Genomic DNA, 115,343 nt, shown 5'->3' with positions numbered 1-115,343 from the left:
GAACTGCCCCGACGACAGTATCGACCTGCCGACCGCCTTTAAAAACCATCAGCGTCGGAATGCTGCGAATTCCATAATGGCTGGCGACAGTAGGATTTTGATCTGTGTTCAGCTTCACAAATTTCACCTGTCCTTCGTATTCAGCAGCAACTTCATCGACGACTGGGCCCACCATCCGGCAAGGGCCGCACCACGGCGCCCAAAAGTCCACTAATACTGGAATTTCACTTTCTAAGACTTCTTGCTTGAATGTGGCTTCTGTGACATTTGTAATGGATGACATAAAATTGCCTTCCTAATTAATTCTATAATTCGATAATATCGAATAATAAAAATATATGCCACTTGATGAGATAATGCAACTATGAGATTTCTTTATCATCCAGATAGAAAAAATATTTCTTTACCGGGAGTGCTGTATGCATTGGGCGATCCAGTGCGGTTAGAGATTGTGCGGCGGTTGGCGACTGAGGGGGAACAATGCTGTGCCAGTTTTGATTTTGCGATCGCTAAGTCTACTATGTCCAATCACTTTAAGATTTTGCGGGAGTCGGGGATAGTCTTGACACGCAAAGAAGGCACACATCACATTAACATCCTGCGGCGTGAAGATTTAGAGTTGCTGTTTCCAGGGTTGTTGGATGCGGTATTGAAAGCCGCTCAACCATTGCCTATTGAACCGGCGAGTAGTAAACAAACAGCTTTTAGGATTTAGAGCATTGGGCATTGGGCATTGGGCATGGGGCATGGGGCATGGGGCATGAATTGTTTAAGAGTCTTCTGGTTTTTCTATTTGTGTTTCTAAATCAGCAAAGACATCATGTTGTTCTCGAAAAGTCCTTGGAGTGTGAGATAAACCTACATCCATAGATAGCAAATCAATACCGTCGATAATTTTGGGTATCTGAGCTTGATCAACTTGCAGACTGAGAAAGCATTTCTCCCTGTAATCTGGTCTTTCCTGAAATAGTGCGATCGCTCTTTCCAAAGGGCGCATAACCTGATATGCTTTTTCTGCCTTCTCAATTGATACTTGAGGGATTGGCGATCGTAGCCTGAGAACTGCTAGATCAATTAAATCTCTTGCCTCAACGCTGTCATCTGCGTAACGGTCAGAATTTGACAGCAGCTTAGAGGTAAAGCAGTCATTGAAGCTTAAGCAGGGAACGGGTGACCAATTTAGATATCTTGGTGGGTCTAGTTGAAAACGAGTTTCGGCAATAATTTCTGTTTTAATCGGCATATCATCCACAAAAACGATCACCCGAATTCCATACTGGTCAGTTGTACTACGTCCAATTTGGATTTTACTTAAATCACTAAATAATGCTTCATGCCCACCATCAAATACAACTGTCCGCAGGTATTTGTAGCCTTCTGTACCAACAGAAGCGATAAAATCAACATCCTTACTCCAGCGATATTCATCAAACTCAAATGCAATAAGGGTTCCGCCACCAAAGTAAGCAGAACCCTTTCTAAGTATGTCAGAATCTAAGCATTCAAGAACTGTGAGAATTTGATTATGATGTTCTAGCCTGAAGGTCATAAACAAACTTGCAACCAGGATTTATAGCGTCTGGCGAGTTCCTGAAGAAAATTGAGTTCTTCACCCTCAAGATTATCAAATAGATTGTGATATTGCCAACCACGCTCGTAGCGACTCAGCATTTCTTCTGAAGTAAAGCGATATACATCGGCGGTCTGCCAACAAATTGACTCTAGAAAAGGCAGTTTTTTGGGGACAAGAACAGGATTAATTGTTGGTGTTGCGGTTGTCATAACTCTTTTAATCAACCACTTTAGGCTTAACTTTAATTTTAGATTAGCACTAACGATTTTGAAATTCAATTTTATTCTAACTATAAATTATCCCGGCTGGGATAAACTCTTCCTTTCCAAGCACCGCCGCGCCCTTGCCAGTGACGTAGGGCTGAGTCTAGAGTCATCAGAGTATAAAGAAAAGCGATCGCAGGTAAACTAAAAGCGAACCAGACAGAACATTTATAAAAGCGGATCGTTGGGTAGTAAGCGAAAGTCATTAACAGCCATCCTAATATACCTGTAAGTGCGATCGCACAATTGCCCCAAACTGCACCTAGAATTACACACACAGGTGGAACTAGATAAATCAGAGGCATTCCTACCAAAGTTCCCAATAGTACTAATGGAGAATAATTCAGTTGGGTATAAGCAGTACGAGCCACCATATCCCAAATCGTCGCCAGCGAGTTATAGGGACGCAGACTCCGAGTCAAGGTACTCAATCCTAGCCAGATACGCCCTGTGGGGGAGGATGAGGGGGATGAGGAGGATGAGGGAGATGAGGGAGATGAGGGAGTAGAGGGGAAGGAAGAATTAGTGTGTCTCCAACTCTCCCAGTCTCCTACTCTCCTAATACTTTTGACGGATTGAGCCAGGGCGCAATCGTCGATTAAAGCTTGGCGAATGACTTTAATACCTCCGATTCGCTCTAAAGCTTCACGGGCGATCAGAATAGATCCCCCGGCTGCTGCTGCTGTGGGATTGTTGGGATTATTTACCCAGCGAAAAGGATAGAGTTTTTGGAAGAAAAACACGAAAGCTGGAATCAAAAGTTTTTCCCAAAAGCTTTCACACCTGAGTCGCACCATTACCGAAACCAAATCTAAATCTTCTTGCACAGCTTTAGCAACGAGTCGGCGGAGATTACCAGGATCGTGTTCGATATCTGCGTCGGTCAGGAAAAAATAGTCAGGTGCAAATTTACTAGCGCTGTTTATACCTTGCTCAACTGCCCAAAGTTTGCCCGACCAACCATTCGGTAGTGATTCACCTGAGATAATATGCAATTGCTGAGGTTTACCTACAGCGTGTGCAACTCCTTCGGCAAAATTTGCTGTTTGGTCTGTGCTGCGATCGTCTACCAAAAACACGTTGAAAGAACCAGGATAGTCTTGGAGTAGGAGCGATCGCAACGTAGTTGGTAGCAATTGGGCTTCGTTACGGGCTGGAACGACGGCACAAACCACAGGTAACGATTTTAGCTGAGTTTCTGTAACCTCTAATTGCTGATCTGTCCGCCAAAACTGTCCCCAAAAACACAGTAATCCTAACCAAATTGTCAAGGATAACAGCATCAATCCTAATACAATTACATCCATGAGCTATTGCAAATTATCGGTGACTCAGACAGAATACTATGTCTACTGATAGAGAAAAAATTTTTTCAGATTGCCGTATTCATAACTAGTGTTGAGGTTAAATAGTTTTTGATGCAAACACAAGACAGGGTAAAAGTCAATCAAGTTGCAACAGCGATCGCAGCTAGCCAAGAATATCTGCTTTCAATTCAAAATCCCGTAGGTTACTGGTGGGCAGAGTTAGAATCTAATGTCACCATCACTGCTGAAGTCGTGCTTTTGCATAAGATTTGGGGAACAGACCAAACCAGACCTTTGCACAAAGTTGCAGCCTATTTGCGTCAAGAGCAACGGCAGCATGGCGGCTGGGAACTTTTCTATGGTGATGGCGGAGAACTTAGCACCTCGGTTGAAGCCTACATGGCGCTGAGACTGTTGGGTGTACCAGCAACCGATCCGGCGATGATTCGGGCGCGAAAGTTTATTCTGCAACGGGGTGGTATTAGTAAAACTCGGATTTTTACTAAGTTGCACCTAGCCTTGATTGGCTGCTACGACTGGCGCGGTATTCCCTCGCTACCACCTTGGATAATGCTGTTGCCCAAGGCTTTCCCAGTTAATATTTATGAGATGTCTAGTTGGGCGCGTTCCAGCACTGTACCGTTGTTGGTTGTGTGCGATCGCAAACCTGTTTTTATCACTGACCCAACTATCAACCTAGATGAACTATACGCTGAAGGTGTCGATCAAGTCCGGTGGAAATTACCCCAAAGTGGCGATTGGACTGATTTATTTCTCACCCTCGATAAAGGGTTCAAGTTGGCAGAAAGGCTGAATTTAGTTCCCTTTCGTCAAGAAGGCATCAAAGCTGCCGAAAAATGGATTTTAGAGCGCCAAGAAGCTACAGGTGACTGGGGCGGCATTATTCCGGCGATGCTGAATTCAATGCTGGCTTTGCGGTGTCTAGATTATGACCGAAACGACCCCATTGTAGAACGAGGTTTGCAAGCAATTGATAACTTTGTCATTGAAACAGAGAATAGTTATCGGGTACAGCCTTGTATTTCACCCGTCTGGGATACAGCTTGGGTGATGCGTGCCTTAGTAGAATCTGGCTTTGCAGCAGATCATCCAGCTGTGGTAAAGGCTGGAGAATGGTTGTTGCAAAAACAAATTTTAGATTACGGAGATTGGGCTGTAAAAAATCGTCAGGGAAAACCAGGGGCTTGGGCGTTTGAGTTTGAGAATCGCTTTTATCCCGATGTAGACGACTCGGCTGTGGTGGTGATGGCACTACATGTTGCAAAACTCCCTAATGAAGAAATTAAGCAGGCTGCGATCGCACGGGCGTTAAACTGGATTGCATCTATGCAATGTAAACCAGGCGGGTGGGCTGCTTTTGATTTAGATAACGATCAAGATTGGCTTAACTCCATCCCTTATGGTGACTTGAAAGCGATGATTGATCCAAACACCGCAGATGTTACGGCTAGAGTCGTAGAAATGCTGGGTGCTTGTGATTTGTCAATTGATAGTGATAATTTAGAGCGATCGCTTACTTATCTTCACAGCGAACAAGAAACCGAAGGCTGTTGGTTTGGTCGTTGGGGTGTCAACTATATCTACGGCACCAGTGGCGTTTTATCAGCGTTGGCGTTAATTGCTCCTCAAAAGCATAAACTCAGTATAGAACGGGGAGCAGCTTGGTTAGTTGGATGTCAAAACCCAGATGGAGGTTGGGGTGAGACTTGCCGCAGCTACAACGATCCTAGTCTTAAAGGAAAAGGAAATAGTACTGCATCTCAAACTGCTTGGGCTTTAATTGGCCTATTGGCAGCAGGTGAAGCAACTGGTAAATTAGCTCTTGAGGTGATTGAGCGGGGAATTGGCTATTTAGTGGCAACTCAACAGCCCGATGGTACTTGGTTTGAGGCTGACTTTACAGGTACTGGCTTCCCCTGCCATTTCTATCTCAAGTATCATCTGTATCAACAATACTTTCCTTTAATCGCTCTAGGTCGCTATCAAACAGTGATTAATACCAATTCTGTATGAAGATACGCCAAACTATATGAGGAACGAACCGCAAAGGACGCAAAGGACACAAAGAAGAAAGAAAAGTTGGCGCAACCTCACAAAGAAATGGTATAACCCAATGTTTAGGAGAAAATACCATAATCAATAACTTAAAATAATTAACTTAAAAAGAAAGGTGAGGCATAGCCCCACCTTTGATTTTTAACTCAAAACTATTACAGCACCCGTTTGAAGAAAGTCACTAAATCCTCAATGTTGGGTGTGTGAAGTAAATCTATTACTTCTGTAGCTTTTTCAGAAGGTATATAGTCATCTGGTACACCGATAATTGTAGTTCCCAAGTTTTGGGCGAGATGATACCAAAAAGCTAATTTATCGTCAGCGCTCATTGAAGTATACTCTTCAGTAGGAATTGCTGTTTGCCCCACTTCATCTTGGTTTACCAACTGACGCAAAGCAAAAAGCTGTTCCGCCTGGGGTAGATTTTGAATTTGTGCAACTAAATTCGCAGTTTTTTCATTTGTCACATCATTGAGGCAGAGCGCCGGAATTTCGTCACAAATTTCAGTGTAAAGTAAGGCTAGCACAGTCAGGCGATCGTCTGTATTCAAACTCTGAAATTTTGATACACTTTGTTCTAAAAAGTTGACGTTGGTAGAAGTCATAAACACCTCAAAGTAATTAACTGCTTAATTAACTAAAAAAATATTGAGTAAAAATTGTAATCCTGCCTTTAGTATGTCTATCAATTTTAAAGATTTAACTTTAGAACAAACACTATTGCATTGATATATTACTAATATAAAATAAGTATATTTAAACCAACCAAAAGACAGATTCAATCAACTATGAATCCTTTTAATATATTGAGTACAAAACAAAGGGCGTTACGACTGTAGGGTGCAACTGGACTAAGGATATAAATGAACACAGAGTAAGAGTTTTAGTTTTTACTCTGTGTTTATTTATCAAGAAAAAATAAACACGCTAGTCATCAAAACCTAGCTTGATATTAAGCAACTGGCAGATACAGCTAGCTTTAAGAAAAGGGATATAACACCCTTGCCCTCCTCATTCGGATACTAAAAATGTAGCTTCAAGCAGCCTAAAAACTTCAAAAATGCTAAATTTCAGCACCTGCTTTTGCTTCGGCACCCATTGGCGAAACATAATCACGGAAAAGAGTAATCTGTTGCTCAAAACCTAATCCTTGAATTCTGCCAAACAACGCTTTACATTCTGAGGGAAGTTCATAGTCAGAAGGTATAGGAATGATAGTACCTTGATCCATACCTTGAGATAATCGATACCAAAATAGTAACTTGGTGGTATCACCCAAAGAACCATATTCACGAGAAATTTGGGTATCCACTTTATTAATCAAGTCACGCTGAACTTGTAATTGTTGTTCATGAGATAATTCCTTCACTTGATTAAACAAACCTTCAGCGATTTCTGGGGAAACAGTGCTAGCACCAGGGGCGGCTGGCGTAATTGAGCCACCCATTTCTTTGTAAATGAACCAAAACAAAGCTAGTTGTTGATCCACACCCAACTGTTGCCAAGCTTGAACATGTTCACGAATAGTTGGATCGCTAGTTTGTGTAAATGTCATTATTAACTCCAATTGCAATTAATTAGTTTCATTAGCAAGGTTATCAAATGTACATTTAGCGTTTTACCCTACTGAAGACAGATGTCTGTAAATCAAAAAGAAGAACTATTAGGACTTACGCATTGACAGAAAAGCCAAAATAACAGGTATAGTTTTCAAGGTTTATAGCTAGGTTTTTCAATGAGATTTTGGCGATCGCACCCAATCAACGGTGATTGAGAAAAGCCTGAAACAACGTATTTTCGTTAATGCACAAGATAGTTATTTTGTACAGTGCGTAAGTCCTAACTATTATAAATAGAACATAAATCGGTCAGAGTGTAGTCCTGCATTAGAAGTATTACAGTTAAATAAAAACCAAATATAAAAAGCCAAAATAATGCTTGCTTTGACAAGGTTAAGCAGTTAGAAAACTCCAATAAATAAATTATCTAATCATGTGGGTTGGGCGTCTCGCCCGCCCCACAATAAATAATTGGGCGTTGCTGATTCCATGTATGAAAATGATTTTGCATAATACCAAAATCCTTGTAGAGACGAAGAAAAGCTACGTCTCTACATCCATACTCATACTTCAATTCAGCAACGCCAATAATTGAATATTTTTTATCTGGAATTTCCTTAGCAATGGGAATGCTGCAAACTTGAAATATTCTCAGGAGGTATTTCGTTAGATAGATGTTAATTTTATTTTGACAGTGCTTATAAAAGCACTGTCACAATTCAGCGACATTAATTTATTAACGGCAACACTTTTATTTAGCTTATTCTCACCGATCTTGATAGTCTTCAGAAGATTTGGGATCTAACTCCCAGCGATCGCCATCACGTTCCTCTAAAATATCGTTAGTATGCAGAAACTCAGAGTCATCCATTTCTAGCCCTACGGCTGCTTCTAGTTCCTCAGTTACATTTTTATCGGGAGTGGAAGTACTACCACCAACAGCTTCATCCCCAACTGCATCTGCATCTTGCCAATAAGCATCAACATCGCCACCCGTGAGTTCAGGACTAGTTTCTGTGTACTCCTGTCTTTCTGCTCTCATTGAGCTACCACCAATATTGTATCCCGGCAAGTCTTTCACACCAGTACCGTAGGATTCGGTAATTTCCTGTGGCAAATCATTGGTTTCAATTTCTTCATTATGATTTTTTTTTGCCATGATACTAGCCCTTTTGTGCATTCTTACAATAACGTTTTTATGTCTCTAACTTATCTAACTAGAGATGTATAGCTTTAGTAATAAAATAATCTATCCCCTTGGAACGAAGCTAAACTAGCGATCGCACCATACTATGTAAATATGAATTCATGGTCAAGCAACTTGTAGTTGAAGCTTTTAGTTATGAGTTAGTAGCTCTCAAACCTAAATTATTCAGTAACTAAGTTCTAACTCATAACTATTTTTTATTATCAGCAAACAAAAATTTGAGTTTAGCCATTTAACTTGATATTCATGCTTTTCAATTTCCTGCATGGTAGGCAATTGAAACAAAAAATTTCAGGAATAATCCTGGTTTTTTAACTGTCCTAATCGATAAATATTGTAGCTAGTTAAATACTAGAAATAAACAGGTAATACAATCAATGACTGACCATAACAATCATTCCGGTAAGAAAAAAGTTGCCATCCTTATTGAACAGGCAGTAGAGGATGCAGAATTTACAGTCCCTTATAATGGACTAAAACAAGCGGGAATCGAAGTAGTAGTCCTTGGTTCCCGAATAAATGAAAAATATAAGGGTAAACGCGGCAAACTTAGCATCCAAGCTGATGGTACTACCACAGAAGCGATCGCAGCTGAATTCGACGCGGTGATAATTCCCGGTGGGATGGCTCCCGACAGAATGCGGCGCAACATCAACACAGTCCGCTTTGTCCAAGAAGCTATACAACAAGGAAAATTAGTTGCTGCTGTTTGTCATGGGCCACAAGTTTTGATTGAAGGCGACTTACTTAAAGGCAAACAAGCCACTGGTTTTATCGCTATTGCCAAGGACATGATTAACGCTGGCGCAAAATATCTAGATGAGTCGGTGGTAGTTGACGGAAATTTGATTACATCCCGTGAACCGGGAGACTTGCCAATTTTCACCACAGCTATATTAAGCCGTTTGGGTTATGGTGGCAAAGATGCTGCATTACCAAATGAAAAAGACACAAGTGCAGAATGGTGGAAACTGGCTGATGCTTGGGGTGGCTCAACTAAAGGTGAGATCACCAAAGGTTTAAATAATGCCCTTGCTGGTGAACGTTATTCGCTAGAAGCATTTGAAAACTACTTGCAAAAGGAATCAGATAGCGAAGTAAACTCAGTCTTTCAAGAAATAATTGCTAATAAACAGCGCCACATTCAAAAACTGGAAACTTATCTTCAGCTATTGGGCGAAAAACCTTCTTTAGGCGCAAATATTGCCAATCAGTATGCCAAAGTGAAAACTGCCTTAACAGGAAGTGATGACATATATCAGTTACGTTCTGCTTTAGGTGATGTGCAAACTGGTATCGGCGATATTGGCAATTTGTCTGCAATGTTCACTGACCCAGTAGCAACTGCTATTTTCAAAGAAATTTACGACGATTTATTGAAATACGAACAGCGATTAGTAGAACTGTATCGGGCGCGGATAGGTACTCAGATTCAGGCTCCTAAGCCCACTACAGGGGCTGCTGTGTCAATGTAATTCGTAATTACAAGACCTTCGCGTTATTAGTAGGGGCTGCCGAAGTTTCCACTGTCGAATAACTCAACCTGTAAGAATAATTCATGAATTGCCCCTACGTGAAAATCTTTCTTTTTGGCTATTGTTTGCATGATTCTTATTACTGTGATGGAGATATAAAAAGTGACTTCAACATCAGGGAATAAACAAAGTACCAGTCAGACTGAAGCTAGTGAAGTAGAGCGTTGGGCATCTCTCATTGGTGGCGGTGCGATGGTGTTGATGGGTTTAAGGCAAGGTTCATTGCGGGGAGCGCTGACAGCTTTAGCAGGTGGTGGTTTGGTTTATCAAGGTGCAACCAAGCAAAGCACAATCCAGAAAGCACAAGAAGTAATAGGGATAAACCAACCCATCAAAGTTGAAAAGACGGTAACAATTAATAAATCGGCAGAAGAATTGTATCGCTTTTGGCACGACTTTGAGAATTTGCCTACATTTATGAAGCATCTCAAATCTGTCAAAGTGCATAATGAAAAACGTTCTCATTGGATTGCCAATGCACCCTTGGATAACACCGTAGAATGGGATGCAGATATTCTCGAAGACCGGGAAAATGAATTTATTTCTTGGGCTTCTGTAGAAGGTGCAGACATTGATAACTCTGGTTTTGTCCGCTTCAAAAAAGCACCAGGCGATCGCGGCACGGAAGTTAAGGTTGTTTTAGAGTATAACCCCCCTGGTGGAGCATTGGCAGCTACCGTAGCTAAACTTTTTGGTGAAGAACCAGAACAGCAAATTGGTGATGAATTACGCCGCTTCAAAATGCTAATGGAAGCAGGCGAAATTTCCACAACCGAAGGTCAAACTTCTGGACGCAAGTAGTTATTTGTTCTTTGTCCTCTGTCATTTGTCCTTTGCCTAAAACGAATGACTAATACTTCTCTACGAGAGGCTGCGCCAACGACTACGCTCAGTACAAGTGACAAATGACTAATGACAAATGACCAATGACTAAGGACTAATAACTATGAAAGCAGTCTGCTGGAACGGTGCTAATGATGTGCGGGTACAGTCGGTACCAGATCCGACAATTCTCAACCCGCGTGATGCAATTATTAAAATTACTTCCACGGCGATTTGTGGCTCCGATCTACATATATATGGTGGCTATATTCCCACAGTACAACAGGGTGACATTATTGGTCACGAATTCATGGGGGAAGTCGTGGAAGTTGGTAAGGGAGTCAACAATTTAAAAATAGGCGATCGCGTTGTTGTTCCTTCCACAATTGGCTGTGGTAATTGCCATTATTGCCAAGGTGATATGTGGTCGTTGTGCGATAATTCCAATCCTAACGGCTGGATTCAAGAAAAATTGTTTGGTAATATCACATCAGCCATTTATGGCTACTCCCACATGTTAGGTGGCTATGCAGGGGCACAAGCAGAATATATCCGTGTACCCTTTGCTGATGTAGGTGTCGTCAAAGTTCCGCCAGATTTGCCGGATGAGATGTTGTTATTCATCTCCGATGCTATTCCCACCGGTTATATGGGCGCAGAATTATGCGATATTCAACCGGGTGATACCGTCGCCGTTTGGGGTTGCGGTGCTGTTGGACAATTTGCCATGATTAGCGCCTACATGATGGGAGCCGAAAAAGTGATCGGTATAGATCGCTTTCCCGAACGCCTGGAAATGGCGAAAAAGTTTGCCAAAGCAGAAGTGATTAACTACGAAGAAGTTAATGCTGGCGAAGCGTTGAAAGAGATGACTGGTGGTCGTGGCCCCGATGCTTGCATCGATGCTGTTGGTTTAGAAGCACACGGCGTTGGTTTAGAAGACTTCTACGACCAAACAAAACAAAAGCTCAAATTGGAAACCGACCGTCCCCACGTTTTGCGGGAAATGATGGTCGCCTGTCGTAAAGGCGGGACTCTTTCAATCATGGGTGTTTATGGTGGTTTTGTAGACAAAATACCATTGGGTGCAGCCTTTAATAAGGGTTTAACCTTCAGGATGGGACAAATGCATGGACAAAAATATATGCATTCGTTATTGCAGATGATTTTGGATGGAAAACTTGATCCATCTTTTGTTGTCACCCATCAATTACCTCTAGAACAAGCACCCCACGCCTACAACATCTTTCAACAAAAAAAGGATAACTGCATCAAAGTTGTTCTTAAACCCTAAATGGCAAATAGTCATTTAGAGTTTTGAATTGTACACCCAACATAATAAAATTGAGGTTTTTTATGAATCGAGTAACTTCTTGGCTGCGGAATATTCGTATTTCCCAAATTCTTGTAGTTTTCCTAGTAGGATTTATGTTTTTACTGGGTCAAGCTTTTACCTACGTTAATGTAGCACAAGCTGATGTTATAACTCCAGAGGGCACTTATTATAAAGGAATACCAGACGGAAAAGGTGAAATCAGAAACGATAGCCAAACAACAAAAACCCAAAATCCATTAAAAGAAGCTGCTGATAATATCCGCGAGAAGTTAAACTTGGATGAAGAAACTCCTCGTGCTACAAAAGATTTTCTTAAGTCTACAAAAAATGCAGTTGGAGACAAAGTTCAGCCATTGACTGAAACTAAAGAAGGTTATTACCGAACTCCTCCTAGCAAACAACTCAGAGATAGAGTCTAGACTCGTAGCAATTTTTGAGTCGAGATTTTTGAACTCATACATTGTTTAACCAGATTTGAGTATTTACTGAGACGCGATAAATATCGCGTCTCAAAATCAGGCTAAATCGAGTATTTATCTTGATTAGGACTTACGCAAAAAATCTCTCAAACTTGATTTCTCTGTGTCCTCTGCGCCTCTGCGGTTTTTTATTCCGTAACTCGTGCTTAAGTCCTATTGATATAAACAAGTCATAAATCATAACCAAGGAATAAATAATTATGAAAGCAGTTTGCTGGCATGGAGCAAACGATGTGCGGGTTGATACAGTTCCCGACCCCAAAATTATTAACCCACGCGATGCCATTGTTAAAATTACTTCCACGGCAATTTGTGGTTCAGATTTGCATATTTACGACGGCTACATTCCCACAATGGAAAAGGGCGATATCCTTGGTCATGAATTCATGGGGGAAGTTGTAGAACTTGGAAGTGCAGTGAAAAATGTGAAGGTAGGCGATCGCGTCGTTGTTCCTTTTACTATATCTTGTGGTGGTTGCTTTTTCTGCAATCGGGATTTATGGTCACTTTGCGACAACTCTAACCCCAATGCTTGGTTAGTAGAAAAGCAAATGGGACATTCGCCAGCAGGTCTATTTGGCTACTCTCATTTATTTGGCGGTTACGCTGGTGGTCAAGCAGAGTATGCAAGAGTACCCTTTGCCGATGTCGGCTTGTTCAAAATCCCCGATGGTTTAACGGATGAGCAAGTGCTATTTCTAACAGATATTTTTCCCACTGGCTATATGGCTGCAGAAAACTGCAACATTAAACCCGGTGATATTGTCGCTATTTGGGGTTGTGGCCCAGTTGGACAATTCGCCATCAGAAGCGCATATATGCTAGGTGCAGAACGGGTAATTGCCTTTGACCGCGTTCCTGAACGTCTCCAAATGGCTAAAGAATACGGCAAAGCTGAAGTTCTCAACTACGAAGAAGTAGATGTAGGCGAAGCACTCAAAGAAATGACTGGCGGTCGTGGCCCCGATGCTTGCATAGATGCAGTGGGAATGGAGGCGCACGGCACAGATTTTATGGCGATGTACGACCAGGTAAAGCAAGCAGTACGTCTAGAAACAGACCGTCCAACGGCATTACGACAAGTAATTGTGTCTTGTCGTAAAGGTGGTCACGTATCAATTCCGGGTGTATATGGTGGCTTTATAGACAAAGTGCCAATGGGTGCTGCGATGAACAAGGGTCTAACCATGAAAATGGGACAAACACACGTCCACAAGTATCTAAAACCTTTGTTAGAACACATCCAAAACGGTGATATCGATCCAACGTTTATAATCACTCACAGCTTACCTTTAGAACAAGCACCCCACGGCTACGAAATTTTTAAGCACAAGAAAGATAACTGCATCAAAGTTGTACTCAAACCTTAGTAGGGAGTTAGGAGTTAGGAGTTAGGAATTCTCTGCTTCTGCCTGTTTCCAATGCCCAATGCCCAAAGTTAAAACTATAAAGAGGCAAAAAATATGTCTGATACAACTGTTATCAAAGTAGACTCTAGCCATTCGCCTAAAGGTCAACTTGGTCAAAAATATCTTGCATCTGGCAAAAGCATTTCCATGCGCTTGTGGGAGAATGAGGAACCGAACGAACCTAAAGAGCCAACAGCAAGAGAATATGAAACTGTTGGTTATGTAATCAATGGTCGTGCAGAATTGCATATTGAAGGGCAAACGATTTTACTAGAGTCTGGGAGTTCTTGGGTAGTACCAAAAGGAGCCAGCCACACCTATAAAATTTTAGAAGCATTTACTGCTGTTGAGGCAACCAGTCCACCTGCTCAAGTTCACGGACGGGATGAAAATTAAACCGCAAACATTATAGCGGTTCTCAAATGTTTGAATCTTACTCCCCAACGCTCGCTCTTAAGGGGCTGGGGGTTAGGTCTGTATTGCACTCAACCCAGAAACGCCATAAGCTGATGTGCGCCTAAATTGTATAAACACTCTTTACGGTCGTTAACTGTTAACTGTTGCCAGGTTTTCGGTTATCAGTCATCAGTCATCGGTCATCAGCCTTCATGTAAATGTTCAAGTTAAATGCGTAACAGCTTAACACTTGATTCCCCCAATTCTCCTTGCAAAGGAGGGTTGGAGGAATTTTTGATGAACACGCATCAGCTAGCACTCGTTTGGTAGTTTGATAAATTAAGAACGTCGAACCAGTGAGAGCAATGCTAGAAACGAAATCTTTATCTGTTGACTTCTCCAAAGAAAAGGAAGATGGATATAAGCGAATTTTTTCGCGATCGCCACTTCTTACCAGTTTGAGTGCAAACTGGAGTAATGTCTATCTTGCTTACGACTGGCAGGTAGCTGGCGAGACTCCAGAGGTTTTGTCTAAACAGCATGGCGTTGCTATTTTTAGCGAAGTGCCAACACCAATTCAGGCAGAACGGAGGCTTGATGGTCGCTTTCAAAGTGAGCAAGTAACTCAGGGTAATATTGTTGTCGCCCCTGCTTACACGGGACATCGTGCCTGTTGGGATACAGCAGGTGGTGTGATTCTTCTGGGATTTGAACCAACTGTTTTCGCTCATGCAATTTACGAATCAGTTGATCCCGATCGCATTGAACTTTTACCACATTTTGCCACACCAGATCCACTGGTTTACCAAATTGGGCTAGCCCTCAAATCTGCCCTCGAAAATTATGGTGCAGATAGTCGGCTATATGCAGAAGCAATGACAAATGCCCTAATCGTTCATCTGTTGCAGCACTACTCTACACAGCAACTTGTATTACGGGAATATTCAGGCGGTTTACCAAAACACAAGTTGCAGCAAGTGATTGACTATATAAATACTTATCTTGCTCAGGACTTAAGCTTAAAGGAACTTGCAGCCGTTGTCCAAATGAGTTCTCATTACTTTTCGCAACTGTTTAAACAATCTACCGGTGCGACTCCACATCAATATATTATTCGCTGTCGGATTGAAAAAGCTAAACAGTTGTTGCTTCAAAGAGAATTTTCTCTTGCAGAGATTGCTAGTCAAGTTGGTTTTGTCGATCAAAGCCATCTCAATCGCCACTTCAAGCGCCTCATGGGAGTTACGCCTAAAATGCTGGAACAAAAATATAAAAAATAGGAAGAATGTCCAAAAATCGGACGAATCTACAAGACTACAATCCATATTATTTCAATAATGGAGGCTAGTACCGCAAGGCGGAAGTCAGAATTCTTCTTCAAATCATTCCTAATCAAAGCGAAGCATCGCCACTCATTTTCAATCTTTGGGAAAGGGAAAATATTTAATTATGACCGTCGGCAGAAGGATTGAAACTAGAACTGAACCCATGCTGCTCAACATGGGCCCTCACCATCCCTCTATGCATGGGTGTTTTAGATTGATTGTCACCCTGGATGGTGAAGATGTTGTCGATTGTGAGCCAGTTCTTGGCTATCTGCATAGAGGTATGGAAAAAATTGCTGAGAACCGCAGCAATGTCATGTATGTCCCCTATGTTAGTCGCTGGGACTATGCAGCTGGGATGTTTAACGAAGCGGTTACAGTTAATGCCCCAGAAAAATTAGCTGGTATTACTGTCCCGAAACGTGCTAGCTATATCCGTGTCATCATGCTGGAATTGAACCGGATTGCTAATCACCTGCTATGGTTGGGCCCATTCTTACTTGATACGGGTGCTGGAACTCCCTTTTTCTACATATTCCGAGAACGGGAGTTGATTTATGACTTGTGGGAAGCCGCTACAGGTTATCGGATGGTGAACAATAACTACTTTCGCATTGGCGGCGTGGCGGCAGATTTGCCTTATGGCTGGGTAGACAAGTGCGAAGATTTCTGCGATTACTTTTTTCCCAAAGTAGACGAGTATGAGCGCTTAATTACCAATAATCCCATCTTCCGCCGTCGCGTTCAAGGCATTGGCGCGATCGCTCGTGAAGAAGCCATCAATTGGGGGCTTTCTGGCCCCATGTTACGCGCTTCTGGTGTGAAATGGGATTTACGAAAAGTAGACCATTACGAATGCTATGATGACTTCGACTGGGAAGTGCAATGGGATACTGCTGGTGATTGTTATGCTCGTTACGTGGTCAGAATTCGGGAAATGCGCGAATCGGTGAAGATTATTCGCCAAGCCCTCAAAGGACTTCCCGGCGGTGCTTTTGAGAACCTGGAAGCCAAGCGCATGACAGCAGGAAAAAAATCTGAGTGGGATAGCTTTGATTACCAGTACATCGCCAAAAAAGTTGCTCCCACTTTTAAGATTCCCAAGGGGGAAATTTACGCTCGTGTAGAAAGTGGTAAAGGTGAATTGGGAATTTATCTAATTGGCGATGATCATGTCTTCCCCTGGCGATGGAAAATTCGTCCCGCCGATTTCAATAACTTGCAAGTATTACCCGAAATCTTACGCGGCGTGAAGGTTGCCGATCTAGTTGTAGTATTAGGTAGTATCGATATCATCATGGGATCAGTAGATCGATAGTATAACAAATGCGTAGGCGTAGCCAGCCATAGGCATCCCCGAAGTAACAAATGGGTTCGCCGAAATAGCAAATGCGATCGCCGAAATAGCAAATGGGTTCGCCGAAGTAACAAATGGGTTCGCCGAAGTAACAAATGGGTTCGCCGAAGTAACAAATGGGTTCGCCGAAGTAACAAATGGGTTCGCCGAAATAGCAAATGCGATCGCCGAAATAGCAAATGCGATCGCCGAAATAGCAAATGCGATCGCCGAAATAGCAAATGCGATCGCCGAAATAGCAAATGCGATCGCCGAATTAACAAATGCGATCGCCGAATTAACAAATGCGTAGGCGTAGCCAGCCGTAGGCATCGCCTTTAACTAATTTCTCAATAAACCTAATGCCCTGCGGAATATATGCTGTAATCAATCGCCAGCACTTCCTATTGCATTAATCGCAGCCTCTAATGCGATCGCTACATGAGTCCAATGAGTTCCCCCCTGGCAATAAACCACATAAGGTTCACGCAAAGGCCCATCTGCCGATAATTCCAAGGTACTCCCTTCAATAAATGTGCCCCCAGCCATGACTACTTTGCTCTCATACCCCGGCATTTCATCTGGAACAGGATCTAAGTAAGAACCAATAGGAGAATGCTGTTGTATCGCCTTACAGAAGGCAATTAGCTTTTCGGCAGAACCGAGTTTAATCGCCTGAATCACATCACCACGAGGAGCAAGGGGAGCAGGATTGACTGGATAACCAAGTTTGTCAAATACATAACCAGTTAAATAAGTCCCTTTCATCGCCTCTCCGACCATTTGCGGCGCTAGAAATAAGCCTTGGAATAGTAAGCGATTTTGGTCAAAAGTGGCACCACCATAACTACCAATACCGGGAGCCGTGAGGCGACAGGCGGCGGCTTCCACTAAGTCGGCGCGACCAGCAACATAACCGCCAGCGCTGACAATAGTACCACCAGGATTTTTAATCAGTGATCCCGCCATTAAATCAGCACCTACGGCTGTAGGTTCCTTTGTTTCAATAAATTCGCCGTAGCAGTTATCCACAAAGCAAACGGTATTCGGGTTTTGCTGTTTGACCAAATGGACGATTTTTTCAATATCGGCAATTGATAAACTAGGCCGCCAAGAATAGCCACAAGAACGCTGAATTAACACTAAACGAGTGTTTTCAGTCACATTAGTACTTAAAGCTTGCCAATCTATGGTTCCTTCTGGGGTTAGCTCCAATTGGCGGTAATTTATGCCAAACTCGATAAGGGAGCCTTGATCTTTACCTCGTAAACCAATGACTTCTTCAAGCGTATCGTAGGGAGAACCGACTACTGCTAACATCTCATCTCCGGGACGGAGAACACCAAACAAAGCACAGGCGATCGCATGAGTTCCCGAAACGAACTGCACCCGCACGGCCGCAGCTTCAGCACCCATAACTTCGGCAAAAACTTTATCTAAAGTTTCTCGTCCTAAATCATCGTGACCATAGCCACTTACACCAGCAAAATGGTGTGCGCCTACACGGTGATTACGAAAAGCATCCAGCACTCGTTTTAGATTATGCTTGACCTGAGTATCAATTCCAGAAAAAATTTCTAATAATGCCTGTTCTGCTTGCCGCAGCTGTTCTAAGCTGTTCATCAGTTCCTCGTTCAAAAAAAATTAAATTATAGATATGCGGATTTTAAGATCGCACATACTAGGCGGAAAAATTCAAATTCAGGTTATCGCATGACAATTGCTACCTCAACCAAACCTAAAATTAACTGGGTTAATACCCTGTTTTTCATTGGACTGCACATCGGCGCTTTATTTGCTTTTGTTCCTGGTAACTTTAGCTGGACGGCAGTTGGTGTGGGTTTCTTGCTGTATTGGGTGACTGGCGGCTTAGGCGTTACTCTAGGATTTCATCGCCTTGTCACCCACCGCAGTTTTCAAACTCCCAAGTGGCTAGAGTATCTCCTGGTTTTTTTCGGGACACTCTCCTGTCAAGGAGGCCCAATTGAGTGGATCGGGACACATCGAATTCATCATTTAAACTCTGATACTGACACCGATCCCCATGATTCTAATAAAGGCTTCTGGTGGAGCCACATGGGTTGGCTGACTCATTATTGTCCCGCTCACGCTGATGTACCTCGTTTCACCAAAGACATTGCAGAAGACCCAGTTTATCAGTTTTTAGAAAAATATTTCATTTTGATCCAGGTTGCTCTAGGCGTATTGCTTTTGCTTCTGGGTGGCTGGCCCTTTGTTATCTGGGGAATTTTTGTTCGCATTGTTTGGGTTTATCACTGCACTTGGTTGGTAAACAGCGCTACTCATAAATTTGGCTATCAGAGCTATGATTCTGGTGATAAATCGACTAATTGCTGGTGGGTAGCCGTACTAGTTTTCGGTGAAGGCTGGCATAATAATCATCATGCCTTTCAATACTCAGCTCGTCATGGGCTGGAATGGTGGGAAATCGATTTAACCTGGATGACTGTTCAATTGCTACAAGCAGTTGGTCTGGCGACTAATGTGAAGTTGGCCCCAACAAAAAGTAGTTAGGGGTAGAGACGCGATTAATCGCGTCTGTACAGGAGTTAGGAGTAGAGACGCGATTAATCGCGTCTGTACAAAACGCGATTAATCGCGTCTGTACAAAGGTTATGATGCGTAACATTTTTAACTCATAACTCATCACTTCTAACTCCTAACTTTTAAAAAATAACTCCTGATTTTTCAAAAAGCTATTTACTGGTGCGCTTGTGTCGGTTAGATTGCTATAATCCGAAGCGCTAATATTAAGAATTTTTGCGGCAAGCCACTGTTTTGGTGACTTGGTGGAGGAGTTTGTTGTTTTTCAGGTGTTCATGACTACATCAATAATTAACAGCCAAAAACTAAGTGACGAGCCTAGTAATTCCGACTTCCGGCTCAAAGATATTGTCAAAACCCTGCCACGGGAATGTTTTCAGCAGAACCGTCGCAAAGCTTGGACGCAAGTACTGCTTAGTGTCTTGGCGGTTGCCCTGGGCTATTACAGCCTGATTATCACTCCTTGGTTTCTCTTGCCCCTAGCTTGGATTTTTACGGGCACTGCTTTAACAGGTTTTTTTGTAATTGGCCATGATTGTGGTCACAGGTCTTTTGCCAAACGTCGTTGGGTAAATGATTTGGTGGGACATTTCTTCATGATGCCGTTAATTTACCCTTTTCACAGTTGGCGGATTAAGCATAATTATCACCATACTCATACCAACAAGCTGGATGAGGACAACGCTTGGCATCCAATCAGACCAGAAGTGTTTGAAAATTGGGATAAAACCCGGCAGTCTGCTTTTAAGCTGTTCATGCGTAAACGCCTCTGGTGGGTAGGTTCCATTGGACATTGGGCTGTGGTGCATTTTGATTGGCGAAACTTCAAAACTAAAGACCAATCGAGTATCAAGCTTTCTGTGGCTGTAGTAGTTGTGTTTGCAGCGATCGCTTTCCCACTTCTTATCGCTACAACTGGTTTCTGGGGATTTGTCAAGTTTTGGCTAGTGCCCTGGATGATTTACCATTTTTGGATGAGTACTTTTACTATTGTTCACCACACTGCCGTAGATGTTCCTTTTGCGACAGCGAACAAGTGGAACGAAGCTTTAGCACAGCTAGCTGGCACTATTCATTGTGATTATCCGCGTTGGGTAGAAATTCTGTGCCATGATATCAATGTTCATGTCCCTCATCATATTTCCACTGCGATTCCTTCTTATAATTTGCGGTTAGCTTACAGCAGCATCAAAGAAAATTGGCAGCCTTATCTCCATGATGAGTGTCAGTTTTCTTGGTCTTTAATGAAGCAGATTACAGACCAATGTCAACTATACACAACTGATGTAGGCTATAAGACTTTCGACGAATATTACAGAGAGCAATAAATAGCGCTGTGATTACACTTACGCTCTTAAATCAACGATAGCGTTTATCATGCTGTGTTTAAATAAAATCTGGCAATTTTTTATTGACTACAATTGTTAGGCAAATTGCCAGAAATTATCCTCTTGTGTGTTAGCGATCGCTAGTTTTGTGGGCATCCTAGAGGTGAGATAATTTTGTCTCAAATAAAGTTCCGATTTATATCCAACCAAAGAATCCAGTGCAATTAGATACCATCAGTTTCAACAATCCTCTTAGCAGTGAAGCGTCTGAGGATACGACTAAATTACCTTTCACTCTTCAAGATTTAAAAGCTGCAATTCCTGCTGAATGCTTTCAGCCCAATGTGACAAAATCACTTTTTTACTTCTTTCGTGACATCCTGATTATCGGTCTGCTTTATGCAGTTGCTAATTACCTGGATTCTTGGCTTTTCTTCCCGATTTTCTGGCTAATGCAAGGAACGATGTTTTGGGCTTTGTTTGTAGTCGGACATGACTGCGGACACCAATCTTTTTCTAAGCATAAATGGCTCAATGATTTGATTGGACATCTTTCTCACACACCAATACTTGTTCCTTATCATGGTTGGCGGATCAGCCACAGAACTCATCACAAAAATACTGGCAATATCGATAACGATGAAAGCTGGTACCCTGTGACAGAATCACAATATAATGAGATGCCTTTAGCCCAGAAGATCGGCAGATATTATGTTTTTCTCTTGGCTTATCCTGTGTATTTGTTTAAGCGTTCTCCTAATAAAGAAGGCTCCCACTTTTTGCCCAGCAGTTCGCTTTTCAAACCATCGGAAAAATGGGATGTCATCACTAGCACTGTACTTTTGATTGGCATGGTAGGTTTGCTAGGTTTCCTCACCTACCAATGGGGTTGGATGTGGTTGCTGAAATATTACGCTGTGCCTTACCTTGTATTCATAGTTTGGCTAGATTTGGTGACATTCTTGCACCACACTGAGCCAGAGCTTCCCTGGTATCGTGGAGAAGATTGGACTTTCTTAAAAGGCGCAATTTCTAGTATTGACCGTAATTATGGTTTGGTTAATCATATCCATCATGATATCGGTACTCATGTTGCTCACCATATATTCCTTAACATCCCTCACTACAATTTGCTGAAGGCAACTGAGGCAATAAAACCAGTGATGGGTGAGTATTTCCACAAATCGGAAGAACCAATTTGGAAGTCAGTATGGAATTCATGTATCAGCTGCCATTTTGTCCCTGATACTGGTAGTAAGGTTTACTACACATCCAACAAGAAGTTAGCTAAAGACTAAGACTCAGATTCCCGGCTTCTTTAAAGAAGTCGGGAATCTTGGAAATTTGTCAAGCTTATAACTCTTCGTAAGAAGAATTTATAAAATTTTATTTGGGAACTCCAAAAAATAAATTATTCCACATTCAAGTCGTTGACTGTTGACTGTTGACTGAAAACTCGTGAACCGTCAACGGTCAACAGTGAACAATAAATGGAATATTTTTTTACTTGGAAGTCCCTTTAAGATTTAATTTATAAAGGAAATTTTAAGTCCGATTTTTGCCATTGTCCTTTAATACAAATGGCTGATATGAGAGCCAAAATTGAAAATCAAATACTTTTTATCCACCACGAAGATTTGCCAGAGTTTAAGAAAGGTGGTTCGGTGGTGCGGAACTCTTTTTTCTGGGCGCTACGTTCAATTGCTGGTAAAGCTTCGCGTTATCGGGATTGGGAATACGAACCAGAGGTTTGGCTAGCGCTTTCACGAATGCTTTTGTCGTTTGCTGAATCTGGGTATTTAGGTCTTAGAGAAACCTTGCTGGAGTTTCCTTTATCTCAAGGGGAAATTCCTAATTTGCTGCGAGATGTCTCGACTTTTGAGTAGGGATGCATAGCTTTTGTTTGCGGAAAACACCGAAGTGAAAGCATTTAAGTATTTTGAGAAAATAATCAGGTCTTTTGAGAAAGCAATTAGGAATTTTGATATAGCGGTTCCCACTCAGATGCGGTACAACATTATATCGCAAGGTGTAGGGGCATTGCCTCGTTCCCAGTCTCTGACTGGGAATGCCATCCTAAAGGCTCCGCCTCCCTTTCTGGCGGCAGCAGCCCAATTGAAGTGCATTTCCCGACTCTGGCTGGAAACGAGATTTGAAAGGCATTTGAGCTTAAGTTGACACCAATGGGCATTGCGCCTTCCCCCTACGGGTGTACCTCACGTAAACGAGAACCGCTATATAGGAATCAGTAAATATACCTGACGATTAAAAAATGCGGCTGCATACTGCTGTAATTAATATTACATTACTCAAATAATGCTTGAACTCATTGGGCACTCAAACGACTTTCAATCCGTCACGATTAGCCATCATGACCAAACTTTGGTTAACAGTAGTGCTGAAGTGAGAAGACAATTAAAATGCACCAATTATTGGAAAAAAATAACGTGAAAATAGCGATTATTACTAAAACATTACTTACACCTATATGTTTGTTAGCTTTCTTTACCCCAAGTCAAGCATCGGCTCAACTTATACCGCAACCTTGGGTTTCAGTCGGTGGAAAAGATGGTGATGTAACTTATGCTGTAGGAGCTAGAGCTTTAAATTTTGGGGTTGAGCTAGGAACTGGCCCTGATGGTGCTACAGGAGTAGATGTTTTAAAATTTATCAGCTTGCCTGTAATTTCACCTTATGTAGGAGTTGGACTTTATTCAGAAGATAAAGGTGTTGCAGTTTCAGGTGGCGTTCAGGTAGGTGCTACTAATAACGTTTTTGTTGGTGCTGGTTACAATTCTATTCGTGGGTTTAACGGGCAACTGGGAATAAGATTTTAACAGTTAAGTAAGTTAGCGAGAAAAATTCCATCTATATGAAGTCTAATTTTCTTGACATAGTTGAAAATATTCTTGCTTACCTACTTAGTGCCATTCGATTTTAGCCTTTATACAAAGCACTCTGTTGCTTTTTGCCCTTGGTGGCTGAAACACCAATGAAAGCAATGAAAGTCATTAGACCTAAGACAGAGGTTGGTTCAGGAACGGATTGGATTCCAAAACTATCATCAGAGTATGTGCGGAATGTGTAATCATAATATGGGAATGATTGAAATCCTCTATTTGCATAGACTTGACCATTTGGATAAGGATTGTTAAGATCACCAGCGATCGCTAGATTACTGGGCGACTCAAATAGGAGGAATAAAGTCTTATCTGGTGTAACAGCTACGGGGTTCCAGAATACTTCTGTCCACGCATCGGGAAACTGTCCGAATGCTATACCACTTCCTAAAACCTCTCCTCCAGCATTCAACAAGGATATTTTAACGTCACCAACTGTTCCAATACCCTTTGTAAGTTTGATGGCAGCACCTGCAACATTATTAGCCGTTGGTTTGAATGATTGTGCTAAGTCTGACTGCGAAAAATATGCCATGTTTACATTACTACTAGACTGTTCTTGATCGATAAACAGTGCAGCATTTGCCGACTTAGCTTCTAACCCAATCAAAGCAGCTGCTAATGCTGATCCAATAACAGCAACTGACAATTTTTTTACACTTTTGAAACTTAATACCATTGTTTTTACTTTTAAAGACAATCTTTTTGTCTTTTCGGTTATGTTACAGTATGAATATTAATATATACATGTAATCTTTAAAAAACTATTTAGTGAATTTACATAAACTTTATGAAAAAAGCTACTAGTACAAGTCGGCGTAAATACGCCTACCATTTTCAAAGACTGCAAAGGTTGATTTTTTCAGGGTTTGTAATGGTGGGTTTATTTCCGCCATGCTGTACTAGTATAGAAAACTTTGAGGATTAAAATTGATATGTGACAACGGTTACAAATATATATAACCTCTATAAAAACTATTGTTATATTTAAAGGAATGATGAAGTATATTATGATTTGGTTAAAAAATTAAACATACAGGCAACAAAGAATATATAAGTATTTACGCAGGAGGAATAACTGAAGTTGAGATTAGTTGTCTGACATGCTCTGCGGAATCTTGTTGTAATGCTGATGCCACGATCGCTTCACTTTCAACTATACTGAACCGAGCGATCGCCTGTTTCACTCCAGGTATACTTTGAGGATTCACGCTCAATTCATCCAGCCCTAAACCTAATAAAATTGGTGTTGCTAAAGTATCTGCTGCCAATTCTCCACATAATCCTACCGAAATCCCCGCCGCATGAGCAGCTTTGATAGTTCGCTGTACCATTCGCAACACGGCTGGATGTAGCGCATCAACTAAATTTGCCACGCGGGGATTAGTGCGATCGCTAGCCATGACGTACTGACTCAGGTCGTTAGTCCCTATACTAAAGAAGTCTACTTCAGCAGCTAACTGATCTGCGATCGCAACTGCTGCCGGAACCTCTACCATAATTCCTAGTTTCATCGCTGCATCAAAGGAAATACCAGCTTGATTTAGTTCAGCCTGCACTTCACCCAAAATTACTTTAGCTGCGCGTACCTCAGTTACACTGGCAATCATTGGCAACATGATCTTAATTTGGTGTCCGACACTAGCTCTCAAAATTGCTCGTAACTGAGTTTTGAACAAATCCAAATGATCTAAACAGAAACGAATTCCCCGCCAACCTAAGAAAGGGTTCGCTTCTGGTAAACCAACTCTGAGATAAGGAAGCGGCTTATCACCACCGACATCTAAGGTACGAATAATTAGCGGACGATTATCTAAAACTTGAGCGATCGCCTGATACACTTCTAGTTGTTCTTCTTCAGTGGGGGCGCTTGTCCTATCTAGATAAAGAAATTCTGTGCGGAGTAATCCCACCCCTTCTGCACCGCTAGCCACCGCAACTTGCACATCATTTATACTACCAATATTGGCGAAAACGCTAACTTGCCGACCATCACGAGTAATTGCTGGCTGGTGTGCTGTAGCTCGTGCTTCTTGTTGGGCAGTTTGCCAAGCTGACTGCTTTGCTGCCAGTAAATCCAAGATATGTGATTCTGGTTCTACCCAAGCTTTGCCACTTTCACCATCAAGTGCCATAAGTGTACCATCTGCCAAGTACAACACCTGGGCATCTACTCCCAAAACTGCGGGAATACCCAATGTTCGGGCGATAATTGCGCTGTGAGATGTGGCACTACCTGAAGTCGTACAAATACCTAATACCTTTCTCGGATCTAGTCTTGCGGTATCTGACGGAGTTAAATCAGTTGCAACTAAAATTGCCGGTTCCTCAAGATGCAAGTTAGCAGGGGCATTCCCAGCTAATAATCGCAGTACTCTTTGCCCGACATCCACAACATCTTCAACTCGCTCTTGCAGATAAGAATCCTCAAGTGTGCGGTAGGAAGTCGCTACTTCATCGACTACGGCTTGCCAAGCAGCTTCAGCATTTATATGATGTTCTAAAATGCGTTGGTGAGCTACTTCCAACAGTACTGGATCTTCTAAAAATAGTAATTGGGCATCGAAGATGGCGGCTTCAGCGTCACCAATTTGCAGAGATGCTTGGGAGAAAACTGCTTGGATTTCTTGTCTGGCGGTGTGAATTGCTGCCTGTAGTCGTTGCCACTCTGAATCGGGATCATCTACGTGATATTCTGTAATTGAAATGTGAGTGGGTTGATAATGAACAACAGGTGCGATCGCTATTCCAGCCGAAGCAGCAATTCCCGAAAGTTCGCTGTGAGTTGCTGGGGTAACTTGATGGTGAAATGCTGGTGGAGAATTCAAAGCAACATTATCTTCACCAAAATTATTTGCGAATAATCCTTGTAATGCCGCTAGTGCTTCATCTGCATCAGAACCGGTGGCTGCAATCAGCAATTCATGTCCTTGACGTACCCCTAAAGTTGTAACTTGGTTAATACTGTCACCCCTGACTAGCTCAGTATTTCTCGTTAAATTCTGCACTAAAATTTGGGATTGAAACCGGGCGGCGGTTGCGACAAACTGCGCTGCGGGACGGGCGTGTAATCCTAAGCGATTGCTGACTATTACCCTGATTTCTCGCGTTGGTGATTCTAGATTGGTTGTTGGGGTGACAAGTGACAACGGCCTACTAACTACACCCAATTGAGCTGCTTTTGCTAAAAGTGCGCCCCGTGCTTCCGCCATGACTTGGTGAATATCTCTACCAGATGCAGCAGCGACTACAGCAGCGATCGCCCCTTCTACTAGAGGTGCTTCACACAAATACACTTTTTGCTGTTGTGCTTCTGGCAGAAACTCGATTGCCATTTCCGCACTCAGCAAAGCACTACCCAAATCCATTAATACCAAAACACCATCATCAGAGAAAACAGAAGCGATCGCTTCATAAACCTGAATCGGATCTGTACCCAATGGATTTTCTGGATCTTCAATACCTGCTGCAACAGCGATCGAGACTTGGCCCTGAACCATCTGCGCGGCGAGTTCCCGCACACCCAAAGCTAGTTGTTTACTGTGAGAAACGATGACAATTCCAATCACTGCCACACCGCCAAACTTGTTAAGAGGTTTGCGTTTAGCCAGTTATCCATTTCATTTTCCCATTCCGCACCGCTAAAAATAGCGCTTATCTTTATAGCCCTTCTTAGTTGATTCCAATACAGACCTAAGTCCCAGCCCCTTCCCTGCAAGGGAAGGGGAGTAAGATTCAAAGCCTCTCTCCTCTTAGGAGAGAGGTTTGGAGAGAGGTCACAGTGTATTGCATACAAACGAAAAGCGCTATATTACAATTGCAACTGCCCGAAAATATTCCGGTCTTTCCAGCTAGAAATCTGAATAAAATAGCCTTCTTTTACGGAAATACGTGGTGTCCATTCATAAACTCCATCGCTAGCGGTACGGGAAGAAATGTTTTGGATAAGTTTCTTCCCATCGTACAACTTAATCGAGACATCACCGTTAAGATTATCTTGCCACAATATTAAATAAGGCTGATCTTTCTTCGGAAGTACTTTCTTCACTGGCTGATCGATCAATATTTTTGGCGCAACCTGATTTTTGGTTTTCTTACGGAATCCCAAATAATGAGGTAAGTCTCGGAAGGCAGGATTTTCTTGGGAATTAGACAGTTGTGGAACAATAATATTTCCGCTCTGGGAATTGAATAAATAAGTTGATCTGCCCCCATCAACAGTAATGATATCCCCCTTAACTCCTAATTTCCGTAATAAATCGGCTGCCTCATCCAGAGTTGCTTGGTTCACCGTCATAATCAACAAAAGCTCGTCACCCTTAACACCATCTTTGTTCAGAGTACCAATGACTTGATACTTATTCGCTTGGTTTTGGGCTAATACTTTCGCCGGATGATCGCTGTATCGGTAAGTAACGATCGCATTCTTCACAGCGTTTTGGTTTAGAGGCGAGCCGCTAACCGGGTTGTAATCGGTAATGTATGCCTGCTTACTGTTCCAGACTAGGGTTTTCAGGTGAATATTACTATAGTATTTATCTTTTGGTTGCTTGATTGGGCCATAAGGGCTAGTGCCACCACTGATAACTACACCATTGAGTTTAATTGGAAAGGATAATTGAGTACTAGATTGGTATTGTTCAAAAAAAGAACAATTAATCATTGAAAAAACGTTGTTTGCGTAAAGTTTTTTATATTCGTCTGTTACTTCCGAAAACAACTTATTTTGGAAAAAAGGGCTGTAATGTCCACCTTCCCCTTTATAATATTTACCTTCATTTAGACCCATATTATCGACCTCTCCGGTAATTTGGTCTATTTGCATTTTGCGAAGATCAATAACTTGTAAATATGCTTCGTTACCATTTGTTAATTGTTTTTTATATAAAGCTGCCCCGTCTATAGTTTGGAGAGACTGATAAGAAGATAAAGGGTTGGAAACTTGGGCAATCAAAAGGCTACTCAGAATTGGCAGCAAAAAAAGCAATAAATTGATTACAACATTCATAGTCTCTTGACCACAATTGCACAAAAAGTTTTCGTTACCACTTTAAGGCTAATGAGTTGCGATCGCATTTACAAAACTTTAGTTAATTTCACTTAGAAAACTTTTTAGTTTGAGCTAGTAAACAGACTTATAAGTTCATTGCAATGATTGCTGCAAATGTTAAAGCGTTTCTTATACATGAAGCAACATGAGCTACTAACGTTAAAGCCTTTGCAACAACAACTTATACATTTCTTGCAAATGCTTAATTTTTTCTTATATATGAAAGAGTAATTGTTGCAAATGTTTAAGCATTTGTTGCAACTGATTATAGCTGACCTGCAAATACTTAAGCCTTTCTTATATATGAAGCAACATTAGCTGCTAACGTTTGAATTTTGACAACTAATGTTTAAATAAGAGCGATGTCAATACTGCTCGGTTAAGGAATTTCTTGGTTGAGGCAAGCAGGGGGAGCAGGGGGAGAAATGGAGGCTGGCGTTGAGTTTTTGCCTCCCCTGCCTCCCCTGCTTCCCCTGCCTCCCCTGCTTATCCGAGCAGTATTGAGAGCGATGTCTACGATGGTCACTGAGCCAAGTCGAAGTGCGGGATACGCCTACGCTGTTTGGTTAGTAGTTGTTAAGGAGGGAGGAGGAATTCTTATAAATAAATTAGAGCAGACAACGCTTGCTGTAGCATAATTGTGGTTTTGTACTAATGGTATAAGAGATGACGGTTCAATTTGAATACAGCACTCTTGCGAATCCACAGGATATTCAGCAGCTTGGGACTATCTTTGAGCAGTGTTTTATCAGTGGGCTTGGTGGCGAGGAAGCTTACATTAATCTGCTTGGCGTAGAAAACTTCCGCATTATTCGTGAGTCAGAACAATTAATTGGTGGATTGGCAACTTTGGATATGGGCCAGTGGTGGGGTGGTGTGCGTGTACCAATGACAGGAATTGCCGTAGTGGGCATTGCTCCAGAGTATCGCGGTTCGGGAGCTGCGATCGCTCTCATGCAGCACACCCTCAAAGAACTTTATGCTAGAGGTATACCGCTCTCTGCTCTTTATCCAGCAGTTCAAAGCTTATATCGAAAAGTCGGGTATGAGCAGGGGGGTAGCTGGTGTAATTGGGAAGTTCCGACTAAAAGTATCCAAGTGCGAGAGCAACCCTTACCTTTGCAACCAATAGTGCCAATCAATCATCAAGTCTTTCATGAACTATATCAGCAGCAGGCCAGATTAACGCATGGATATTTAGACCGACATCCCGCAATCTGGGAGCGCTTAATCCAGCCAGATGAGAAGGAAACATTTTACGCATATTTTATCGGTACAAAAGAGAAACCCGAAGGCTACATTCTTTTTAGCCAACATTCAAAAGAGGATGGTACAATCCTGCGGATAAAAGATTGGGTAATTCTCACAGTTGCGGCTGCACAAACATTCTGGTCTTTTCTTGCCAGTCATCGCTCCCAAATTGAACAGGTGCGATGGAGGAGTTCTGCAATTGATTCCTTGACATTGCTGCTACCAGAGCAAACTGCCAAACTCAAGAATACGATGCGTTGGATGCTGCGGGTAGTAGATGTAGTCAAGGCGCTGGAAATGCGGGGTTATCCTTCGGGAGTTGAAACTGAACTGCACTTAGAAATTCAAGATAATTTGTTAGATGCAAACAATGGTAAATTCATTCTTTCTGTTGCCAATGGACGCGGTGAAGTTATAAAAGGTGGAAAAGGTGAGTTGCAGTTAGATATCCGAGAACTAGCACCAATATATACAAGTTTGTTCACACCCTACCATTTGCAAATAGCCGGAAAATTGGATGGGACAGAAACAGCTATTGCAGCAGCTACGCAAATATTTGCAGGTAGTTCTCCTTGGGTGGCTGATTTTTTTTAATGTGAGCTGTCAACGAACCTCTTCCTGCGTTGAACTAAAGTTCAAGTCTGTTCTTCTTTCGCTTTAGGTCGAGGGACAGTTTTAACAAATAGCTTACAACTCATCCGTATTTACCCCGTTCCCATTTAACAAAGTTTAGGGGTTTAATTCCCCAGCAAGACAGGCAAAACGTTTTGTTTCGGGGTCTAAATCCCCCGAAACAATGCGAGTCGGAAACCTTCCCCACAACAGCACTCAACTCTTAGAGGATGTTTGAAAAGTGTCAGTTTGAGCCTTAAATGCAACTCCGAGAAGCGATCGCAATTCCCATAACCCTCATTATCTCGTTCAACTTCTCGATAGCCAGAGTAGTCAAACATACCTTAGATGACTTTTCAAACATCCTCTTAGAGACGCTCCGCGAACGTCACAAAACGAATTACGAATTACGAATTACGAATTACGAATTACGAATTACGAATTACGAATTACGAATTACGAATTACGAATTACGAATTACGAATTATTTAAACGATAGTTGTTAAATAACGTGTAATTTCATATAAACCCTCTATTTACCAATTATTAAGTTGATGATATTATTATCATGCAATCAATACGACGTGCTTACTTGTCACTCAAGGATTGATATTTATATGATCAGCAAAATCAAAGCTCTAACAACAGCTCTTACAACGGACAAAGAAAAAAACCTGCAAGCTCCAGTCGAAATGGAGGAACTATCAGACTCAGAAGCTATTAACGTAGTAGGGGGCAAGGTTCAATTAATCCCTAATAGTACCATCAATTTGGGTGGTGGTTTCATCTTGACGTATAATCCTAAAGCGCGTGGGGGATCTATTGATCTGCCACCATTTAATCCCTTCTTAAACCCAGACTATACATAATAGCTCACACCCGCACATCAAACCTACCATCTCGATTTGCTAGAACAAATTTCTGTACCACTTCTGCTAGTTCGGGGCTTGACGATACCTGGCACTGCCCAATCGGCAATGCTAGTTGACCAGGTGAGCATTTGCGATCGCCCTTGTGAATTTTTTGACCAGCCAGCAGCTTACTACCCCAGTAAGACTTGCTGGCTGTTTTTAGTTTAGGTTTATACCTTAGTCTTTTTGATAGCATACAAAAATACCTTACGACATTCTCGCTGTGCCAGGTTAAACTCGCGTTTGTTGCAGCGAGTAGTAACGTGGTAAGAGAATCCTGGTTGAAAATTTCTCGGTTGGCGACTTTAACGTGAAACCCTTTTAACTTTAATTATGATACAAATACGTTGGTAGGGGCACGGCAATGCCCATTGGTGTCAACTTAACGTGAAAGCTAGCCTGGAACTAGCTTTTAGATTGTCTCGTTCCCCTGCTCCGACTGGGAATGCCCATCGTTGAGGCTCCGCCTCCCGAACTCGCGGCAGAGCCGCTAAGAGCAGCATTTCCAGCCAGAGGCTGGAAACGAGATTTGAAAAGGGTTTTAGCTTAAGTTGACACGTATGGGCAATGCCGTGTCCCTACGCGAAATCTATATGTATTAAGGTTTTAGTGAATGGGTTTTACTTTCTCTCTATACAAAATATAAGTTGGAAACATAATTAATCCGACCCTCGTCCTTCGGCTAGATTAACAATTTCTGTTGTTGTCAACTCACACCACAAATAAAACTGTCAGCGATTTACTTTTAATAAGTAATGATGATTTATCGTGCTTATCTAATCCCAAATCTCATCTGGTAAAAATAACTCAACGGGATTTAGAACTTTTTCCCGGAAGTTCACCACAATCATCAGAAAACAATCTAAGTAAACCTGATTAGTTTATCCTAACTTGCACACCCACAATCACAACATGAAATCACATCTACTAGCGATCGCTTTAAGCAGTTTAGTTCTAGTCGCAGGACAAGCTAAAGCCTCACAATTACAGTCTTGGTACTATGATTCTAGTCAAAACCAATTAGACTTAACTACCACTTCGGGAATAGAACCAAAAGCCTTTTTATTAGATAATCCTAGCCGATTGGTAATTGACTTACCTGGAACTAATTTTAATTCTGATACTGTCAAGCAAAGTTTTGGCAAAGCAGTTAAAGAAATTCGCCTCGGCAAACCAGACTCTCAAACAACTCGTTTTGTCGTCGAGTTAGCTCCTGGTTATGATGTTACTTCCCAAAATATATCAATTAAAGGAGATTCTCGTTCTCATTGGATTTTCAAGTTTAATTCATTTGACCGCCAAATTAATCCTATTGTTGGGGAAAATAGAGAAGATATTGCCATCAAACCTACAGATGCATCTACATTTGCTGGAGTTGTGAATCTTGGTCAAGAGATGGCTGGTATCACTTCTCAAATTCGCACTTTATTAGCGAGTTACAAAACATTAAATCCAGGAATATTTTTCTTAGATTTAGCTACAGGAAACTATATAGATATTAATGGTGAAAAAAGATTTGCTGCTGCCAGTACAATCAAATTTCCTTTATTAGTAGCTCTTTTCCAAGAAATAGACGCAGGTAGAATTAAGCTCACCGATAAATTAGTGATGCGGCGCGATTTAAGGGTTGGTGAAGCCGGAACTATGAAATACAAACCCATCGGGACTAAATTTAGCGTCCTCCAAACTGCTACCTTGATGATGACTATTAGCGATAATACCGCCACAAATCTGATTCTTGATCGCTTGGGTGGTGCAGCAAAAGTTAGCCAACGTTTTCGTAGCTGGGGATTGCAAAATACAGCAATGCAAAATTTACTTCCAGACATTCCTGGCAAAAATACAACCAGTTCCAAAGATTTAGTCAGATTGGCGGCGTTAGTTTATAACAATCGTTTGCTATCTCCAAACAGCCGTAATCAAGTTTTAGGCATCATGCGCCGTGTCAAAACTAATACTTTGCTACCAGCTGGTATTGGTAAAGGAGCTACGATCGCTCACAAAACTGGTACATTAAGATTTATCATTGGTGATGCGGGTATAATTCAAATGCCCAACGGCAAAAGCTATTTAGCAGGTGTTTTGGTGCAAAGACCAAACCACGATCCTAAAGCTGGAGATTTTGTCCGTGAAGTTTCCAGAAGAGTCTATAATTATCTAGACAGTACCAAAGTTAGTAATATACAACCGATAGTTGGCGATGCCTCCGGTGGTCACTGAGCTTGCCCAAGTGCGGGCTACGCCTACGCACTCCTTAATAAATGTAGGGGCGTACATGTGTACATGCGTGTCAACTTAAGGTGAAACCCTTGTCAAGACGTGATATTGAGTTCATTCACTTACCGTTACTGGACGTGTCACCCCACCCTAACCCTCCCCTTGTAAAGGGGAGGGAACTAGATTCCTTTTTCCCCCCTTTATAAGGGGGGACTAAGGGGGGTAAAACGCCTGTGAGATAAGCGTTTGAGCTTAAGTTGACACCAATGACATCTGTACGCCCTACATATCTATCGGTATCAGCTATTTCCTGAAATGTTATTACTTCAAGAAATTTCGTATAGCACTACCGCCATTCCTACCAACAGCAGGAATTTCCAGGAAGCTATCTGTAGCTTTGCCTGTACCATCATCACTAACGAATGTCTGGTTACCTGGATGTCCATTGGGAACGAAAAGTTGCGGATGATCAAAAGGCGCTTTCTCGTACCTAACTCGCTCATCAGTCAGTCCCTTTAAAAAGGCGACCAATTGCTGTTTTTCTTCTGGTGATAGCTTCAGAGGGGGAAGAACTCCAAAGTCACCACCTCGATTGTAAAAATCAACCACTTGCTCTAAAGTCGCTTGACCTCCATTGTGGAAGTAGGGGGCAGTGAGTTCGACATTGCGAAGTCCAGGCGCTTTGAAAGCTCCGTCTGCAAATACTGTTTCACTAGAATTCAACGGTGGATTGAGGACAGGGGGTTTTTCGCCAAGGAGAAGCTGAAATTTCCCTAACTGAGCCAATCTTGCCTCTGAAAGCGGATTATTCTGCACAGGGTCATTACCACCCAAACCGGGGTCGTCCGTAACAGGTCTAACCCCGATATTGAAGAAACCATTGTCTTCAGGGGATCTTGCACCGAATGGCGCACGTTTGATTCGTCCGTCTTTAGCCACGCTGCTCACTGAAGCAGCTGTTAATTCTGATCCAACGTGACAACCAATACACAGAGCCTTGCCCTGAAACAGGTCTTTACCTAGTTGCTGCTGCTTAGTTAAAGCTCTCGTGTTTCCTTCCAAGAAGCGATCAAAAGGCGTATCGTTGGCAATGAGTGTAGACTCGTACAACTGAATCGCCAGCCCAAAGAACAGCGAGAAGTTATACTCCAACAGCGTGTACTCATCGGTTTGAGAAGAGTTATCAGCGCTGTTGACAAAAGTCCGTCTACCTTCAGCATCAACTTGGATGAGTTGATTAGACTTCCACCACTCTGGCTTAAAGGCATCTTTAATCAGCTGGTCATAGGTTTTATCCTTCAGTCCGGGCTGAGGATATCTACTGTCTGCACCTAAAACGCTGTCTTGTGGATGCACAACCTGTTTGCCTAGCGGTCTGAGGCGAGATAACTTTTGCCCCAAGACTCTGGGGAGCTTTGTACCCCTAAGTGACAGAACATTTTTCAACAGTGTGCTGATAGATTTAGTGTTGCCAATTTGCGCCAAATTACCAGTAAGTTCTTCAACAGAATTGAGTAGCGGCCCAACTAGAGTATCAGCAAGATTATCTAGATTATCTAAATTATCTAGCGGCAGTGTGCTGAGAGATTTTTTGTTGTCAATTCGCCCGAACTTATCACCAATTTCTTGAAAAGTGCGACCATCAGCCGACAACTCGAAGGAACTCAGTGGCGGCCCGAGCGCCTGAGAAGCCAAAGACGAATTATTCAGTCTGATTTTGACAAATTTAAGCTGATTTGGCTTTTCTGCTTTTACCACAGAGGCGTTAGGATCTCTTAAACCGAAGGGATTCACCCCATTAAAGATATTCTGTGCCCTTCCATCCCAAAAGTTGCGGAAGTTGAATACTGAATCAATCACGGTTGGGGTGTTACGGGGTTGGACGCGGCGCACATTTGTACCTCCCACGTTAAACACCGGATCTGGCTCCGTTTTTACTTTGTCTTGTGCGCTACCAGGGATGACATCAACAAACTTAGTATTGGAGACGCCCTGAGAGGAACTGACATCATTTCGGTCAGATACAACGGTATTAGGATCATTCGGATTTGACAGTTTGTGGAAGGGAAAATCTCCCGGTTTAAGTTGGTAGTTTGGCGCACCACCTATATTAAAAACTGTATCTGGATTCACTGTACCATCAGCGTTAATCCGCAAAAGCCCAGGAGAAATCTGATTTTTGGATCTATTGTCGGCTCCAGCATGGAAGTGACAACTAGCACAGGAGGTTTGTCCGTCGCTCCCAACTTGCATATCCCAAAAGAGAGTTTTTCCTAACTTGATAGCAGCTACTTTGTCTTTTACGAAGTCTCCTAGATTATTAGGCTCTGGAACCGATACGCTCTTAAGCGAAGTTAGAGGTGGCGGCGTAACCTGTGCCGATACGGTATTTCCAGCTATTACTGCTGCCAGAATAATGACAGCAATTGTTATAGTCTTTGAAAATTTTGATCTCAGGTAATTAAGCTTGCCATATCTGAATCTCCACTCTTGACGTTTTATTTTTGTCACCAAAGATTTGAGTAAAAACCGACCTCTTGAGGTCAGTATCAAGTAAATTGATAAGCCAGTAATAAAGACTACTAAGCTTATTATGGGTATAATCCCCATAGTTTTTTCTGGTTAAATAACACCGAAAAGATTATACATCTCTAATCAAATTTTAAATGTAATATTCATGTAAAGTAATTACACCATTTACAAATTTTATGTGATCAAAAAAGGCTATCAGACTATAAATAAATTTACTAAATTAGGTAAGCTATTCTACATTTAACTTGCATTTAGCAGGCTATTAACATGCTTTATCTACAAAAACTTGATAAAATTTAGGTATACAAATTGAATACGTTTGAATTTATCATCAGCCCTACTTTGGGTAAAATATTTAAATGTCACTACATCAAAGTTCTGGTCGCTGGCGCTTAGGGCTAGCGTTATCACTATTGACGGTCTTATTGTGGGGAATTTTACCTATTGCTCTGGCGATAACTCTGCAAGTACTTGATGTCTATACCGTCATTTGGTTTCGCTTTTTGGTATCATTTTTACTGCTTGGTATGTATTTAGGAATACGCGGTAAATTACCAAAGTTAGAACAACTGCGTTCTGCTTCTTGGAAATTATTAGCGATCGCTACACTATTCTTAGGGATTAATTACTTTCTATTCATGCAAGGTTTAGCACTAACATCGCCAGCTAATGCTGAAGTTCTCATTCAATTATCTACCCTTTTATTAGGTTTCGGAGGGTTAGTGATTTTTAAAGAACGTTATCGGCTATATCAATGGATTGGTGTCAGTGTAATGATTTGCGGTTATCTTTTATTTTTTCGAGAACAACTAACAAATTTAATTACAGCGCATGGCACATACATACTAGGTAGTGGCTTGATTGCGCTAGGAGCAACGTCATGGGCTATTTATGCTTTGGCACAAAAGCAGTTATTACAATCTTTATCTTCCTCTAGCATTATGCTAATTATTTATGGGGGTTGTGCTTTATTATTCACTCCTCTAGCCAAAATAAAATCACTTTTCATACTTGATATATTCCATTTATTAATGCTAGTTTTTTGTGCTTTGAATACTTTAATCGCTTACGGTGCTTTTGCCGAATCATTAGAGCATTGGGAAGCATCACGAGTAAGTGCAGTAATAGCTTTAGCTCCCATTGTGACATTAATATCAGTTGCAGTTGTATCAGTTATTGCACCTAATTTGATACCATCGGAAAACTTTAGTTTTATAGCAATATTCGGAGCGGGTTTAGTAGTCATAGGTTCAGTAGCGATCGCCTTGGGAAAAGCTAATTAATAAAAATACCTTTCAGAGTTTATACTGGCTATTTAATCTAGTAAATTCGTGCCATCTTCAAAGCTACAACATAAATACTGAGGCAGAGCATTTTTTATTTGTTATGATTTACTAGTGAAGGCAACCTACGGGGTTAGCCTCTTATAAGATGGATACTTTACCCATCTGTGTAACTCTGTAGGATCTAATTTTTGACTTGATAGCCAAAAGAAAATTCTTGAAGAAGAATTCTTAAAATCAGAATTCAGGAGTCAGAATTAATTACTAGAGGATTCTAACTCCTGACTCCTAAATTCTGTTTTGATAAAATCCAGGCTAATAACTTTAAGTAAACCAAGCAGGGTGTCCGAATAACTACCAAAGCCAACACCTGATAAAACCAGACTACCAAAACAGTTGAGCGATGAATAGTTTGTTTGGTAATTGGGCCAGCACCCTGAGAAAAAATTCCCTATTGCTGGTTCTTTCAATGGTGCTGCCAACGTTTGGAATTAGCAATTCTGTCTTGGCAGCAGAGCGGATTTATGCATCTTATTCAGCTTTAGAGCTTTCCATTTCAGTCACTACTTTAGAAAACTACGCCAAAACAGGTGTAATTAACAAAGACTTGGTAGCCTATCAGCAATATCTACCTCTTCAACAGCTTCAAGAATTGCGGCAGATTTTGCTTAATCGTGTGAAAGTTAGTCCGGTAGTAGTTTCGCAACTCCTCTACACACCCCAAGGAGAATTGTTGCTGCATCGGTTGGCGCAAGTGATTATAGCTAAATCTCCTCACCCAGAACCAGGATTTGATGCTTTGCGTTCGGCGCTAATTTTAGCCTCTGCTGAATCGGAAGGCTTGACACTTTTAAATGTGTTGCGTAAATATCCCAGCAGTACCATTCGCCTTGACGTAGCGCAGACTTTAGAAATAGCTACAGAATTAGAGAAACTTGTTAACCAAACCCATCGAGCGATCGCAGCAGTATCGATTGAGTCTAAAATAGAAGCTGCTACCATCAAACAACCAAATTTATCGCAATTACCCGATTTAAAGGTTCCGGGGAAGTTTAAGTCGCAAAAATACACCCAAAAGTTTTTCGACTCAACACGCAATCGGCTTTTATTAACTGATGTTTACATTCCCAATGTCCAGAATGCTGCACCGGTAATTGTGATTTCTCACGGGTTGGGTTTAGATAGCAGCAACTTTCAATATTTAGCCACGCACCTAGCTTCTTACGGATTTGCCGTTATCGTTCCTAATCATCCTGGTAGTGATGCTAAACAATTGCATTCTCTGTTGAATGGACACGTCAATGAAATAGCAGAACCAGGTGAATTTCAAGACCGACCAATGGATGTAACATATATTCTGAATCAATTGGAAAAAGGTAATCAATCTGATTCACGGTTTAAAGGTCGGTTAAATCTGCAACAAGTCGGAGTATTTGGTCAATCATTGGGAGGCTACACAGCCTTAGCCCTGGCAGGCGCTAAAATTAACTTTGAGCAGCTAAAACTTGACTGTCAACCAGCAGCACTGCAAAATACCTGGAATATGTCTTTAATGCTCCAGTGTCGCGCTTTAGAATTGAGTATCAGCAAGTCTGGCAAGGATTATAACCTGCGGGATGAGAGAGTGAAAGCTGCGATCGCAGTTAATCCCATTACTAGTTCTATTTTCGGCAAAGCTGGCTTAAGTCAAATAAAAACTCCAGTGATGATTGTCAGCAGTAGTGATGATACAGTTGCACCAGCTTTATCCGAGCAAATTTTACCTTTCTCTTGGTTAGCAAATTCACAAAAATATCTTGTCATGCTTGTAGGTGGCACTCACTTTTCCACTATTGGCAATGGTAACCCCGCTAATCAACAAGTAGCATTACCTGCTGATATGATTGGTGATGCTTCCCAAGCCCGTCGTTACATGAATGTTTTAAGTTTACCTTTCTTCCAAACATACATTGTCCGAAGATCACAATACATTCCTTACCTTAACGCCGCTTATGCTCAAAGCATTTCTAGTAAGTCGCTTGGTTTGAGTCTCGTCAAGTCATTGAATACAACCGAATTGGCACAATTGCTGGATATTAAAAGAGCCAAACCTGCAAAAAAAAAACTTCCCAACACCATAATCGGCTTCGGATTTTGGATGTTGGATATTGGTGTTGCGTTGTTGCATGTAATGATTTTTATTTGACTATATAGCGGTTCCCATTCAGATGAGGTACAGAATTATATCGCAAGGTCTAGGGGCACGGCAGTGCCGTGCCCCTACGAGTGTACGTCACGCTTGTCGGGAAACGCTATAAGGGAACTCCAAAAAATAAACTATTCCACATTAAAGTCGTTGACTGTTGACTGTTGACTGTTGACTGTTGACTGTTGACTGAAAACTCGTGAACCGTCAACGGTCAACAGTGAACAATAGCAATGGAATATTTTTTTACTTGGAAGTCCCTAAACAATTAGTTTGTTTATCAAACAGAATTCATCCGCCAGTCGTACAAAATTCATTCTGAATTCTGACTTATGACTCCTGAATTCTGTTTGATAAAGTTTCTCTCTTAGCAGTGTATTTAGCTAATTAGTAAAATCTTATTAACAGCTTAATAACTAATTAATAGCTTCATGATAAGGTATTCACCAATACTTTGAAAAGCATGGAGAAACTTTATGGCTCTTGTAACAGATTTTGTTGGTGGCTTTAAATATAACACACAGTACGTAACTGGAGATGTTGATCGAGATCGTGATAGCGATTTAATTGAAGTTTGGCAAGATGGAGGAGTATTCAAGTCCACAAGTTGGATTAATAATGGTCAAGGTTTATTTAATAATGCAGTAGTCACAGATTTTGTCGGTGGCTTTAGAGATAACACACAGTACGTAACTGGAGATGTTGATCGAGATCGTGATAGTGATTTAATTGAAGTTTGGCAAGATGGAGGAGTATTCAAGTCCACAAGTTGGATTAATAATGGTCAAGGTTTATTTAATAATGCAGTAGTCACAAATTTTGTCGGTGGCTTTAAATATAACACACAGTACGTAACTGGAGATGTTGATCGAGATCGTGATAGCGATTTAATTGAAGTTTGGCAAGATGGAGGAGTATTCAAGTCCACAAGTTGGATTAATAATGGTCAAGGTTTATTTAATAATGCAGTAGTCACGGATTTTGTCGGTGGCTTTAAAGATAACACACAGTACGTAACTGGAGATGTTAATCGAGATGGTTATGGTGATTTAATTGAAGTTTGGCAAGATGGAGGAGTATTCAAGTCCACAAGTTGGATTAATAATGGTCAAGGTTTATTTAATAATGCAGTAGTCACAGATTTTGTCGGTGGCTTTAAAGATAACACACAGTATGTAACTGGAGATGTTAATCGAGATGGTGCTGCTGATTTAATTGAAGTTTGGCAAGATGGAGGAGTATTCAAGTCCACAAGTTGGATTAATAATGGTCAAGGTTTATTTAATAACGCAGTAGTCACAAATTTTGTCGGTGGCTTTAGAGATAACACACAGTATGTGACCGGAGATGTTAATCGAGATGGTTATGGTGATTTAATTGAAGTTTGGCAAAATGGAGGAGTATATTCCTCCACAAGTTGGATTAGTAATGGTCAAGGTTTATTCGTTTAATGATAAAGCCATCACTGAGAGGATGTTTTAAAAGTGATTGGTTGTAATTTTAAGCACTTGTTTATCCCCCCTAACCCCGCTTTAATATGTATCAGGATTTTCGTGAATTGGTATCAGACTGATTTCAATACTGTTCGGTTAAGCCTAAAAAATAACTCCAATGTAGGTTGGGTTGAGGAACAAAACCCAACATTTTCGGGGATTTGTTGGGTTTCACTAAAGTTCAACCCAACCTACAAATCTTCTTAACCGAACAGTATTGAGACTGATTTAAATTAGGAACTACTAATTATTAATTATGAATTATCTTAGCCTAATCTCGAATTTCTATCTTGGTAATCAGCCATTCTTTGATTGTTTTCCCGCAAGTCTCAGAACTTTGACAATCATTGACGTTTTCTATCTGATAATACATCTCTACTTTTTTATTGATGTATTTATTTGGCTCGCAAATATCAAATGATGCACCGACGCTTTCATATAATTTACCTTTTTCATCAACAACATTAACGTAGCATTTTAAGTCTCCATTACGCATATCTTTGATAGTACCCAACATCGGCTTATCGTTAAGAATTTCATTATTTTTGTTATTCTTAATAGGTGTGTTGTCATTTGATGTTGAATTACTAGCTTTCTTAATACTTTCAGTATTATCTAGCTGATTTGCAGAAGTAGATTCAGAATTAACTGGGATAGTTGTTGCAGTCTCTGCTTGATTAACTTTATTCTCTTGAGAAGTACTCTTGCCAGAGTCTCCACAACTTGCAATCAACATAGAACAAAGAATTAATGTAGTAGTGAAGATTGTTTTTTTCATTTTATTTATGTTCATAAAACCCTATCGATGATTCTTTTGGTAAAAACATTAGACCAATAGTCAGCCCAGCAATTATTCTACTAGTTATATAGTGTATCCTATAAAACTTTCATAAACGTGGTATTTACTGGAGATGCTCGGCGTTATCTGCATTTTTTGTGTATTATCGGGTAAAGTGCTTAGAGAATGTATTTATCCGGGTTAAAGTGTATAAAATAATGCTTAGTATTGCCTTGATTACCAAATATTAATGCTTTAAGCATTAAATGAGTATTTAATAGAGTTTAGAAGCTGTAAGTATTGCTATTGTGTTATCTCAAGGTTTTCTCAACTTAAACAAACCATTTGACTGGACTTCCCACGACTGCGTAGCGCGGGTGCGAAAATTGTTGCGCCTCAAACGTGTCGGACATGCGGGAACCTTAGATCCAGCTGCTACTGGGGTTTTACCAATCGCCCTTGGTAAAGCCACAAGATTATTGCAATATCTGCCAGAAAACAAAGCGTACATTGCCACTATTCGGCTGGGTGTGCGTACTACAACCGATGATTTACAAGGCGAAATCATTACTTCTCAACCTTGTGCTGGATTGAGTTTGGCACAGGTGAAAAGCGCATTACCACAATTTGAAGGCAAGATTGAGCAAATACCGCCTAGTTACAGTGCAATCCAAGTGGATGGGAAACGCCTCTACGATTTAGCCCGCCAAGGTAAAACGGTGGAAGTTCCAGTGCGAACCGTGGAAGTTTTTCAGATAGATATTTTGGACTGGAGAGAAGGGGATTTTCCCGAATTGGATGTGGCGATCGCCTGTGGTTCTGGTACATATATTAGAGCGATCGCTCGTGATTTAGGTGCAATTTTAGAAACTGGTGGCACTCTTGCGGCTTTGATTCGCACCCAAAGCAGTGGTTTCGATTTAACAGATAGTCTCACTTTGACAGATTTAGAAACGAAACTACAAGCCGGAATATTTCAACCGATTTCTTCAGATGCAGCTTTACAACATTTGTCATCTGTTACTTTACCAGTAACAACCGCTCAAAAGTGGTGTCAAGGTCAGCGAATTTCTCTAACTTTTGATGTTCCTGAAATAGTGCGAGTTTATGATGAAGAGACTCGCTTTTTAGGTATTGGGCAATTACAAGACGAAATGTTGATCCCTCAAATGGTTTTTGAACCAATTTCTTAAAACTGTGATAATTTAAAGGTTTTAATTTGAACACATTTGGCGACAATGTGTAAAATTATCATTAACAGTAAATTAAATGGTAGCTGTACCCAATAACTGGGCAGATATTGAATCTGATATCATATATCAAACAACGAGTGATTTGCTAGTTTCCTTTAGCCAAGAGCAAATAAAACTGGGAATAAAATATGACCATAATGCTTCTTGTCTATGATGAAAATCTAGAATTTGTAGATGAAAATTGGCTTTTAGATATTAATTCCCCTTTTTTGGATATCAAAGTTTCTCACACCTCAATAAGCTGATGCGCGTCTAAACTATATAAACACTTTTGATATCGTTAACTGTTGACTGTTGACTGTTGACGGGTTTTCAGTCATCAGTCATCAGGTAAATGTACAATATTATTTGCGTAACAGCTTACAAGTAATGAGCGATCGCCATCCTACCTCTGCTGCACGTCTCAATGTCTACATCCAAGGTCAAGGATTCCCCATTCTGGGCTTACATGGTCATCCTGGTACTGGTCATAGTCTATCTGTCTTCACCAATCATTTGTCAAAACGTTATAAAACTTTTGCCCCTGATTTACGTGGATACGGCAAAAGTCGCTGGAATGGTAATTTTAATATGAATGACCATTTAACTGATTTAGAAGCGCTGCTAGACCGCTTTGAGATTGAAAAGTGTCTATTATTGGGATGGTCACTTGGGGGCATTCTGGCAATGGAACTGGCATTACGTTTGCCAGAGCGCATTACTGGGCTGATTTTGGTGGCGACAGCCGCAAAACCCCGTGGCAGTCATCCTCCTATCACTTTGCAGGATAATTTATATACTGGCGTTGCTGCCCTAATAAACTATATAAAACCGAGTTGGCAATGGAATATTGAAACTTTTGGTAAGCGATCGCTTTTTCGCTACTTAATCCAACAACATACATCTACGACTTACAACTATATCGCCACTGATGCAGTACCAGCTTATTTGCAAACCTCTGGTGCTGCTACTCGCGCCCTTTATAGTGCAATTCAATCGGGATACAACCGACTTCTAGATTTGGAAAAAATACAATGTCCTAGTTTAGTACTTGCTGGTGACCAAGACCGCCACATCACATCTGATTCCAGCTTAGAAACTGCTCAACACCTCAATAATTCTCAATGGCAGTGTTATCCCAACACCGCCCATCTTTTTCCGTGGGAAGTCCCCCAGCAGGTGCTGAATGACATCGATCATTGGATGGAAGTTCATCCGCAGGTAATTGGTTGTCAATAGTCTAATATTTCAAAAATTATTTCAAAAATTTTGACTATTGACGAAGAAGAAATGGAGAGGGAAGATGTGGTGAGACAATAAGTGAAAAAGACGCAAATAACCCGATAAAAGAATTTTTTGTGTCTCCGTGTCTTTACGTCCCCGCATCAGAGCATCCTTTTCATTCTCTGGCCTAACTTAAATTTGACCGCTAAAGACAGGCTTTACTTTGCGGTCAAATCTTTCCCCCAAGTCTTCAGCGATTGTTAAGTTATTAGGTTTACAGCGCTTGACACGCACAGAAATTCCCGTAGCTCCTTCGATCTCCAAATCTTCTATATATCCAATGCTTGACAATCTTGCTTCAGAAGAACTTAGAAATGGCCCGAAGTAGTATGTGCAACGGGGATTTTGCGTCACAATCTCTACCCACCAAGCCAAGCCGATGGAGTCGAATGTGTTAATTAACACTTCCTTGAGGTTATGCCAAATGGTTTTCATGGTTTTAGCCAGTTTATAAACGTCTACAGGGTGTTAAACGATATGTTGCTTTATTATCTTTTACATTTCTTTATACTCTGTTACTGTTATTTTTTCAAAGATATTTTTTGTAATTTATCTAGGTGCAGGGTATTTAGCGATCGCTGGCGATAAATTTCATAAAGCGTCATACCTGCTGCTACAGAAGCATTGAGGCTGGGAGTTTTACCTTGTAGAGGAATCGATACTAAGAAATCACAGGAGCGTTGAGTCAACATACTAAGACCTTCGCCTTCTGAGCCGATTACCAAAACGATTGGGCCAGTGAAATTGACTGTATGCACAGGTTCGCTTCCACTTGCAGCAGTACCGTAAATCCAATAGCCAGCTTCTTTTAATTCTTCTAAGGCGCGGCTGAGGTTGACAACTCTAGATACAGCAAAATTTTCTAAAGCGCCTGCTGCTACTTTCATCACAGTAGAAGTGATCCCAGATGCCCTTCTTTGGGGAATCACCAAACCTTGAGCGCCTATTGCTTCGGCGGTGCGAATAATTGCTCCCAAGTTGTGGGGATCAGTAATTCCATCAGCCACGACAATTACGGGATCGGTTACAGCTTTTGCCTGTTCAATTAGATCGGGCAATTCGATGTAAGCGTAGGGAGCAACTTGTGCCGCCACACCTTGATGATTAGCTCCATTGGTGAGATAGTCTAAACGCTTGGGTTCAACCTCATCAATAACAGTGCCATTTTCTTTCGCTTGCAAGAGAAAATGGTGAAAGCTGGGATCGTAGCGCAGACGGGTAGTAATCCAAAGACGGTTGAGATTGCGCTGATTTTGCAACGCACTCAATACTGGATGACGACCGTAGATGAGATCGTTATCTTCTTCTGTCGGTGTAGATACAAGCGGCGGGGAGAAGTTGCTATTTCGTTGGCGGGAGTTGTCAATGGGGTTGCTATCTATTTTCCTGGGATTGCGAGTCGGATTAGCAACATCTATTTTCCTGGGATTGCGAGTCGGATTAGCAACATCTATTTTCCTGGGATTACGAGTCGGATTTGCACCAGAGACAGGGTTGCTGTCTATTTTTCTGGGATTGCGAGTCGGATTAGTACCAGAGACGGGGTTGCTGTCTATTTTTCTGGGATTGCGAGTCGGATTAGTAACAACACGCTTACCCTGAATTTTTACAGGTTGCCCACGATTGGGTTCGTTAGAAGTTCTGACTTTTCTAGGTTTATTCTGCATTTGAGTTATAGATATAGCGTATGGTTGGTCATCACAATTACGTCAATTTCTTGAACCAAATCTACTGATATGGCTACTGTAAAATTAAGTTCTCACTCTTTTTCTACATGAAGCATTTGCAACAGTTCGGTTAGACGCTGGTAATCGGTGAGATATAAGTAGCCAATTAAGGTTTCTAGACTGGTTGCCTGTTGATAAATTTCGGGATTAAGTCGCTTAGGGCGTCCTGTAGCGGCGTTTCTACCCCGTCGGACAATTTCTAATTCGGTGTCCTTGAGATGAGGAATCAGCGATCGCAAATGTAGCGCTTGTGTTTCCGCTCTTACCTGCTCCACTACCAGACGATGGTAAATTCCTGCTCGCTGCAAAGGCAGCAGATAGAACATTCTAACATATAACTCATAAATTGCATCCCCCAAATATGCTAAAGCAGTAGGAGAAATTTGTTGCACTTGTGAGAGGGAAATCTGTTGGAATGGCGCTGTGGTTGTCAAGAGTGCTTGAGTCCAAGATAAACTCTGTTTGTGAGTTTCATCTTGTCCATCTAATAGCTTTTCCTCCTGTGACTTCACAATAAATCATTCCTTGACTGGCTATATTTGGCAGACATTATTTGCAAAGACTGATTTTTCTGAAGTAAGCCATAATACTATACTTAGCATAATCAATACTATCAGAAATAATTGCTAAATCTATCTCTTTGATTGAGAGTTGTCATAGTTCACCCTGATGTCAACGCTTCTAAACCAAATTTTGCCTACTTGTGGTCTGTCCCTAAGATAGGGTAAAATTTTGACATCAAACTCACCCTATTACTCTATTGAATTGTCATATTTACTAAGTAAGCGACGATTTTTGATTATACAGTATCAAGTCAAGTTTACCTATACACAAACCTGCTGGATTTGTATTTATGACAAATTTCTCAGACTTGATTGTTTCTCCAATAAGAAGCCAAAAATTACATACCCAAGAAGCGGGTGCTATATCTTTAATTATTGCTCAACTTTAAACATAATAGCTTAACTGGCTTTGTGCCTCTCCCACAAGGAGAGAGGTTTTCTGCCAGAAATGTTAAAAATTAAGCTATCCGATGTTGAATCTGGATAGCCGAATTGATCTCTCGGTTCAAGCAATCAAGACTACTTGACGTTTTCTAGAGCTTCTTCAACTGATTTTTGCAGGGAGAGAAACTTCTCTAGGCGAACAAGCTTGACCGTTTGAGTTACCCGGGCATTTGTGACGATTTGCAAAGTGCCTTCGGCAGTTTGAGCCTGCTTGGCTAGCTGCACCAAAGCACCCAAGCCAGAGCTATCAATAAAGTCGATTTGTGAGAGATCCAAAATAATATGCTTAGGCCCCTCTTCAATCTTACTGCCAAGTACCTTGCGAAATGTCGGCTCAGAAAAGGCATCTAACAAACCTGTGAGGCGGAATAGCTGACAGTTATCCCGGACTTCACGAGTGCCCCTCAGGCTAACGGTTAGATTCAATGGATCAGCAATAATTCCCTCCTCATGAGTTAAAGTGAACGCTCAAGTATAGATGGTTTTTGAGCAAGTTGTCTACAATCTACTGGAATAGGGGATTGGGGATTGGGGATTGGGGATTGGGGATTGGGGATTGGGGATTGGGGATTGGGGATTGGGGATTGGGGATTGGGGATTGGGGATTGGGGATTGGGGATTGGGGATTGGGGATTGGGCATGATGTATTAGTTCTTCTCCCTCATCTCCCCCTGCTTCCTCATCTCCCCATGCCCCATGCCCCATTCCCCATTCCCCATTCCCTATTCCCTATTCCCTATTTTTACCTCACTTCGGCTGTCTCGGCTTGACGGGCTGTTCGCATGGCTTGAACAAATTGCTCAAACAAGTAATCAGCATCGTGAGGGCCAGGACTGGCTTCTGGGTGATATTGGACGGAGAATACAGGTAGAGATTTGTGACGGACTCCAGCAATGGTGCGATCGTTTAAGTTCAGATGGCTGATTTCCACAACTGCCGTAGGCAAAGAATCTGGATCAATAGCAAAACTATGGTTTTGGCTGGTAATTTCTATCCGTTGTTGTAAACCGGCTGGCTGATTTAAACCACGGTGACCAAATTTGAGTTTATAGGTTTCTGCCCCTAGTGCATGACCTAAAATTTGGTGTCCCATACAAATACCAAAGATGGGCTTTTCACTTAACAGAAGCGCTTTGGCAGTTGCAATCCCTTCTGTGACGGCAGCAGGATCGCCAGGCCCATTTGAAAGAAACACACCATCTGGATTGTAATTGAGGATTTCCTCTGGTGGCGTATCAGCAGGCACAACAATTACCCGACAACCATAACTTGTTAAGCGACGCAAAATATTTCGTTTTACGCCAAAGTCAAGGGCCACAACAGTAAAGGGTTCCCCAAGATTTTCCGCAGCCTCCGAGTTGAATTCCCAAGCTGGAATTGTGGGATCTGACCATTCATAAGCCGTTGGGGTGGTGACTTCCCGAACCAGATTTAATCCTGCCATGTTGGGAGCCGCTTGTACCTGCTCTAGCAATTCCGACTCATCGAGAATAGTTGTAGAAATGCCACCGTTCATGGCTCCAAACATCCGAATTTTGCGGGTGAGGGCGCGGGTATCGATGCCGTAGATCCCTGGTACTTGGTTTTGTTTAAGGTAGTCTGGTAAGGATTGTGTCGATCGCCAGTTACTCGGACGGTGACAAATATTCCGGGCGATCGCACCCCGAACTTGGGGGCCATCTGATTCCTCATCTTCAGAATTTACCCCAGTATTGCCTAATTCAGGATAGGTAAAAATGACAATTTGACCGCAGTAACTTGGGTCAGTTAGTACTTCTTGGTAGCCGGTCATACCAGTGTTGAACACCACTTCTCCGATCGCGGTTCCCGTAGCACCGAAAGACCAACCGCGATAAGTGGTTCCATCAGCCAGGACAAGTAAAGCTGGTATTGCGTCAGACAGGGGCATAGTAAATTGGGGAGTGGGGAGTGGGGAGTGGGGAGTGGGGAGTGGGGAGTGGAAGAGGGTCAGGGGGAAGGGTGCAGACGAGAGTAATTTTTCCCCTGCTCCCCTGCTTCTTCCCCATTCCCCATTCCCCATTCCCTATTCCCTACTCCCCATTCCTCAATACTGCGATTGTTAATTATCCCATGAGTTGAGCAATTGGGAGTTTTTAGAGTAGTTAATTAAAATTAAAAGGGAATTAAATTAGCGGGAGTGGCTTTGGCAAAACTTGGGCGGTTAAAATTAATTATGCTTCAGTCTTTTTTATCCCGTGCAACCCTAATTTTTCTATCAAGCGCTCTAGCAGTTTTGTGTGTTGCCTGTAGTGAAGACCAACGCAACACTGCGACTGGTGGCAATGAGCAACCCGCGCCAATTGGGGAGCAGGCATCAGTACAGCCTGCCGTTGAACCAACAACACCAGCAGTTACCCCTACCGCAGAAGCACAACCCCTAGAGCCGCTAGAGCCGTCTGAAAGTGAACCAAGTCTTTTTGAAATGGGGCGAGACAAAGCTGTTGGCGCTTGGAGTATTAGCCGATCTGCTCAATCTCCAGATGATTGGAATTTGGTGGCGAGTCAGTACCAGGATGCGATCGCGCTGATGCGAAGAGTCCGGCGACAAAGCCCAGAATTTGCGATCGCTCAAACTAAAATTACTGAATATCGTCGCCAAATTAAATATGCCCAACAGCAGGCTAATCCTCGCCCTGTGCGCGTTGCCGAACCGAAGAGGATAGTAGTTGTGGTTCCCCAGACAATAACCACACCGAAGTATACCTCACCTCTATCGCCTCCACAAGAAATAAACGCGTTACCGCCAAAACCAGCTTTGCCCTCAGCAGTGGTAATTCCAGATCAGGAAGTATTTACAGCCCCGATTAAAAGGCGAATTGGTGGAACGCCAATTGTCGAAGTCACCTTTAATGGTCAGCAACAATTTGACATGATTGTGGATACGGGAGCCAGTGGCACTGTAATTACCCAAGAGATGGCAAATACCTTGGGAATAGTGCCAGTAGGGAAAGCTAAGGCAAATACCGCGAGTTCCAGAGCTGTAGAATTTCCTGTGGGCTATGTCAATTCGATGGCAGCTGGCGGGGTAACAGTGAATAGAGTAGCAGTAGCGATCGCAGGTACGGAACTAGAAACTGGACTTTTGGGACATGACTTTTTTGGTAACTACGATGTCACCATCAAACGTAATGTGGTAGAGTTTCGTCCGCAATTGCGATCGCAAATCAATTCGCCAAAAACTCAACTAACTGCTCCAACTTCGTCCAAGCAGCCCCACTTTGTAGAATATCCTTAGCGATTTTAATCCCTTGGGCGTGATCTAGGAGTGCGATCGACCCCGCTACTTGCAGCGCCAGCGACGCATTTAAAGCTACTGCATCCTGTTGTGCCTGAGTTCCCTTACCTTGGAGTACCGCCTTGAGAATCACCGCATTCTCTTGGACATCTCCACCCCGAAGCATACCTATAGAAGCAGGTGTTAGATCCAAATCTAGGGGATTAATGCTAGTTAACTGCACTTCTTTGTCTGACAGCACCGCCAAGTCAGTTTCATCTCCTAACCCAGCCTCATCAAGTTTTTCTCGCCCGTGCAGCACAATCGCCTTTTCCTTGCCCAAATTCTGTAAAGCCTCGGCAACTGTTGCCAAAAGCTTAGGAGTATATAAGCCGACTACCTGCCCAGTTGGACGCAAGGGATTTACTAATGGCCCGAGCAAATTAAAAATTGTTCGCACCTTCAAAGTCCGCCGTAATGAGGCAACCGCCTTGAGTGCTGGATGCCAACCAGGGGCAAACAAGAAAGTGATCCCGACTTCTTGTAGTGCGGCTTGTACTTTTTCGCTGGATGCACTCAAATTTACACCCAAGGCTTCCAATACATCTGCACTTCCTGTAAGACTTGAGGCTGAACGATTGCCGTGTTTGGCGACAGGTATACCAGATGCTGCGGCGACAAATGCAACGGCTGTAGAAATATTAAAGGTTGATGAACCATCTCCACCAGTTCCACAGGTATCTATTACAGTGCTAAGTACTGGTTTCTGAGTGCTGAGTGGGGAACATTGAGATTGTAATACTTCAGCCATGCCGGTTAACTCGTCGGCAGAAATGCCTCTAAAGTTCAGCGCTGTTAAAATAGCCCCTGATAATTCTGGGGGAACCGCTTCACTGAGCCAACCTTGCATCAATTCAGCAGATTGAGTACGGGACAAGGATTGGCCATCTATTAATTGTTGCAGCAGGACATACCAGCTAGCAGAGGATTCTTGAGCAGAGATTGGAGAAGTTATCATAGAAGAAAGTTTGTATGTTGTAGCTATATTGAGAGCTATGGGGTTATCCTACCGGAAAATTGGAAAGCTATCAAAGTTAGGTTTAAATCTCAAGGCTTAATTGCAAAGCTGGATTAGCAAGATTCTGAACTTGTGATTTTTTCTCCAAATCAAGTTTAACTTCGTAGTTAGTAATGAATAACTCTTTTCCTTTAGCCGCACCACTCTGCTTATAGTTATTCATCCCATACTGTAATTCCCACTCTGAGATATTAGCCCATTGGAAATTTTCTCTAATGTGCAATGAGTCATCGTAGGTAATTAGCCAGCGATGATGACATTGTTGCAAAAGGTTAGCAAATCTCTGATGTTCAAAAGAAGTGTGCAAGTCTCCGTCTTTACCGTATAGTTTGGATTTCGTAGCACTAAAATATGGGGGATCTAGAAATAAAAATACATCTTCCACTTCTGATTTTAATAGGTGGCTGTAATCCAAATTAGTAATTTGGACATTTTCTGAGAGAATATTTTCTAACTTTTCTAGCCGTTCTATTGAAGAATCAGTAAATCTTTTATGGAAAGCTTGTTCAGAAAAACCGCCTGATTCTACAGTTCCTGAAAAAGTAATCCTATTGAGTACGAAAAACCGAACTGCTCTTTCTAAATCAGATAAATTATTGACATCTACACTAGTTAATTCTGTAAAGAGTAATTTACCATCTGTATGTTTAACTTTAATATGTCGAATTTCTTTAACTAATTGACCTATATCAGTTTGGGCAAGCTTCCAGAATAAGAAGAGTTCGCGGTTTAAATCGTTAATCCAAATCTTGATATGAGGAAACTTTTGCCTTAAATAAATGAATACAGAACCACCACCTACAAAAGGTTCTCGAAATTCCGAAAAGCTTTCTGGCAAGTATTCAACTATTTGATTTATTGCTTTCGATTTACCACCAGGATAACGGAGTGGGCTTTTGAGCATAATTATAAATCGTCACACTTGGGGTAATAACAAACGTTGAAAGCCCTCCTGCTCAAAATGGCGGTTGGTGATTAGTGCCTCAGTGACACCACGCTGACGCATCAACACAAAGCTAATAGCATCACATATAGGACTAGTATTGGATTGCGTGAAATACACGTAGTGTCATGACACAGCTAAAATACTGCATTAGCTTTCCTCTTGTGGGATGGGCCTCTCGCCCGTCCAGTGCGGGCAAGATGCCCACACCACAAGAAAAATTCTTGCATCATTTTAGCTGTGTCGCACTACTACAAGACTACCGAGATTTTTTCAGAAATCAAATATGATTTCTATAGAGAGTAACTTTTGTTAGAAATAATTGTAATTCTTATGTGAAATATCCAGGCCAATTTTCTTGTCTCACCAAAAGCTTAAATTATCGATTCAAAACTCCTACAATCATCTACTTAGGATTATTGTTATGCCCCGTTCTGCACCCTATCAACCTTTATTGTTGCGAATTATTCACGGCTTAAGTGGAATTTTAGTTATCGCAGCAATTATTACCGGGTTTCTAGTTTACAACACTTACGATCGCCGATTTGGTAAAATACCATTTCCTCAAATTGGGGATATTCAGGGTATTCACGGCACTTTTGCATTATTTTTCTTGCTTATTCTCCCTGCTTTTGCCCTCTATAGCTTTCATGCTGGACAAAAGCGTTTGCTTCAATCTGATTCTTTGCAGCAACTAACCCAGGTTGGCAAGCCGATTTGGTGGGTTAGCTTGCAACGTCTAGCAAATACTCTCATGCTCATCGCCGCTGTTTTGGCTGTGAACTCTGGCAGGATGATGAAGGAAGAATGGCTTCCAGCAGGGCAGCTACATCATATTTGGTACTCCCTCCACCTTTGCGCCTGGGTTGTGATGGTTGGCTGTGTGGCGATTCATGTTTTGATGTCTACCAAGGTGGGTGGTGCGCCGTTGTTACTCTCGATGTTTTCGTGGAAGTTTCGCCCAGAAGATAGCCCTGCTAAATGGTCTAGTCGTTTCCGTACTTGGTTGACTAGCTTGCAAACGAACTTTGGTGCTGGAATGAATAATTTTATACAAAACAATTTTTACCTCAAAATTATTGAGGTGATTGTGTTGGGTGGAATTCTGACAGCGTTTGTCTTACCTGTATTTTTTCCCGGTAGTGAGTCATAGGTAATTGGCTGTTGGGGCGTAGCTTGCCGCCGTAGGCGATCGCAAACCTGTTAAGATAAAAGTACGCACCCGTAATATCTATAAATAAAGTTTATGTTGCATTTTAGTAAAAATCTGTTACATTACTTTACAGGCAGTAATAAGGGAACTCCAAAAAATAAATTATTCCACTTAAAGTCGTTGACTGTTGACTGTTGACTGAAAACTCGTGAACCGTCAACGGCCAACAGTGAACAATAGCAATGGAATATTTTTTTACTTGGAAGTCCCTAACTGTTACAACATAAAAGCTTGGAGTATTATTTATGGCAGACGTTAAGAAGACTACGCCTTCGGTTCCAGAAGATCCTAATGCTTTGCGCTGGGGCTTCACTCCTCAGAGCGAAAATTGGAACGGTCGTTTTGCAATGATTGGTTTTTTATCTGCCGTTGCGCTTGAAGTGTTTTCTGGTCAAGGAATTTTACACTTCTGGGGCATCCTTTAGATTTAAACGTTTTTACCTTCATTAGATTATGAGGCAAGGCGGGATTAGTAAAATTGTCTGCCTTGCCTCATAATCTCAAGAATTAGACGCGATAAATCGCCGTCTCTACAAGGAATCTATCCATCAATTCTTTATTGACAGACTACTAGCGTGATGAGCGAAATATTACACGGCCTGGGGATTCTTCCTGGTTAATTCGCGCATATACTCGAAGACAAGTTAAGACTTCGCCAGGAATACCACCACAATCTAGTTGTAAGTCATCCTTGGATGAAGCACAGATATCTGCATAAAGTCCCGATAATTGGCGAATTCGCACTTCATTACCTGCATTATTAGCTTCATCAGCGACTTTCTTGAGGATGCGCCGTGATTCATGTTGTAGCTTTCCCCACCAAGAATAGCGTTCAGCCGGTGGTACAAATACTAGGGAATGTATCGCTTCGTCCATGTCAATCCAAGCACGGAGAATTGACAGGGGATCAGTGTTTTTCTCAGCTTTTTGGGTACGTTGGAAGCGATCGCTTAAAGCATCAATATATTGATCGCGCTGTTCTGCTTTGGAATGTAAGGAAATGACATCGAAGCTAAAAACGCTCTTTAAAGCATGATGTAAATCTGGATCTATTTCGATAAAATTCATATATAAAAAGAGGAATGCTGCTGGTAAATCGGATACATTTACTTGCGGATTTTTAGGATTTGAAAGTGTTTGTTGGTATAAGCATAATCCCTGTGTTTGAACAGTTCCACAAAGTCCGGGGTAGATAATTTCGTCGCGGATAAAGGGAAGTTGATAGAGGTTAGAATTATCTGCGATCGCACCAACTTCTTGAGCTAAATCTAAGGTGCGCGATCGCCAAGTTGCAGCTAAATCCTCTGGTACTCGTAGCAGTTTGCGTTGAATCTCATTCCACAAATCAGAGTCCGTTGTGCTTTGCAGTTGGGAATTACCCAGATAATAATTAAGTTCTGAGTCAGAATCAAAAACTTCCCGCAGGTGACTTAGTTTTAAATCATCTGGCGCATCTTCCCAACCAGTATTTTGCTGTGGGGGTTCAGGTTCCAACAGGTTATGAAGTTCTTGCAGCACCTGATCGCATATTTTAGATCCTGGATCTAGTGGTAATTTTGTGCGAGCCTGATTTAAAGTAGCCTCTAGTCCATACAAACTAAACCGCAGTAATTGGGCTAACTCTGAATTTTCTATCTCTAATAATTGACGCAAGTGCTGCATGAATCTCACCTCCAAATATTACTTGTATGTGATTCGTAGCGAATTAAACTTAGCAAACCTCTGCGCCCCTTAGCGTTTACTTTGTGCCCCTCTGCGTTTAAAAATCTTAATTTTTTTCAACGCAGAGGAACGCAAAGGTTAGCGCAGAGGAACGCAAAGGTTTAATACAAGAGTTAATGTATACCGCAAAATGGATCGCGTTCTTTATCAACTTCGTTGGGCTGTAATTCTAATTCGGCAAGATAAACGCATCCTTCTTCTTTGAGGCATTCTTGACTGTTTGATGTCCAGTAAGGGACTTCACCGGCGTGCATCCGCAAAATGCCTTGATCGTCGAGAGTTACACGATATTGGCAAGGGTAATCTGTTGTTACATCTGGTTTGCTGAGTGCGCCAATTCTTATCCATTTTTTGCTGTTGGTTTCGGCATCTATTTGATAAATATAGAAGGTGTGCTGGCCAGTTTGCGGGAAGGGAGGTAAGGGATTACTAATTAACCCGGTTCCTGGTTGTGTCACGCCATCGCGCAGATAGTGAAATTTTTGGAACAATTTACTACCATCATTTCCTACTTCAAATACAAGATGATAGGCATCTGGTTGATCAACAGTTGCGGACTCAAGAACATTGACGGCAATATCACCATCATTTAAATCTTTATTGAAGCGTTCCACAGCAATATTCCAGTTCAATTTGCCATCAGCAAATAGCCCTGAAGTTTCTGAAACTACCGATTCCAAATCAATGCCAGGAATGTCAATTAAATAATGCGGATTTCCCTGACAAAGCAATACACTAAATTCAAGGGTTTGGTCAATTTCAAACTGGACTTTAATTTTTCTCAAAAACTCTGCTTCTTGCATTCCTAGTTTATTCATGAGGTTTTTGCCATCGAAGCTACCCCATAGTCGTAAATCTCCATCCTCGTAGTCTTGACGGTAAATAATATTAGTTAATTGGATTCCTTGCCATGCAGTACGAACTTTGGCGACAGTTTCCCAAGGTGCGAGTTGATAAAGTTCTTGTCCGGCTTTGAATATAGTTAGTAAATCGTTACTTTGAGTTTTGCGTTTGAAGTTGCAGGGTAAATAATAAAACAGATTTTTGACATCAATTTCTAGCTGGTTGGCTCCCTTACGCAGCAAGCTTTTAGACTCTTCTGGATCGAATCTTAATCTTCGCAGTTTCTCGGCATAGCAAGCACCGGCGGAGGTGGCTAATTTGGTAAATTCGAGTACAAAGGTAATTCGTTCTGGATTCCAGACAAAATATGGAGACTTACTAAATTCTTGGTAGATTTGACGCTGCACTATATCTAAATTACAAGTTTTTCCAGACAAAATTAACCAATCAACTTTTTGAGAATTCCAAGAATCTTTGGTGAGATCATCGGAACGCAAGCGACTTTCCATCAATCCTTTGGCAATACCGATCGCTTCTTTAATTCCAGAAGCGGCGGCTCGTTCAAATTGCTGGTTATCTAGGGTAATGCAGATGCTATTTGGATCTTGAACTTGTAATTTAACGCCGCTTTGGGTGAGCAGTTCGGAAATTTGCTGTTCAGAAAGTGTGAAGGTTAATAGAGAATTATCTACTGCTGGCTTTTGCCCAAGTTTCAGTTTTGCTGCTTCCGCATGATCCCAAAGAATATAAAATGATTGCAGGCGTTGGGGCGCTTGTTGCCAACGGGTGGGTAATACTTTCTCAGCAGTATCTAGGGCATCTTTGTAAGCAATATCGCCTTCGGGATTCTCTTTATCTAAACATTTTAAAAGACTGCCAATTTTGAATTTGCCTTGTTCTAAAAAGCGCTCGTTTAACTCTGAGTTAATTAAATCTTCTAGCTTTTCGCTTTCTAGATCACCTGTTGTTACTGCTGTCAATAAAAAATCTGCGATCGCAACTTTTAATAATCTAAAAATTCGCAGTGTAATTAACTCGCCACCTAACTGTAAATGACCAGATGAACCTAATAGTTTGGGAGTAAGTTTATAGTAACGTCCTCCTAAACCTCGGTCTTCATAATCGGCAAAACTAGGGGTTTTATCTTCTAAAGTTAGTTCAATTAAAGCTAAATCTGTAGTTCCCCCGCCAATATCCAAAACTAGAACATTTTGTGACCATTTGTTTCCTGCTTGACGACAACGAGTTTTGAATGACTCAATACCAATGTTGAGATTACCACCAAATTCTCGCCATAAAAAGAATATTGCTACAGAAACGGCTTCATCATAAGCAGTTTGGACATCATCGATCCCCAACTGCTCAACTAATTCCTTAACTTCCTTGCGAACAACTGGTGGGGCGACAGTGGGGTAGGTGACAACTGCTGTTAAAAAATCTCCTTCTGAAAACCTGCGTTGGGCGCGTTGGCGGTAATCTTCAGTTAACTCGATTAAATGCGCCCAAGCAGATTGGATTAGTTCGTTAGCGGTAATTAATTCTTCTTCACCATCCAAAATAACTGGAAATAAACGATCTTGACCAAAATAGCGTTTGGGTGAATGGTGAAATCTGCTGATAATTTCCTTTAAAGAACCGCTTGTACCTTGAGCAATCGCTTTTTTTCGATTATCTCTCGCTTCCCTTCCCATTCGCAGTTTTAAATCGCTTAACTGCGAAATTTCCGACTCGCTGGGAATTTCCGTATCGCGGCGATCAATATCCAGCACAACTGGGATCAGATTTTGCGACTCTAGAGTAGGGACGCGAAACACCTCATGATAGATTTGGTAAAGTTTTTTGCTGACAGCCCGACGGAATCTCTCGCTGTTTCCTAAAGAAAGTTCAATTTGGCGAATTGCTTCCAAAAATCGCTCTTTATTGTCACTTTCAAAAACTTCGCTCAATCGGCTGGGTTCTATCTCCAGGTTTCTGCTAATTTCTACAATAAACTTTTCCCAATCATCAGCACTGACATCTGGTAAAGCCACTGAGGCGGGAGAACTCAGCCATTGTGATAAGCGATTCGCGCAACCGCATTTCTTGTTCTTTGGGGAGAATTTCTGCGATCGGTACTTCAATTGGATCGAAGAGTGTAACTGTGGAATTCGATGTACCAAAATCCAAAGCAAACCATCCTGGAAATCTTTTTTGTTGTTTCTCGCTTGGTTCGCGATCGCTATATTTGTTGAGTTGAAAAGGGTTCATTATAGTATCACTTTCTGTTGTTTGTTTTATAGCTGGCTAAAAACTGTAATGTTCTATCATAAAATTACAAATTTAGAGAATCTTTGGTCTTGTACCATTGATTCTCTTTAGCACTGGCTTTTATTATTTGGCTCGATATCTACGTTGGGCTACGCTTTTATATGAAAGGGCGTAGGCGTAGCCCAAACTAGGCGATCGCTATGAAAATTGCAGCCGTTACTAAGTTGATGTTGAAGATTCTTGCTCATTTGCAAGTCTTACTTGTTCGACTTCTTCGATAGTTAAATGAAGTAACCTCGCAACCTCTTCTATCGAAATACCATAAGCTAAACACCGAGGTATAAGTTCAAGTTTTGCTAGTTCTCGTCCTTCTTGTAGTCCTTGTTTTAGTCCTTCTTCTTTAGCTTCTCGATAAACCCTAGTGTCTTGTAACTTAATTTCAAACATTGCCTCTACCTCTTCACGGCTTAAGTTTACAAATTTATAACTGGTAATTGTTGTGATTACTCAGATGCGAGTCTTACTTGTTCGATGGTTAAATTAAGTAATTTTGCAACGTCTTCCATCGACATACCAAGAGCTAATAACTGAGGTACAAGTTCAAGTTTTAGTTCTTCTCGTCCTTCTTGTTTAGCTTCTTGATAAACTCTAGTTTCTTCTAACTTAACTCCTAACATAGCCTCTACCTCTTCACGACTTAAGTTGGCAAATTTATAAACAGCGATTGTTGTGATTACATCTATTATCTCCTTCTTAGCTAAAACAGTTATCTGTTCTTGTTGCACCCGCTCAATTAAACGTTTCGCTTCTTGCACCATTTGAGTATCTGAGGCAATAGTCAACTGCATCAAACTCTGATTTCTCTGTGTCCTCTGTGCCTCTGCGGTTCGTTTTCCGTAACTCGTGCGTAAGTCCTATCTGAGTTAGCTTATCTCAAATCATCTAAGTAAGAAACAGCAGCAAGTTCTGAAATAATCTGCAACCAAGTAGGAATTGCGATCTCAGATGGCAAGTCTCCAGCCGCCAAATATCTCAGCAAAGTTTCTTTTTTGGAAAGGTTTTGCAAACTAGGAATAATTTGATCCAAAATACCTTCAAGTTCGGAATTAATTTGCTGATTAACTTCGCTAACATACTGCACAAGGTGAAGGCTAGCGCTAGCAGTGATTTCATCTCGCAGCCGCAGTACTAAAAGTTGGTGATTGCTCGATCTGGGTAAACCTTGGCTTTTTTCTGGTGCCCAGTCAAAGATTTGACCAACGTTGTGTTTCTCGTCTTGACGCGCTAGGGGAAAAATGATGTCGGGTGCAACGGTTTTGTTTTTACTACTGATTTCGGAGATGATTGCTTCCTTCCATTCGTTAGGATCGCATCCTAGTAATAATTTGTAAAAGAGATCGGCATCTTCAAAACCAAATTTTTCTTCGATTTCTTGTTCCATCTCTGGGTGGAAAAATGCCTGCAATTGTTCGCGTTCTGGGGCTATATAATTTGACAATTGATTCAACAAATCTACCACTGCTTGATGGATGCGATCGCGGGCAAAATCTTCTACTTCTTTAACGGTTTTCTCAAAGACTGGATAAAAATCATCGCTTTTAGTGGGAAGGGAACTATTGACGCGATTTCCCCGATCAAATAATTTCCCGGCTGCACCTTTAGATTCTGCCAGAGCGATCGCTCCATTGTTGGCTTTATTGAAGAGTAAAGTCCACTGGTTCCAATTCAATATTCTAAAGGTAAGTTCGTCTTTAACTATATCGCTGACGACAACACCGCGCCGGTCTTTGAGTGGTTCTTTCCCTAAATCTTTTTGAAAATTCCTATAGATTTTATCCAAGCTTTCGACCACAAAGCGCAACTCGGTAAAGGCGGGACTATCACCAGTGGGGATACCTTGCTCGTGAATTTCATCTATGATGTCTTTCAAGTGATCTTGTTGCTGACTCACCACATCAGCCGATCTCCGAGTATCTTCATACAGTTGCTTCAGTCCATGAGTCGCTACATGGGTTTGAATCAATTCCCGCAGTTTACTAAGTCCCCCATCTTGACTAAAGTAACCTAGCTGTCTACCCAAATAACTGCGGGTGTTACCGTCTAACAGCCGTTCACTTAAGTGCTGCCATTTTTCTTGTAGCCGTTTAGACCGATCTAAATAATCAGGATAGTCTAAGTTAGCCAAAAACTCTGTTGAACCTGCTTTGACGGTACTAGAACGTTTTGCTAATTCAGCTAGTCCCAACAGTGGCGACAGTAGAACGATGCGGTCTTTTTGAGTTGTAAACGCTTCTGCACCGTCAATGGTAGTTTGTAAAACTTTGAGTTTTTGGAAAACGGTTTCTTCTTCTAAATGGCTATCTTCAATCAGTTGATCGAGTTCTCTTTCGCCACCTTCGCCCTCTAGGGGTAGTTGATCGAAACGACCCACACCTACGAGAATTAAATCTTTCAGGTCTTGTCCCGGTCGCTGCTGCTGCATCATCGTGAAGATTTTATTGGCGCGATCGCTCCCTGGAGATTTACCATTTAGCAATACCAAAATTGTTTGTACTTCTGCCAATTCTCGCAGTGACAAAAAGGTATCCCTAGCCCCCGAATTAGCAGCCCCCAATCCCGGAAAGTCGATGAGAATAAATTTAGCTGCACCTGCAAAATCCCAAATTTCCCGTGATATTTTCACATCGATATCGACACGGCGGATCAATGGGAAGCTGTTCTGTAATAACTTTGTTGGTAGCCTCTGTGGTGGACTTGGTAATCGGATATGCGTTGGCGGTAAATCCTCAAATTTGAGAGTTTGGATTGCCATTGGCTGTTCGACTAGCTGTAGCCCCTCGCGGGCGGTAGTAGCATCAATTTGGTAGCGTCCACCACACATAACTTCCCCATAAGCTTGATAAGCCCGGAGGAATAATACCAACTCCCGGAGTAAATAACGTAGCTCTAAATTGTTACTGCTATTCCATGCTTCTTCACACCAGCCAATAATATCTGTGCCAGAGTTGAGTTTCGATACTGGTATCGGAGGAAGCCCTGCTGCTGTTGTCCGTTTATTGGCTTCCCCTAGCATGAAGCGTAGACACTCATGTACTCCTTCATGAGAAAGATAATCTACCGTAAAATTGCTTAATTGCGTGGTTGCAAAGTCATCTTGCGGTATGATGTGTATGGCGGTAACATTACCTGTAGTGGGGTTTTCGCTGACAGGCAAAGCATCAGCATATCCAATTAGACTGCCTAAAAGTAAAGTTTTTCCACTACTGAATTCCCCCATCACCCCAATTTTGACAGGTGAAGTTGCCAGGTCTACAGTTTTCTGGGCAGCTGACCGTAAACGCAGAAGACAGTCGTCAAGACTAGCTGGAACCCAATCTTCTTGTTTTGAAGGGTGCTGGGGCACAGAATCTATCTTTCGGAGGATGAATTCGCCGTACTCCTTGAAACGGCCCAGTTTATCTGCTTCCATAAAGTAGTTTCCGCCTAACATTAATTTCTGTGAGCTTTATAACATATAAAATGCGATTACCAGCCATTGTTATAACCTGTTGATATCACATTTAGCATTTATCTCATTTAATTTGCGATTTTGCTATGAGCGGGGTTGTAAAGACGCGAAATTTCGCGTCTACAGGGTTTTGGTAACAAACTAATCAATCAGAACTTATGAGATAGACTATTAGTCTACCTACACCCAAAACATGAAAAATCAAAAATTTCCAACCTACAGAGGTAGGTTTTGTCTGTATAGTCGCTAGGACTCTAATTCATGCTGAATTCTTCTTGATGAAAAATCAATATTTATTTGATATGAAATTTCTGATGATTGTGAATTTCTGATAAAGATGTCAGGACTTCATAGTGAATTATATAGTTTAGATGAAGCTAAATCAGGTTTTTTAGCAATGCGATTACATAGCTAAGATGAATTTATAAATGATTTGAAGAATAAACAAAGTCAAACAAGTTCAAAATGCTGAAGTGAATCTTAATGATAACTTCAGTATTTTTTCAATTTATTTACAGTAATAAAAGAATTCTTGTAAATATAAAAGTAAATAAAGTATTAAGATAAATAACAGGTTGACATAAAAATTATATATATCTATTAATCAATCGTATTTTCCGACTATTACCTTAATAATTTAGGCAGAGCAGGCAGGCAAAAGTGTTTTCTAAAAAGGTGCAGAGCAATATTAACCAAATCATGGTCGAAGAGGAAGCAATAGAACAGGATGAAAAAGTATTTTGCCAGCAAGCGGATACTGCTCCTCTGATGATTTGGATGACTGGATGCAATGCACTTTACTATTATTTAAATGCAAATTGGCTGGATTTTACTGGAACATATCTAACAATAGGCGCGTCTATAGCTGCGCGAGGAGAGGAGATAGGCAATATCTGGGCTGGCAGCGTCCATCCAGAAGATAGACAGCGATGTGAAGATATATACTTAAGAGCATTTACGGCGCATGATTCCTTCCAGAGGCAATATCGGCTGCGTCGGGCTGATGGCGAATATCGTTGGATTTTAGATACAGCCGCGCCACGGTTTGCAGCAGATGGTAGCTTTGTCGGTTACATCGGTTATTGTGTGGATATAACAGAAGTGCGATCGCCCCTGAGAGAAAGCTGCTTTGCATCTACAAATTATTCTTGTTGTCTGCATGAAATTACAGAACAAAAACAGGCGGCATTAGCAAAAGCACTAGAACAACTACAAGCTGAAACTGCAAAACGCCAAGCAGTTGAAGCACAGTTACGCCAAAAAACATCAGAATTTGCAGCGATTTTGCAAGTGCTTCCTGATTTATACTTTCGTCTTGATGCTGATGGAAGTATTCTGGATTACAAACCAGGGAAGATGAATCATTCGTATATCCCAATAGGAGATTGTCAGGGCAAGAGTTTGCGAGAATGCCTACCGATTGCTGTAGGCGATCGCTTTCAGCAAGCAATAACTCAAGTACTTGAAACTCAATATGAAGTCAGTTTTGAATATACCTTAGCGCTACCATCCGGGAAAAATAATTTTGAAGCTAGGTTATTACCATTACCAGACCAGCAAATCATCGCTCTTGTCCGCCACACCAGCGACAAAGTACAAACAGCATTCATAGAAAGCGATGCCAAGTTTCGCAGCATTGTCGAAAACGCCAATAACATTATTTTTGCGTTGACACTTGAAGGGATATTTTCTTACGTTTCTCCTAACTGGACTGAAATTTTTGGACATGAAGTTGCAGAGGTTGAAGGCAAATCCTTTATTCTCTTTGTACATCCTGACGATGTGCATATCTGTACCGATTATTTTCAAAGAATTTTGACAACAAGTGAGAAACAAGACGCAATAGAATATCGGGTAAAACACAAAAATGGTAGTTGGCGATGGCATACAAGCAACTCATCTGTTATTAAAGACGCCAATGGTAATGTTTTAAACTTCGTTGGTATTTGCTATGACACCACTGACCGAAAACTTGCAGAAGTTGCTTTAGCAGAACGAGCGCGTTTAGCACATTTTCGTGCCGATGTTGACGCGGCCCTTACCCAGAGTGACAGCTTACAGAACATGATGCGCCGTTGTACGGACGCTTTAGTTGAACATCTTGATGCAGCCTTTGCCCGCATCTGGACGCTGAACAAAAAAGACAACGTATTAGAGTTGCAAGTTAGTTCTGGGATGTATACCCACATTAATGGCCCCCATAAATCTGTGCCAGTTGGTCAATTCAAAATTGGTTTAATTGCCGAAGAGGGCAAACCCCACCTCACTAACTCTGTGCAGACAGATCCCCGCGTGGGTAACAAAGAGTGGGCAAAGCAAGAAGGTATGGTTGGCTTCGCTGGCTATCCTCTAATTGTTGAAGATGAAACTGTAGGCGTGATAGCCATGTTTACTCGTCAAACGGTGACAGAATCAACTTTTACAGCACTGGAATTTGCCGCCCAAGAAATTGCCATTGGCATCAAGCGCAAACAAGCAGAAGTTGCACTCAGAGAAAGCGCCCAACGAGAAGCCCTACTCAATCGTCTTTCTAACCAGATTCGAGCTTCCTTGGATCTCAATTACATTGTGGAAACCGCAGTGGAGGAAATTCGCAACTTATTTCAGATCGATCGCTGCGCCTTTTTTTGGTATCGGCAAGACACTGATTTACCTTACTGGGAGAGAGTATATGAGGCGAAAAGTTCCTCTTTCCCCTGTTTGCTTGAAAAAGCAACTAATGCAGAAATCGAACTAATCGCAGCCAAAACCTTGAACAGAGAAATCATCCGCATTAATGATGTTGAGACTGTGGGCGATGGCACTGCACAGCAGTTTTTGCAAGATTTTGGTTTCACTGCCTTTATGTCCCTCCCCGTACACACCCAATCTGGTGAAATTGGCACATTTAGCTGTAGTTCTTGTAGTGGCTTTCGGCCTTGGTTGGATAGCGAAGTAGAATTATTGCAAGCAGTTACAGTTCAACTAGCGATCGCCATTGACCAAGCTAAACTTTACACCCAAAGTCGTATCGCTGCCCAAACAGCCCAAGACAAAGCCCAGCAACTAGAAGCAGCGCTGCTAGAACTACAACAAACCCAAGCGCAACTAATTCAAACTGAAAAAATGTCCAGTTTGGGACAATTGGTTGCAGGTATTGCCCACGAAATCAATAATCCCGTCAATTTTATTTACGGCAATATTAGCTACGCCCGTGAATATACCAAGGATTTGCTGCACTTGGTAGACCTTTATCAACAAAACGATTGCCCATCAACACCAGAGATTCAGCAACAAATCTACGCCATTGATTTAGACTTTCTTAAGCAAGATTTGCCCAAAATCCTGGATTCTATGAAGATGGGAGCCGAACGCATTCGGCAGATTGTCCTATCTTTACGCAATTTCTCTCGCCTCGATGAAGACGGCACAAAGCCAGTGGATATTCATGAAGGTATTGATAACACCTTGCTGCTGTTGCAAAATCGCCTGAAACCCAAATCAGGACATCCCGAAATCCAGGTAATCCGAGACTATGGCAACCTACCACCAGTACTGTGTCACGCTGGACACATGAATCAGGTGTTTATGAATCTGTTGACAAATGCCATCGATGCTTTAGAAGAGTCATACCCTGCGGGAAGGCGAAGCGCCTATGTCATTAGTCCCTTGTCATTAGTAAACAATACTGAACAAAGGACAAGTACTTCTCTACCAGAGGCTGCGCGAACGCTCAGTACAAATGACCAAGGACAAATGACTTTTCCCCAAATTCGTATTCGCACCCTGATCCAAGCAGGCCATCTAATCATTGGCATTGCCGACAATGGCGCAGGCATGACAGAGGAAGTACGCAAACGCGTATTTGACCCCTTCTTTACTACGAAACCCGTCGGTAAAGGCACGGGCATGGGGTTATCAATTAGCTACCAAATTGTTGTAAAAAAACATGGCGGGCAAATCCAGTGTATTTCAGCACCAGGAGAAGGTACTGAGTTTGCGATCGTGATTCCATTCAAGCAGCAACTCGATTCGTAAACATTACGTAAATTTAATTAAAATTTAATTAAATGTTAACCTATTAGTTGTTAACTAGGATTAATTCACTTTTTGCTGCAACATTTGAACCCCCCAACAACCTGAAATTTACAGGAATTGGGGGATTATTTCTTCTAATACAAGGAAGTAGGACTAGAAATATTGCAGTTAAATCGTTTAAAAAACGTTGTAATGGTAGTATTATTTTTGCGTAGGTGTAGTCCCAATACAATTTGGTTCAGCATATTTCTTGGTTGAGGCAGTTCGGAAAGAGAAGTAGGGGGAGAGAAAAATTATGATACAACCCCAAAGTCAAAATAGTATCACCTACACACGCGTTATCCACCTAAGTCATGTAATTGACATAGATATTCCCCAATGGCCTGGCGACCCTCCAGTAGAATTTGAAACTGTAGCTGAACTGAATAATGATGGCTATTACCTGCGACGTTTCTCCTTGGGGGAACATAGCGCTACTCATATCAACGCCCCTAACAGTTTTCATAGTTATGCTGTGGGAATTGACCAATACCCCGCCCAGTCTTTGGTTGTACCTGCGGTGGTCATAGATAAACGCCTTGCCACAGCAGTTAATCCTGATTATGCCCTGACTATTGCTGATGTTCTAGCTTGGGAAGAAGAATACGGTGAAATTTATCCTGGTTGCGTAGTTATACTGAATACTGGTTGGCAAAAAAAGTGGTTTGATAAAAGTGCATTCCTAAATCATGATTCTCAAGGAATTGCCCACTTTCCAGGGTTTGGCAGCGATGCGACTCAATTGTTACTGGATGAACGGCAAATAGTAGGGGTAGGAATTGATACTCATGGTGTAGACCCCGGACAGGATAACAGTTTTGCTATTAACCACTTGGTGTTGGAGAAACCGCGCATTGTATTAGAGAATCTCACCAATTTGGATCAACTACCACCGAAAGGTACTACTCTAGCGATCGGCATTCTCAGGTTGCGTGGTGGTTCTGGTTCTCCTGTCGGGGTGTTAGCATTCGTGCCTTAATTTTTATCCCAATTTCCTAAACTTGAGGATAACCTAGAAAGCAAGCAAACTTAGTATACAAATTCCAGTGGATCATCAGCCGGAGATTTTCAAGATGACAACTCCCCTATCTTGCCGCAATTATATAGACGGTCAATGGTTGAGTGCTGTAGGGGAAGCAACTTTAGAAAGTCGCAACCCTGCTGACAAAACCGAAGTGGTTGCCACATTTGTGCGATCGCAAGCCAAGGATGTAGATACAGCAGTAGCCGCCGCCCGTAAAGCTTACCACAGTTGGCGCAAAGTCCCAGCCCCAGCTAGGGCAGAATACATCTTTCGCGTTGGGGAAATATTACTCCAGCATAAAGAAGAACTTGCCCAGTTAATTAGTCGGGAAATGGGTAAACCCTTGACAGAAGCTAGGGGAGATGTCCAAGAAGGTATTGACTGCGCCTTTTACACTGCTGGCGAAGGGCGGCGACTATTTGGGCAAACCACACCGTCAGAAATGTCCAATAAATTCGCCATGACTGTGCGGATGCCCATAGGAGTTTGTGCCTTAATTACTCCCTGGAATTTCCCTGTGGCAATTCCTTGCTGGAAAGCTATGCCAGCTTTGGTGTGTGGCAATACAGTCATCCTCAAACCTGCCGAAGATACCCCCGCTTGTGCAACTAAATTGATTGAAATTTTCCAACAAGCAGGTTTACCACCAGGAGTAATTAACTTGGTGCATGGTGTGGGAGAGGAGGCGGGGAAAGCTTTAGTTGAGCATCCCAATGTAGATTTGGTATCGTTTACTGGTTCTTCAGAAACGGGTGCTTTTGTTGGCGCTACTTGCGGACGCACTCACAAGCGCGTCTGTTTGGAAATGGGTGGTAAAAATGCCCAAGTGGTAATGGAAGATGCCGATTTAGAACTTGCCTTGGATGGTGCAGTATGGGGAGCATTTGGCACAACCGGTCAACGGTGTACGGCTACCAGTCGCCTGATTTTGCATCGTGATATCAAAGAAAAATTTACCACCATGCTCTATGAGCGTACCAGTAAGTTACGCTTGGGTGCTGGCACCGAACCTAATACAGATATTGGGCCGATTGTCAATGAAAAGCAACTCCAACAGGTGAGCAAATATTTGGATATCGCTCGTGAAGAAGGAGCAAAGGTTTTAATTGGTGGAAAAATTGCCAGTGAAGGTTCATTGAAAAACGGTTACTTCTTTCAACCAACTATTTTGGATGATGTCACTCCTGATATGCGCGTCGCTCGTGAAGAGATATTTGGGCCAGTGGTGGCATTGATTGAAGTTAGTTCTTTTGAGGAAGCGATCGCAATTCTCAACGATAGCAATTACGGTCTTTCTTCTTCAGTTTACACCCGCGATATCAACCGGGCTTTTACTGCCATGCGCGACATCGAAGCAGGTATCACCTATATTAACGGCCCTACTATCGGCGCAGAGGTACACTTGCCCTTTGGCGGTGTGAAACAAACCGGTAACGGACACCGCGAAGCTGGAACTACTGCAATGGATGTTTTCACAGAATGGAAAAGTGTTTATGTTGACTTCTCTGGAAGTTTGCAACGCGCTCAGATAGATAACCGCAGAGAATCTAAATAACACACATTGAAATGCAAAATTTGTAGTATCTCCTTGCCATTATGTAGATTTTATACTACAAATATTGATAATTATCATCAATACCAGAACCTAAACGAAATTTGGTACTTAATTACCTTTGAAGATTTGCCATCGCCACTCATTCATTATTTGCAATATTTTATACTAAGTATTGCTAATGTTTGGTGTAAAAAGGCTGTTTTTGCATGTTAATTGCGGCTTTATGCACCATCATTTTTGATTGGGAACAAAGTGCGATTTGTTACCTGGTTTGTGACTAAAAAATCTTGAATGCAGTTAACAAATTCTTTTAATTCTAAAATTAAGTGAGTAGTATCTCCAAGGTCTTGATGGTAAGCCAATTCTTCTAGTTTGTAAGCTGCTTGGTACATAGCTGTGGCTCCAATATTGCTACTAGCACCTTTAAGGTGATGAGCTTCTCGCGCAATTTGCCCGAAGTCATTATATGCGATCGCTGCTTGAATTATCTCTAAACGGGGTTTAATATCTTCAACGCATACTTGCAATAGACTTAACTCAAATTCTGGGTCATTTCCCGATATCTGATGTAAGTGTTCCCAATCAATTGCTAAACTAGTGGTAACTGTCTGCTCATATACAACTGCCTCTTGTTTTGAGAGGATTACACCTGTCCAATGCTCTAGAGTCGCAGCCAATTTTTCTTTAAACACTGGCTTACTCAAATAGTCATCCATTCCGGCATTGAGACACCTTTCTTGATCTTCTTTCATCGCATTAGCGGTCATCGCAATCACTACAGGACGACGACGCAGAGCAAAAGTATCTTCTTGCCAACGATGAATTTCTTTTGTAGTTTCTAAACCGTCGAGAATTGGCATTTGGCAATCCATTAGAATCAAATCGTAAGGAATTTTTTCTAATAGCTGCAAAACTTCCTTGCCATTAGCGACGACATCGGCTTTGTAGCCCAAACTCTCAAGTTGCTTCAAGGCTACTTTCTGATTTACCAAATTATCTTCAGCTAAGAGAATTCTTAACTTGGATTTAGTAGCGAGCTTAGGGGAAGAGGAGGTAAGAATACCTGAATCTGGACTCTGGATTTCTGTAGCCTTTAGCCAAGAGCCTTTAGTCCCTTGTTCTGATTCCGACTGATTTTCTAAAATATTCATAATGGCATCGAGGAGTCGTGATGGCTTAATGGGTTTGACCAAATAAGCAGCAAATCGGAATTTGAGCGCCTGCTGCACTTCATCCCGTTGATTAGTAGAGGTGAGCATAATCAAAGGTATTTCAGTAATTGCAGAATAGGCTTTAATTTGCTCTTCTATTGTCATATCATTTTTTATATCAATCAAGGCAACATCATAAGATTTCCTCTGCTCATAAGCTTTCTGAATAACTTTGAGGGCAGTAGCAATACTGTCAGCTTGATCTACCTGCATTCCCCAATGACTAGCTTGATGGGAGATAATTTTGTAACTAGTAGCGTTGTTATCCACCAATAACAAGCGGCGATTGTGCAAAAGTCCGCGTTCGCATTTTGGCAAAACAGGCTCAACAAGCTTTGTAAAAAGCACCTCAAACCAAAACTTAGATCCTTTCCCCATCTGACTTTCTACCCCAATTACTCCTCCCATTAAAGTCACTAGTTGTTTACAGATGGCTAATCCCAAACCGGTACCACCATACTTGCGAGTAGTCGAAGCATCCACTTGGGTAAATGGCATAAAGAGTTTGCGTTGATCTTCAGGGCTAATGCCAAGACCTGTATCTGTGATGGCAAAATGGATGGTGGCTGTATTAGAGGTAAGCGATCGCAATTCGGCTTGTACTAACACTTCGCCAGTGCTGGTGAACTTGATAGCGTTGCTGATTAAGTTCATGAGAATTTGCCGCAGCCTACCAGTATCTCCTTTGAGGTGGGTGGGGACGTTATGCTCAATCAGTGCGCCAATTTCTAATCCCTTGTTATGGGCTGAGGGAGCCAATAATTCCACCACTTCTTCCACACAAGTGGATAGGTCAAAATCTAGAGTTTCCAGAGCCATCTCTCCAGCCTCAAGTTTGGAAAGATCCAAAATTTCGTTGATTAAACTTAAAAGGGCGTCTCCACTACTACGAATTGTTTCAATAAAATCTCGCTGTTCTGGGTCTAAGGGAGTATCTAACACCAAACGGGTCATGCCCAATACAGCGTTCATTGGAGTACGAATTTCATGACTGATATTTGCCAAAAAGGAGCTTTTAGTCTGAGAAGCTAATTCGGCTTGGCGACGGGCAATTTCAAGTTCTTGTCGCTGACGAGTTTCTGCTGCTAATAGTTGGGCTTGGGCTAAGGCAATACCTACTTGGTCGGCTATTTGTCGCAAAAGATGAGTTTCAAAGCTAGACCAGTGGTGGGAATCGTCACACTGATGAACTATGAGCAAACCACGAAGTTCTTCTTTAACAAGAATGGGCACAACCAAATTGACTTTGACCCCAAAATGTTGAATTAATTCCAGATGCTTTTGTTCGACTTCTGGCAGATCGAAATTAGCTAGCCCTAAAATTTGTCCTTGACGGTACTGCTGTAGATAGTACTGCTGTAGATATTCGGCTCGAAAGTAGGGGGCGCTGATGTTTTGCTCTTTGATTGTTGGTAAGCCAGAAACTACTGCTTCAATAACGGTGGGTGCAGATTCATCAGGCAAAACTTGATAGATTAAAACTCGGTCAGTCTGGAGAATTCTTTGTACCTCCTGGACAGTGATTTGGAGAATTTCTTCAATTTGCAAAGACTGGCGAATCTTGAGGGTGATTTCGGTAAATAATTGCGATCGCAAGTTTTGCCGTTGTACTTCTTCTTCAGCCTGTTTACGCTGGATAAATTGCCCCACTTGCTCACCGATAGAATTCATCGTTTTGATCAAATCTTGGTCAGGCGGTTGAATCTGACGGTTGAAGCAGGTAATCACACCAAGGATTTTGTGACCACTGCGGATCGGAAAACCAAAAGCTGCATGTAGTTGTACTTCATCGCTGATTTTGAAGCGGAAGAAACTGAGTTCTTTAACGATATCAGCGATCCAAACAGGTTCAGAACTAGCCCAAACCCGGCCAGGTAGGCCAATTCCTGGTGCAAGGGTGGTTTGCCGATTCAGGGCTGCAAACTCTTGCACATCAAGAGATGGTTTATGCCACATATCGAGAAAACGCAGCACATTTGCTTGCTCATCTACCATCCAAATTTCACCCAAATCCCATGCCAAACTCTCGCAGATCCCTTGCAGGGTTTGGCGAGTCCCTTCGCTTATCGTGGCGGACTCTGCTAAAACGCGAGTTGCAACATATTGTGCAGTTAGATGCTGTTGTGCGCCTTTGCGATCGGTGATGTCAATACCAGTGCTAATGATGTATTCCACCGATCCTTCATAGTCTTTTAAGAAGGTATTCGACCAGGCAATCAGTCGGCGGCTGCCATCCTTCATTAGCCAATAGCTTTCGTTTTCTAGAAAGCCTCTACCAGTTAGCAATTGCTCAAAAACTACTTTGACTGACTCCACCTCTTCAGGAAGTAGGAACAAGTTCCAGAAATACCTACCCCTTACCTCATCGAAGGAGTAACCTGTTGTTTGCTCACAAGCTTGATTGAAGCGAACAATTTTACCTTGGGAGTCGGCAACTATTACTAAGGCGCTGGCTGTATCCAGGACTGCTGAGATAAAGTTGCGTTCTTGGTTTAAGGCTTCTTCTGTCCTTTTGCGCTCAATCACCTGACGATAGATGAAGTAGTAGACTAGAGCAAGAACGATAAAACTTAGGCAGATGGCGATCGCAAGTGTCAGAATTGTGTTGCGAGTAGTGGCTTTTTTTGCTTGTAACTGCTGTTGGAGTTGTCCCCTTTCCTGGTTTTCCATCTCATTGATCGCCTTGTGGATATCATCGGTGAGATTTTGCCCGTCGTTTCTCACTAGTACTTGCAATGCCGCCTCTAATCCCTTGTTTTGGCGCAAGTCAATAGTCTGTTTTAGTTCAGTAAATTTAGCCGTTATTAGAAATTCAAGCGTTGCAATTTGCTTTTGTTGATTCGGTTGATCTGCTGTCAAACTCTTCAGGTTGGCAATTTCTTGATCGACGTTAACAAGTGCTGCTTGATAAGGTTTGAGATAAATTTGTTTTCCAGTGAAGATGTAACTACTTTGTCCAGTCTCAGCATCCTTTATCTGGTAGTGTAGTTTTTCAAGACTGTTGATTTTTTTATACGTATTATTTAATATACTGCGATTATTGGTAGATACTCTTGTATTTTGATAAGAAACCGCGCCGATCAGAACTAAAATTGCCGATGCTAAACCAAAACCTGCTGCAATCTTTTGGAAAAATTGCTTGTGTACCGTCTGCGCCTGTTTGCTTTTTTTGGTTACAAGTACCAAACTTGCTAAATTTCGGCGTAATTCCAGTTGTTTGATGACTTGACGCCCTAAAGCTCGTAATGCCTCCAGTTGTTCTGGTGTAAGTTCTCGTGGTACATAGTCAATTACACATAGAGTTCCTAGCGAATATCCCTCAGGATTAGTCAGAGGTACACCAGCATAAAATCGAATATTTGGGTCAGATGTTACCAGTGGGTTGGTGGCGAACCTTTCGTCATCTGTTGCATCAGGCACAACAAAAACATCAGGCTGGAGAATAGCATGGGCACAGAATGCCAAATCTCGATGTGTTTCTAGGGCTTCGATTCCGACTTTTGACTTGAACCACTGACGATTTGTATCAACTAAGCTAATTAAAGCAATAGGAGTCTGACAAATATACGAGGCTAAACGGGTGAGGTCGTCAAAAGCGGCTTCAGATGGTGTGTCGAGAATATTATACTCCAAAAGAGTCTCGATTCTCTGTGCTTCGTTATCAGGTAATGGTGCTTTCATCTTGAGCCTTATCTACATGGGGGAGCAGAGGTGCAGGGGAGGCAGGGGACAGGGGAGGCAGGGGGGCAGGGGGCAGGGGGCAAGGGGGAGAATAAAAAATTAGCTCTTTCCCCTGTGCCCCGTGCCCATGCCCAATGCCCAATGCCCCATGCCCCATGCCCAATGCTTAATGCCCAATGCCCAGTTCAACAAACTTACTTCAATTAATGACAACACTTTAGTTAAAAGCGTTAGCGTAATTTCACTGAGTTCGACCTTATTAAAAATTTGTTAAATGATTAAGTCCCTACTGTATTTTTTGTGGGCTGGTTTATTGGAAATCGGTGGCGGCTACCTGATTTGGTTGTGGTTGCGCGAAGGTAAGCCGTTTTGGTGGGGCATATTGGGTGGAATTGCTTTAGCTTTCTATGGCATTAGGGACTTCCAAGTAAAAAAATATTCCATTGCTATTGTTCACTGTTGAGTGTTGACGGTTCACGAGTTTTCAGTCAACAGTCAACAGTCAACAGTCAACAGTCAACGACTTTAATGTGGAATAATTTATTTTTTGGAGTTTCCTTAAGGATATTAGTTTGTAACAATTAGGTAACTAAAAATTTAGAATTTTGTAGCGCTTGATTCAAAAAATAAACATGCAATCATTGCATGTTTACACCTTATTAAAATCTTGGCAACTACAATCGGGGTTATATTTTTGTTAACATTTCCAGAAAATTAAGGTTAAGTAACTTTCAACACAAAAATGTATAACTAAAAGTAATCAAATGTAGTTAAGTATACAAATAATTGGTGGTAAGGAAGAAAAAGAAGTGTTGAAGAAGGTTGTGATGATTGGGGCTATAACCCTACTGTTTTTAGGAGGGCCACTGATGGGCAATGCTTTCGCCCAAACACCACCTGCTGCTGATACTGGAGATACGGCATTTATGCTGATTTCAGCAGCACTGGTGTTGTTAATGACACCAGGATTGGCGTTTTTTTATGGTGGATTTGTGCGATCGCGCAATATCCTAAACACATTGATGATGAGCTTTGTGTTGATGGCGATCGTGGGAGTTACCTGGATTCTCTGGGGTTATAGTCTTTCTTTTGCGCCAGGGTTGCCGTTCATCGGTGGATTGCAGTGGTTCGGGTTGAACGGTGTTGGTTTAGAAACTCAAGGCTACTTGCCGCATCTGCCTTATGAAGACGCTCTCAAAGCAGCAGACCCCAAATATGCTGATGTCGTCTCATACGCCGGAACGATACCCCATCAGGCATTCATGATCTACCAAGCCATGTTTGCCATTATCACCCCAGCCTTAATTTCTGGGGCGATCGCAGAGCGGATGAGTTTCCGCGCCTATTCGCTGTTTGTGCTGCTGTGGTCAACCTTTGTTTACGCCCCCTTGGATCACATGGTCTGGGCGAAAGGTGGATTTTTAGGTTTGTATGGTGGATTGGGTGCCTTGGATTTTGCCGGTGGTACAGTAGTTCATATTAGTTCTGGCGTTTCAGCCCTAGTAGCTGCGATCGTTCTTGGGCCTCGGAAAACCTATCCAGATCGTCTTAGCCCGCCGCACAATGTCCCCTTCATTTTGCTGGGTGCTGGCTTGCTATGGTTTGGCTGGTTCGGCTTCAATGCTGGGAGTGCCCTATCTGTTGCTAGTGGAACTTCTGGGAACTTAACAACAAATTTAGCAACAACAGCCTTTGTTGCCACTAATACAGCTGCGGCGGCTGGTGCATTAATGTGGCTAATTTTGGAAGGGGTTTTACGGGGTAAACCAACCGCAGTAGGAGCAGCTACAGGAGCCGTTGCTGGCTTGGTGGGTATCACTCCCGCCGCCGGATTTGTCACACCGCTATCAGCGATTTTAATTGGTTTCATTACCGCCTTTGTTTGCTTCTATGCTGTGAGTTTCAAGCACAAGCTAGAAATTGACGATGCTTTAGATACCTATCCCGTGCATGGTGTTGGTGGGACAGTGGGGGCAATTTTAACAGCCATCTTTGCCACAACTCAAGTCAACGGCGGAGGTAAAGACGGAGTGTTACGTGGTAATTTTGGTGAATTGGGAGTTGAACTAGTAGCAATTGCCATTGCTTATGCGATCGCAGGTGTTGGTACGTGGGTTATTCTCAAGGTTATCGATGCTACAGTCGGGCTGCGAGTCAAAGAGGAAGCTGAATTGCAAGGTTTGGATATCAACGAACACGGCGAAGAAGGTTACAACTCCGAGTTTGGCGATCGTCCCACTTAGTAGGGAGTAGGGAGTGGGGAGTAGGGAGTGGGGAGTTTGGAGTTTGGAGTTTGGAGTTTGGAGTTAGGAGTTTGGAGTTTGGAGTTAGGAGTTTGGAGTTTGGAGTTATTATTCTCCCCCATTCCCCACTCCCCACTCCCCATTCCCCATTTCCCAATTTAAGATTGTGTAATTTGCGATCGCTAGCGTTAAAATTTGATTCAAATAATTGGTAAATTTCGCTAGTCGTGTCTACATCTGTAAAAACCTTTCCTATCTGGGCATTTTTCTCGCTGTTAACCAACGGCATCCTAATGTTGGCGGTCATCCTGCTGATTTGGCAACAGCAGAGATTGTCCGCTTTTTTTGGGATAGTAACATCCCCAGAGCCAATCAGCCGTAACTTCTCACCCGAAATTGCTACACCTGATTTAGGTCGTCATCACCAACTCTCTTACCAGCAGTGGGTAGACATCCTCATGCAAGAAGCCAAGGTAGCCGCAGACCAACGTCCGCCGCATTTAACGATCCTGGTGGGAGATTCTTTGAGTTTGTGGTTTCCGCCTGAGTTATTACCCGAAGGGAAAAATTGGCTCAATCAAGGAATTTCTGGCGAAACCAGTAATGGACTTTTGAAAAGATTGGAGATATTTGACCGCACCCAGCCAGAGGTGATTTTTGTGATGATTGGCATTAATGACCTAATTCGGGGGGTGAGCGACAGGGTAATTTTAGATAATCAGCGTCAAATTATCAATTACCTACGAAAGAATCATCCCACAGCGCAAATTGTTGTCCAATCGATTTTGCCACATGGCGCAGAAGAAGCAACCTGGAAAGGACGAGATAAACTTCTGACTGTTGCAAATAGTCGCATTCGCGAGTTGAATCAGCAACTGCAAAGCCTATCTACCAAAAAAGGTGTGAAATATCTCGATTTATATCCCCTGTTCACCAACAAGCAAGGAAATCTCCGCCGCGAATTCACTACTGATGGCTTGCATTTAAGTCCTGAAGGCTATATAGTTTGGCGTTCTGCATTGCAGATATATAGTGAAATCGAATTAAAACCCCAGCGTTAATATCCTTCACGGGAAAAAGAATAAAGGACAAAAAGAAGTAATATCTTTGAATACAACTTTGTATAAATCGCGTCTGGGCGCGAGAAAATAAGAAATAGTGGTTTAAATAGACAAATCTAATGGATACAAAAGCTTTTAAGCGCAGCCTGCAACATTCCGAAAATTACAATCGCAAGGGGTTTGGTCATCAAGCAGAAGTTGCTACCCAGCTGCAATCTGAGTATCAGAGTAACTTGATTCAAGAAATCCGCGATCGCAATTACACTCTACAACGAGGTGATGTGACAATCCGACTAGCACAAGCTTTTGGCTTTTGCTGGGGTGTAGAACGCGCTGTGGCCATGGCCTACGAAACCCGCCAGCACTTCCCTACAGAACACATCTGGATTACTAACGAGATTATCCACAACCCTTCTGTAAATCAGCGTATGCAGGAGATGGAAGTCGAATTTATTCCCATCGAAGGAAAGAATAAAGACTTTTCTGTTGTTGGTACTGGTGATGTAGTGATATTACCCGCCTTTGGGGCTAGCGTTCAAGAAATGCAGATACTTCACGATAAAGGCTGCAAAATTGTTGATACAACTTGTCCTTGGGTATCTAAAGTTTGGAATACAGTAGAAAAGCACAAAAAAATTGATTATACATCAATAATTCACGGTAAATATAAGCACGAAGAAACAGTTGCGACTAGTTCCTTTGCTGGCAAGTATTTAATTGTGTTGAATTTACAAGAAGCGCAATATGTTGCTGACTATATTATTAATGGTGGCAACCGTGAAGAATTTCTAACAAAATTTGCTAAAGCTTGTTCAGCAGGATTTGACCCCGATCAAGATTTAGCAAGAGTTGGTATTGCTAACCAAACTACGATGCTAAAAGACGAAACTGAGCAAATCGGCAAGATTTTTGAGCGGACTATGTTACATAAGTATGGCCCCACCGAGTTAAATCAGCATTTCCAAAGCTTCAATACTATTTGTGATGCCACTCAAGAACGTCAAGATGCAATGTTGGAGTTAGTAGAACATAATTTAGATTTAATGGTAGTAATTGGTGGGTTTAATTCATCGAATACTACTCAATTGCAACAAATTGCTTTTGAGCGGGGAATTCCTTCTTATCATATTGATACTGTTGAACGGATTAAATCAGGAGATTCTATTGAACATCGGCAATTAAATGGGCAGTTAATAACTACAGAAAACTGGTTGCCAAATGGAGAAATTGTTGTGGGAATTACTTCTGGTGCTTCCACACCAGATAAGGTAGTAGAAGATGTGATTGAGAAAATTTTTGCAGTCAAGGCAACAGCAGCGCTGGTTTAAGAGTGACCAGTTATCAAGTAAGCAAGTTCGTAGTAAGGACTTTAGTCTTTATTACGAACCCTCAAAAGTAGATTGATAAATTACTAACCTGATGTGCAGCTAAATTGTATAACACGAAAACGTAAAATTATTGTAGTGCGGGCAACATGAGCGCATCGCATATACAAATTAAATACGCAACAGCTTAGTAGTCTCTCCCATTAATTCTGAAGGGTTATAAAAGTTCGTAGTAAGGACTTTAGTCCTTGATTTGAGCGATAAATCGCTCACTACAAACCCTTCGTCACTAGTCTTCACTGGTAACTCAGAACTCTTAACTGTTCACTATAAAAATTTGTGATAAATTCAAGAAATGGCTGTTTATGAGCAAATTGGTAAAGGCTATGATTTGACTCGTCGCGCTGACCCTAACAAGGAGATTACTTATTTGTAATCGCCGATAAAGGATTAATCATGAATTAGTATGACAGAAAAATGGCTTTCTATCGTCGGCATTGGCGAAGATGGATTACAGGGGTTAAGCGCGATCGCTCGTTCTCTCCTCAATCAAGCTAAAGTAATTGTGGGAGGCGATCGCCATTTATCGATGCTCCCTACAGATGACCAACGTGAGAAACTAGTCTGGACATCCCCCATTAGCGCCTCTGTAGACGAAATCATCCAGCGTCGGGGTGAGTCAATTTGCATACTTGCAAGCGGCGATCCGATGTGTTACGGCATTGGTGTTACCTTCATGCGGCGAATTCCCGTGTCTGAAATGACGATTATCCCCGCACCTTCAGCCTTCAGCCTCGCCTGTGCCAGGGTTGGATGGTCTTTAACTGAGGTGGAAACCTTAAGTTTGAATGGTCGTCCATCCTCCCTACTCCAGTCTTACATTTATCCAAAAGCGCGGCTGTTGATTTTGAGTGAAGGGAAGGACACACCCGCCATTGTTGCTGAGATTTTGACAAATCGCGGCTATGGTGGCAGCAAAATCACCGTATTGGAGCGCATGGGCGGCGCTCATGAAAGAATTGTGGAAGGTACGGCTGCATCCTGGAGTGAAGTTGAAGTTGCGGCTTTAAATGCGATCGCAGTTTATTGTATTGCTGATCCTGGCGTTATCCCTTTACCAAGATTACCAGGATTACCAGATAACGCCTACCACCACGATGGACAGTTAACGAAGCGTGAAGTTAGGGCAATTACTTTAGCAGCTTTAGCACCGACACCGGGAGAATTATTGTGGGATGTGGGCGCGGGTTGCGGTTCAATTTCTATTGAATGGATGCGGAGTAATGCTCGGTGTCGAGCGATCGCGATCGAACAAAATGCTTCTAGACTAATATATATTGCTGATAATGCCGCCACTCTCGGTACTCCAAATCTGCAAATCATTGAAGGTAAAGCGCCCGATGCTTTAAAAGATTTGCCTACACCAGATGCGATTTTTATTGGTGGTGGGGTGACAGCAACGGGACTTTTTGATGTTTGCTGGGAAGCACTAAAGCCGGGTGGGCGTTTGGTGGCAAATGTAGTGACGGTAGAGGGTGAGCAAACTTTATTTCAATGGCATGAACGAGTCGGTGGTGATTTAACTCGGATTGCCATTCAACGGGCTGAACCCATTGGTAAATTTTTGGGCTGGCGAGGAATGGCGGGTGTGACGCAATTGGTAGTTATCAAATAACAACGCTATTACCAGAAGCTAGTACGGCAAGGCGGAAGTCATGGAAAGCTTGATCCAGAAGATGCTTACAAACAGATTAAAGCACTTTGTAAACAGTTGAAACGTAGTAAAAAAACATTTAATCAAATCCAGTACCTTTGCGCGATCGCTCTTTAATTACAATATGATCGCCAAAAATCATTAAAAATAGAAAAGTAAGTTCATTACCAAGTTATGAAACTGAAAGTTGTATTAGAACCCAGTGACGAAGGCGGATACACCGTCCATGTTCCCTCCCTTCCTGGCTGTATCAGCGAAGGAGAAACTGTGGAAGAAGCATTAGAGAATATCCAAGAAGCAATAGAACTTTACCTTGAACCATTGGAAGATGAATTGATTACTCAAGAAGGCGTAATTGTCAGGGAATTGGTACTGTGAGCAAAGTTCCCAATTTACCCTATACTCAGATTATCGCTGCTTTAGAACGGGATGGATGGATAGTTGTACGCCAGCGAGGTAGTCACATTCGATTGCAAAAAAGCATACCGGATGAAGCCTTGAAATTGACTGTTCCAGCTCATCGGCCAGTTAAGCGTTCCACCCTAGCTAAGATTTTAAAGCAGGCTCGTATAGACTTAGAAAGATTTTTAGATTTGTTGTAGCCAAAGATGGCATAAATAATTACTTCCCATCCTCCAAGATTAATGTAGACTCAGCAGTACGCCCAAATTCTTCTGGTGCATATTGCAGGTGAACTTCTGCACCAGGCCAAGAAAATGTACCAGGAGTAACAGAACGGACTAAGTAATGCAAACTATAAACTCCTGGTTCCAGGTGGTCGGCGTAGGCGATAATGCGATCGCGGTACACATTCTTAAACCCAAGTTCCCAGCTATCGGCTTTTGCTTGTAATGCAGCTGTCGTAGTTTGAAAACTTGCATCCACCGCCTCAAAACCTGCTGGTAACGGATCTTTTATTACTATATGATCCACAGTGCGATCGCAGATGATTTCTAAACCAATATCAAACACCTGTCCAGAGGCTAAAGTCAAGGGTTTATCGAAAGCGTAAAGACCTGTTTTTTGTAAAACTTTCTCTTTATTTACTTGACTAATTTCTCGTGTTATGCGTAAACCATTAAATCTGCCTGGTTGATTTCCTTGCAAGCGATAATTATAAGCAACCAGATAATGTAAAGTGCCATTACCTGATTTTTGCAGCGTTAAATCATTACGTCCACGAGGTAATAGATTCATCGGCACAATTAGTTGTAAATTAGGATTTGTGTAACCTTCAAAGCGATTTTCTCCTAACTTATTACCAGCTAATTGTACTGTGGCAACAAAATTAGGTGGCGTGGGTTGCAGTTGACTATATTCTACCAAAGCTGTTAAGGCTTGGGCATTATTATAGTTAGTTTGCCATGTCCCATCCCGCCGCAGTGCCAGAAGGCTTTGGAATAACTTATCTATAACTTCGGGTTTACTTTGTTTGGCAATAAATAACCGTAAAGCTTGGGCTTGCGTCGTGGTAGATGAACTCATCCATCCCCAATTACCTGGTAAACTTACAACTGCTGTGCGACCAGTTTCATAGATATTCTGTTGCAGCTTGTTTACTAATTGTTGAGATTCATCTTGCCATTCTGGGAATTGAGATAAGTATCGCGCTAGTTTAATTTGAGTTACTAAATCAAAATTATTGCGCTGTTCATAAATATCTGCGAGGAAGGTATTGCGTTTATCCCCAAGTTCTGATAGAGAAATTAAAGCATTAAGTTGCAGTTGTCTTTTGCATAATTGCTGTTTACAAAAATCGTATTCTCCAGGATTCGCTATAACTTTTTGCAGATAAGTTTTAAGGCGAGACAGCATTGCAGAATCGACTAAATTAGGGAATACTTGACTGGCTTTAGCTAAAGATTCACCTGAGTATGAAGAAACCCAAGGGTCAGATTTTTCTTGTCCTGGGAAAGCAGCAAAACCACCATCTGCTATTTGCAGTTTTTGTAATTGTTCAATTGCTTGATTTGCCTGTTGTGTAGGATTAAATTCTGCAAATGTCTGACCATATTTTTGTGTAAGATTTTGCAGATTAGCAGCAATCATTAACTGACTTGCAGCAGGTTCTGTAAAAGGTAAATCATTATCTTCTAAAACCTGCTTTGCTGGTGCTTTAATCTCTGTTATCAAAGTACTCGCCAACTGAATATCTAAACCTCCCGCATCAGGGAAAGTATTTTTATCAACATTCAGGGGAATCTTCACCTGTTTTTCAGTAACACCAGTTTCAACGACTTGTTCTGTAATTTCAATTGGCTTAATTTCCAAAGGAACTTCAAAAGCATCTGCGGCTGTACCATTTAGTTGAGTGCTAAAGCGAACTTTACCGACTCCTACACTATCCGCCACCATTGGAAAGCGATAAGCGTGAGTTGCAGATTCAGCTTTGGTTTGTAAAGAAGTCGCTGTGGGGTTTTTGTCAGCAAACTTCACAGTACCGCTAAGTTCGCCATTAATTGAGAGATTTCCTGGATTACTGGTGTTGTTAGTTACAGATAAACCAGCGAGGATGCGATCGCCTGGACGGGCAAACTGTGGCAAGATGGCATTAGTTAGCAGTGGTTTTGTGGTGATAAACGTCGCGTCTCCATTCCCGAAACGCAGATTTCCATCAGTGGCGACAGCCATCACCCGCCATGTAGTTAAGTCATCCGGGAGTTTAAAGGTTATCTGTGCATTACCATTAGCATCGGTGAGAACAGAACCGTTGTAGTAAGCTAAGGCTTGAAAATCGGTGCGAGTGCGAGTATTTGCTGCACCAGTTGAAAAACCACCACCATAACCCCAACCTTTGGGTTTAGCTACATCTTGTGGTTGTAATATGACATCCGCGCGATTATCGTTAAAGCGGGTAGATATTACCTGTTCTGCATAAACTGTATCTACCAAATTTGGCGGACGATAACCAGAAAGTTGTAACACCGCTTCATTTACCACCATGACTGTAAACTGTCCTTTGGTGGGATTGCCTTGATTATCCTTCAGTTCCAGTTGTACCGTTGACTCTGCACCAGGTTCTAATGATGCTTGTACTGGCTTAACTTGCAGTTTTAAATACTTATCTTCTAAGTTAACTTTAAAAGGTGTAAAACCAATCTTCACCAAGTTATCTAAACTTCCCGCTTCCACTTGGTTTATCGGTTTCCCTTGTCTGACTAAAACAGCTTCAATGGCTGCATTTGGCAGCATTTCTGGCGTGACTTTAAACTGAATTTGTGGTGCGCTTCCCTGAGTTTTGGTAATTTGCTGATAAAGAGGTTTGTCTTTAATTACAGCAAAGTACAATTCTGCATCTGGATAGGGAGATTGAATTAGTACAGTAGCGGTTTCACCAGGTTTGAACTCTTTTTTATCTAGCTGAATTTCTAAGACATCTTTTTCTTTAGAACCCCAAAAAACTGGATTTTCCCCAGTTGCCCAAATTTGTAAATCTGTGGCGCTTAATTCGTCTTTAGCATCACTAAAATTAACTCTAATCCGGTATGAACCAGATTCCGGTGCTGTCAAATTTACCGATTGCGAATTGCTAGCAGATGTAATTTCTGCTTGTCCGACTGTTTTATATTCAACTTGATTTTTTGGAGTTCGGCTACCTTCTACCAATTGCGTGACACTGCTGTATTTAATTTGTTGTAATTCCAGCCGTACCCGTTGACCTGTTATCGGTTTTCCTGTAGGGTCAGTAACAATGACTTCAATAGGAAAAGCCTTACCAGCATCAGCGATGAAATTACTTTTTAACCCAATGAGGCGATTACTTGGTAGGGCTGTAAAAGTTTTGGAATTCGCTACCGAAAGATTAGAAATATCTGCAACTTGCACATCCACCTGATAAGTCATCGGATATGGTAAATCATTAGCCACATTTACAGTTTGACTACTTTTACCATTAGCATCTAATTGGGCATTAGTTTGCAATACATCACTAGATATAGTAGGGGTTTCTTCTGGCCATAACCATTGCCTACCAAAAGTAAATTCCTCCCAACCTTTAGGAACAAAATTAGCCTGTTGGCGAGTGATAAAATATTTCGCTTCTCCACCTTCTACAGGCGCACCAAATAAATAATTACTTGTAGCATTAATATTAACTTTCTCGTCGATGAGAGCAAATTCTTTATCTAAGTTGAGTTCGACTTTAAAATTAGGAGGCTTAAACTCAGCTACCCGAAATTCTCCAGAAATTTCTTGCCCATTCTTCCCCTTAGCTTGGATTGTATAATAGCCTAAGCGCTGAGTAGTTTTAATGGGTAGTTCTAGAGAAAACGTACCAAATTCATTTGTAGTTTGCGTACCTAAATTAGTCTTTTGCCCATCAGGATTTACTAAAGTTAATTGGTAAACAGCATTTTTATCTTGTTGGATTGCACCATTTTGCAAGAAGTCAGCAAAACCAGTCAACCAAGCTTTTTCTCCTGGTTGATACAACTGTCTATCCGAGAAAATTACCCCGCGTGATTCAGGTTTACCATTTTGCCAGCCTGCATCAATACCATAGCCATAAACGCCGCTATATTCTTCAACTCTAGCAAATGCCCAATCTTGATTTTCACGGACAATTACTAATAATTGTGGTGATTTACTAGAACTTTCATTTCCCGAATAACATTGCTGTAATCCTTCACGAAGAATTGTCAAAGTTCCATTTTCATCAGTTTTACCCGTTGCACAAGGTACTGGTTCAGGGCGAGATTTAGCCTGTAACTTTGATTGATAAATTTCCACAGCAGCCGCTTGAACTGGCGAACCATCTGTAAGATGATTGACGCGAATTAAGCCTGACTCAGGAAACCACTGAGTAAATACGCCCAAATTCGTCAATTCAACCAAGCCATAAGTTGTAGGTTCTCGCCACAGTTCCTTACCATTCTCCTGATATTTATTAGTACGGGCTTGCACTCCATAAGCTAACATTCCCGTAGCTGCACTTATTTTTTCCCGCAGAGGAACAGCAATATCAACTGATTGATTTTTCTTACCCGATACCTTAAAGCTTTGCCAATCAGAAGGTTGTGGTAATAAATCACTACCATTATTAAAATAAACTAAATCTGTCGGTTTAACTACTCGATAAGCTGCCTTATATTTTGATTCTGGCAAATTTCCGGTACTAATATTTAGCTGTAAATCTTTACCTGTGGGGAAAATATTCAAATCTGAGGGTACCCAGATATCCCCAGCTAAATCTCCAGTATCATATTTAAGTGTGATAGGTTTACCCAAAGTCTGCCCAAACTTATCTTTGAGATTTCCGCCGATAGTAATTGTATAAGTCTTGGCAGGTTCTAGTGCATAAGGATTGATGCCGACAATTTTATCTTCATCATTTATTTGGATAATTCTCGAAATTTCTTTAGGTGCTGGATTAATAGTAATATTTTCTTTAGCTGAATCTGGCAATAAAACATTATTAAATTCTAGCTGCGGACTGCCTTTAATAAATCTTCCAAAAGTTCCACCAGCATCTGGTTGTCCGTAATAGTTAATTTTCTGAAATGCTAAAGGCGAATAAGTTGCTAACTTACTGGCAAATTCTTTCTCTGTAGGTAGATTACCATAAGCAGGGCGGATTCCAGGAGAAAATACTAGGCGATAAGGGGTTGCTTTTTCGAGATTTTGCTGAGGGACGAGGTTATAAATCCAATTGCGTGCTGAAGGGTCAAATTTTTCTAAAGGTTCTTCTTCATTTTTTAATGGTTTTTCTTCTTTATTTAATTCGACTTTAAAGCCTACACCCTTGTTTTTTCCTTCGGGAATTAACTGTAAATGTTCTTGTACAGAAGCTAAATCCAATTCTACATTTGAAGTAAACTGTAATTTCTGTTGTAAATCAATTGGTTCAATATCAGCCTTTTCAATGGGATTTACACCGGGTAGATTAGTCAGGTTGATAGATTCGGTATTAAAAGTCCAAGGTAAATCTTTATCTAAGCGATGATTTTTTAAATCGGCTAAACCTGTTTTGAGACTGACTTGAAATCTTGTCGCTATTGGTAAGGCTTTCTCGGCTTGAAAACCCACCATGCGCGGTGTTAAAAAGCGAAATTGACCGGGTAAAGGCGGCCAAAGGGCAAATTTTTCTAATATTTTCTGTTGTTCTGGACTGTCTAGGCTTTCAACTGGGATTAAAGCTTCTTTAAAACGGATGCGGATTTGGTTAAGAGATTTTGCATCCCCAATGGGACTAATTTGTTCAATCCAGTCTGGTAGTTTCGGCGGGGTGAGTGCGGATACTGTCGGGAGTTGTTCTTTACCTGAGTTGATACCAAAAAAATTACACCCTGTCATCGCTAGCATAAATGTAAAGAGAAGAAAATACTGTATTTTTCTCTTCTGGCTTGAAGTAGGAATAATTTTTTTTAACGAACCGCCAAGGACGCCAAGAACGCCAAGGAAGAAATAGAGAATTTTTTGGTGTAAACGGATGAAAGCTTTGATAATCATATTTTTAGTAATTCAAAATAAAAATTCACTAATTATAGACAACAAAAGTTTGCATTCCCTCATTGAGTTGGCAATGCCAAGACTAATAAGGAAAGGCTGATGACTATTTTTTACTTAAATATTGGATTTAACTATGTTTATTTACATAGATAACCAATACTGTGTGATTGTTCCGCAAAATCACTACAAATCTTAACTATGAAGAAGTATTTAAGTTCTGCAAATATTAATTTATATCTGCTAAGTTAGGAAAAATTAATTATTAAGTATTTGACATATTTACTGATGTAATAATCTTTGCGTCAAAATTAAGGTAAGTTTTCTTGGGCAGGGATTCCCTGATGAAACTAATTTTACGATCGCTACTCAAACTTAAGCGCACTAGTAAGGTTATCCTAGCTGTGGTGATAATCTGTCTGGTGGTACGTCTACTACCTTATTTTGCGCCCATTCGTGCCGCAGATATTGCCCAAAATCAGTTGGCAATGCAATTTAGCGATCGCAATGGTTTACCATTAGGAACATTGCTCACCCGTGACCAAGAGCATACATCAGTAGTACCACTAAATCAGGTTTCGCCCCAGTTTATCCATGCTATTTTAGCCGCCGAAGATGGCAGCTTTTACCATCACGGGGCGTTGGATATGAAAGCTGTTATCCGCGCCAGCAAAGAAGCCATCCACGCGAAACGAATTATTTCCGGCGCTTCCACTATTACTATGCAGTTAGCGCGGATGTTAGATCCAGTGCCGCGCAGTTTCTCTGGTAAAATGAGCGAGATTTGGCTATCTTGGCGGTTAGCAGCAGGGATGAACAAAGATGAAATTCTCTCTGCATATATCAATCGGCTGCCAATGGGAGGGAATATATATGGTGTGGAAGCAGCAGCGCAGACTTATTTTTCTATCCCAGCTAGTGAATTGAATCTTGCTCAAGCTAGTTTATTGGCTGCTATTCCCAATAATCCCACATACTTTAACCCTTACCAGCATTGGGAACGGCTGAAGCAGCGACAAAAATACGTGCTTAATCGGATGGTACAGGAAAAATATATTAGTGGTGCGATGGCTGCCCGAACATCTGCCGAAAAGGTTGTGTTTCAATCTCGCCAACGGGGAATTATCGCCGCACCACACTTTTTGTTTTGGTTAGCCAATCAAATCCCCCCAACCCCCCTTGAAAAAGGGGGCTTAATTCCCCCCTTAAAAAGGGGGGTTAGGGGGGAGCAATCCGTTATTCGCACGACTATAAATCGCCCTTTACAGCAGTTTGTCGAAGCACAGGTGCAACAGGTGATTTCTTCTATCGCCGCCAACAATGTCCATGATGCAGCTGCGTTGGTGATTGACAACCACACTGGTGAAGTTTTGGCTTATGTTGGTTCGCCTGATTACTTTAATGAAGCCAAACTAGGACGCAATGATGGAGTGCAAGCGCTACGTCAACCAGGTTCTACCCTCAAGCCTTTTGTCTATGAATTAGCTTTAGAAAAAGGTTTAATTCTTCCAAATACCATTTTGGCAGATGTACCCGCCCGTTATGCAATTCCCGGCGCGAAACTTTATAGCCCCACAGATTACACCGAACGCTTCCTTGGCCCTGTACGGATGCGAATCGCTTTAGCAAATTCCCTAAATGTACCCGCAGTGAGGGTTTTAGAAAAAGTAGGCGTAAAAACTTTCTTAGAACGTCTGCATCAACTGGGCTTTGAACACCTTAATCAAACCCCAGAACATTACGGTTTAGGGTTAACTCTCGGTAGTGGCGAAGTCAGTTTATGGGAACTAGCTAGAGCTTACGTTACTATGGCACGATTCGGAGATGCGATTCCTTTAGTAAGCACATTTTCTAATTCCCCAATCCCTACAGACGCGATTCATCGCGTCTCTACAAGTTACACACTCCCCAATCACACAATTTGGCAATTGATTACCAACATACTCAGTGACAACCATGCTCGTGCAACAGCTTTTGGTGTAAACTCGGTGTTAAATTTACCCTTTCCTTCGGCTGTTAAAACTGGCACTTCTTCTAATTTTCGGGATACTTGGACAGTTGGTTTTACCACAGATTACACCGTCGCTACTTGGGTAGGCAATTTCAACGGGGAACCGATGCGTCAGGTTTCAGGTGTTACCGGGGCTGCACCCTTGTGGAATCGAATTATGTTACATCTGCACGAACATCAAGAACCAGCAGATTTTCCACCTCCAGAAGGTTTAGTGCAATTACCTGTTTGTGCAATTTCGGGGTTACGACCAACACCCGATTGTACCTCAGTTGTGCAGGAATATTTCTATCCAGAAGATAAAATTGCCTACGAAAGTGACAATCAATTCAATTTACCACCAGAGTATGATGAGTGGTTGGCAAAACAACAGCAATCGAATCTTGTTTCTAGTAATTTTAGAATTTTATCTCCGCATCATGGCGATTTATTTTTACTGTATCCAGGTGAAGCAGCGAAGCAAAAACTCGAATTTAAGTTAGCAGGAAATAAATCTGCGCTTGTTGAATGGTGGCTAAATGGGGAAAAACTAGATACAAACTCAGCTAATTCTTTATTTTGGAATTTACATCCTGGTAAGTGGACTTTGGAAGCAAGAAGCGGGGAAATGACCGACAAGGTAAGTTTTCAGGTGGAATTAGCTAGTATTAAACCTACGCGTCGAGGATTTTCTATTAGTAATTCTCAGGTAAAAGGGAATCCTCCATAATTAAAAAAGGCAGGGATTACCTGCCTCACCCGCCTCGAACTAAAGTTCAAGGCTCATAGCTGAATGGCACTAAGTTAAGATACAGCCCTTGTCCGAACTGGTTCCCAGCCTCCAGGCTGGGAACCCATTCTTGGAGGCTCCGCCTCCATAGCTTGACAAGAGGCAGAGCCTCTCGTAACTCGTTCCCAGCCTCCAGGCTGGGAACGAGGATACAATAAGTCTTTGGGCTTTTCTTAGTGCCATTGCGCCATGCCCCAAAAGAGCCTATTTGTATCATTGTTAAAGTGAAATGGTATAAGCTGCACAGTGTATATATTTGCTTACCGCATCTGCTTAATTGGAATCTCAATCAAAAACTCTGTGCCCTTACCAGGTGCAGAAATACACTCGATTTTTCCCTTGTGCTTATCTACTATAATTTGGTAACTAATAGATAATCCTAAGCCAGTGCCTTTACCTATAGGCTTAGTAGTAAAGAAAGGATCAAACAATTTAACCTTAACTTCCTCTGGTATTCCTGGCCCATTATCTTTAATACTAATAACTACGCATTCATTCTTAACTTGAGTATGGACAATAATAGAGCTAAGGTGTTTTTGAACCTCTCCTTTTAAACACTCGTCTTCCCATTCATATAAAGCATCAATAGCGTTACTTAAAATATTCATAAATACTTGATTTAGTCCTCCCGCATAACATTCAACAAGAGGCAAATCACCATAATCTTTGATTATTGCAATTTCTTGCTGTTTCTGCTTTCCTTTGAGACGATACTGTAAAATTAATAGCGTACTATCAATTCCTTCATGAATATCAACAGCTTTCATTTCTGCTTCATCAAGACGCGAGAAGTTACGCAAAGTTAGCACAATCTCACGAATGCGGTCAGTACCAACTGCCATTGAGGATAATATTTTCGGCAGATCATCAATAATAAACTCTAAATCTATCTCATCAATAAAACTATTTAGTTCTGGGTTGTAATTAAATTTTTGTTGCTGATACAGGTTAATTAAACTGAGTAAGTCTTGACTATATTGTCTAACATGCATCAGGTTACCATAAATGAAATTAACTGGATTATTAATTTCATGAGCAACACCAGCAACTAGCTGACCTAATGAGGACATTTTTTCAGTTTGAATAAGTTGTACTTGAGCGTGTTGCAATTCTTGCAGTGTCTGTTGTAATTGATTATTTTTGTGTTTTAGCTTTGCCGTTCTCTCTGCAACTTGCATTTCTAACCGATAATTCGTTTCTTCTAAGGCGGCTTGAGCAATTTTTTTAGCTTTTAAGTATTGCTGTAATATATTTAATACTAAAAGCCATGCCGGAATCAGCATTGCTAAACTTATAATAGATACTACAACTCCCCAAAAAATTCTTTTGTAATAATCATCAACTTTCTGCTGTAACTGAAGTGATATATTACGGTTTCTTTTAGCAACACCATCAGCATAAATTTGTTTTTGATTTTCATACTCTCGGTTAAAAAGTAGTAGTTGTGCTATCTCTTTTTGATTGTTTTTAACTAGTTCAAAAGATTTATATTCAATTGCAACTAAGCGCTGATTAGCAGCATCAACTTTTTTAGCATCCTCATTCTCATATACTTTAGGAGCGAGTTTAATAGATTCTTTAATGGCAAGATCGAGTTTAGGTTCAAATTGGCGATACCGTTCTTCCCAAATAATTTTTCCTGTAGCAGCATTCATCCGTGCTGACATCGTTAAGACTTCATCAAGATAAGTAATTTCATCACTCAGCATTTGGAGTTTAAATTCATTTTTAATAATACTATTAAAATTTTGATATGCTTGCCAGTTAAGCAAAATTTGAGGAATAAACAAGAGTAATGTCAGCAGTAAAGTGACAGTTACTATTTGAGAGGGAACGAATCTTAGTTTATTAGGCAGGTGCATTTTGATAATATTTTTTTAGATATATGATAATTGGGCATTAATCTTTAATACTCTTCTATATGAAAAGTTTTATCTAAATCAAAAGCCATAAGTATACTAATAACAAAAGAACTAACTTATTAGTATTTGTTTTTATAATGATTTGTCTATATTTACTGAGAAAATTATTTTTATTTTTATAATTAAGTATAATAAAAAATATTTTCTATGAAGTTACAGTAAAATTACTGAATTTAGAGTAAGGGCAAAGCAATCTAAATGAGGAATCATCGATTGATAAGGTGCGATCGCCACCGGAAAGGGCGGGTACGCCATCGCAGAGTGTCTTGTCCAGTTGCAAAGCAATCTAATAACCCTGTGACTGCTTTATTTCACTACCCTACGGGAAGCCAGCTTTAGCGTCTATGTTCTACTCAAAGTGACAGGATTATATTTTATTGTGCCCGTCTACTTAAGTATGTTGCTACAATAGCTTTATCATAATTTAGTTAATGGGCTGTTTACCACAGTTCTGAATTCGATGAATGTGTTACTTGATATGGGCAACGAGCTAGTACCGCAAGGCGGAAGTAACGCATTCACGCATTCAAAAATTTACCAAGCCCATAAATAAATTTAGTTGCTCTGTACCTTTTTATTTCTGCTCAAAAGTCAGACATGCTTTAATTTTGGGCTTTCTGTCCGTAATGAAATGGTAGGTTAGACATCTCCATAAATTAAATCTGCGTTACCGAGAACCCTTGTAGAGACGTAGCAGTGCTACATCAAAACAATTCTTTTTCATGATTAAAGGTCAATACGCTTGGGTTAAGGGCTACTGGCAAAAATTTTGGGTTTTTGAGACGCGATAAATCGCCGTTTTGACAAGAGACGCGATAAATCGCCGTTTTGACAAGAGACGCGATAAATCGCCGTTTTGACAAGAGACGCGATAAATCGCCGTTTTGACAAGAGACGCGATAAATCGCCGTCTCTACAAGTGTTTTCGTCTTATTTGAACTGTATTGGGTTAAAGGTAGGCAAACTTTTGCCACGGTGTACTAATGCGATCGCAGACTCTCGTAGGTGAGTTCCGCATTTGCCCAGTTGGTTTCTGCCAAAAATTCCCTAAATGTGGTCAGAAGTCCAGGAAACTCCTCTTCTGGTAAACGCCGGACATCGGCTTGATAACCTTCCTTGCGATACCACTGAATCAAATCGAACAGTTCCTTTTGCAGCAAGAGTAAGAAAATCCAGGCGGGTGTCTCTTTGTAGACCATTTACAGTTGTTCTGGTTCAGTAGAAGATTTAAGAATAATTCTGACCAATTATTCCTTGATGGTACAAGCCCCTAAATTTATTTATGGATAGATAAATTTTAAACAATGCAGGGTTCAGAGCAAGCGGATAAATCCTGGGGCTTTAATTGCGAATGGGCGAAAAAGCGAATTGTGCTGACATAAGCTAGATGCTGGTTTTTTGCTTTTATATAAGGTAGTAAGAAAATTTGGACACCGCATGGCAGATAACACCGATCATCTAAACTCCTTTCGGGCCTTGGCGCTGCAAGTTACCTGTCATGCAGTCAACCAAACAAGCGATCGCCTCCAAGCGCGATCGCTTATGCAAAACTCCATCAACCGCCTAGCACAACAAATTGCTGCCAGTATCGCTTTCATTGGCTTCGATTGTCGTTTAATTGTACTGCCAGAATATTTCCTGACTGGTTTCCCAATGGGAGATTCTCTCTTAGGATGGGCAGAAAAAGCTTGTATAGAAATGGCTGGTGCTGAGTATGAAGCACTTGGTAAAATTGCCCAAAAGCATAAAATCTTTTTGGCTGGTAACGCCTACGAAGTTGACCCCAACTTTCCCGGATTGTACTTCCAAACCTGCTTTATTATTGACCCTTCTGGCTCAATTATTTTGCGATATCGGCGGCTAAATTCCTTATTTGCTCCCACACCCCATGATGTTTGGGATAAATATCTTGACTGCTATGGTTTAGAGGGAGTTTTCCCCGTAGCCAAAACGGAGATCGGTAATTTGGCAGCTTTAGCATCAGAAGAAATTTTGTATCCAGAAGTAGCCCGGTGTCTGGCGATGCGAGGAGCGGAGATTTTTGTCCATTCCACCTCGGAAGTATACAACAAAAACCTCACGCCCAAAGATGCGGCAAAAATCACTCGCGCCGTCGAAAATCTCGCTTACGTAGTTTCAGCCAATACCGCAGGCATCGCTAATATTGCTATCCCCATTGCTTCGGCTGATGGTGGTTCTAAAATCATTGATCATCGCGGAATCGTTTTAGCAGAAACAGGTGCAGGTGAGAGCATGGCAGCATTTGCCGAGATTGATTTAGGAGCATTACGCCGCGATCGCCGCCGACCGGGGTTAAATAATTTACTTTCCCGCCAACGATTTGAACTATACGCCGAAAGTTATCGCCAATCACACTTTTACCCCGCTAATACTATGCTGGAAACAGAAGTAGACCGCAAACACTTCCTCCAAACGCAGCAAGCCACTATTGAACGGTTAGCCAAACTGGGAATTATTTGAATTGGGGAATGGGGCATTGGTCATGGGGCATTGGAATACAAAAAAATAACTCCTAACTTCTAACTCCTAACTTCTAACTCCTAACTCCTAACTCCTAACTCCTAACTCCTAACTCCCAATGACAAAACCAATAGAAGTCCGCAATCCCCGAACTGGCAAATTTGACTACGTAATTATCCCGCCGCCCCCAAGGCTGCTGGCACAACAATGTAAGCGCACCCGCAGGGCGCAAGTTCGCTGGCAGCAACTGGGTTTAGAGGGGAGAATTGAAGCCTTACAGCAGTGGAAGGAAGCGATATTATCAGGGCGCGATCGCCTCACAGAAGCTTTGGTAAATGATACCGGAAGATTATCGACCTCAGTATTAGAAATAGATTCTTTCCTCTCTAGCATCGATCGCTGGTGTAAGTTAGCGCCGGAATTGCTACAAGATTCTGCCAAAAACACAGCAATTCCCTTTATCGCTTTGCAACAAACATCGGTTCCTTATCCGCTAGTTGGGGTAATTAGCCCGTGGAATTTTCCACTGTTACTATCAACCATTGATACCATTCCGGCATTACTGGCGGGTTGTGCTGTCATTGTTAAACCCAGTGAAATTGCTCCCCGCTTCGTAGCACCACTGAAAACAGCAATCAGCGTCGTTCCTGAATTGCGCGACGTATTAACTTTTGTTGAAGGAGCAGGCGAAACTGGATCTGCTTTGATTGATAATGTAGATTTGGTATGCTTTACAGGCAGTGTAGCAACAGGGCGAAAAGTAGCTGAAGCGGCTGCTAAACAGTTTATTCCGGCTTTTTTGGAATTAGGAGGAAAAGACCCTGCGATCGTTTTAGAATCAGCCAATTTAGAATTAGCAACTTCAGCAATATTGTGGGGTTCCGTCGTCAACACCGGACAGTCGTGTTTATCAATTGAGCGAATTTATGTTGCTGAATCGATATTTGAAAAATTTTACCATCAACTAGTAGCGAAAGCACATCGCCTTCAACTAGCCTACCCCACAGTCGAAAGTGGAGAAATTGGCCCCATCATCGCCGAAAAACAAGCAGCAATTATTAGCAACCATCTTTTAGATGCAGTGGAAAAGGGAGCAGTAATTCACTGCGGCGGCGTAATAGAAGATTTAGGTGGGGGTTGGTGGTGTCGTCCAACAGTTCTCACCCAGGTTAATCATTCCATGAAAGTGATGACCGAAGAGACTTTCGGCCCCATTATGCCAGTAATGTCTTTTTCCAAAGTAGAAGAAGCAGTGTCTTTAGCGAACGACTCAATTTATGGATTGAGTGCTGCTGTCTTTGCCTCAGAAGCCGAAGCCTTAGAAGTTGCCCAACAGATAGATGCAGGTGCTATTAGTATCAACGATGCTGCACTTACTGCCCTCATGCACGAGGGAGAGAAAAACGCCTTCAAATTCTCCGGTATGGGAGGGTCACGCATGGGTGCAGCCGCGCTGAAACGGTTCATGCGAAAAAAAGCTATTTTGATTAAAACTAACGATACTAATGACCCTTGGTGGTTTGAGACTGGGGAGTGACTGCCATCATTACTATGTAACTCATTAGCTTAACCAATGGCGTAGGCGTAGCCCGTCGTAGACATCGCTTCTGACACAGTTTCGTCTACGATAACCAAAGCACCTGGAAGAATTTTGATGTTTTGGTTCAGAACACGAGGCCATTCGTTCAGAACACGAGTTCATTCGTTCAGAACACGAGTTCATTCGTTCAGAACACGAGTTCATTCGTTCAGAACACGAGTTCATTCGTTCAGAACACGAGTTCATTCGTTCAGAACACGAGTTCATTCGTTCAGAACACGAGTTCATTCGTTCAGAACACGAGTTCATTCGTTCAGAACACGAGCTTATTCGTTCAGAACACGAGCTTATTCGTTTACTTGGTCAGTGGTCTGGTATAACGATGAAGATGTGCCAATCGCAGTGCAATTCATTTCATATTGGGAAAACCCTACGTTACTATTGGAGCTAGAAGCCATTATTTTAAGAGCTAGCGAACCTCCTTACAACGTCCAAATTCCAACCGAAGGGTAGTAAAGCGATGCAAGCAAAACTCCAAGAGCAACTTTCCCCCAATGATGCCGAAGTTATTTTAGGATGCTTACCTGAAAGAATTCGCGTCGCTCTAATTGCTCGTGCTACTGAAATTGAATATCCAATCGAAGCAGTTATTGAGATGGCGATCGCAAGTTTTCTCGACACAGAGGCATTGGGTTTTGCAGATTGCAAGCCAGGGCGTGGACAATAAAAGCGTCAACTGGCGATCGCAGTCAGCGGGACTGACGAAAGATATTGGTGTGGATACAGAAGAACATTAGAAGCCGACGATAAACGCGTAGGCGTAGCCCGCCGCAGGCATCGCTTGGAAGAAAACGGAATTCGTTATGCATCGCGTCAAGTTATGCCAGCAACGATTAAAGCCGTCTTTGACCAATTATTCCTTGATGGTACAGAGCAACTAAATTTATTTATGGATAGATAAATTTTAAACAATGCAGGGTTCAGAGCAAGCGGATAAATCCTGGGGCTTTAATTGCGAATGGGCGAAAAAGCGAATTGCGAATTGTGCTGACAACCTTCCTCACTCCTCACTCATAATATGCGAACATAATTAAGTTGTAGCTGACTACCTGTACAGAGATTTAAAATGGATACCATTGCAATCCCTGTTCTGAATCGCCCAGTAGATGCCACGGTAGAGATTCCTGTTTCTAAAAGTATTAGCGATCGGGCATTACTCGTCGCGGCCTTAGCGCCAGGTGACTCGATTTTAGAAAATGCCTTATTTAGTGAAGACTGGCATTTGCTGTCACTGGCTTAAAGGTTCAGGCATTGTAATAAAAGACCCTGGTTGTACAGCGAAAACCTTTCCCGATTACTTTACTCGATTTTTCCAAATGTTAGAACAATAAAAGGTGAATTGCAATGTCAAATATTCGAGAAGGTATGCCCGTACTTGCCCGTCATGAAGGAGATTGGGTAGGAACTTATACAGTAATTGATACCGCCGGAAAAATCCTCGACAAGTATGAATCTCACTTAACTTGTCAATTTCCCGAAAATGGGCCTCATCCCTACTACCAAATCAATCGCTATAAATGGTCTGATGGTAAACAAGAGGAGTATGAATTCCCCGGAATCTATAAAGATAATAAACTTTGGTTTGACACCGATCGCATAGATGGAAAAGCCTGGGAAGCCGATGATTCAATTGTGATTTTGCGGTTTAGTTATAAAACAAACCCAGAAATGAGTTTATACGAAATGATCTACATTAGTCCTGACAATAACTATCGTGCCCGAACGTGGCATTGGTTTAAGAACAACCAAATCTTTCAACGCACCTTAATTCAAGAAGAACGGCTAAGATAGTAATTTATTCGCTCAGAGATAACCAATCATTATTCTCTAGTCCGCGCAGGTGGCCACTGAGCCTGTCGAAGTGCGGACTAGAGTTTGTGTAGCCACGATTTCCAGTCGTTAGGCTTTTATCAATTTCAACTTAGTAAGGTACACGCATGGCAAAAGGTGACAAAATAAACTTTTCTACTCCTAGTGGTTTCCCAGAATTTCTGCCTAGCGAAAAGCGTCTAGAATTATATTTACTAGATATCATCCGTAGAGTTTTTGAAAGCTATGGATTTACGCCCATCGAAACACCTGCTGTAGAACGTTTAGAAGTGCTGCAAGCTAAAGGGAATCAAGGCGACAATATCATTTATGGCATTGACCCCATCCTGCCACCAAATCGGCAAGCCGAGAGAGATAAATCAGGCGAAACTGGTTCAGAAGCAAGAGCTTTAAAGTTTGACCAAACAGTTCCATTAGCAGCGTATATTGCCCGTCATCTGAATGAGTTAACCTTTCCCTTTGCCCGCTACCAAATGGATGTAGTTTTTCGTGGTGAACGAGCGAAAGATGGGCGTTTTCGTCAGTTCCGCCAGTGCGATATTGATGTGGTTGCTCGTCGTGAACTCAGCTTGCTCTATGATGCTCAAATGCCTGCAATTATCACTGAGATATTTGAAGCAATAAATATTGGTGATTTTTTGATTCGCATCAATAATCGTAAAGTCCTTACAGGCTTTTTTAAGTCAGTAGGAATTACTGAAGATAAAATTAAATCGTGTATTGGTATTGTTGATAATTTAGAAAAAATTGGTGAAACTAAAGTAAAGCAAGAGTTAGAGAAAGAGGGAGTTTCAGGAGAACAGACTCAAAAAATTATTGATTTTATTAAAATAGATGGTTCCGTTGATGAAGTATTAGATAAGCTTAAGCATCTCGCCCAAAATTTATCAGAAACAGAGCAATTAAGCCTGGGAATTAGCGAATTAGAAACGGTAATTGCAGGCGTGCGTAATCTTGGAGTTGCCGAAAATCGTTTCTGTATTGATTTATCAATTGCCCGTGGACTTGATTACTATACTGGTACAGTTTACGAAACAACCTTATTAGGACATGAAGCTTTAGGTAGTATCTGTTCTGGCGGCAGATATGAAGAATTAGTCGGGGTATTCTTGGGTGAAAAAATGCCTGGTGTAGGTATTTCTATAGGATTAACTCGCTTAATTAGTCGCTTGTTAAAAGCTGGTATTCTTAGTACCTTAGCTGCTACACCAGCCCAGGTGATGGTAGTGAATATGCAAGAAGATTTAATGCCAACTTATTTAAAAGTTTCGCAACATCTGCGTCAGGCTGGAATTAATGTTATCACTAACTTTGATAAACGTCCCTTGGGTAAACAATTTCAGCTAGCCGATAAACAAGGAATTCAATTTTGTGTAATTATTGGTTCCGAAGAAGCAGCAGCACAAAAGTCATCGCTGAAAGATTTGAAAACAGGTGAGCAAGTAGAAGTGCTACTAGTAGATTTGGCTGAAGAAGTTAAAAGAAGACTTGGCTAATATACTACGAAAGTTCTATATTTTACAGCAGTATCAACTTAAGCAATGGCGAATGGAATTCGCGGCTACAGAAACAAAGCCCACCTCCGTGGGCTAATATCAGGTTAGGTTAAACACTTATAATATCTGTAGGTTGGGTTGAGGAACGAAACCCAACATTTTATCCTTGTTCATGTTGGGTAACACTTAAGTTCAACCCAACCTACGCAGTTTATTGTTTTTGACACTAACACAAAGCGTGTTGGATTTTATGTAGGGAATTTCGATTGGGTTTCACCTTAATCAAGCAAAAATATATGACAATTCTCAACGCTCGTAATTTATCCTTAGAAGAAGTTCAGCGTCTGTTTGGCTTTCAAGAACAATACAGTGACTCATTTTCTAACTACTTATCTCTGGAACCTCTTACGGAAGTAGAACAGCAAGAACTTCTGCAAATTAGAAATGACTTTCGACGCTACCTTACAGCAGGGAAAGTTTCTGAAGGTCAGGTAAAGTTTCTTGCTGTTGCTCCTTTATTAAGATTAGCTGGTTTTTATCGCTATCCTATCGAGATTGTTTTAGAGGAGAATATTGCTGAGATTGAAGTTGAAGATGAAGATATTAAAATTAAAGGCAGATTTGATATTTTAGCTGTTAGTAAAGCTAAACATACTAAACCTCAAACATATTTTTGGGTACTGTTAATTGAATCTAAAAATAGTCAGGTTGATATTTCAACTGGTTTACCTCAGCTACTCACATACTCTTATAAAAATTTAGATAATCAAAAATCAGTTTGGGGATTAGTGACAAATGGTAGAAGTTATCAGTTTGTCTATATTGAACAAGGAAATCCCCCTATTTATTATCTGTTGCCGGAATTAAATTTAATGGAACGAGAGCGTTCAAGTCAGTTGTTACAAGTTTTAAAAGCAATTTGCCAGCTTTAATAAAAAATATATCGCATGGTAAGAATTATTTAAGCGATCGCTTTTGTCTGTAATAAACTTTAACCTCTCCCCAAGGAGCCTTACTCCCCAACGCTAGTAGGGTTTGTGATTACCAATATTTTTTAATCTCTCACTTCGTTGCTATCCCGCCTTGGAATTCTATTCCAAGGCTAATAGCTTAAGTCCTCTCAAGAGGACTCAACAAAAATTTTAGTCCACTTGAGTGGACTTGAGCTATTAGCCCAGAACTTAAGTTCTGGGCGGGATATGGGTGAAGCGCAATACTTTGACTGTTACAAAAAATCTGGGTCATGACAAGCCCTACTAGCGTTGGGGTTGTTCTTGTTAGGTCTATATTAAAACAATTCGCAATTCGCAATTCGCAATACTTCGGCTGCGCTCAGTACAAGTTCGCAATTACGTTTTGTGACGGGGATTTAGACCCCGACACTTTCACGCGCTGCTTGATAGAAGCAGAGGACTTAAACCCCTACCACTTGTTAAACTCAACTGCAAACCGCGTTAACGAGTATCAAAGACTCATTCACGAGTATCAAAGACTCGTCCGCGAGTATCAAAGACTCATTCACGAGTATCAAAGACTCGTCCGCGAGTATCAAAGACTCGTTAACGAGTATCAAAGACTCGTTGACGGAGTTCAAAGACTCATTCACGAGTATCAAAGACTCGTCCGCGAGTATCAAAGACTCGTCAGCGAGTATCAAAGACTCGTTCACGAGTATCAAAGACTCGTCCGCGAGTATTAAAGACTCATTCACAACTATATATCAAAGATTCATCAGGTTTTTGGCGAGTTTTCCGTGACTCCTGATACAATCTGATAAGGTATTAGCATCATTATGCACAACCGTATATTTACTACTTTATTTTTAATTTTATCTTTGGCTACAACACCCCAGCTTGTAGTTGCTCAAAACAATATAGAACAGCTATTTCAACAAGGCGACGCTGCCGAAACAGTGGGTAACAACTCCCAAGCTGAAACGATTTGGCGTAAAGTTTTGGAACTTGAACCCAATAACGGCAAAGCTTATAACAATTTAGGGAATGCTTTGCGGCGACAGGGGAAAATAGATGAAGCGTTAGCCGCTCACCAGAAAGCATTGCAACTCAATCCTAATGATGCTGAAGCTTACGTGGGTATAGGGAATGTGCTAAATGCTCAAGGGAAATCAGAGGAGGCATTAGCATCTCACCAGAAAGCCTTGCAACTTAACCCTAAGTTGGCTATTGCTTACAATGGTCTAGGCAATGCCCTGAGACAGCAGAAGAAATTAGATGCAGCAGTTGCCGCCTACGAAAAAGCAATTCAACTCAACCCCAACTATGCTACTGCTTACAACAATCTCGGCAATGCCCTGAGGGAGCAGAAGAAATTAGATGCAGCAGTTGCCGCCTTGCAAAAAGCCTTAACATTGCCAGATGATAATTCTCGAACTCCAACCACGCCTCATACTGCTGCTCATACTGCCTTGGGTTTATCATTCCAAGAGCAAGGAGAACTAAAACAAGCCATTGATCACTTTGACAAAGCAGAAGAAATTGACCCCAATTTTGTCTATGCCAGTAATAACAATATAGAAGCAAGGCGATTATGGACAGAGCAACAGAATAAACTAGCAAGCGTAGAAGACGATCGCCAATGGTTGCCTAAAGATGATCCAACTCTCCCACTTAAGCGTTCTGTGGTACGGATCACTGCGAATTTTCCTCTGAGTATTGAACGCCAGGGAACTGAAAGTGGAACTGGTGTAGTAATTAAGCGAGAAGACAACCGCACATTGATCCTCACTAATCGTCATGTCATTTTTGATGGCTATGAACAGGGTAAAAATATCCAAGTAGAATTTTTCAGTTCACCGCCATCAAACCGAGTGCGAATGCGGCGAGATGCCAAGCTATTCAAAATAACTACAGACAAAGAACTCGATTTAGCCGTTTTGGAAGTTATTGGTAAACTGCCAGAAGATATCCAGCCTCTACCTATTTCCTCAAGTGCGATCAGTCCAAAAATGCCCATTCAGATTATCGGTCATTCTGCTCAAAGAGGTGAAGATAAATCTTGGTCAATGGAATCAGGACAAATCAGCTATCAAAACCACCAATTAGAAATATCTCAAGCTTTACTCAAACCTGGTTATTCTGGCAGTCCTGTGCTTGATTCGCAAAATCAACTTTTAGGTATTGTCTTTGGTCAAAAAAAAGGTGAAGGCCGAGATTTGGCTTATCCCATGTCTGAGATTCAAAAACAACTGTCTACTTGGAAATTAAATAGACGCGATGAATCGCGTCTCTACAATAATTACGAATTACGAATTACGAATTTGTATTAATTTACCAATACTACGATCGCCATTTATCTCAATCACTAGATCAACCAATGTCGCATCTTTTACCAACGGCTTGATGAATAATTCCGGGTGAAGCGATCGCCAAAAATAATTGACAAATTGCTCTATCTCTGCATTGCTCATCCCCGATTTACCCGCAGCAATCATCTGCTGTTCCGCTTGTTTGCGCCACTCTAAAGAACAACGGTAATCAGTTGGATATAGCACAATTAAGCTGTCTAATCGCTCCCACAGTGGTAAATAATTGTAAAGACGATGATTAATATCACGGGCAAATGCTTTATCTTCATCTGTAATAATTGGCGGTGGTGCAGTGTCAAATACATCTGGATTAATTGGTCGCACACCCACAAACCAACCTTCAAATAGTACAATATCTATACCTGTAACGATTTCTGGAGTAGTGCGATCGCCAGCACCTCCAAAAGCAGATTTATCAAAGCGGGGAAGCATCACAGGACTTTGTAACTGGCGAATCTGATCTAGTACATTTAAACCTAAATCTACATCGTGGGTTCCTGGTGGCCCGCGCCAAATCAAGCGGGGATCTTGCTGTGTTAAAAGTAAGCGATCGCTGTAAGTTTTATATAAGTCATCCAAAGATAAACTCACAGTCCGATATCCCAACTGATCGAGAATCAAACTGAGAACCTTAGACATTGTGGTTTTACCAGTGCCTTGTCCTCCCAATATTCCTTGAATTAGGGGGCGTTCTAACTGTTGGCGCTGCGATGCTAATTTGATTCCCAAAGGTAGCCACAAGTCCCACAACACCTGTAACATTTCCTGGGGTTCGACTTGAAAAGTAGTTTGGCAGAATTGGCTAAAAGCTGGGAAGACAGATTTTAGTAAATGCGATCGCTTTTCTATCATCTCATCGACATTTTCCGGCGTGATGCCAAAAGCTTTTGCCCTTAACCCATCTGCTAACGCCGCTTCTATTGCTTGCTGCTTCTCCATTTCCCTCATCTCTCACCCTACGATCCCAGCTTAAAGGCTTCGAGAAATAGTCCGTACATGAAACCAACTTTGAGGAGATTTAATGAATCTATTAAGAGCGATCGCCTATCCAAAAAGCTCCGATGATAAAATATCCTACTGGTAATTTCCGTCAACATTACTAAAAAAGCAGCTACCACTATGTCTAATTCTGCTCGTTGACCGGCTGTAGTGGAAGCTACGTTTGCCAGAAAAAAACCTAGCAAAAAACTAATGATCAGCAACGATAACCGCCGCCAAGGATTTAAAAACCATTGCCCCAAGCGTGTAGCAATGGCATCGAATAAGTTATTGAGACGAGTGTTTTGCATCACATAGACTTCTGAAAAAAAGTCAAGATATCTTGAAATATCTTTTATATTAAGGAGGATATTGGTTTTAGCCTCAGCTTGTTTGTTAATATTATAGATATCTGCTGGGCTTTCAGCGTTGATTCAAATTTGCACATCCTATCATCTTTAGGCAAGTATAGCCCCTTAAAAGGCTGCTTATTATAACGCAAGATGAAATATGCATCTTAGGGTTTGGCAAAAAACGCCTTGTTGGGGCTGCTAGTGGTTTCACTAAATTTTTATTTTTATTTATACAAATGAAATGGCTGGCTCGGTATCTAATTTTCTTGTTTTTATCCAAGCCTACGGTCAAGACACAAAGCAATGGGTATCTCTACCCCAAGTTTATCAAGCATCAAGGAAATTATTTCCGCCAAATATTTTCTAATAATAATGATCCTTTTAATACATAAGTATCAATAATTTTAGGAAAGTCTATATTAGACTACTTTCTATGATTCCCTTTTGGGATAATAGGCTACTATTTGGTCAAGCTTAGACAAAATATTTATTTCTAATAACTCTCAATATGAAATCCTCAGTATATCGTAACGTCGGTATTACAGTTTTTTGCTTGGGACTGCTTGTTGCTCTGGTGGGATGCTTTGGAGTAAGCGTATCCTTTGAGTCTACAAACCCAGATACATCTTCACAACCGCCGACTGAAACTACTCAGTGGGAGACGGCTTCCTCTACACCCGTTTCACCTGAAAAGGGTATTTCCGCTAGTCTATCTACTTCAGCAACTACCTCAACCAATCAAGTAGAACCTAATATTAAAGAAAATACTTATCCTGTCTTGGCAGAGCGTGATAAATCAGCTAGCAAAAGCAAAGATCAAGGAACTTTGCGAATGAGCAATCAAACAAATCAGCCTGTACGGTTGGCTCTACTAGCGCGACAGCCGCTTGCAAAAGGCTCTGGTAGTAAACAGGCTAACTATGATGTACCAGCACATTGGGATTTTGCTCCCCAAGAAGGTAGTGAGAAGGGACTGATTTTATCCCTACCTCAAAATAATTTAAAGCTAGAGAAGGGAGATATTTTAGTTGCTTTTGCACAAGATGGTTCCCGTCGTTACTGGGGCCCCTATGTTGTCGGCGAAACTCAATTACCTAAATGGAATTCCCAAAACAGAGAATGGCAACTAGTGCTGAGTCCATAGTTGAGATTTAGTAGTACTAGTGGTCTGTCAAGAAATAATTGACGGATAGATTCCTTGTAGAGACGGCGATTTATCGCGTCTCCCTAACCGTTTATCGCGTCTCCCTAACCGTTTATCGCGTCTCCCTAACCGTTTATCGCGTCTCCCTAACCGTCAAATTCATTTTGCTAGGTTTGTAGTGAGCGATTTATCGCTCAAATGAAGGACTAAAGTCCTTACTACGAACTTTTATACCTCTTCCACTAGACGGCGGAAATAGAGCAACCATTTATAATCCCTAAAAAGCTTATTCCATAATACTTTTGAATGCGTGACTTCCGCCTTGCGGTACTAGTACAAGTCGGCGTAAATACGCCTACCATTTTCAAAGACTGCAAAGGTTGATTTTTTCAGGGTTTGTAATGGTGGGTTTATTTCCGCCATGCTGTACTAGCGTGTTGGAGAAGTTTTTCTGACAACTTGAAACAACTGGCGTTACTGAACGGGAAAAAGTGTAATATTGTTGAGTTTAAAACTCCGAAGAACAAAAGATAGATAATCAACGACTATTGAGTAGTGATTGTTGACTATTGACTAATGAGCATGAAATTGAGTGTTAAGCACAATGTTGATCAGTGGTTCAACAAAATAGCAAAGAATCCAGCCCTTGGTAGAACTGTGTCGATTTTGTGGTTGATATTGATTGGCTGGATAGCTTTTGGGTGGAATTTGGGCAACATTGGTTTGATTGATGAGACAGAGCCATTGTTTGCCGAAGCTTCCCGCCAGATGTTTGTCACAGGTGATTGGATTACCCCATTTTTCAATGGTGACACTCGTTTCGATAAACCTGCTTTAATTTACTGGTGTCAGGCGATCGCTTATGCAATTATAGGGGTGAATGAGTGGGCAGTACGCCTTCCTTCAGCGATCGCAGCCTTCGCCTTAGTTTGTTTAGTTTTTTATACCATACAGTGGTATTTCGCTAAACAAGACGAACTAGAGCAAGTTTCGCGTCCGACTCGCCGCTACAAAACATCTTTTATCGCAGCAGCCCTCATGGCACTCAATCCCGAAACTATTATTTGGGCGAGAACTGGTGTCTCTGATATGCTGCTCACTGGATGTATGGCATCAGCTTTGTTATGTTTCTTTCTAGGGTACGCAGGGGAGGAAAGCAGGGAGCAGGGAGCAGGGAGCAGGGAGCAGGGGGAAAATTCCTCTCCTCTGCGCCCTGCCCCCCGCCCTGCCTCTTCTGCCCTATTCCCTAATAAGTGGTATATAGCTTTTTATGTGCTAATTGCTGGCGCAATTTTAAGTAAAGGGCCAGTGGGAATTGTTTTACCAGGGCTAATTGTTGCCGCCTTTTTGCTTTATGTGGGAAAATTTCGAGAGGTGTTGTCAGAAATGCGCCTTCTCGTGGGTGTATTGATAATTTTAGGTTTATCAGTGCCGTGGTTTGCTTTAGTAATTTGGCGCAATGGCTGGAATTATATTAATGCCTTTTTTGGTTACCACAACCTGGAACGCTTTACAGAAGTAGTTAATGGTCACTCAGCACCTTGGTATTTTTACTTTTTAGTAGTGTTGCTGGGTTTTGCGCCCTACTCAGTGTATTTACCACTCTCTGTAGTAAGACTAAAGTTTTGGCAGCGATCGCACTGGCGATCGCTTGAACGTTTTCAACAGTTTGGTTTATTTGCCTGGTTGTGGTTTGCTACCATCTTTGGCTTTTTCACCGTTGCTGTTACCAAACTCCCTAGCTACGTGTTGCCTTTAATGCCAGCAGCAGCAATCTTGGTAGCCTTGTTATGGAGCGATTTTTTCCAGGATACAGAGGCTAGGCAAACAATTCCTGTTTCTTCCTCTCCCACTCCTCCTATCTCTCCCTCTTTTCTGGGAGTCAGTGGTTGGGTGAATGTAGTATTTTTATCAGTTCTGGCAACAGCACTGTTTAACATAACCCACATATTAGGTACTGATCCAGCTATAAGCAACTTCCACGAACAAATTCAACGAACTGGTTTACCAGTAATAGCCGGGGTAATGTGGCTAGTTTGTGCCGTTTTAGTTGCAGCTTTATTACTAAATCGCCAATGGAACCAGGTTATCGCTATTAATTTAATCGGGTTTGTAGCGTTTTTAATTTTTGTCTTAACCCCTGCTTCGTTCTTTATTGATCGAGAACGTCAATTACCCTTAAGGGAATTGTCTGCGGTCATTCTAGAAGCAAAAGAACCAAATGAAGAATTGATCATGCTTGGCTTCAAAAAGCCTAGTGTGGTATTTTACAGCCACATTCATGTAAATTATTTAGGACTTCCCCAAGAGGCTATAGACCATATCAAAAACCAGGCTGCCAAAGGACTAAAACCTGCCTCAGTGCTGCTATTGGCTGAACAGAAAAAGTTTTTACAAATGGACTTGCAGCCAGATGATTACAAGAGTTTATCGACCAAGGGTGCTTATAACTTGGTTCGAGTTCCTTTTAAGAAAAAGAAAAGTGAAAAAATGGATATTTCATAAATTGTCATTAGTCATTTGTCCTTTGTCCTTTGCGAATAACCAATGACGAATGACTAATGACTAATGACCCCATTAACATTTGTGATTGTAACCATTGACAGCTAAAGCATGATTGATCTGGTTTAATAGGTCTTCCATTGATATCGATCGCGGTAATATTTGGGTAGCGATCGCACCAACAATAGTTTCTATCGATTCCAAACCATTCTTCTTCTGCTTGTCAATATCCTTATCAGCTACCCCCCCAGGCTGGAAACTGGTTTCTAGACGATTTAATCGCTGATTTAGTACTAAAATTGGTGGTAATTTGTCAGGCGAATCTCCCAATGTTTTCAAAGCTCTTAGCACATCTTTGTGGATAGCGGATTCTCCTAAACAAATTAGCAGTAAGTCAACACTTTGGTGGCGAATTTGTTGTAACACTTCTGCCCAACAGGGACTCATCGCCGCTTTGAAGCCTGCTGTTTGTAGGTACTGAATTAAAGCTTGGAACCACTCAGATCCCCGTTGAGCAGTTTCACTACTAATTGAGCAATTCTTTGCTGCCCGATAACCCTTAACTTGCTTGCGTCTTACCTGTGGTAAATCACGCAGCATTGTTAAATCCACTACCAAGATGTTAGGAGGACAGCAAATCCCAGAAGCAATTTCCAATACTGATAGTAAGGCATCTGTTTTCTCCGTGCGACTGCTGTTGTCTTTAGCAAATGGTGTTAAGTAAGGAAATACAGATAATTCTGGGATTTTAGAAGCTATTAGGGTGGTTGCGACATCGCAAGTAACTAGTGGGATAGCCGCCAAACGTGGGTGCTGAATTAGTTGTTGCAGATAAATTTGGGCGGTGGTACTTTCGACATCTAGCAAAATGACATCAAACTGCCATACCCGCGCCAAAAGTTCTGCTTGATCTAGGTCATCTACTTCAATCACCCGGTGTTCTCGAAGTGAGGGGTGGGGATTGACAGATTCCAATTGGGGATTCACCAACCTGAGAATTCGCAGTGGGGTTTTAGTTGGGATAATTGCGCTGTTGTTTGACCCTTGCGGCAAAACTGCTGGTGAAGTACATAATTTTTCGAGAACTGGTGCTAAAAGGTGATTCTCTACTGGCAAGCTTAAGAAACCATCGGCTCGGTTAGCAAATGCTTGCTCCTTTTCGGCTGCCGTCGCTGTCACAATTACAGATATATGCCGGGTTGCGGTGTCAGATTTTAGTAAAGTTAGCACATCCCAGCCTGATAGTAGGGGTAGCAACGGATTCAAAAATATCGCTATTGGTTGCAAGCGCCGAGCTTTTTCGACTGCTTCTGTCCCCGATCGCGCAATCACTACCCGATATCCTAAACCTTTAAGTTGTTCGGTCAAGTCTTCAATATATCGGGCTACTGCCTCGACTACCAAGACCAACCGTTGCGAACTGGCAAGATGATGCTGTACGGGCGTACTAACATGCTGACGATCTGCGGAATTTTCCCGTCTCTGTTGGTGTCGTGTTTCTTCCTCTTGTGTGATTCCCATATCTGGTTCCGAAAAGCCTGTTTTCGGGGGACTGGGCGGCAGAAGTAGTGTAAACTGGCTACCTTTTCCTTCACGCGATAAGAAACTGACATCTCCGCCGTGGAGACGAGCCAAGGCCCGGGTTAATACCAGCCCCAAACCAGTGCCTTCAAATTGGCGGGTGAGGGGATTTTCTAGTTGTTGGAATTTTTGAAAGATTAAGTGTTGCTGGTGTTCAGGAATGCCAATGCCTGTATCCCAAACGGTAAAGGCAATCCATCCTTCCCAACGACTCACCCGTAGCCCGATTTCGCCAGATAATTCGGTGAATTTAAAGGCGTTGGAAAGTAGGTGTATTAGCATCTGACGCAAGCGTAATTCATCTGCCACTATCTGGTCTAAACCTAGTTCAATGGAAAGGCAGAATTGGGGAGCAGATGAACGGGCATTTGCAGGTTGTGAGGCAGATGCTTTGGTAGTTTGAGTGTGGATGGCTTTAGCATCTGATAAGGCGCGATCGCACACAGCCTGAATTTTCACCGGAGTCAGCGTCAAATCCATTTGTCCCGTTTCCATCCGGGTCAAATCTAAAATGTCATTAACCACGCTCATCAGGTGGCGTCCGCTTTGATGAATTAGTCCCGCATAACGGGCTTGACGCTCGTTGAGTTCTCCCAACTGCTGATCCACCAGCAACCGCGATAATCCCAAAACGGCAGTTAGGGGAGTTTTCAGTTCATGACTAATACAAGCTAAAAACTCGTCCTTCAACCGATTTAGTTGAATTAAATCGGCGTTTTTTGCAGCCAATTCTTTACAAAGCTGCTGCTGTTCAGTCACATCAGTAGCTAAAACTAACCACAAATCATCGCTGAGTGCAACCTCAGCTTCACCACCCATGACTTGAAACTCAGGACTATCTAACGGAATTTTGGCAAATTGCCAGATTTGTTCTTGACCATTTTGCACTTCGACAACGCAAGTACAAGTCCCTACTTGACTATCCAAATAGCAGCGACTGTATACAGGATCTGGTGATGCTTCTTGCTGGCTTAGTTCCTCTTCACCACCATGCTCATTCTCCCTACCATTGGGATAAACCTTGATTCCTCGTTGGCTGACATATTCTGATTTTTCGGAGGGATTAGGAACAAGTATTGCCTCCACCTGTTGCCTAACTCCTTCTGGATCTTTCAAGGCTCCTAATTGCTCCCACCAGGCGGGATTTCGGGCTACCACCTCGCCAGTACCCGTTTGCAACATCAAAGGCCAAGGCAGTCTTTCCAGCAACTGTACCAGTGGCTGGTGTCCCAATGATTTGGGTTGATTTGGCGGCTGCACACCAGACGATCTCTCGATGCCTGAACTTTGTAACCCAGCCATGCGTTCCTTAGCCAGCGATCGCAACAGGCAAGAACTATCCAGCAGCCCCAAATATTGACCATTAGAGTCAATCAGCGCCCAATCTAAGTTCTGTTGTTTTTCGGCTTGGGCATAACTCAAGTGCAAGCCTAATTGCTCTACACGCTCAGAAGCTGATATTGTCTGTATTGGCTCAATTAGACCTTGACCCCAAATAGAGATTGATTGATGTAAATTTAGATTTTTATCGTCACTATGTGCTAATAATTTTTGGATTAAACGGGCAGAATACAGCAAACCGATGGGGGATTGCTGTTGATTCACTACTACCAAGCGATCGCACTGCTCTTGCTCAAAAATCTCCAACACCACTGCTAGGGAACTTGTTTGGGGGCAGCTAGGTACGGTTGCCTGAAAGTCATAAAGCGGGTAATCTAGCATTAACATAGGGCTTTTGGGGTCATTCTTCCTGTGGAACCCTCCGGCATTTCCATCTGCCAACTCTTGATGGTGTTTTCGCCTGAAGCCATATCCTCTAAGAAGACTCATATAAGCAACTCTGGTTATTTCAACGCCATTAAAAAAACGGGATTTACCCTCACGGGCACTTTTGCGTCCTTTATATTTTTCCAAGAGGCCACGTTTCTAAGTTCTAGCAACTAGCCTCCCCAGTGTCTTACTGGTATTTAAACTCCTCATCGATAGCGACAGCTAAAACAATTATGGCCCCAAAGAATCGCTTTAGAACCTTGAGGAATTATAATGATTTAGAATGGGACAATCCTTTAAGTTCGTTTAAGTATCTTATCAAGGAGCAAAATAAAAAAATATATCTATCTATATAGATATGCAAGTAATAGATTAACTACTGTGTCTTGCTATGCCGACAAATACCTCATCATCAAAGACCTACTAAGTCTAATTACTCAGTTTCTGCAATAAGTTGTTGAGTGAATAGGGGCGCAAGGCGTAAATCAAGCTACCATTTTAAACAAGTAAAAGTCTTGATATACAACAATTTCGACTTTTGACTTTTGACTTCCGCCTTGCGGTGCTAGCACTACCTGCTAAAATAGAGCGTTGTTTTGGGGTGGAATCACCAGTTTACTGCACACCTAGTATTCCCTTAGAAGCGTTAGCCAAACTTATCAGCCCACGTTTCTTGGTCAGAGCGATCGAGGAGATAGATTTAAGAATAAATGTTATTACCGATATTGATTCTGCAACTTAATGTTAAGAAATGTTTATATAATCTAGTTGACTTAGACAACCAAAAAGGTTGGAGCAGATGGGTGGGGAAAGTTCTTGACGCGATTATTGCCCAATTTTGCTATCTACCCCTTATTGCAACTACCTCTGTAAAAATCAACTATTTACCAAATTGGCTGCAACAAAATTTAAATCAAGCATACACAGACAAGTATACCTATGTATTTGCCAGTCACACCCAAAAAAGCCAACAGCATTTCCAGGAGATGACTCCAGCAGAAAGGCAAGGATTATTAAGACACCTTAAATCAGATTACAGCGTAATTCTTATCAACTATTTTACCACAGATAAAACACTCAAAGAAAAAATCGATAAATTTATTAATAGTATATTTTATGCAAATATTCCTGTGCCCCAAATCATTGAAATTCACATGGAGGTAATTGAAGAATTTTCTAACCAGCTAAAATTAGAAGGAAGGAGCAACGAAGCATTACTTGATTATCGTTTAACGTTGATAGATATCCTAGCTCACCTATGCGAACTCTACAGAAGTTCGATTTCTAGATAAATTAAAATTATTTATGTTGTTAGCCACCGACAATGGGCAAACAAATATTGTATTTATATTATCATGACTAGCTTGTATGTATATGGATAAAGCCAGAAAAACCTACGTTCTCAAACTTTACGTAGCAGGGAATACCCCTAATTCAGTCCGGGCATTAAAAACACTCAAAAATATTTTAGAGCAGGAGTTTAAAGGGGTTTATGCTTTAAAGGTGATCGATGTACTGAAAAGCCCGCAACTGGCAGAAGAAGATAAAATATTGGCAACACCAACATTATCTAAAATTTTGCCTCCACCCGTTCGCAAAATTATTGGGGATCTTTCAGATAGGGAGAGAGTATTGATTGGGTTAGATTTGCTTTATGAAGAACTGAGTGAAGGAGATTTTGAAGAGGAAAATAATTAATCAGCCAAAGTTTGAACTGTGTAGGGGAGCCATGTTTACAAATAGCCTCGAAAAAATAGAGTCTAAAATTTAGTCATAAAAAACAGTTTTTAATACCCTTTTGTTATCAAGCAATGAGTGAAACAGAGCAAGTAAAACCAACAAATACACCGAAAATTGGAGGTGTAGAAAAAATTCGCACGATGATCGAAGGGTTTGACGATATTAGTCATGGTGGTTTACCAATTGGTAGAACTACGTTAATCAGTGGCACTTCCGGTACAGGCAAAACTTTATTCTCTCTTCAGTTTCTCTATAACGGCATCACCTATTTTGACGAAGCAGGAGTATTTGTTACTTTTGAAGAATCACCCAGTGATATTATTAAAAACGCTCATGTTTTTGGGTGGAACCTGCCACGCCTAATTGAAGAAGGCAAGTTGTTTATTCTCGATGCATCTCCCGATCCTGAAGGACAGGATATAGTTGGGAATTTTGACCTGTCTGCACTAATTGAGCGATTGCAATATGCGATTCGCAAATACAAAGCTAAACGAGTTTCAATCGACTCAATAACAGCAGTATTTCAACAGTATGAAGCAATGGGAGTAGTCCGGCGCGAGATTTTCCGCCTAGTAGCCCGTCTCAAACTACTCAATGTCACCACTATTATTACAACTGAACGTAGCGAAGAATATGGCCCCGTTGCCTCTTTTGGAGTGGAAGAATTTGTTTCCGATAATGTAGTAATTGTTCGCAACGTTTTAGAAGGAGAACGCCGCCGTCGCACAACTGAAATTCTCAAATTGCGCGGTACAACTCACATGAAAGGCGAGTATCCCTTCACGATTACTAATGAAGGGGTTAACATCTTCCCTCTGGGAGCAATGCGCTTGACTCAACGATCTTCTAATGTCAGGGTATCTTCTGGTGTCCAAACTTTAGATGAAATGTGCGGTGGTGGTTTCTTTAAAGATTCGATTATTTTGGCCACAGGAGCCACAGGGACTGGTAAAACCCTTTTAGTGAGTAAGTTTATTCAAGATGGCTGTCTCAATGGAGAACAGGCAATATTATTTGCTTACGAAGAATCACGCGCCCAACTATCTCGTAATGCTTCCTCTTGGGGAATTGATTTTGAAGAATTAGAAGATCAAGGTTTACTTAAAATAATTTGTACCTATCCCGAATCAACTGGTTTAGAAGACCACTTACAAATTATAAAATCAGAAATTGCTGTCTTCAAACCAGCCCGAATTGCCATTGACTCCCTATCAGCATTAGCTAGAGGAGTGAGCAATAATGCATTTAGGCAGTTTGTAATTGGTGTGACGGGTTATGCTAAACAAGAAGAAATTACTGGTTTCTTTACCAACACAACTGACCAATTCCTGGGAGCGCATTCCATTACTGATTCTCATATCTCCACGATTACCGATACAATTCTCATGTTACAGTACGTAGAAATTCGTGGAGAAATGTCGCGGGCAATTAACGTATTTAAAATGCGCGGGTCTTGGCATGATAAGGGCATTCGTGAGTATAATATTACTGCTGACGGGCCCGATATCAAAGATTCATTCCGAAACTACGAACGGATTATTAGCGGTGCACCTACTCGCGTTAGTATCGATGAAAAGGCGGAACTTTCTCGCATTGTTAGACGTTTTGAAGACAAACAGAGTTCCGAACCCTAAATTTAGTATCGTAGTATATTCTTTCCTAAATTTAGTATCGTGCTATATTCTGTGGTGAAGAAAGGTTTTCTGCCGCTAGATTGATTTTCGTGTGAGGGATGCGGTGAAAGGACAGCAATTATTCCATAGCTTATTGCCTGGTGTGACAGCAGCGGTCTTAACAACTCAGCCAACTTGGGCTGGTACTGTAAAACTAACTGGGGTACAGATGACCTCTTCTCCTAGTGTTTTGACTTCTACTTATGGTCAAAACTTAGTTGGGGGCATTGTGAATACGCAACTGCATAACGGTGCAAATGTTAGTGTTCCAACCCTAGTACCTGCTTTCGGTTTCACTAAACTTAGTATGAAGCCTTTAAGTAATAACAGTATTCCAGTGTTTACGGCTGAAAATACTGTTGTGCCAATAAAACAAGTACTTAAGAAAGATGAAGGTAGATTTTTAAGTTTGACACCTACCTCTAATGCTTCCCAACAGCTAGATGTCAGCCGTTCTGCTCAAAATAACCAAAAAAACAGTAATTCAAGGGCTTATGGGCAGGAATCAAAGAGCATAGTAGTTCCCAACTACACTTCAAAACCCTCTTCTGTCCAAAAAGAAATTTTGTCCCTGTCTTCTTTCCAGCAGCCAGTGATTCAAAAGATAAATACTGTTACTGAGTCGCAGATATTTTTACAAACTTCAGCTACAGGTGTAGAATCGGCAAAACTGTTGTCAGCCCAAAGATGTCCACAGGAGTTAGGGAAAAGCAAAACTGATTCCTCAGCTGCTTTGCGACTGATTTCAAGTACCTGCTCACAACAAAATGCTGCTGGTCGCATTGCTCAGAGTAATACCCCGATTCCGACAGAATCGACGCCAACTCCTACTGTGCCAGAAACCGGAACTCCTGCACCAGAGGGTTCAGCGCAACCTTCCACAGTGCCGGAAACCGTAATTCCGACGCCAGGGGGTTCAGTCCAACCTTCCACAGTACCGAGAACCATAACTCCTGCGCCGTCCGGGCCGGTGCAAATTCCACAAAACCTGATTCCTAGCTCAAATCCCCTGCAATTTCCCACCAAACCGGAGGAAGTGAGACTTCAAGGAAATCAGCCGATTACTTTGGCACAGGCTTTAGAGCTAGCACGGCGGAATAATCGGGATTTACAGGTGTCTCTATTAGAGCTAGAACGCAATCGAGCGGTTCTACGCGAAGCGCAAGCTGCTTTATTGCCCACTCTGGGAATTAGCACGGATATTACTCGTAGTCAGTCTGCTGGTAGTCAGCTGACGGACGAAATAAACAGCCAAAATCCGTTCGCCGGTCAGCAAGATAGACCGAGTACATCTTTTTCCGGTCAAGCACAACTTTCATATAACCTTTATAGTTCTGGGAGAGTGCAAGCTAGCATCAGAGCAGCTGAAGAACAGGTACGTTTTAATGAGTTTGCTGTAGAAACTCAGTCTGAAACAATCCGTCTGAATGTTGCCACTGACTACTACAATCTGCAACAAGCGGATGAACAAGTACGTATTGCCCAGTCGGCTGTGCAGAACTCTGAGGCTAGTTTGCGTGATGCAGAAGCATTAGAGCGAGCTGGGGTTGGTACGCGGTTTGATGTGTTGCGATCGCAGGTGAATTTAGCAAATGCCCAACAAAATTTGACTAATGCTAGATCCCAGCAAGAAATTTCCCGTCGTCAATTAGCAACTCGGATAAGTTTGCCGCAGGCGATAAATATCAGTGCAGCCGACCCTGTACAATTAGCTGGTCTTTGGAACCCAACACTAGAACAAAGTATTGTGTTGGCTTATCAAAATCGTCCAGAATTGCAACAGCAGTTGGCACAACGTAATATCAGCGAGCAACAGCGTAAGCAGGCGCTTGCAGAGTTGGGGCCTCAAGTTAGTTTGGTCGCCAGGTACAACCTGCTAGATCAGTTCAATGATAATGTCAGTGTTACTGATGGTTATTCATTTGGAGTTCAGGCAAGCCTAAATTTGTTTGATGGAGGAGCAGCAAGAGCAAGGGCAGATCAGTCTAGAGCTAATATTGCGATCGCAGAAACTCAATTTGCCGAACAGCGCAACCAAATTCGCTTTCAGGTAGAACAAGCCTATTCTACCCAGCAATCTAGATTAG

At 41.7% G+C, this 115,343-nt stretch carries 94 protein-coding genes and 3 pseudogenes (2 of these 97 cut by a window edge); 59 read left to right on the top strand and 38 right to left on the bottom strand.

The window, feature by feature from the left end:
* Positions 1-283: the 5' portion of a thioredoxin gene (trxA, locus tag D1367_RS01900; RefSeq protein ID WP_012412473.1), read on the bottom strand. It extends 41 nt beyond the left edge of the window; the window shows 283 of its 324 coding nt (coding positions 1-283); the start codon lies at positions 281-283; its stop codon lies beyond the left edge, outside the window.
* A gap of 81 nt (positions 284-364) precedes the next feature.
* On the opposite strand from trxA, the gene D1367_RS01895 reads away from it, so the two are divergent.
* Positions 365-715: an ArsR/SmtB family transcription factor gene (locus D1367_RS01895; protein ID WP_118162213.1), complete on the top strand. Its 351-nt coding sequence runs from the start codon at positions 365-367 to the stop codon at positions 713-715.
* A gap of 54 nt (positions 716-769) precedes the next feature.
* On the opposite strand, the gene D1367_RS01890 is transcribed toward D1367_RS01895, so the two are convergent.
* From D1367_RS01890 to D1367_RS01880, 3 genes are all read right to left on the bottom strand, one after another.
* Positions 770-1,549, bottom strand: coding sequence for a nucleotidyl transferase AbiEii/AbiGii toxin family protein (locus D1367_RS01890; protein WP_118162211.1), 780 nt, complete (start codon positions 1,547-1,549; stop codon positions 770-772).
* The gene (locus D1367_RS01885; protein WP_118162208.1) at positions 1,546-1,782 is read right to left on the bottom strand and encodes a hypothetical protein; all 237 of its coding nucleotides are present in this window, start codon (positions 1,780-1,782) and stop codon (positions 1,546-1,548) included. Before D1367_RS01885 ends, D1367_RS01890 begins: the two co-directional genes overlap by 4 nt.
* Positions 1,783-1,862: 80 nt before the next feature.
* Positions 1,863-3,143 (bottom strand): glycosyltransferase, encoded by a 1,281-nt coding sequence (locus tag D1367_RS01880; RefSeq protein WP_118162206.1) that lies wholly within the window; start codon positions 3,141-3,143, stop codon positions 1,863-1,865.
* Positions 3,144-3,254: 111 nt separating this feature from the next.
* On the opposite strand from D1367_RS01880, the gene shc reads away from it, so the two are divergent.
* Positions 3,255-5,177: a squalene--hopene cyclase gene (shc, locus tag D1367_RS01875; protein ID WP_118162203.1), complete on the top strand. Its 1,923-nt coding sequence runs from the start codon at positions 3,255-3,257 to the stop codon at positions 5,175-5,177.
* Between the two features lie 197 nt (positions 5,178-5,374).
* On the opposite strand, the gene D1367_RS01870 is transcribed toward shc, so the two are convergent.
* The 3 genes from D1367_RS01870 to D1367_RS01860 all read right to left on the bottom strand — a co-directional run bounded on the left by D1367_RS01870 (position 5,375) and on the right by D1367_RS01860 (position 7,937).
* Positions 5,375-5,824, bottom strand: a complete 450-nt coding sequence (locus D1367_RS01870) for an orange carotenoid protein N-terminal domain-containing protein (protein WP_118162201.1) — start codon at positions 5,822-5,824, stop codon at positions 5,375-5,377.
* 458 nt (positions 5,825-6,282) lie between these two features.
* Positions 6,283-6,774, bottom strand: coding sequence for an orange carotenoid protein N-terminal domain-containing protein (locus tag D1367_RS01865; protein WP_118162199.1), 492 nt, complete (start codon positions 6,772-6,774; stop codon positions 6,283-6,285).
* Positions 6,775-7,544: 770 nt separating this feature from the next.
* A complete protein-coding gene (locus D1367_RS01860) occupies positions 7,545-7,937 on the bottom strand; it encodes a DUF6335 family protein (RefSeq protein ID WP_118162196.1) in 393 nt (130 codons plus the stop codon).
* 425 nt (positions 7,938-8,362) lie between these two features.
* On the opposite strand from D1367_RS01860, the gene D1367_RS01855 reads away from it, so the two are divergent.
* The 8 genes from D1367_RS01855 to D1367_RS01820 all read left to right on the top strand — a co-directional run bounded on the left by D1367_RS01855 (position 8,363) and on the right by D1367_RS01820 (position 16,605).
* The gene (locus D1367_RS01855) at positions 8,363-9,460 is read left to right on the top strand and encodes a DJ-1/PfpI/YhbO family deglycase/protease (RefSeq protein WP_118162194.1); all 1,098 of its coding nucleotides are present in this window, start codon (positions 8,363-8,365) and stop codon (positions 9,458-9,460) included.
* A 162-nt stretch (positions 9,461-9,622) separates the two neighbouring features.
* A complete protein-coding gene (locus D1367_RS01850) occupies positions 9,623-10,321 on the top strand; it encodes an SRPBCC family protein (protein WP_118162192.1) in 699 nt (232 codons plus the stop codon).
* Positions 10,322-10,466: 145 nt separating this feature from the next.
* Positions 10,467-11,636: a zinc-dependent alcohol dehydrogenase gene (locus D1367_RS01845; RefSeq protein WP_118162190.1), complete on the top strand. Its 1,170-nt coding sequence runs from the start codon at positions 10,467-10,469 to the stop codon at positions 11,634-11,636.
* Between the two features lie 62 nt (positions 11,637-11,698).
* Complete coding sequence (locus D1367_RS01840; RefSeq protein WP_118162188.1) at positions 11,699-12,097, top strand: hypothetical protein; 399 nt, start codon at positions 11,699-11,701, stop codon at positions 12,095-12,097.
* A gap of 260 nt (positions 12,098-12,357) precedes the next feature.
* Entirely contained in the window at positions 12,358-13,527 is a 1,170-nt protein-coding gene (locus D1367_RS01835) for a zinc-dependent alcohol dehydrogenase (RefSeq protein WP_118162186.1), read from the top strand.
* 93 nt (positions 13,528-13,620) lie between these two features.
* On the top strand, positions 13,621-13,962 hold the full coding sequence (locus tag D1367_RS01830; RefSeq protein ID WP_118162184.1) for a cupin domain-containing protein: 342 nt from the start codon (positions 13,621-13,623) through the stop codon (positions 13,960-13,962).
* Positions 13,963-14,327: 365 nt separating this feature from the next.
* On the top strand, positions 14,328-15,242 hold the full coding sequence (locus tag D1367_RS01825) for an AraC family transcriptional regulator (RefSeq protein ID WP_118162182.1): 915 nt from the start codon (positions 14,328-14,330) through the stop codon (positions 15,240-15,242).
* A 169-nt stretch (positions 15,243-15,411) separates the two neighbouring features.
* A complete protein-coding gene (locus tag D1367_RS01820) occupies positions 15,412-16,605 on the top strand; it encodes an NAD(P)H-quinone oxidoreductase subunit H (RefSeq protein ID WP_118162179.1) in 1,194 nt (397 codons plus the stop codon).
* Here the strand turns inward: D1367_RS01820 and D1367_RS01815 are convergent.
* Together D1367_RS01815 and D1367_RS01810 are read right to left on the bottom strand one after the other, a co-directional pair.
* Positions 16,591-16,956 carry a hypothetical protein gene (locus tag D1367_RS01815; RefSeq protein ID WP_118162175.1) on the bottom strand — a complete coding sequence of 122 codons (366 nt, stop codon included), beginning with the start codon at positions 16,954-16,956 and terminating at the stop codon, positions 16,591-16,593. The two genes, D1367_RS01820 and D1367_RS01815, sit on opposite strands and share 15 nt — an antisense overlap.
* 54 nt (positions 16,957-17,010) lie before the next feature.
* Complete coding sequence (locus tag D1367_RS01810) at positions 17,011-18,246, bottom strand: methionine gamma-lyase family protein (RefSeq protein ID WP_118162173.1); 1,236 nt, start codon at positions 18,244-18,246, stop codon at positions 17,011-17,013.
* A gap of 90 nt (positions 18,247-18,336) precedes the next feature.
* Between D1367_RS01810 and D1367_RS01805 the strand changes: the two genes are divergently transcribed.
* The gene (locus D1367_RS01805; RefSeq protein ID WP_118162170.1) at positions 18,337-19,158 is read left to right on the top strand and encodes an acyl-CoA desaturase; all 822 of its coding nucleotides are present in this window, start codon (positions 18,337-18,339) and stop codon (positions 19,156-19,158) included.
* Here D1367_RS01805 and D1367_RS30335 read toward each other — a convergent pair.
* A complete protein-coding gene (locus D1367_RS30335; protein ID WP_181985032.1) occupies positions 19,124-19,291 on the bottom strand; it encodes a hypothetical protein in 168 nt (55 codons plus the stop codon). The genes D1367_RS01805 and D1367_RS30335 overlap by 35 nt on opposite strands.
* Positions 19,292-19,463: 172 nt before the next feature.
* On the opposite strand from D1367_RS30335, the gene D1367_RS01800 reads away from it, so the two are divergent.
* The 5 genes from D1367_RS01800 (at position 19,464) to D1367_RS01780 (ending at position 23,353) form a co-directional block, all read left to right on the top strand.
* A complete protein-coding gene (locus D1367_RS01800; protein WP_181985031.1) occupies positions 19,464-20,516 on the top strand; it encodes a fatty acid desaturase in 1,053 nt (350 codons plus the stop codon).
* A 218-nt stretch (positions 20,517-20,734) separates the two neighbouring features.
* A complete protein-coding gene (locus D1367_RS01795) occupies positions 20,735-21,814 on the top strand; it encodes a fatty acid desaturase (RefSeq protein ID WP_118162166.1) in 1,080 nt (359 codons plus the stop codon).
* A gap of 291 nt (positions 21,815-22,105) precedes the next feature.
* On the top strand, positions 22,106-22,402 hold the full coding sequence (locus tag D1367_RS01790) for a hypothetical protein (protein ID WP_118162163.1): 297 nt from the start codon (positions 22,106-22,108) through the stop codon (positions 22,400-22,402).
* 34 nt (positions 22,403-22,436) lie between these two features.
* The gene (locus D1367_RS01785) at positions 22,437-22,694 is read left to right on the top strand and encodes a hypothetical protein (protein ID WP_118162161.1); all 258 of its coding nucleotides are present in this window, start codon (positions 22,437-22,439) and stop codon (positions 22,692-22,694) included.
* A gap of 269 nt (positions 22,695-22,963) precedes the next feature.
* Entirely contained in the window at positions 22,964-23,353 is a 390-nt protein-coding gene (locus D1367_RS01780) for a hypothetical protein (protein ID WP_118171035.1), read from the top strand.
* A 100-nt stretch (positions 23,354-23,453) separates the two neighbouring features.
* On the opposite strand, the gene D1367_RS01775 is transcribed toward D1367_RS01780, so the two are convergent.
* The 3 genes from D1367_RS01775 to D1367_RS01765 form a co-directional block, all read right to left on the bottom strand.
* On the bottom strand, positions 23,454-24,065 hold the full coding sequence (locus D1367_RS01775; protein WP_181985030.1) for a PEP-CTERM sorting domain-containing protein: 612 nt from the start codon (positions 24,063-24,065) through the stop codon (positions 23,454-23,456).
* Between the two features lie 412 nt (positions 24,066-24,477).
* Complete coding sequence (ptsP, locus tag D1367_RS01770; RefSeq protein WP_181985185.1) at positions 24,478-26,985, bottom strand: phosphoenolpyruvate--protein phosphotransferase; 2,508 nt, start codon at positions 26,983-26,985, stop codon at positions 24,478-24,480.
* A 242-nt stretch (positions 26,986-27,227) separates the two neighbouring features.
* Positions 27,228-28,424 (bottom strand): hypothetical protein, encoded by a 1,197-nt coding sequence (locus D1367_RS01765; RefSeq protein WP_118162154.1) that lies wholly within the window; start codon positions 28,422-28,424, stop codon positions 27,228-27,230.
* Between the two features lie 708 nt (positions 28,425-29,132).
* On the opposite strand from D1367_RS01765, the gene D1367_RS01755 reads away from it, so the two are divergent.
* From D1367_RS01755 to D1367_RS01745, 3 genes are all read left to right on the top strand, one after another.
* Positions 29,133-30,311 carry a GNAT family N-acetyltransferase gene (locus tag D1367_RS01755; protein ID WP_118162149.1) on the top strand — a complete coding sequence of 393 codons (1,179 nt, stop codon included), beginning with the start codon at positions 29,133-29,135 and terminating at the stop codon, positions 30,309-30,311.
* A 278-nt stretch (positions 30,312-30,589) separates the two neighbouring features.
* Positions 30,590-30,835 carry a hypothetical protein gene (locus D1367_RS01750; protein ID WP_118162146.1) on the top strand — a complete coding sequence of 82 codons (246 nt, stop codon included), beginning with the start codon at positions 30,590-30,592 and terminating at the stop codon, positions 30,833-30,835.
* A 111-nt stretch (positions 30,836-30,946) separates the two neighbouring features.
* Positions 30,947-31,198, top strand: coding sequence for a hypothetical protein (locus D1367_RS01745; protein ID WP_118162143.1), 252 nt, complete (start codon positions 30,947-30,949; stop codon positions 31,196-31,198).
* A gap of 4 nt (positions 31,199-31,202) precedes the next feature.
* Here D1367_RS01745 and D1367_RS01740 read toward each other — a convergent pair whose 3' ends face one another.
* Positions 31,203-31,436 (bottom strand): hypothetical protein, encoded by a 234-nt coding sequence (locus tag D1367_RS01740; RefSeq protein WP_118162141.1) that lies wholly within the window; start codon positions 31,434-31,436, stop codon positions 31,203-31,205.
* Positions 31,437-31,943: 507 nt separating this feature from the next.
* On the opposite strand from D1367_RS01740, the gene D1367_RS30330 reads away from it, so the two are divergent.
* On the top strand, positions 31,944-32,120 hold the full coding sequence (locus D1367_RS30330) for a hypothetical protein (protein WP_181985029.1): 177 nt from the start codon (positions 31,944-31,946) through the stop codon (positions 32,118-32,120).
* A gap of 32 nt (positions 32,121-32,152) precedes the next feature.
* Positions 32,153-33,460 (top strand): serine hydrolase, encoded by a 1,308-nt coding sequence (locus D1367_RS01730; RefSeq protein WP_118162138.1) that lies wholly within the window; start codon positions 32,153-32,155, stop codon positions 33,458-33,460.
* Positions 33,461-33,778: 318 nt separating this feature from the next.
* Here the strand turns inward: D1367_RS01730 and D1367_RS01725 are convergent, their stop codons facing one another.
* Positions 33,779-36,067 carry a cytochrome-c peroxidase gene (locus D1367_RS01725; protein ID WP_118162136.1) on the bottom strand — a complete coding sequence of 763 codons (2,289 nt, stop codon included), beginning with the start codon at positions 36,065-36,067 and terminating at the stop codon, positions 33,779-33,781.
* A gap of 281 nt (positions 36,068-36,348) precedes the next feature.
* Here D1367_RS01725 and D1367_RS01720 point away from each other — a divergent pair, with 281 nt between their 5' ends.
* The 3 genes from D1367_RS01720 (at position 36,349) to D1367_RS01710 (ending at position 40,908) form a co-directional block, all read left to right on the top strand.
* Positions 36,349-37,272, top strand: a complete 924-nt coding sequence (locus tag D1367_RS01720) for a DMT family transporter (RefSeq protein WP_118162133.1) — start codon at positions 36,349-36,351, stop codon at positions 37,270-37,272.
* A gap of 403 nt (positions 37,273-37,675) precedes the next feature.
* Positions 37,676-39,457 carry an alpha/beta hydrolase gene (locus D1367_RS01715; RefSeq protein ID WP_118162130.1) on the top strand — a complete coding sequence of 594 codons (1,782 nt, stop codon included), beginning with the start codon at positions 37,676-37,678 and terminating at the stop codon, positions 39,455-39,457.
* A 476-nt stretch (positions 39,458-39,933) separates the two neighbouring features.
* Positions 39,934-40,908 (top strand): hypothetical protein, encoded by a 975-nt coding sequence (locus D1367_RS01710; protein ID WP_118162128.1) that lies wholly within the window; start codon positions 39,934-39,936, stop codon positions 40,906-40,908.
* Between the two features lie 313 nt (positions 40,909-41,221).
* On the opposite strand, the gene D1367_RS01705 is transcribed toward D1367_RS01710, so the two are convergent.
* Positions 41,222-41,728 (bottom strand): hypothetical protein, encoded by a 507-nt coding sequence (locus D1367_RS01705; RefSeq protein ID WP_118162126.1) that lies wholly within the window; start codon positions 41,726-41,728, stop codon positions 41,222-41,224.
* Positions 41,729-42,036: 308 nt separating this feature from the next.
* On the opposite strand from D1367_RS01705, the gene truB reads away from it, so the two are divergent.
* The 3 genes from truB (at position 42,037) to D1367_RS01695 (ending at position 44,199) form a co-directional block, all read left to right on the top strand.
* Complete coding sequence (gene truB / locus D1367_RS01700; protein ID WP_118162124.1) at positions 42,037-42,921, top strand: tRNA pseudouridine(55) synthase TruB; 885 nt, start codon at positions 42,037-42,039, stop codon at positions 42,919-42,921.
* Between the two features lie 76 nt (positions 42,922-42,997).
* On the top strand, positions 42,998-43,135 hold the full coding sequence (locus tag D1367_RS31515; RefSeq protein WP_220450996.1) for a hypothetical protein: 138 nt from the start codon (positions 42,998-43,000) through the stop codon (positions 43,133-43,135).
* Between the two features lie 215 nt (positions 43,136-43,350).
* Entirely contained in the window at positions 43,351-44,199 is an 849-nt protein-coding gene (locus D1367_RS01695; protein WP_118162121.1) for an alpha/beta fold hydrolase, read from the top strand.
* Between the two features lie 177 nt (positions 44,200-44,376).
* Here D1367_RS01695 and D1367_RS01690 read toward each other — a convergent pair whose 3' ends face one another.
* The 6 genes from D1367_RS01690 to carA form a co-directional block, all read right to left on the bottom strand.
* The gene (locus D1367_RS01690) at positions 44,377-44,679 is read right to left on the bottom strand and encodes a DUF1816 domain-containing protein (protein WP_118162119.1); all 303 of its coding nucleotides are present in this window, start codon (positions 44,677-44,679) and stop codon (positions 44,377-44,379) included.
* A gap of 86 nt (positions 44,680-44,765) precedes the next feature.
* Entirely contained in the window at positions 44,766-45,911 is a 1,146-nt protein-coding gene (gene rlmB, locus D1367_RS01685) for a 23S rRNA (guanosine(2251)-2'-O)-methyltransferase RlmB (protein ID WP_118162116.1), read from the bottom strand.
* A 92-nt stretch (positions 45,912-46,003) separates the two neighbouring features.
* Positions 46,004-46,483: a Mini-ribonuclease 3 gene (locus D1367_RS01680; protein WP_118162114.1), complete on the bottom strand. Its 480-nt coding sequence runs from the start codon at positions 46,481-46,483 to the stop codon at positions 46,004-46,006.
* Between the two features lie 570 nt (positions 46,484-47,053).
* The gene (locus D1367_RS01675) at positions 47,054-47,404 is read right to left on the bottom strand and encodes an STAS domain-containing protein (RefSeq protein ID WP_052304556.1); all 351 of its coding nucleotides are present in this window, start codon (positions 47,402-47,404) and stop codon (positions 47,054-47,056) included.
* Positions 47,405-47,476: 72 nt separating this feature from the next.
* Positions 47,477-47,683 carry a hypothetical protein gene (locus tag D1367_RS30325; RefSeq protein WP_118162108.1) on the bottom strand — a complete coding sequence of 69 codons (207 nt, stop codon included), beginning with the start codon at positions 47,681-47,683 and terminating at the stop codon, positions 47,477-47,479.
* A gap of 37 nt (positions 47,684-47,720) precedes the next feature.
* On the bottom strand, positions 47,721-48,887 hold the full coding sequence (gene carA / locus D1367_RS01665; protein WP_118171030.1) for a glutamine-hydrolyzing carbamoyl-phosphate synthase small subunit: 1,167 nt from the start codon (positions 48,885-48,887) through the stop codon (positions 47,721-47,723).
* Positions 48,888-49,172: 285 nt separating this feature from the next.
* Between carA and D1367_RS01655 the strand changes: the two genes are divergently transcribed.
* The gene (locus D1367_RS01655) at positions 49,173-50,234 is read left to right on the top strand and encodes a retropepsin-like aspartic protease family protein (protein WP_118171027.1); all 1,062 of its coding nucleotides are present in this window, start codon (positions 49,173-49,175) and stop codon (positions 50,232-50,234) included.
* Here the strand turns inward: D1367_RS01655 and trpD are convergent.
* Positions 50,164-51,231, bottom strand: a complete 1,068-nt coding sequence (trpD, locus tag D1367_RS01650) for an anthranilate phosphoribosyltransferase (protein WP_118162107.1) — start codon at positions 51,229-51,231, stop codon at positions 50,164-50,166. The genes D1367_RS01655 and trpD overlap by 71 nt on opposite strands.
* An 82-nt stretch (positions 51,232-51,313) precedes the next feature.
* A complete protein-coding gene (locus D1367_RS01645; RefSeq protein WP_118162105.1) occupies positions 51,314-52,195 on the bottom strand; it encodes a DNA adenine methylase in 882 nt (293 codons plus the stop codon).
* Between the two features lie 463 nt (positions 52,196-52,658).
* Here D1367_RS01645 and D1367_RS01635 point away from each other — a divergent pair, with 463 nt between their 5' ends.
* Positions 52,659-53,387 carry a cytochrome b/b6 domain-containing protein gene (locus D1367_RS01635; RefSeq protein ID WP_118162103.1) on the top strand — a complete coding sequence of 243 codons (729 nt, stop codon included), beginning with the start codon at positions 52,659-52,661 and terminating at the stop codon, positions 53,385-53,387.
* A 305-nt stretch (positions 53,388-53,692) separates the two neighbouring features.
* The gene (locus D1367_RS01630) at positions 53,693-53,872 is read left to right on the top strand and encodes a high light inducible protein (protein WP_094352678.1); all 180 of its coding nucleotides are present in this window, start codon (positions 53,693-53,695) and stop codon (positions 53,870-53,872) included.
* A gap of 145 nt (positions 53,873-54,017) precedes the next feature.
* Here the strand turns inward: D1367_RS01630 and D1367_RS01625 are convergent, their stop codons facing one another.
* The 5 genes and pseudogenes from D1367_RS01625 to D1367_RS01605 all read right to left on the bottom strand — a co-directional run bounded on the left by D1367_RS01625 (position 54,018) and on the right by D1367_RS01605 (position 61,728).
* Positions 54,018-55,109, bottom strand: a complete 1,092-nt coding sequence (locus tag D1367_RS01625; RefSeq protein ID WP_118162101.1) for a hypothetical protein — start codon at positions 55,107-55,109, stop codon at positions 54,018-54,020.
* 173 nt (positions 55,110-55,282) lie between these two features.
* Positions 55,283-58,259: pseudogene (locus D1367_RS01620) on the bottom strand (molecular chaperone).
* Positions 58,260-58,478: 219 nt separating this feature from the next.
* Entirely contained in the window at positions 58,479-58,706 is a 228-nt protein-coding gene (locus D1367_RS01615; RefSeq protein ID WP_118162098.1) for an aspartate aminotransferase, read from the bottom strand.
* A 56-nt stretch (positions 58,707-58,762) separates the two neighbouring features.
* Positions 58,763-59,107 carry a DUF2887 domain-containing protein gene (locus D1367_RS01610; protein WP_118162096.1) on the bottom strand — a complete coding sequence of 115 codons (345 nt, stop codon included), beginning with the start codon at positions 59,105-59,107 and terminating at the stop codon, positions 58,763-58,765.
* A gap of 80 nt (positions 59,108-59,187) precedes the next feature.
* Positions 59,188-61,728 (bottom strand): P-loop NTPase family protein, encoded by a 2,541-nt coding sequence (locus D1367_RS01605; RefSeq protein ID WP_118162093.1) that lies wholly within the window; start codon positions 61,726-61,728, stop codon positions 59,188-59,190.
* 738 nt (positions 61,729-62,466) lie between these two features.
* Here D1367_RS01605 and D1367_RS01600 point away from each other — a divergent pair.
* The 3 genes from D1367_RS01600 (at position 62,467) to D1367_RS01590 (ending at position 68,402) form a co-directional block, all read left to right on the top strand.
* A complete protein-coding gene (locus D1367_RS01600) occupies positions 62,467-65,784 on the top strand; it encodes a PAS domain-containing protein (protein ID WP_118171024.1) in 3,318 nt (1,105 codons plus the stop codon).
* A 295-nt stretch (positions 65,785-66,079) separates the two neighbouring features.
* A complete protein-coding gene (locus D1367_RS01595; protein ID WP_118162091.1) occupies positions 66,080-66,802 on the top strand; it encodes a cyclase family protein in 723 nt (240 codons plus the stop codon).
* A 94-nt stretch (positions 66,803-66,896) separates the two neighbouring features.
* Positions 66,897-68,402: an aldehyde dehydrogenase family protein gene (locus D1367_RS01590; RefSeq protein ID WP_118162089.1), complete on the top strand. Its 1,506-nt coding sequence runs from the start codon at positions 66,897-66,899 to the stop codon at positions 68,400-68,402.
* A 221-nt stretch (positions 68,403-68,623) separates the two neighbouring features.
* Here the strand turns inward: D1367_RS01590 and D1367_RS01580 are convergent, their stop codons facing one another.
* Positions 68,624-73,294 carry a GAF domain-containing protein gene (locus tag D1367_RS01580; RefSeq protein ID WP_118162084.1) on the bottom strand — a complete coding sequence of 1,557 codons (4,671 nt, stop codon included), beginning with the start codon at positions 73,292-73,294 and terminating at the stop codon, positions 68,624-68,626.
* A gap of 274 nt (positions 73,295-73,568) precedes the next feature.
* On the opposite strand from D1367_RS01580, the pseudogene D1367_RS01575 reads away from it, so the two are divergent.
* The 9 genes and pseudogenes from D1367_RS01575 to D1367_RS01545 all read left to right on the top strand — a co-directional run.
* Positions 73,569-73,709: pseudogene (locus D1367_RS01575) on the top strand (YnfA family protein); the annotation flags it as partial.
* Between the two features lie 44 nt (positions 73,710-73,753).
* Positions 73,754-73,879: a hypothetical protein gene (locus D1367_RS32585; RefSeq protein WP_267255576.1), complete on the top strand. Its 126-nt coding sequence runs from the start codon at positions 73,754-73,756 to the stop codon at positions 73,877-73,879.
* A gap of 242 nt (positions 73,880-74,121) precedes the next feature.
* Complete coding sequence (locus tag D1367_RS01570) at positions 74,122-75,537, top strand: ammonium transporter (protein ID WP_410477593.1); 1,416 nt, start codon at positions 74,122-74,124, stop codon at positions 75,535-75,537.
* A 227-nt stretch (positions 75,538-75,764) separates the two neighbouring features.
* Positions 75,765-76,598 (top strand): SGNH/GDSL hydrolase family protein, encoded by an 834-nt coding sequence (locus D1367_RS01565; RefSeq protein WP_118162079.1) that lies wholly within the window; start codon positions 75,765-75,767, stop codon positions 76,596-76,598.
* A gap of 119 nt (positions 76,599-76,717) precedes the next feature.
* Positions 76,718-77,926 (top strand): 4-hydroxy-3-methylbut-2-enyl diphosphate reductase, encoded by a 1,209-nt coding sequence (locus D1367_RS01560; protein ID WP_118162077.1) that lies wholly within the window; start codon positions 76,718-76,720, stop codon positions 77,924-77,926.
* A gap of 463 nt (positions 77,927-78,389) precedes the next feature.
* Positions 78,390-79,598, top strand: a complete 1,209-nt coding sequence (gene cbiE, locus D1367_RS01555; RefSeq protein WP_118162075.1) for a precorrin-6y C5,15-methyltransferase (decarboxylating) subunit CbiE — start codon at positions 78,390-78,392, stop codon at positions 79,596-79,598.
* A gap of 75 nt (positions 79,599-79,673) precedes the next feature.
* The gene (locus tag D1367_RS33170) at positions 79,674-79,754 is read left to right on the top strand and encodes a hypothetical protein (RefSeq protein WP_420819821.1); all 81 of its coding nucleotides are present in this window, start codon (positions 79,674-79,676) and stop codon (positions 79,752-79,754) included.
* Between the two features lie 57 nt (positions 79,755-79,811).
* Positions 79,812-80,015 (top strand): type II toxin-antitoxin system HicB family antitoxin, encoded by a 204-nt coding sequence (locus D1367_RS01550; protein WP_109007161.1) that lies wholly within the window; start codon positions 79,812-79,814, stop codon positions 80,013-80,015.
* Positions 80,012-80,239 (top strand): type II toxin-antitoxin system HicA family toxin, encoded by a 228-nt coding sequence (locus D1367_RS01545; protein ID WP_118162073.1) that lies wholly within the window; start codon positions 80,012-80,014, stop codon positions 80,237-80,239. The genes D1367_RS01550 and D1367_RS01545 overlap by 4 nt, the downstream gene beginning before the upstream one ends.
* 19 nt (positions 80,240-80,258) lie before the next feature.
* On the opposite strand, the gene D1367_RS01540 is transcribed toward D1367_RS01545, so the two are convergent.
* Positions 80,259-85,937 (bottom strand): alpha-2-macroglobulin family protein, encoded by a 5,679-nt coding sequence (locus D1367_RS01540; protein WP_118162070.1) that lies wholly within the window; start codon positions 85,935-85,937, stop codon positions 80,259-80,261.
* A 488-nt stretch (positions 85,938-86,425) separates the two neighbouring features.
* On the opposite strand from D1367_RS01540, the gene pbpC reads away from it, so the two are divergent.
* Entirely contained in the window at positions 86,426-88,801 is a 2,376-nt protein-coding gene (gene pbpC / locus D1367_RS01535) for a penicillin-binding protein 1C (RefSeq protein WP_118162067.1), read from the top strand.
* A gap of 320 nt (positions 88,802-89,121) precedes the next feature.
* Here the strand turns inward: pbpC and D1367_RS01525 are convergent, their stop codons facing one another.
* The 3 genes from D1367_RS01525 to D1367_RS01520 form a co-directional block, all read right to left on the bottom strand.
* A complete protein-coding gene (locus D1367_RS01525; RefSeq protein WP_118162061.1) occupies positions 89,122-90,723 on the bottom strand; it encodes a sensor histidine kinase in 1,602 nt (533 codons plus the stop codon).
* 764 nt (positions 90,724-91,487) lie between these two features.
* Positions 91,488-91,757 carry a hypothetical protein gene (locus D1367_RS30010; protein ID WP_147337320.1) on the bottom strand — a complete coding sequence of 90 codons (270 nt, stop codon included), beginning with the start codon at positions 91,755-91,757 and terminating at the stop codon, positions 91,488-91,490.
* A 6-nt stretch (positions 91,758-91,763) separates the two neighbouring features.
* Positions 91,764-91,982, bottom strand: a complete 219-nt coding sequence (locus tag D1367_RS01520; protein WP_228674674.1) for a hypothetical protein — start codon at positions 91,980-91,982, stop codon at positions 91,764-91,766.
* Positions 91,983-92,220: 238 nt separating this feature from the next.
* Here D1367_RS01520 and D1367_RS01515 point away from each other — a divergent pair, with 238 nt between their 5' ends.
* The 7 genes and pseudogenes from D1367_RS01515 (at position 92,221) to D1367_RS01480 (ending at position 99,122) form a co-directional block, all read left to right on the top strand.
* Positions 92,221-93,264 carry a nitrilase-related carbon-nitrogen hydrolase gene (locus D1367_RS01515; protein WP_118162059.1) on the top strand — a complete coding sequence of 348 codons (1,044 nt, stop codon included), beginning with the start codon at positions 92,221-92,223 and terminating at the stop codon, positions 93,262-93,264.
* A gap of 118 nt (positions 93,265-93,382) precedes the next feature.
* Positions 93,383-94,801 carry an aldehyde dehydrogenase family protein gene (locus D1367_RS01510; RefSeq protein ID WP_118162057.1) on the top strand — a complete coding sequence of 473 codons (1,419 nt, stop codon included), beginning with the start codon at positions 93,383-93,385 and terminating at the stop codon, positions 94,799-94,801.
* Between the two features lie 523 nt (positions 94,802-95,324).
* Positions 95,325-95,531 (top strand): hypothetical protein, encoded by a 207-nt coding sequence (locus D1367_RS01500; protein ID WP_118162054.1) that lies wholly within the window; start codon positions 95,325-95,327, stop codon positions 95,529-95,531.
* A 399-nt stretch (positions 95,532-95,930) separates the two neighbouring features.
* Positions 95,931-96,080, top strand: a pseudogene (locus tag D1367_RS01495) (3-phosphoshikimate 1-carboxyvinyltransferase); the annotation flags it as partial.
* 128 nt (positions 96,081-96,208) lie between these two features.
* Entirely contained in the window at positions 96,209-96,655 is a 447-nt protein-coding gene (locus D1367_RS01490; protein WP_118162051.1) for a DUF3598 family protein, read from the top strand.
* 146 nt (positions 96,656-96,801) lie between these two features.
* Positions 96,802-98,190 (top strand): histidine--tRNA ligase, encoded by a 1,389-nt coding sequence (gene hisS / locus D1367_RS01485; protein ID WP_118162049.1) that lies wholly within the window; start codon positions 96,802-96,804, stop codon positions 98,188-98,190.
* 296 nt (positions 98,191-98,486) lie between these two features.
* Entirely contained in the window at positions 98,487-99,122 is a 636-nt protein-coding gene (locus tag D1367_RS01480; RefSeq protein ID WP_118162047.1) for a restriction endonuclease subunit R, read from the top strand.
* A 506-nt stretch (positions 99,123-99,628) separates the two neighbouring features.
* Here D1367_RS01480 and D1367_RS01475 read toward each other — a convergent pair.
* Positions 99,629-99,901 carry a hypothetical protein gene (locus D1367_RS01475; RefSeq protein WP_118162045.1) on the bottom strand — a complete coding sequence of 91 codons (273 nt, stop codon included), beginning with the start codon at positions 99,899-99,901 and terminating at the stop codon, positions 99,629-99,631.
* A gap of 81 nt (positions 99,902-99,982) precedes the next feature.
* On the opposite strand from D1367_RS01475, the gene D1367_RS01470 reads away from it, so the two are divergent.
* Positions 99,983-101,476, top strand: a complete 1,494-nt coding sequence (locus D1367_RS01470; RefSeq protein ID WP_118162043.1) for a tetratricopeptide repeat protein — start codon at positions 99,983-99,985, stop codon at positions 101,474-101,476.
* On the opposite strand, the gene D1367_RS01465 is transcribed toward D1367_RS01470, so the two are convergent.
* Together D1367_RS01465 and D1367_RS01460 are read right to left on the bottom strand one after the other, a co-directional pair.
* The gene (locus D1367_RS01465; RefSeq protein ID WP_410477547.1) at positions 101,453-102,454 is read right to left on the bottom strand and encodes a glycerate kinase; all 1,002 of its coding nucleotides are present in this window, start codon (positions 102,452-102,454) and stop codon (positions 101,453-101,455) included. The two genes, D1367_RS01470 and D1367_RS01465, sit on opposite strands and share 24 nt — an antisense overlap.
* 17 nt (positions 102,455-102,471) lie before the next feature.
* On the bottom strand, positions 102,472-102,804 hold the full coding sequence (locus D1367_RS01460) for a DUF565 domain-containing protein (protein WP_118162039.1): 333 nt from the start codon (positions 102,802-102,804) through the stop codon (positions 102,472-102,474).
* A gap of 550 nt (positions 102,805-103,354) precedes the next feature.
* On the opposite strand from D1367_RS01460, the gene D1367_RS01455 reads away from it, so the two are divergent.
* The 3 genes from D1367_RS01455 to D1367_RS01450 all read left to right on the top strand — a co-directional run bounded on the left by D1367_RS01455 (position 103,355) and on the right by D1367_RS01450 (position 106,495).
* Entirely contained in the window at positions 103,355-103,990 is a 636-nt protein-coding gene (locus D1367_RS01455; protein WP_118162036.1) for a hypothetical protein, read from the top strand.
* Between the two features lie 38 nt (positions 103,991-104,028).
* Positions 104,029-104,169, top strand: a complete 141-nt coding sequence (locus D1367_RS30320) for a hypothetical protein (RefSeq protein WP_181985028.1) — start codon at positions 104,029-104,031, stop codon at positions 104,167-104,169.
* Positions 104,170-104,566: 397 nt separating this feature from the next.
* Complete coding sequence (locus D1367_RS01450) at positions 104,567-106,495, top strand: ArnT family glycosyltransferase (RefSeq protein WP_181985027.1); 1,929 nt, start codon at positions 104,567-104,569, stop codon at positions 106,493-106,495.
* A 72-nt stretch (positions 106,496-106,567) separates the two neighbouring features.
* On the opposite strand, the gene D1367_RS01445 is transcribed toward D1367_RS01450, so the two are convergent.
* Positions 106,568-109,801, bottom strand: coding sequence for an ATP-binding protein (locus D1367_RS01445; protein WP_181985184.1), 3,234 nt, complete (start codon positions 109,799-109,801; stop codon positions 106,568-106,570).
* Positions 109,802-110,381: 580 nt separating this feature from the next.
* Between D1367_RS01445 and D1367_RS30005 the strand changes: the two genes are divergently transcribed.
* The 5 genes from D1367_RS30005 to D1367_RS01425 form a co-directional block, all read left to right on the top strand.
* Positions 110,382-110,585, top strand: a complete 204-nt coding sequence (locus tag D1367_RS30005) for a hypothetical protein (protein WP_147337319.1) — start codon at positions 110,382-110,384, stop codon at positions 110,583-110,585.
* Entirely contained in the window at positions 110,554-111,135 is a 582-nt protein-coding gene (locus tag D1367_RS01440; RefSeq protein ID WP_118162034.1) for a KaiA family protein, read from the top strand. The genes D1367_RS30005 and D1367_RS01440 overlap by 32 nt, the downstream gene beginning before the upstream one ends.
* Before the next feature lie 82 nt (positions 111,136-111,217).
* On the top strand, positions 111,218-111,541 hold the full coding sequence (kaiB, locus tag D1367_RS01435; protein WP_109012544.1) for a circadian clock protein KaiB: 324 nt from the start codon (positions 111,218-111,220) through the stop codon (positions 111,539-111,541).
* 113 nt (positions 111,542-111,654) lie between these two features.
* Entirely contained in the window at positions 111,655-113,217 is a 1,563-nt protein-coding gene (kaiC, locus tag D1367_RS01430; RefSeq protein WP_118162030.1) for a circadian clock protein KaiC, read from the top strand.
* Between the two features lie 103 nt (positions 113,218-113,320).
* Positions 113,321-115,343, top strand: the 5' portion of a protein-coding gene (locus tag D1367_RS01425; protein ID WP_118171016.1) for a TolC family protein. 218 nt of this gene lie beyond the right edge of the window; the window shows 2,023 of its 2,241 coding nt (coding positions 1-2,023); its start codon is at positions 113,321-113,323; the stop codon falls past the right edge of the window.

Origin of the sequence: Nostoc sphaeroides, from assembly GCF_003443655.1 — a bacterium.
Taxonomy (GTDB): Bacteria; Cyanobacteriota; Cyanobacteriia; order Cyanobacteriales; family Nostocaceae; genus Nostoc; species Nostoc sphaeroides.
Note: the sequence above shows the minus strand (reverse complement) of the source record. Positions and strands in the feature narration are given on the sequence as shown.

Excerpts from the sequence above, each read along its gene's own strand:
- D1367_RS01895 (WP_118162213.1), top strand. The coding sequence starts at position 365 with ATGAGATTTCTTTATCATCCAGATAGAAAAAATATTTCTTTACCGGGA.
- D1367_RS01890 (WP_118162211.1), bottom strand. The coding sequence starts at position 1,549 with ATGACCTTCAGGCTAGAACATCATAATCAAATTCTCACAGTTCTTGAA.
- D1367_RS01885 (WP_118162208.1), bottom strand. The coding sequence starts at position 1,782 with ATGACAACCGCAACACCAACAATTAATCCTGTTCTTGTCCCCAAAAAA.
- D1367_RS01880 (WP_118162206.1), bottom strand. The coding sequence starts at position 3,143 with ATGGATGTAATTGTATTAGGATTGATGCTGTTATCCTTGACAATTTGG.
- shc (WP_118162203.1), top strand. The coding sequence starts at position 3,255 with ATGCAAACACAAGACAGGGTAAAAGTCAATCAAGTTGCAACAGCGATC.
- D1367_RS01870 (WP_118162201.1), bottom strand. The coding sequence starts at position 5,824 with ATGACTTCTACCAACGTCAACTTTTTAGAACAAAGTGTATCAAAATTT.
- D1367_RS01865 (WP_118162199.1), bottom strand. The coding sequence starts at position 6,774 with ATGACATTTACACAAACTAGCGATCCAACTATTCGTGAACATGTTCAA.
- D1367_RS01860 (WP_118162196.1), bottom strand. The coding sequence starts at position 7,937 with ATGGCAAAAAAAAATCATAATGAAGAAATTGAAACCAATGATTTGCCA.
- D1367_RS01855 (WP_118162194.1), top strand. The coding sequence starts at position 8,363 with ATGACTGACCATAACAATCATTCCGGTAAGAAAAAAGTTGCCATCCTT.
- D1367_RS01845 (WP_118162190.1), top strand. The coding sequence starts at position 10,467 with ATGAAAGCAGTCTGCTGGAACGGTGCTAATGATGTGCGGGTACAGTCG.
- D1367_RS01840 (WP_118162188.1), top strand. The coding sequence starts at position 11,699 with ATGAATCGAGTAACTTCTTGGCTGCGGAATATTCGTATTTCCCAAATT.
- D1367_RS01835 (WP_118162186.1), top strand. The coding sequence starts at position 12,358 with ATGAAAGCAGTTTGCTGGCATGGAGCAAACGATGTGCGGGTTGATACA.
- D1367_RS01830 (WP_118162184.1), top strand. The coding sequence starts at position 13,621 with ATGTCTGATACAACTGTTATCAAAGTAGACTCTAGCCATTCGCCTAAA.
- D1367_RS01825 (WP_118162182.1), top strand. The coding sequence starts at position 14,328 with ATGCTAGAAACGAAATCTTTATCTGTTGACTTCTCCAAAGAAAAGGAA.
- D1367_RS01820 (WP_118162179.1), top strand. The coding sequence starts at position 15,412 with ATGACCGTCGGCAGAAGGATTGAAACTAGAACTGAACCCATGCTGCTC.
- D1367_RS01815 (WP_118162175.1), bottom strand. The coding sequence starts at position 16,956 with ATGCCTACGGCTGGCTACGCCTACGCATTTGTTAATTCGGCGATCGCA.
- D1367_RS01810 (WP_118162173.1), bottom strand. The coding sequence starts at position 18,246 with ATGAACAGCTTAGAACAGCTGCGGCAAGCAGAACAGGCATTATTAGAA.
- D1367_RS01805 (WP_118162170.1), top strand. The coding sequence starts at position 18,337 with ATGACAATTGCTACCTCAACCAAACCTAAAATTAACTGGGTTAATACC.
- D1367_RS30335 (WP_181985032.1), bottom strand. The coding sequence starts at position 19,291 with ATGAGTTATGAGTTAAAAATGTTACGCATCATAACCTTTGTACAGACG.
- D1367_RS01800 (WP_181985031.1), top strand. The coding sequence starts at position 19,464 with ATGACTACATCAATAATTAACAGCCAAAAACTAAGTGACGAGCCTAGT.
- D1367_RS01790 (WP_118162163.1), top strand. The coding sequence starts at position 22,106 with ATGAGAGCCAAAATTGAAAATCAAATACTTTTTATCCACCACGAAGAT.
- D1367_RS01765 (WP_118162154.1), bottom strand. The coding sequence starts at position 28,424 with ATGAATGTTGTAATCAATTTATTGCTTTTTTTGCTGCCAATTCTGAGT.
- D1367_RS01755 (WP_118162149.1), top strand. The coding sequence starts at position 29,133 with ATGACGGTTCAATTTGAATACAGCACTCTTGCGAATCCACAGGATATT.
- D1367_RS01750 (WP_118162146.1), top strand. The coding sequence starts at position 30,590 with ATGCAACTCCGAGAAGCGATCGCAATTCCCATAACCCTCATTATCTCG.
- D1367_RS01745 (WP_118162143.1), top strand. The coding sequence starts at position 30,947 with ATGATCAGCAAAATCAAAGCTCTAACAACAGCTCTTACAACGGACAAA.
- D1367_RS01740 (WP_118162141.1), bottom strand. The coding sequence starts at position 31,436 with ATGCTATCAAAAAGACTAAGGTATAAACCTAAACTAAAAACAGCCAGC.
- D1367_RS01730 (WP_118162138.1), top strand. The coding sequence starts at position 32,153 with ATGAAATCACATCTACTAGCGATCGCTTTAAGCAGTTTAGTTCTAGTC.
- D1367_RS01725 (WP_118162136.1), bottom strand. The coding sequence starts at position 36,067 with ATGGGGATTATACCCATAATAAGCTTAGTAGTCTTTATTACTGGCTTA.
- D1367_RS01720 (WP_118162133.1), top strand. The coding sequence starts at position 36,349 with ATGTCACTACATCAAAGTTCTGGTCGCTGGCGCTTAGGGCTAGCGTTA.
- D1367_RS01715 (WP_118162130.1), top strand. The coding sequence starts at position 37,676 with ATGAATAGTTTGTTTGGTAATTGGGCCAGCACCCTGAGAAAAAATTCC.
- D1367_RS01710 (WP_118162128.1), top strand. The coding sequence starts at position 39,934 with ATGGCTCTTGTAACAGATTTTGTTGGTGGCTTTAAATATAACACACAG.
- D1367_RS01705 (WP_118162126.1), bottom strand. The coding sequence starts at position 41,728 with ATGAAAAAAACAATCTTCACTACTACATTAATTCTTTGTTCTATGTTG.
- D1367_RS31515 (WP_220450996.1), top strand. The coding sequence starts at position 42,998 with ATGGTAGCTGTACCCAATAACTGGGCAGATATTGAATCTGATATCATA.
- D1367_RS01695 (WP_118162121.1), top strand. The coding sequence starts at position 43,351 with ATGAGCGATCGCCATCCTACCTCTGCTGCACGTCTCAATGTCTACATC.
- D1367_RS01690 (WP_118162119.1), bottom strand. The coding sequence starts at position 44,679 with ATGAAAACCATTTGGCATAACCTCAAGGAAGTGTTAATTAACACATTC.
- rlmB (WP_118162116.1), bottom strand. The coding sequence starts at position 45,911 with ATGCAGAATAAACCTAGAAAAGTCAGAACTTCTAACGAACCCAATCGT.
- D1367_RS30325 (WP_118162108.1), bottom strand. The coding sequence starts at position 47,683 with ATGGGGCATGGGGCATGGGGAGATGAGGAAGCAGGGGGAGATGAGGGA.
- carA (WP_118171030.1), bottom strand. The coding sequence starts at position 48,887 with ATGCCCCTGTCTGACGCAATACCAGCTTTACTTGTCCTGGCTGATGGA.
- D1367_RS01655 (WP_118171027.1), top strand. The coding sequence starts at position 49,173 with ATGCTTCAGTCTTTTTTATCCCGTGCAACCCTAATTTTTCTATCAAGC.
- trpD (WP_118162107.1), bottom strand. The coding sequence starts at position 51,231 with ATGATAACTTCTCCAATCTCTGCTCAAGAATCCTCTGCTAGCTGGTAT.
- D1367_RS01645 (WP_118162105.1), bottom strand. The coding sequence starts at position 52,195 with ATGCTCAAAAGCCCACTCCGTTATCCTGGTGGTAAATCGAAAGCAATA.
- D1367_RS01635 (WP_118162103.1), top strand. The coding sequence starts at position 52,659 with ATGCCCCGTTCTGCACCCTATCAACCTTTATTGTTGCGAATTATTCAC.
- D1367_RS01630 (WP_094352678.1), top strand. The coding sequence starts at position 53,693 with ATGGCAGACGTTAAGAAGACTACGCCTTCGGTTCCAGAAGATCCTAAT.
- D1367_RS01625 (WP_118162101.1), bottom strand. The coding sequence starts at position 55,109 with ATGCAGCACTTGCGTCAATTATTAGAGATAGAAAATTCAGAGTTAGCC.
- D1367_RS01615 (WP_118162098.1), bottom strand. The coding sequence starts at position 58,706 with ATGTTTGAAATTAAGTTACAAGACACTAGGGTTTATCGAGAAGCTAAA.
- D1367_RS01610 (WP_118162096.1), bottom strand. The coding sequence starts at position 59,107 with ATGCAGTTGACTATTGCCTCAGATACTCAAATGGTGCAAGAAGCGAAA.
- D1367_RS01605 (WP_118162093.1), bottom strand. The coding sequence starts at position 61,728 with ATGGAAGCAGATAAACTGGGCCGTTTCAAGGAGTACGGCGAATTCATC.
- D1367_RS01600 (WP_118171024.1), top strand. The coding sequence starts at position 62,467 with ATGGTCGAAGAGGAAGCAATAGAACAGGATGAAAAAGTATTTTGCCAG.
- D1367_RS01595 (WP_118162091.1), top strand. The coding sequence starts at position 66,080 with ATGATACAACCCCAAAGTCAAAATAGTATCACCTACACACGCGTTATC.
- D1367_RS01590 (WP_118162089.1), top strand. The coding sequence starts at position 66,897 with ATGACAACTCCCCTATCTTGCCGCAATTATATAGACGGTCAATGGTTG.
- D1367_RS01580 (WP_118162084.1), bottom strand. The coding sequence starts at position 73,294 with ATGAAAGCACCATTACCTGATAACGAAGCACAGAGAATCGAGACTCTT.
- D1367_RS01570 (WP_410477593.1), top strand. The coding sequence starts at position 74,122 with ATGATTGGGGCTATAACCCTACTGTTTTTAGGAGGGCCACTGATGGGC.
- D1367_RS01560 (WP_118162077.1), top strand. The coding sequence starts at position 76,718 with ATGGATACAAAAGCTTTTAAGCGCAGCCTGCAACATTCCGAAAATTAC.
- cbiE (WP_118162075.1), top strand. The coding sequence starts at position 78,390 with ATGACAGAAAAATGGCTTTCTATCGTCGGCATTGGCGAAGATGGATTA.
- D1367_RS01550 (WP_109007161.1), top strand. The coding sequence starts at position 79,812 with ATGAAACTGAAAGTTGTATTAGAACCCAGTGACGAAGGCGGATACACC.
- D1367_RS01540 (WP_118162070.1), bottom strand. The coding sequence starts at position 85,937 with ATGCTAGCGATGACAGGGTGTAATTTTTTTGGTATCAACTCAGGTAAA.
- pbpC (WP_118162067.1), top strand. The coding sequence starts at position 86,426 with ATGAAACTAATTTTACGATCGCTACTCAAACTTAAGCGCACTAGTAAG.
- D1367_RS01525 (WP_118162061.1), bottom strand. The coding sequence starts at position 90,723 with ATGCACCTGCCTAATAAACTAAGATTCGTTCCCTCTCAAATAGTAACT.
- D1367_RS01520 (WP_228674674.1), bottom strand. The coding sequence starts at position 91,982 with ATGGTCTACAAAGAGACACCCGCCTGGATTTTCTTACTCTTGCTGCAA.
- D1367_RS01515 (WP_118162059.1), top strand. The coding sequence starts at position 92,221 with ATGGCAGATAACACCGATCATCTAAACTCCTTTCGGGCCTTGGCGCTG.
- D1367_RS01510 (WP_118162057.1), top strand. The coding sequence starts at position 93,383 with ATGACAAAACCAATAGAAGTCCGCAATCCCCGAACTGGCAAATTTGAC.
- D1367_RS01500 (WP_118162054.1), top strand. The coding sequence starts at position 95,325 with ATGCAAGCAAAACTCCAAGAGCAACTTTCCCCCAATGATGCCGAAGTT.
- D1367_RS01490 (WP_118162051.1), top strand. The coding sequence starts at position 96,209 with ATGTCAAATATTCGAGAAGGTATGCCCGTACTTGCCCGTCATGAAGGA.
- hisS (WP_118162049.1), top strand. The coding sequence starts at position 96,802 with ATGGCAAAAGGTGACAAAATAAACTTTTCTACTCCTAGTGGTTTCCCA.
- D1367_RS01480 (WP_118162047.1), top strand. The coding sequence starts at position 98,487 with ATGACAATTCTCAACGCTCGTAATTTATCCTTAGAAGAAGTTCAGCGT.
- D1367_RS01470 (WP_118162043.1), top strand. The coding sequence starts at position 99,983 with ATGCACAACCGTATATTTACTACTTTATTTTTAATTTTATCTTTGGCT.
- D1367_RS01465 (WP_410477547.1), bottom strand. The coding sequence starts at position 102,454 with ATGGAGAAGCAGCAAGCAATAGAAGCGGCGTTAGCAGATGGGTTAAGG.
- D1367_RS01460 (WP_118162039.1), bottom strand. The coding sequence starts at position 102,804 with ATGCAAAACACTCGTCTCAATAACTTATTCGATGCCATTGCTACACGC.
- D1367_RS01455 (WP_118162036.1), top strand. The coding sequence starts at position 103,355 with ATGAAATCCTCAGTATATCGTAACGTCGGTATTACAGTTTTTTGCTTG.
- D1367_RS01450 (WP_181985027.1), top strand. The coding sequence starts at position 104,567 with ATGAGCATGAAATTGAGTGTTAAGCACAATGTTGATCAGTGGTTCAAC.
- D1367_RS01445 (WP_181985184.1), bottom strand. The coding sequence starts at position 109,801 with ATGTTAATGCTAGATTACCCGCTTTATGACTTTCAGGCAACCGTACCT.
- D1367_RS01440 (WP_118162034.1), top strand. The coding sequence starts at position 110,554 with ATGTTATTACCGATATTGATTCTGCAACTTAATGTTAAGAAATGTTTA.
- kaiB (WP_109012544.1), top strand. The coding sequence starts at position 111,218 with ATGGATAAAGCCAGAAAAACCTACGTTCTCAAACTTTACGTAGCAGGG.
- kaiC (WP_118162030.1), top strand. The coding sequence starts at position 111,655 with ATGAGTGAAACAGAGCAAGTAAAACCAACAAATACACCGAAAATTGGA.